The organism is Kineothrix sp. MSJ-39 (assembly GCF_018917935.1).
Classification (GTDB): Bacteria; Bacillota; Clostridia; order Lachnospirales; family Lachnospiraceae; genus CAG-194.
On sequence record NZ_JAHLPN010000001.1, the window covers coordinates 1 to 115,343 of the forward strand.

Annotated in this window: 102 protein-coding genes, 1 tRNA gene and 1 pseudogene (1 of these 104 running past the window's edge); 86 read left to right on the forward strand and 18 right to left on the reverse strand. The window is 44.7% G+C overall.

The window, feature by feature from the left end; translation table 11 throughout:
- Positions 1 to 219 precede the first annotated feature (219 nt).
- The 10 genes from KQI22_RS00005 to KQI22_RS00050 all read left to right on the forward strand — a co-directional run bounded on the left by KQI22_RS00005 (position 220) and on the right by KQI22_RS00050 (position 10,952).
- On the forward strand, positions 220 to 1,104 hold the full coding sequence (locus KQI22_RS00005; protein ID WP_216550041.1) for a metallophosphoesterase: 885 nt from the start codon (positions 220 to 222) through the stop codon (positions 1,102 to 1,104).
- A complete protein-coding gene (locus KQI22_RS00010; protein WP_216550042.1) occupies positions 1,073 to 1,840 on the forward strand; it encodes a segregation and condensation protein A in 768 nt (255 codons plus the stop codon). Before KQI22_RS00005 ends, KQI22_RS00010 begins: the two co-directional genes overlap by 32 nt.
- Complete coding sequence (scpB, locus tag KQI22_RS00015) at positions 1,824 to 2,393, forward strand: SMC-Scp complex subunit ScpB (RefSeq protein WP_216550043.1); 570 nt, start codon at positions 1,824 to 1,826, stop codon at positions 2,391 to 2,393. Before KQI22_RS00010 ends, scpB begins: the two co-directional genes overlap by 17 nt.
- A gap of 24 nt (positions 2,394 to 2,417) precedes the next feature.
- Entirely contained in the window at positions 2,418 to 4,346 is a 1,929-nt protein-coding gene (locus tag KQI22_RS00020; RefSeq protein WP_216550044.1) for a transglutaminase domain-containing protein, read from the forward strand.
- 60 nt (positions 4,347 to 4,406) lie between these two features.
- Positions 4,407 to 5,603: a D-alanyl-D-alanine carboxypeptidase family protein gene (locus KQI22_RS00025; protein ID WP_216550045.1), complete on the forward strand. Its 1,197-nt coding sequence runs from the start codon at positions 4,407 to 4,409 to the stop codon at positions 5,601 to 5,603.
- Positions 5,604 to 5,681: 78 nt separating this feature from the next.
- Entirely contained in the window at positions 5,682 to 7,112 is a 1,431-nt protein-coding gene (locus tag KQI22_RS00030; RefSeq protein WP_216550046.1) for an acyl-CoA carboxylase subunit beta, read from the forward strand.
- A 17-nt stretch (positions 7,113 to 7,129) separates the two neighbouring features.
- Positions 7,130 to 7,891 (forward strand): LptM family lipoprotein, encoded by a 762-nt coding sequence (locus tag KQI22_RS00035; RefSeq protein ID WP_216550047.1) that lies wholly within the window; start codon positions 7,130 to 7,132, stop codon positions 7,889 to 7,891.
- A 19-nt stretch (positions 7,892 to 7,910) separates the two neighbouring features.
- Entirely contained in the window at positions 7,911 to 8,276 is a 366-nt protein-coding gene (locus tag KQI22_RS00040) for a biotin/lipoyl-containing protein (protein ID WP_022005074.1), read from the forward strand.
- A 48-nt stretch (positions 8,277 to 8,324) separates the two neighbouring features.
- Positions 8,325 to 9,476, forward strand: coding sequence for a sodium ion-translocating decarboxylase subunit beta (locus KQI22_RS00045; RefSeq protein WP_216550048.1), 1,152 nt, complete (start codon positions 8,325 to 8,327; stop codon positions 9,474 to 9,476).
- 54 nt (positions 9,477 to 9,530) lie between these two features.
- Entirely contained in the window at positions 9,531 to 10,952 is a 1,422-nt protein-coding gene (locus tag KQI22_RS00050) for an oxaloacetate decarboxylase subunit alpha (RefSeq protein ID WP_216550049.1), read from the forward strand.
- An 84-nt stretch (positions 10,953 to 11,036) separates the two neighbouring features.
- Here KQI22_RS00050 and KQI22_RS00055 read toward each other — a convergent pair whose 3' ends face one another.
- Complete coding sequence (locus tag KQI22_RS00055; protein WP_216550050.1) at positions 11,037 to 11,471, reverse strand: dUTP diphosphatase; 435 nt, start codon at positions 11,469 to 11,471, stop codon at positions 11,037 to 11,039.
- A gap of 195 nt (positions 11,472 to 11,666) precedes the next feature.
- Here KQI22_RS00055 and KQI22_RS00060 point away from each other — a divergent pair, with 195 nt between their 5' ends.
- The 9 genes from KQI22_RS00060 to KQI22_RS00100 all read left to right on the forward strand — a co-directional run bounded on the left by KQI22_RS00060 (position 11,667) and on the right by KQI22_RS00100 (position 20,505).
- Positions 11,667 to 13,091 carry a spore germination protein gene (locus tag KQI22_RS00060; RefSeq protein WP_216550051.1) on the forward strand — a complete coding sequence of 475 codons (1,425 nt, stop codon included), beginning with the start codon at positions 11,667 to 11,669 and terminating at the stop codon, positions 13,089 to 13,091.
- 74 nt (positions 13,092 to 13,165) lie between these two features.
- Positions 13,166 to 13,339, forward strand: coding sequence for a spore coat associated protein CotJA (locus KQI22_RS00065; protein ID WP_216550052.1), 174 nt, complete (start codon positions 13,166 to 13,168; stop codon positions 13,337 to 13,339).
- Positions 13,336 to 13,602 carry a spore coat protein CotJB gene (locus KQI22_RS00070; protein WP_216550053.1) on the forward strand — a complete coding sequence of 89 codons (267 nt, stop codon included), beginning with the start codon at positions 13,336 to 13,338 and terminating at the stop codon, positions 13,600 to 13,602. The genes KQI22_RS00065 and KQI22_RS00070 overlap by 4 nt, the downstream gene beginning before the upstream one ends.
- The gene (locus KQI22_RS00075; RefSeq protein WP_216550054.1) at positions 13,602 to 14,222 is read left to right on the forward strand and encodes a manganese catalase family protein; all 621 of its coding nucleotides are present in this window, start codon (positions 13,602 to 13,604) and stop codon (positions 14,220 to 14,222) included. Before KQI22_RS00070 ends, KQI22_RS00075 begins: the two co-directional genes overlap by 1 nt.
- A gap of 167 nt (positions 14,223 to 14,389) precedes the next feature.
- A complete protein-coding gene (locus KQI22_RS00080) occupies positions 14,390 to 14,572 on the forward strand; it encodes a hypothetical protein (RefSeq protein WP_216550055.1) in 183 nt (60 codons plus the stop codon).
- Between the two features lie 259 nt (positions 14,573 to 14,831).
- Positions 14,832 to 15,530 (forward strand): SHOCT domain-containing protein, encoded by a 699-nt coding sequence (locus tag KQI22_RS00085; RefSeq protein WP_216550056.1) that lies wholly within the window; start codon positions 14,832 to 14,834, stop codon positions 15,528 to 15,530.
- 92 nt (positions 15,531 to 15,622) lie between these two features.
- Positions 15,623 to 17,116, forward strand: coding sequence for a 4Fe-4S dicluster domain-containing protein (locus KQI22_RS00090; RefSeq protein ID WP_216550057.1), 1,494 nt, complete (start codon positions 15,623 to 15,625; stop codon positions 17,114 to 17,116).
- Entirely contained in the window at positions 17,109 to 18,584 is a 1,476-nt protein-coding gene (gene gltX / locus KQI22_RS00095; protein WP_216550058.1) for a glutamate--tRNA ligase, read from the forward strand. The genes KQI22_RS00090 and gltX overlap by 8 nt, the downstream gene beginning before the upstream one ends.
- A complete protein-coding gene (locus tag KQI22_RS00100; protein WP_216550059.1) occupies positions 18,556 to 20,505 on the forward strand; it encodes an ATP-dependent helicase in 1,950 nt (649 codons plus the stop codon). The genes gltX and KQI22_RS00100 overlap by 29 nt, the downstream gene beginning before the upstream one ends.
- Here the strand turns inward: KQI22_RS00100 and KQI22_RS00105 are convergent.
- Complete coding sequence (locus KQI22_RS00105; RefSeq protein WP_216550060.1) at positions 20,454 to 20,801, reverse strand: DUF1292 domain-containing protein; 348 nt, start codon at positions 20,799 to 20,801, stop codon at positions 20,454 to 20,456. The genes KQI22_RS00100 and KQI22_RS00105 overlap by 52 nt on opposite strands.
- Before the next feature lie 113 nt (positions 20,802 to 20,914).
- Here KQI22_RS00105 and KQI22_RS00110 point away from each other — a divergent pair, with 113 nt between their 5' ends.
- Genes KQI22_RS00110 through KQI22_RS00120 form a run of 3 tightly spaced genes read left to right on the forward strand, consistent with a single transcriptional unit; the run spans position 20,915 to position 23,677 of the window.
- A complete protein-coding gene (locus KQI22_RS00110) occupies positions 20,915 to 22,861 on the forward strand; it encodes an alpha-amylase family glycosyl hydrolase (RefSeq protein ID WP_216550061.1) in 1,947 nt (648 codons plus the stop codon).
- A gap of 11 nt (positions 22,862 to 22,872) precedes the next feature.
- The gene (locus KQI22_RS00115; protein WP_216550062.1) at positions 22,873 to 23,412 is read left to right on the forward strand and encodes a DUF5662 family protein; all 540 of its coding nucleotides are present in this window, start codon (positions 22,873 to 22,875) and stop codon (positions 23,410 to 23,412) included.
- A 55-nt stretch (positions 23,413 to 23,467) separates the two neighbouring features.
- On the forward strand, positions 23,468 to 23,677 hold the full coding sequence (locus KQI22_RS00120; RefSeq protein WP_216550063.1) for a hypothetical protein: 210 nt from the start codon (positions 23,468 to 23,470) through the stop codon (positions 23,675 to 23,677).
- A gap of 48 nt (positions 23,678 to 23,725) precedes the next feature.
- On the opposite strand, the pseudogene KQI22_RS14100 reads toward KQI22_RS00120, so the two are convergent.
- The 4 genes and pseudogenes from KQI22_RS14100 to KQI22_RS00140 all read right to left on the reverse strand — a co-directional run bounded on the left by KQI22_RS14100 (position 23,726) and on the right by KQI22_RS00140 (position 28,033).
- A pseudogene (locus KQI22_RS14100) lies at positions 23,726 to 25,594 on the reverse strand (extracellular solute-binding protein).
- Positions 25,591 to 26,424 (reverse strand): ABC transporter permease, encoded by an 834-nt coding sequence (locus KQI22_RS00130; RefSeq protein ID WP_442905249.1) that lies wholly within the window; start codon positions 26,422 to 26,424, stop codon positions 25,591 to 25,593. Before KQI22_RS00130 ends, KQI22_RS14100 begins: the two are co-directional and overlap by 4 nt.
- Positions 26,396 to 27,469 carry an ABC transporter ATP-binding protein gene (locus KQI22_RS00135; protein WP_216550065.1) on the reverse strand — a complete coding sequence of 358 codons (1,074 nt, stop codon included), beginning with the start codon at positions 27,467 to 27,469 and terminating at the stop codon, positions 26,396 to 26,398. Before KQI22_RS00135 ends, KQI22_RS00130 begins: the two co-directional genes overlap by 29 nt.
- A gap of 27 nt (positions 27,470 to 27,496) precedes the next feature.
- Entirely contained in the window at positions 27,497 to 28,033 is a 537-nt protein-coding gene (locus tag KQI22_RS00140; RefSeq protein WP_216550066.1) for a helix-turn-helix domain-containing protein, read from the reverse strand.
- A gap of 199 nt (positions 28,034 to 28,232) precedes the next feature.
- Here KQI22_RS00140 and KQI22_RS00145 point away from each other — a divergent pair, with 199 nt between their 5' ends.
- Together KQI22_RS00145 and KQI22_RS00150 are read left to right on the forward strand one after the other, a co-directional pair.
- Positions 28,233 to 29,288 (forward strand): lactonase family protein, encoded by a 1,056-nt coding sequence (locus tag KQI22_RS00145; RefSeq protein ID WP_216550067.1) that lies wholly within the window; start codon positions 28,233 to 28,235, stop codon positions 29,286 to 29,288.
- Positions 29,289 to 29,308: 20 nt separating this feature from the next.
- The gene (locus tag KQI22_RS00150; RefSeq protein WP_216550068.1) at positions 29,309 to 29,722 is read left to right on the forward strand and encodes an EamA family transporter; all 414 of its coding nucleotides are present in this window, start codon (positions 29,309 to 29,311) and stop codon (positions 29,720 to 29,722) included.
- Between the two features lie 58 nt (positions 29,723 to 29,780).
- Here the strand turns inward: KQI22_RS00150 and abc-f are convergent, their stop codons facing one another.
- On the reverse strand, positions 29,781 to 31,718 hold the full coding sequence (gene abc-f, locus KQI22_RS00155) for a ribosomal protection-like ABC-F family protein (protein ID WP_216550069.1): 1,938 nt from the start codon (positions 31,716 to 31,718) through the stop codon (positions 29,781 to 29,783).
- A 153-nt stretch (positions 31,719 to 31,871) separates the two neighbouring features.
- Here abc-f and KQI22_RS00160 point away from each other — a divergent pair, with 153 nt between their 5' ends.
- The 22 genes from KQI22_RS00160 (at position 31,872) to leuS (ending at position 54,637) form a co-directional block, all read left to right on the forward strand.
- On the forward strand, positions 31,872 to 32,507 hold the full coding sequence (locus KQI22_RS00160) for a redox-sensing transcriptional repressor Rex (RefSeq protein WP_216550070.1): 636 nt from the start codon (positions 31,872 to 31,874) through the stop codon (positions 32,505 to 32,507).
- Positions 32,508 to 32,531: 24 nt separating this feature from the next.
- Positions 32,532 to 33,170: a hypothetical protein gene (locus KQI22_RS00165; protein WP_216550071.1), complete on the forward strand. Its 639-nt coding sequence runs from the start codon at positions 32,532 to 32,534 to the stop codon at positions 33,168 to 33,170.
- Positions 33,167 to 34,699 carry an NAD(P)H-hydrate dehydratase gene (locus tag KQI22_RS00170; protein WP_216550072.1) on the forward strand — a complete coding sequence of 511 codons (1,533 nt, stop codon included), beginning with the start codon at positions 33,167 to 33,169 and terminating at the stop codon, positions 34,697 to 34,699. The genes KQI22_RS00165 and KQI22_RS00170 overlap by 4 nt, the downstream gene beginning before the upstream one ends.
- Positions 34,700 to 34,732: 33 nt before the next feature.
- Positions 34,733 to 35,908, forward strand: a complete 1,176-nt coding sequence (gene alr / locus KQI22_RS00175) for an alanine racemase (protein ID WP_216550073.1) — start codon at positions 34,733 to 34,735, stop codon at positions 35,906 to 35,908.
- A gap of 72 nt (positions 35,909 to 35,980) precedes the next feature.
- A complete protein-coding gene (locus KQI22_RS00180; protein WP_216550341.1) occupies positions 35,981 to 36,322 on the forward strand; it encodes a type II toxin-antitoxin system PemK/MazF family toxin in 342 nt (113 codons plus the stop codon).
- Between the two features lie 79 nt (positions 36,323 to 36,401).
- A complete protein-coding gene (locus tag KQI22_RS00185) occupies positions 36,402 to 37,721 on the forward strand; it encodes a hemolysin family protein (protein ID WP_216550074.1) in 1,320 nt (439 codons plus the stop codon).
- 2 nt (positions 37,722 to 37,723) lie between these two features.
- The gene (locus KQI22_RS00190) at positions 37,724 to 38,455 is read left to right on the forward strand and encodes a YebC/PmpR family DNA-binding transcriptional regulator (protein WP_216550075.1); all 732 of its coding nucleotides are present in this window, start codon (positions 37,724 to 37,726) and stop codon (positions 38,453 to 38,455) included.
- A gap of 1 nt (position 38,456) precedes the next feature.
- A complete protein-coding gene (locus tag KQI22_RS00195; RefSeq protein ID WP_216550076.1) occupies positions 38,457 to 38,900 on the forward strand; it encodes a hypothetical protein in 444 nt (147 codons plus the stop codon).
- A gap of 9 nt (positions 38,901 to 38,909) precedes the next feature.
- A complete protein-coding gene (locus tag KQI22_RS00200) occupies positions 38,910 to 40,199 on the forward strand; it encodes an O-acetylhomoserine aminocarboxypropyltransferase/cysteine synthase family protein (protein WP_216550077.1) in 1,290 nt (429 codons plus the stop codon).
- Positions 40,200 to 40,215: 16 nt separating this feature from the next.
- Entirely contained in the window at positions 40,216 to 41,169 is a 954-nt protein-coding gene (locus KQI22_RS00205; RefSeq protein WP_216550078.1) for a glycosyltransferase family 2 protein, read from the forward strand.
- Positions 41,170 to 41,231: 62 nt separating this feature from the next.
- Positions 41,232 to 41,429, forward strand: a complete 198-nt coding sequence (locus tag KQI22_RS00210; RefSeq protein WP_216550079.1) for a hypothetical protein — start codon at positions 41,232 to 41,234, stop codon at positions 41,427 to 41,429.
- A gap of 228 nt (positions 41,430 to 41,657) precedes the next feature.
- Positions 41,658 to 42,530: a transporter substrate-binding domain-containing protein gene (locus tag KQI22_RS00215; protein WP_253293444.1), complete on the forward strand. Its 873-nt coding sequence runs from the start codon at positions 41,658 to 41,660 to the stop codon at positions 42,528 to 42,530.
- 173 nt (positions 42,531 to 42,703) lie between these two features.
- Positions 42,704 to 43,372, forward strand: coding sequence for an amino acid ABC transporter permease (locus KQI22_RS00220; protein WP_216550080.1), 669 nt, complete (start codon positions 42,704 to 42,706; stop codon positions 43,370 to 43,372).
- A 7-nt stretch (positions 43,373 to 43,379) separates the two neighbouring features.
- Positions 43,380 to 44,102, forward strand: coding sequence for an amino acid ABC transporter ATP-binding protein (locus tag KQI22_RS00225; protein WP_216550343.1), 723 nt, complete (start codon positions 43,380 to 43,382; stop codon positions 44,100 to 44,102).
- 59 nt (positions 44,103 to 44,161) lie between these two features.
- On the forward strand, positions 44,162 to 44,743 hold the full coding sequence (locus KQI22_RS00230) for a cytidylate kinase-like family protein (protein ID WP_216550081.1): 582 nt from the start codon (positions 44,162 to 44,164) through the stop codon (positions 44,741 to 44,743).
- Between the two features lie 23 nt (positions 44,744 to 44,766).
- Positions 44,767 to 46,146 (forward strand): MATE family efflux transporter, encoded by a 1,380-nt coding sequence (locus KQI22_RS00235; protein WP_216550082.1) that lies wholly within the window; start codon positions 44,767 to 44,769, stop codon positions 46,144 to 46,146.
- A complete protein-coding gene (gene trkA, locus KQI22_RS00240; protein ID WP_216550083.1) occupies positions 46,134 to 47,492 on the forward strand; it encodes a Trk system potassium transporter TrkA in 1,359 nt (452 codons plus the stop codon). Before KQI22_RS00235 ends, trkA begins: the two co-directional genes overlap by 13 nt.
- Positions 47,493 to 47,506: 14 nt before the next feature.
- A complete protein-coding gene (locus tag KQI22_RS00245; RefSeq protein WP_216550084.1) occupies positions 47,507 to 48,946 on the forward strand; it encodes a TrkH family potassium uptake protein in 1,440 nt (479 codons plus the stop codon).
- Between the two features lie 30 nt (positions 48,947 to 48,976).
- A complete protein-coding gene (locus KQI22_RS00250) occupies positions 48,977 to 49,624 on the forward strand; it encodes a TetR/AcrR family transcriptional regulator (protein ID WP_216550085.1) in 648 nt (215 codons plus the stop codon).
- A 201-nt stretch (positions 49,625 to 49,825) separates the two neighbouring features.
- Positions 49,826 to 51,070 carry an ATP-binding protein gene (locus tag KQI22_RS00255; protein WP_216550086.1) on the forward strand — a complete coding sequence of 415 codons (1,245 nt, stop codon included), beginning with the start codon at positions 49,826 to 49,828 and terminating at the stop codon, positions 51,068 to 51,070.
- A 24-nt stretch (positions 51,071 to 51,094) separates the two neighbouring features.
- On the forward strand, positions 51,095 to 52,111 hold the full coding sequence (locus KQI22_RS00260) for a hypothetical protein (RefSeq protein WP_216550087.1): 1,017 nt from the start codon (positions 51,095 to 51,097) through the stop codon (positions 52,109 to 52,111).
- A gap of 90 nt (positions 52,112 to 52,201) precedes the next feature.
- Positions 52,202 to 54,637: a leucine--tRNA ligase gene (leuS, locus tag KQI22_RS00265; protein WP_253293445.1), complete on the forward strand. Its 2,436-nt coding sequence runs from the start codon at positions 52,202 to 52,204 to the stop codon at positions 54,635 to 54,637.
- Between the two features lie 145 nt (positions 54,638 to 54,782).
- Here the strand turns inward: leuS and KQI22_RS00270 are convergent, their stop codons facing one another.
- From KQI22_RS00270 to KQI22_RS00280, 3 genes are all read right to left on the reverse strand, one after another.
- On the reverse strand, positions 54,783 to 55,052 hold the full coding sequence (locus KQI22_RS00270) for a hypothetical protein (RefSeq protein WP_216550088.1): 270 nt from the start codon (positions 55,050 to 55,052) through the stop codon (positions 54,783 to 54,785).
- Complete coding sequence (locus tag KQI22_RS00275) at positions 55,006 to 55,725, reverse strand: hypothetical protein (RefSeq protein ID WP_216550089.1); 720 nt, start codon at positions 55,723 to 55,725, stop codon at positions 55,006 to 55,008. Before KQI22_RS00275 ends, KQI22_RS00270 begins: the two co-directional genes overlap by 47 nt.
- A gap of 106 nt (positions 55,726 to 55,831) precedes the next feature.
- Complete coding sequence (locus KQI22_RS00280) at positions 55,832 to 56,062, reverse strand: chorion class high-cysteine HCB protein 13 (RefSeq protein ID WP_216550090.1); 231 nt, start codon at positions 56,060 to 56,062, stop codon at positions 55,832 to 55,834.
- A 55-nt stretch (positions 56,063 to 56,117) separates the two neighbouring features.
- On the opposite strand from KQI22_RS00280, the gene srtB reads away from it, so the two are divergent.
- From srtB to KQI22_RS00330, 10 genes are all read left to right on the forward strand, one after another.
- Positions 56,118 to 57,224, forward strand: coding sequence for a class B sortase (gene srtB / locus KQI22_RS00285; RefSeq protein WP_216550091.1), 1,107 nt, complete (start codon positions 56,118 to 56,120; stop codon positions 57,222 to 57,224).
- Positions 57,225 to 57,249: 25 nt separating this feature from the next.
- Positions 57,250 to 61,872, forward strand: coding sequence for a leucine-rich repeat protein (locus KQI22_RS00290; protein WP_216550092.1), 4,623 nt, complete (start codon positions 57,250 to 57,252; stop codon positions 61,870 to 61,872).
- Positions 61,869 to 64,814, forward strand: coding sequence for a leucine-rich repeat domain-containing protein (locus tag KQI22_RS00295; protein ID WP_216550093.1), 2,946 nt, complete (start codon positions 61,869 to 61,871; stop codon positions 64,812 to 64,814). Before KQI22_RS00290 ends, KQI22_RS00295 begins: the two co-directional genes overlap by 4 nt.
- Before the next feature lie 74 nt (positions 64,815 to 64,888).
- A complete protein-coding gene (locus KQI22_RS00300) occupies positions 64,889 to 65,773 on the forward strand; it encodes a S8 family serine peptidase (RefSeq protein WP_216550094.1) in 885 nt (294 codons plus the stop codon).
- An 80-nt stretch (positions 65,774 to 65,853) separates the two neighbouring features.
- Complete coding sequence (locus KQI22_RS00305; RefSeq protein ID WP_216550095.1) at positions 65,854 to 67,278, forward strand: 2-isopropylmalate synthase; 1,425 nt, start codon at positions 65,854 to 65,856, stop codon at positions 67,276 to 67,278.
- Positions 67,279 to 67,287: 9 nt separating this feature from the next.
- Entirely contained in the window at positions 67,288 to 68,007 is a 720-nt protein-coding gene (locus KQI22_RS00310) for a GntR family transcriptional regulator (protein ID WP_216550096.1), read from the forward strand.
- Positions 68,000 to 69,205, forward strand: coding sequence for an NADP-dependent isocitrate dehydrogenase (locus KQI22_RS00315; protein WP_216550097.1), 1,206 nt, complete (start codon positions 68,000 to 68,002; stop codon positions 69,203 to 69,205). Before KQI22_RS00310 ends, KQI22_RS00315 begins: the two co-directional genes overlap by 8 nt.
- 215 nt (positions 69,206 to 69,420) lie before the next feature.
- Positions 69,421 to 70,686, forward strand: coding sequence for an MBOAT family O-acyltransferase (locus KQI22_RS00320; protein WP_216550098.1), 1,266 nt, complete (start codon positions 69,421 to 69,423; stop codon positions 70,684 to 70,686).
- Between the two features lie 2 nt (positions 70,687 to 70,688).
- Positions 70,689 to 72,185, forward strand: coding sequence for a hypothetical protein (locus KQI22_RS00325; RefSeq protein WP_216550099.1), 1,497 nt, complete (start codon positions 70,689 to 70,691; stop codon positions 72,183 to 72,185).
- A 232-nt stretch (positions 72,186 to 72,417) separates the two neighbouring features.
- Positions 72,418 to 73,377 (forward strand): Rpn family recombination-promoting nuclease/putative transposase, encoded by a 960-nt coding sequence (locus KQI22_RS00330; protein WP_216550100.1) that lies wholly within the window; start codon positions 72,418 to 72,420, stop codon positions 73,375 to 73,377.
- Between the two features lie 39 nt (positions 73,378 to 73,416).
- On the opposite strand, the gene aroC is transcribed toward KQI22_RS00330, so the two are convergent.
- Positions 73,417 to 74,517, reverse strand: a complete 1,101-nt coding sequence (aroC, locus tag KQI22_RS00335) for a chorismate synthase (protein WP_216550101.1) — start codon at positions 74,515 to 74,517, stop codon at positions 73,417 to 73,419.
- Positions 74,518 to 74,655: 138 nt separating this feature from the next.
- Between aroC and KQI22_RS00340 the strand changes: the two genes are divergently transcribed.
- From KQI22_RS00340 to KQI22_RS00390, 11 genes are all read left to right on the forward strand, one after another.
- Positions 74,656 to 75,483 carry a M15 family metallopeptidase gene (locus KQI22_RS00340; protein WP_216550102.1) on the forward strand — a complete coding sequence of 276 codons (828 nt, stop codon included), beginning with the start codon at positions 74,656 to 74,658 and terminating at the stop codon, positions 75,481 to 75,483.
- Positions 75,484 to 75,538: 55 nt separating this feature from the next.
- Complete coding sequence (locus KQI22_RS00345) at positions 75,539 to 76,312, forward strand: exodeoxyribonuclease III (protein ID WP_216550103.1); 774 nt, start codon at positions 75,539 to 75,541, stop codon at positions 76,310 to 76,312.
- 54 nt (positions 76,313 to 76,366) lie between these two features.
- The gene (gene tgt / locus KQI22_RS00350) at positions 76,367 to 77,503 is read left to right on the forward strand and encodes a tRNA guanosine(34) transglycosylase Tgt (protein ID WP_216550104.1); all 1,137 of its coding nucleotides are present in this window, start codon (positions 76,367 to 76,369) and stop codon (positions 77,501 to 77,503) included.
- Between the two features lie 86 nt (positions 77,504 to 77,589).
- Positions 77,590 to 77,910, forward strand: coding sequence for a preprotein translocase subunit YajC (yajC, locus tag KQI22_RS00355; RefSeq protein WP_216550105.1), 321 nt, complete (start codon positions 77,590 to 77,592; stop codon positions 77,908 to 77,910).
- A gap of 123 nt (positions 77,911 to 78,033) precedes the next feature.
- The gene (locus tag KQI22_RS00360) at positions 78,034 to 79,341 is read left to right on the forward strand and encodes an ATP-binding protein (RefSeq protein ID WP_216550106.1); all 1,308 of its coding nucleotides are present in this window, start codon (positions 78,034 to 78,036) and stop codon (positions 79,339 to 79,341) included.
- A gap of 157 nt (positions 79,342 to 79,498) precedes the next feature.
- Complete coding sequence (leuB, locus tag KQI22_RS00365) at positions 79,499 to 80,599, forward strand: 3-isopropylmalate dehydrogenase (RefSeq protein WP_216550107.1); 1,101 nt, start codon at positions 79,499 to 79,501, stop codon at positions 80,597 to 80,599.
- Between the two features lie 14 nt (positions 80,600 to 80,613).
- Complete coding sequence (gene ilvD, locus KQI22_RS00370; RefSeq protein ID WP_216550108.1) at positions 80,614 to 82,287, forward strand: dihydroxy-acid dehydratase; 1,674 nt, start codon at positions 80,614 to 80,616, stop codon at positions 82,285 to 82,287.
- 21 nt (positions 82,288 to 82,308) lie between these two features.
- Entirely contained in the window at positions 82,309 to 83,982 is a 1,674-nt protein-coding gene (gene ilvB / locus KQI22_RS00375) for a biosynthetic-type acetolactate synthase large subunit (RefSeq protein ID WP_216550345.1), read from the forward strand.
- A gap of 5 nt (positions 83,983 to 83,987) precedes the next feature.
- Positions 83,988 to 85,406 (forward strand): L,D-transpeptidase family protein, encoded by a 1,419-nt coding sequence (locus tag KQI22_RS00380; protein ID WP_216550109.1) that lies wholly within the window; start codon positions 83,988 to 83,990, stop codon positions 85,404 to 85,406.
- An 82-nt stretch (positions 85,407 to 85,488) separates the two neighbouring features.
- Positions 85,489 to 86,574, forward strand: coding sequence for a 3-phosphoserine/phosphohydroxythreonine transaminase (gene serC / locus KQI22_RS00385; RefSeq protein ID WP_216550110.1), 1,086 nt, complete (start codon positions 85,489 to 85,491; stop codon positions 86,572 to 86,574).
- A 24-nt stretch (positions 86,575 to 86,598) separates the two neighbouring features.
- Complete coding sequence (locus tag KQI22_RS00390; RefSeq protein ID WP_216550111.1) at positions 86,599 to 87,762, forward strand: phosphoglycerate dehydrogenase; 1,164 nt, start codon at positions 86,599 to 86,601, stop codon at positions 87,760 to 87,762.
- A 574-nt stretch (positions 87,763 to 88,336) separates the two neighbouring features.
- On the opposite strand, the gene KQI22_RS00395 is transcribed toward KQI22_RS00390, so the two are convergent.
- Positions 88,337 to 88,609 carry a hypothetical protein gene (locus KQI22_RS00395; protein ID WP_216550112.1) on the reverse strand — a complete coding sequence of 91 codons (273 nt, stop codon included), beginning with the start codon at positions 88,607 to 88,609 and terminating at the stop codon, positions 88,337 to 88,339.
- A gap of 131 nt (positions 88,610 to 88,740) precedes the next feature.
- On the opposite strand from KQI22_RS00395, the gene KQI22_RS00400 reads away from it, so the two are divergent.
- From KQI22_RS00400 to KQI22_RS00415, 4 genes are all read left to right on the forward strand, one after another.
- On the forward strand, positions 88,741 to 89,979 hold the full coding sequence (locus tag KQI22_RS00400) for a DUF1015 domain-containing protein (protein WP_216550113.1): 1,239 nt from the start codon (positions 88,741 to 88,743) through the stop codon (positions 89,977 to 89,979).
- A gap of 56 nt (positions 89,980 to 90,035) precedes the next feature.
- A complete protein-coding gene (gene glgB / locus KQI22_RS00405) occupies positions 90,036 to 92,528 on the forward strand; it encodes a 1,4-alpha-glucan branching protein GlgB (protein WP_216550114.1) in 2,493 nt (830 codons plus the stop codon).
- A gap of 24 nt (positions 92,529 to 92,552) precedes the next feature.
- Entirely contained in the window at positions 92,553 to 93,482 is a 930-nt protein-coding gene (locus tag KQI22_RS00410) for a mechanosensitive ion channel family protein (RefSeq protein WP_253293446.1), read from the forward strand.
- A 74-nt stretch (positions 93,483 to 93,556) separates the two neighbouring features.
- Positions 93,557 to 93,629, forward strand: a tRNA-Thr gene (locus KQI22_RS00415).
- Between the two features lie 65 nt (positions 93,630 to 93,694).
- On the opposite strand, the gene KQI22_RS00420 is transcribed toward KQI22_RS00415, so the two are convergent.
- On the reverse strand, positions 93,695 to 94,483 hold the full coding sequence (locus KQI22_RS00420; RefSeq protein ID WP_216550115.1) for an ABC transporter permease: 789 nt from the start codon (positions 94,481 to 94,483) through the stop codon (positions 93,695 to 93,697).
- Complete coding sequence (locus KQI22_RS00425) at positions 94,480 to 95,238, reverse strand: ABC transporter ATP-binding protein (protein WP_216550116.1); 759 nt, start codon at positions 95,236 to 95,238, stop codon at positions 94,480 to 94,482. Before KQI22_RS00425 ends, KQI22_RS00420 begins: the two co-directional genes overlap by 4 nt.
- A gap of 176 nt (positions 95,239 to 95,414) precedes the next feature.
- On the opposite strand from KQI22_RS00425, the gene argH reads away from it, so the two are divergent.
- The 10 genes from argH (at position 95,415) to KQI22_RS00475 (ending at position 106,421) form a co-directional block, all read left to right on the forward strand.
- A complete protein-coding gene (gene argH, locus KQI22_RS00430; protein WP_216550117.1) occupies positions 95,415 to 96,791 on the forward strand; it encodes an argininosuccinate lyase in 1,377 nt (458 codons plus the stop codon).
- Positions 96,792 to 96,875: 84 nt separating this feature from the next.
- Positions 96,876 to 97,961, forward strand: coding sequence for an aspartate-semialdehyde dehydrogenase (asd, locus tag KQI22_RS00435; protein WP_216550118.1), 1,086 nt, complete (start codon positions 96,876 to 96,878; stop codon positions 97,959 to 97,961).
- 31 nt (positions 97,962 to 97,992) lie between these two features.
- Complete coding sequence (locus KQI22_RS00440) at positions 97,993 to 99,714, forward strand: putative bifunctional diguanylate cyclase/phosphodiesterase (RefSeq protein ID WP_216550119.1); 1,722 nt, start codon at positions 97,993 to 97,995, stop codon at positions 99,712 to 99,714.
- 10 nt (positions 99,715 to 99,724) lie between these two features.
- Positions 99,725 to 101,068 (forward strand): ATP-binding protein, encoded by a 1,344-nt coding sequence (locus tag KQI22_RS00445; protein ID WP_216550120.1) that lies wholly within the window; start codon positions 99,725 to 99,727, stop codon positions 101,066 to 101,068.
- Positions 101,069 to 101,070: 2 nt separating this feature from the next.
- Positions 101,071 to 103,107 carry a DNA topoisomerase gene (locus KQI22_RS00450; RefSeq protein ID WP_216550121.1) on the forward strand — a complete coding sequence of 679 codons (2,037 nt, stop codon included), beginning with the start codon at positions 101,071 to 101,073 and terminating at the stop codon, positions 103,105 to 103,107.
- 18 nt (positions 103,108 to 103,125) lie between these two features.
- On the forward strand, positions 103,126 to 103,812 hold the full coding sequence (locus tag KQI22_RS00455) for an acyltransferase (protein WP_216550122.1): 687 nt from the start codon (positions 103,126 to 103,128) through the stop codon (positions 103,810 to 103,812).
- 171 nt (positions 103,813 to 103,983) lie between these two features.
- Positions 103,984 to 104,676, forward strand: coding sequence for an iron-sulfur cluster assembly scaffold protein (locus KQI22_RS00460; protein ID WP_022004442.1), 693 nt, complete (start codon positions 103,984 to 103,986; stop codon positions 104,674 to 104,676).
- A 19-nt stretch (positions 104,677 to 104,695) separates the two neighbouring features.
- A complete protein-coding gene (locus tag KQI22_RS00465) occupies positions 104,696 to 105,715 on the forward strand; it encodes a GGGtGRT protein (RefSeq protein WP_216550123.1) in 1,020 nt (339 codons plus the stop codon).
- 144 nt (positions 105,716 to 105,859) lie between these two features.
- A complete protein-coding gene (locus KQI22_RS00470) occupies positions 105,860 to 106,120 on the forward strand; it encodes a type II toxin-antitoxin system Phd/YefM family antitoxin (RefSeq protein ID WP_216550124.1) in 261 nt (86 codons plus the stop codon).
- Positions 106,110 to 106,421: a type II toxin-antitoxin system RelE/ParE family toxin gene (locus KQI22_RS00475; RefSeq protein WP_216550125.1), complete on the forward strand. Its 312-nt coding sequence runs from the start codon at positions 106,110 to 106,112 to the stop codon at positions 106,419 to 106,421. The genes KQI22_RS00470 and KQI22_RS00475 overlap by 11 nt, the downstream gene beginning before the upstream one ends.
- Positions 106,422 to 106,425: 4 nt before the next feature.
- Here the strand turns inward: KQI22_RS00475 and KQI22_RS00480 are convergent, their stop codons facing one another.
- Positions 106,426 to 106,791, reverse strand: coding sequence for a DUF6054 family protein (locus KQI22_RS00480; protein ID WP_216550126.1), 366 nt, complete (start codon positions 106,789 to 106,791; stop codon positions 106,426 to 106,428).
- Between the two features lie 129 nt (positions 106,792 to 106,920).
- Here KQI22_RS00480 and KQI22_RS00485 point away from each other — a divergent pair, with 129 nt between their 5' ends.
- From KQI22_RS00485 to KQI22_RS00500, 4 genes are all read left to right on the forward strand, one after another.
- Positions 106,921 to 108,537, forward strand: a complete 1,617-nt coding sequence (locus KQI22_RS00485; protein ID WP_216550127.1) for a family 43 glycosylhydrolase — start codon at positions 106,921 to 106,923, stop codon at positions 108,535 to 108,537.
- A gap of 35 nt (positions 108,538 to 108,572) precedes the next feature.
- Entirely contained in the window at positions 108,573 to 109,568 is a 996-nt protein-coding gene (locus KQI22_RS00490) for a CAP domain-containing protein (RefSeq protein ID WP_216550128.1), read from the forward strand.
- A gap of 109 nt (positions 109,569 to 109,677) precedes the next feature.
- On the forward strand, positions 109,678 to 110,304 hold the full coding sequence (locus KQI22_RS00495) for a cytidylate kinase-like family protein (protein WP_216550129.1): 627 nt from the start codon (positions 109,678 to 109,680) through the stop codon (positions 110,302 to 110,304).
- 45 nt (positions 110,305 to 110,349) lie between these two features.
- Positions 110,350 to 111,711, forward strand: a complete 1,362-nt coding sequence (locus tag KQI22_RS00500) for an AI-2E family transporter (protein WP_216550130.1) — start codon at positions 110,350 to 110,352, stop codon at positions 111,709 to 111,711.
- Positions 111,712 to 111,989: 278 nt separating this feature from the next.
- Here KQI22_RS00500 and KQI22_RS00505 read toward each other — a convergent pair whose 3' ends face one another.
- Positions 111,990 to 113,045, reverse strand: coding sequence for an iron-containing alcohol dehydrogenase family protein (locus KQI22_RS00505; protein WP_216550131.1), 1,056 nt, complete (start codon positions 113,043 to 113,045; stop codon positions 111,990 to 111,992).
- Between the two features lie 141 nt (positions 113,046 to 113,186).
- On the opposite strand from KQI22_RS00505, the gene KQI22_RS00510 reads away from it, so the two are divergent.
- A complete protein-coding gene (locus KQI22_RS00510; protein WP_216550132.1) occupies positions 113,187 to 113,921 on the forward strand; it encodes a tRNA 2-thiocytidine biosynthesis TtcA family protein in 735 nt (244 codons plus the stop codon).
- Here the strand turns inward: KQI22_RS00510 and KQI22_RS00515 are convergent.
- Positions 113,908 to 114,807, reverse strand: a complete 900-nt coding sequence (locus KQI22_RS00515) for an ABC transporter ATP-binding protein (RefSeq protein ID WP_216550133.1) — start codon at positions 114,805 to 114,807, stop codon at positions 113,908 to 113,910. The two genes, KQI22_RS00510 and KQI22_RS00515, sit on opposite strands and share 14 nt — an antisense overlap.
- On the reverse strand, positions 114,794 to 115,343 hold the 3' portion of the coding sequence (locus KQI22_RS00520) for an ABC transporter ATP-binding protein (protein WP_216550134.1). Its footprint extends 140 nt past the window's final position; only the last 550 of its 690 coding nucleotides appear in the window; its start codon lies off the right edge, out of view; it ends in the stop codon at positions 114,794 to 114,796. Before KQI22_RS00520 ends, KQI22_RS00515 begins: the two co-directional genes overlap by 14 nt.

Here is a 115,343-nt window from a genome sequence, read left to right on the forward strand (position 1 = left end):
TATTGTATTCATGGCGGTTGAGAATCCTTTTCATTGGAGTTTTGGTTTGGCGATTAAAATTCTATAGGACTCAACCGTTTTTGTATAGTGGTAGGTGTCACATCAATTGTAACCCTACACTGTATCAAAAAAGTATTTTTAAAGACACTTTTATAATCTCTCATTTTTTGGTATGATAGAAGTACTTGGTCTGAAACAGTATTGCTTAAAGGATAGAATATGACAGGAATAATAGTGGGGATCGTGGCAGTGCTTGTATGCCTGCTGCTGATCGTGATCATAGATTCAAATCGATTTCATACAGTGTCCTACGAACTGGAAAGTGAAAAGGTTGCTTCCGATTTTCATTTTCTGTTCCTGTCGGATCTGCATAATAAATCATATGGAAAAGACAATGAAAAGCTTCTGCAGGCGATCCGGGAGAAAAAGCCGGATGTGATCCTGATCGGCGGAGATGTTTTAAACGCACATCCGGGAGAATCCGTGGAGGCTGCGCTTTCTTTTCTGGAGAAGCTTACAGCATATCCGCTGTATTATGCAAATGGCAATCATGAACAGAGACTCTTGTTGTATCCGGAAAAGTACGGCTCCATGGGAGTTGACTATGAAGAAGGCTTACAAAAGCTGGGGATTAGAATGATAGTCAATGAAACACGCGTGTTGGAGCGGTATGCGGTTTCCGTCACCGGATGCGAGGTTGACAGGCAATATTATAAAAGATTCCACAAGGTACCAATGAAAAAGGGATATCTGGAGGAACTGCTGCCAAAACAAAATAAGGACTGTTTTCAGATCCTGCTGGCACATAATCCGGATTATTTCCCGGAGTATGCTGCGTGGGGCGCGGATCTTGTCCTTTCCGGGCATCTGCACGGCGGCGTTGCCAGATTACCTGTTCTGGGCGGTGTGGTTTCGCCAAGGCTTCACTTGTTCCCGAGATATGACGGCGGTAAGTTCACACATGGAAACAGCACAATGATCGTCAGCCGCGGACTTGGTATGCATACGATCCCATTCCGTTTCAACAATCCGGGAGAACTCGTTGAAATTACAATAAGAAAGAGGAAAAATAATGGCACTATCGGTAAAATTGCAGGTATTTGAAGGACCGTTGGATCTGCTCCTGCATTTGATCGAAAAAAATAAAATAGATATATATAACATTCCGATCGTGCTGATCACCGATCAGTATATGGCTTATATCCGGCAGATGCAGACGGAAGACATGAATGTGATGAGTGAATTCCTGGTCATGGCTGCAACGCTGATTGATATCAAGTGTAAAATGCTCCTGCCGCGCGATGAGACGGAAGACGGAGAAGAAGAGGATCCACGTGCGGAGCTGATACAGAAGCTGTTGGAATATAAAATGTATAAATATATGTCTTTCGAGCTGAAGGACAGGCATATCGATGCAGCAAAGAATTTCTATAAAAAGCAGACACTGCCGCCGGAGATCGAACAGTACCGCCCGCCGGTCGATTATGAGGAGCTGCTCGGCGATATCAACCTGCGCAAGCTGCAGGAGATCTTTGAATCCGTCATGAAAAGGCAGGAGGACAAGATCGATCCGATCCGTGCGGGATTTGGCAAGATTGAAAAAGAAGAAGTGGATATGGAGCAGAAAACAAGATATATCGAAAGCTACATAGGCTCCCATTCCAAAATGAGCTTCCGGGATCTTTTGCAAAAGCAACATTCCAAGGCAGAAGTGATCGTCACATTCCTTGTCATACTGGAAATGATGAAAACCGGAAAGATTGACATATATCAGGCACATACCTTTGATGATATTGAGATAACGAGAAAGGGAACAGGAAACAATGGAGGAACAGAATAAAATAGCTGCGCTGGAGGCAGTGCTTTTTACCATGGGAGATTCCGTGGAAGTGAGCAAGCTGGCAGAGGTGATCGGAGAAGATGTCCGTGCAACAAAAAAACTGCTGGCAAAGCTGCAGGAGCGTTATGAAAAGGAAGACAGCGGTATTATGCTGAGTGTGCTGGAAAATGCATATCAGCTCTGCACAAAGCCGGCATATTACGAATCATTGATCAAAGTAGTCAAAGCACCGAGAAAATATATCCTGACGGATGCGCTGCTGGAAACACTTTCCATCATTGCCTATAAGCAGCCTGTTACAAAGATGGAGATCGAGAAGATCCGTGGTGTCAGCTGCGAGCACGCAGTCAACAGACTGCTGGATTTTGAATTGATCACGGAAGTGGGCAGAAAGGACGCGCCAGGACGACCGATCCTGTTCGGGACAACAGAACAGTTCCTGCGCAGCTTCGGTGTAAAGAGTCTGACAGAACTGCCGGAACTGAATCCGGACCGGATGGCGCAGTTCAGGGAAGAAGCGGAAAAGGAAGTACAGCTCAAGCTGGATATTTAAAACAGGAGAGAAAAGGGGAAGCATATGAAAAAAGGAAAAAAATATCTCGCACTGCTGCTTGCAGTGGCAGTTGCGGCAGGAAGCTTACAGATACCTGCACTGGCAGAAACAAAAGATGAGGTCGGTGTGCAGAAGGAAGCCGGTGAAGAGATCAGCGCGCAGATGCAGCAGCTTAAGGAAGAAAGCGAGCCGCTCACGCTGCTGGATCTTTCCTTGGAAGGTGTGGAAGCAGCAGAGCTGACAGAAGCAGAGTTTGCTGCTAAATTTGATGTCTCGCCTACGCAGATCGCAGAAGCGGACAGGGAAATGTGTGCGGATCTCGGAACGGATCTGCCGGATCCGGAAGCAGTCTCCGGGGAAGCAGAGACGGTATCGGCAAACAATGCAGTTTCAGGAAACACGGTTTCTGATGAAACGGATCTGCTGGCGGAAACGCAGGGCTATGCAACACTGGAGGATGCATCTGCCTATGTGTGCAGCCAGATGCTGAAGCGAAAAGAAATCTTTACTGTCAAACTGGCAAAGAGCAAGGACAGCAGCCAGCAGAATATCCGGAATATCCTGCTTGGTGCTTTTGCATACGATGAAAACGGAAATCCGCAGGCGGGTGATTATCTGTATTACCATATGGCATATATGGCATGGCAGCAACAGGATGGCGGCAATGATACGATCGTATACCGGATCGGTATGCTGTATCGTACGACGCTGGAGGAAGAAAAATATGTATCCGGTCGTGTGGCACAGATCATCGCGCAGCTCGATCTGCGTTCCGCTTCCAAGACAGAATACGAAAAAGTGCGCAGTATTTATGATTACGTCATGGATGCCATTACCTATGATACCTATCATTATACCAATATGCCATCTTACAATTATATGTATACGACCTATGGTGCGCTGCATGATGGCTATGCGGTCTGTCAGGCATATGCGACGCTGTTTTACAGACTGTGTGCGGAGGTTGGGATTTCCGCCAGAGTCATTGCGGGAAATCCGGATGCTTCGACCGGAAAACCGACGCATGGCTGGAACATCGTCAGACTGGGGGATGTGTATTATAACGTAGATGCAACATGGGATGATGAATTCCCGGGCTATTATCTGTTCTTTTTAAAGAGCAAAAACGGCTTCTTTGAGCATACGCGCGATAAGCAGTATGAAACGGCTGCTTTTGAGGCAGCGTTTCCGATGGCAGTGAATAATTATGTACTGCCGGATCAGAAGGAGATCAATACACAGGGTGTCCCTGCAGTAAGCGGTGTAAAAGCTGTACAGACTAAAAATAACCGTGTTTCGCTTTCCTGGAGTCAGGTAACGGGAGCGGATTCCTTCTATATATATAGAGCAGAAAACGGAAAAGGCTACTATTGTATCGGCATTACAACAGGTACTTCATATCAGAATGAGATAACCCCTGGAACGACTTACAAATATCGGATCTATGCACGCCAAAACGGACAGACGATCGCCGGATCGGCTGAAATCTCTTTGACAACAAAAACAATGCTGCCAAAGAAAGGAACTGTTTGTCAGACAAAAGATGGATATCGCTATAAAGTGCTTTCCGCGACGGCAAAAAGTAAAAAAGTGGCATTTGCAGGCGTAAGCGATAAAAATGTGAAAAAGGTCATCATTCCAAAAACAGTAAAGCTGGACGGGATCACGTATCAGGTAACAGAGATCGGTGCAAATGCGCTGAAAGGAAAGAAAAAGCTGAAAACGGTTTCCGTAGGGGAAAATGTAACGAAGATCGGTAAGAATGCTTTTTCTGGCTGCAGTAAGCTGGTCAATATCGTGGTCAAGAGCACGAAGCTGAAAAGCGCCGGAAAGAACAGTCTGCATGGAATTTCCGCAAAGGCAGTCATTTATGTGCCAGCCTCTAAATTAAAGAAATACAAGGGACTTCTGCAGAATAAAGGACAGAAGAAAACCGTAAAGATAAAGAAATAGAATGATTTCTCCCATAGGTTCATATGTTGTATAGAAGAAACAGAGACAGGAACCGGTTATATGGGAAAATGCAAAAAGAATCTAAAACGCCTGCTCGGATCGGCAGTGGCAGTGATGCTCTGCATCAGCAGTCTGCTGCAGGTTCCGGTGATGGCGGATGAATTAAAAGTATATGCCCGTGCGGCGCTTCTGATGGATGCGTCGAATGGGCGTATTTTATATGAAGAAAACGGTTATGAAAAACTGCCGATGGCGTCCACCACAAAGATCATGACCTGCATTCTGGCACTGGAATATATAAAGGAGCATGAGACGACCGTCTGGGAAGAACCGGTAGAGGTTTCGGGGCATGCAGCTTCCATGCCCAAGGTAAAGCTGGGCATGCAGAAGGGAGATACGTTCCTTCTGGAGGATCTGTTATACTCCCTGATGCTGGAATCGCATAATGATACGGCGGTGGCGATCGCGGAATACATAGACGGCAGTGTACCTGCCTTTGCGCAGCGGATGAATGAGAAGGCGCGGTCCCTCGGCTGTCAGGATACCAATTTTATCACACCGAACGGACTGGATGCGGAGGTGGATGGAAAAATACATGAAACAACGGCGGCGGATCTGGCCAGGATCGCTTCCTATGCGCTGCAAAATGAAGCGTTTCGCAAGATCATCGGAACAAGAGCTTATACGTTTCCGGAGCTTTCCGGGCGCAGAACCTTTCAGGTGTACAACAAAGACAGGTTCCTCGACCTGATGGACGGTGCGATCGGGATCAAAACAGGATTTACGGGAAAAGCAGGCTATTGCTTTGTCGGTGCATTGGAACGGGAGGGAAAGACGTTTGTTTCCGTCGTACTCGGCAGCGGATGGCCGCCCCACAAAAACTGGAAATGGGAAGATACAAAGACGTTGATGGAATACGGACTTTCCAATTATACGGAGAAGTGTATCCTGCAGCCTTATACCTACCGGCCACTGCCTGTGGAGGACGGCATTTCGGAGCAGGCGGCGATCCGGCTGGAGAACGGAGACAGGGAAAAAGAGCTGACGATGCTCCTTTCGGCGGATGATATTGTAAAAGTAACCAGACAGTATCCGCAGAAACTGAAAGCACCGGTGGCGGAAGGGACCTGTATCGGGTACGAAAAATATTTTGTAAACGGACAGTTGTGGCGCAGTTATAAAATCTTAACTGCAGAATCTGTAGATTTACGTACTTATTCCTATTGTCTGCGACAAATTTTTATGTTATACTTCTAAACGAATGTGACCGGGAGAACTCTGCCCGTGCACAGAAAGAAGTTACTTTTTAATTAATATAAAATGGAGGTCTGAAAAATGAGTAATTCTTCACAAGCGAGTCAAAGAATTGCAGCTTTACTCGACGACAACAGTTTCGTTGAAATCGGTGCAAAGGTTACAGCCAGAGCAACAGATTTTAACATGAAACCAACAGAAACTCCTTCTGACGGTGTTGTAACCGGCTATGGAGTAATTGATGGCAGTCTTGTGTATGTTTACAGCCAGGATGCATCCGTTATGAACGGTACAGTTGGCGAAATGCATGCAAAGAAGATTGCAAACCTCTATGATCTGGCTTTAAAGACAGGTGCACCAGTTATCGGTCTTATCGATTCAGCCGGACTTAGATTACAGGAAGCAACAGATGCTTTAAATGCGTTTGGCGAAATCTACATGAAGCAGACGCTGGCATCCGGTGTAATTCCACAGATCACAGCAGTTTTCGGTAACTGCGGCGGTGGACTTGCCCTGATTCCTGCATTAACGGATTTTACATTTATGGAAGGCAAAAAAGCGAAACTGTTTGTGAACTCACCAAACGCACTTGCTGGCAACAATGCTGACAAATGCGATACAGCAGCAGCAGATTTCCAGAGCGAGAAGGCAGGTCTTGTAGATGTTGTAGCTGACGAAGCAGACATCCTTGCACAGATCAGACAGCTTGTATCCATGCTTCCTGCAAACAATGAAGACGAAGCATTCGAAGAAGAGTGCGCAGATGATCTGAACAGAGCTTCTGCTGACCTTGCAAACTGCACAGGTGACACAAGCATCGCATTATCTACGATCGCAGATGACAATGTATTCTTCGAAGTAAAAGAAGCATACGCAAAAGAAATGGTAACAGGCTTTGTTCGTCTGAACGGACAGACAGTCGGCTGTGTTGCCAACAGAAGCGAAGTTTACGGCGAAGACGGAGAGAAGACAGAAACATTTGATTCCGTACTGACTCCTGCAGGCTGTGAAAAAGCAACAGAGTTCATTACATTCTGTGATGCATTCAATATCCCTGTTCTTTCTCTTACAAATGTAACAGGTTATGCAGCATGTGAATGCAGTGAAAAGAAGATTGCAAAGGCAGTTGCTAAACTTACATATGCATTTGCAAACGCTACTGTTCCGAAGGTAAATGTTGTAATCGGCAAAGCATTCGGTACTGCAGCAGTTGCAATGAATTCCAAAGCAATCGGTGCTGATCTGACAATCGCATGGGAAAATGCTGAGATCGGTGCTATGAATGCAAAAGATGCAGCTATGATCATGTATGATGGCCAGGGCGCTGATGTGATCAATGAAAAAGCTGCTGAATATGCTGCTCTGCAGACAAGTGCAGAAGGCGCAGCTAAGAGAGGATATGTAGATCAGATCATTAATGCCGCTGATACACGTAAGTATGTGATCGGTGCATTTGAAATGCTGTTCTCAAAAAGGGAAGACCGCCCGGCTAAAAAACACGGTACAGTTTAAGAAAGGATGTACTTAATATGAAAAAGAGACTATTAGTATTAGGTATGATCGCCTGCCTTTTTGGACTGACAGCATGTGGCAATAATGGTTCAGCTCAGGTTCTGACAGAGGAAGAAGAGGCTGCTGCACAGGTAGCGGATTCTTATATCAGCCAGATCGCACAGATTGAAGCAGATGGCACAGCAGATCAGTATATCGCGTATGATGAAAGCCTGGAGAGTGTATTCTCAAGCTGGGAAAGCGGTATGAAAGATTTAGGCGGTTATGTCGAGACGACAGGTCATGATGTTGATTTAAGTGACAACAAGGAAGTCGTTGTTGATGTTGACATTAAAGGTTCAGCACTGGATCCGAAAGGCCAGCCAAGAACAGCTACAGTTGAAGTAATCTATACAGCAAAGGATTACAAGCTGACAAGTCTGGCAGTCAATGTCAATTATACATTCGGTGAAATGATGAAAAAAGCAGCCCTCAATACCTTACTTGGTATGGGTACTGTATTTGTGATCCTGATCCTGATCAGCCTGATCATTTCATGCTTCAGCTTTATTCCGAAGATCGAGGCTGCTTTCAAGAAGAAAGAGCCTGCTAAGGAAGAGAAGAAGGATGTCGTAGCACAGATCATCGAAAAAGAAGAGCTTACTGATGATAGTGAACTGGTAGCAGTTATCTCAGCAGCGATCGCAGCTTATGAAGCTGACAATGGCAGTGCATCATCTGACGGATTCGTTGTTAGAAGTATCCGTAAGGTAAATAAAAGCAAATGGCAGAACGCCTAATTAACAGGAGGAAAATAAAATGAAGAATTATACAATTACCGTAAATGGCAGCGTATATGATGTAGTAGTAGAAGAAGGCGCATCTACTGGAGCAGCTCCAGTAGCAAAAGCAGCTCCTAAGGCAGCACCAAAGGCAGCTCCGAAAGCAGCAGCTCCGGCAGGTGGTGCAGGATCCGTTAAGATCGAAGCAGGTGCAGCAGGTAAAGTATTCAAGATCGAAGCAAGCGTAGGACAGGCTGTAAAAGCTGGTGACGCTGTAGTTATCGTAGAAGCTATGAAGATGGAGATCCCTGTAGTTGCTCCTCAGGATGGTACAGTAGCTAGTATTGATGTAGCAGTTGGCGATGCAGTAGAAGCAGGCGCTGTCCTTGCAACATTAAACTAGAAAAAGTCTTTGACTTGAGTCAATGACAAATTAACAGGAGGTCAACAAATGGATTACATAGCAAGTACATTGAACAATCTGGTACATCAGACGGCTTTCTTCAATCTTACTTGGGGAAACTACCTTATGATTGTAGTGGCTTGTGTATTTCTATATCTGGCTATCGCAAAAGGGTTTGAACCACTTCTTTTGACTCCGATAGCATTCGGTATGCTGCTGGTTAATATCTATCCGGATATCATGCTCAGCATTGAAGATTCCGCAAACGGAACCGGTGGTTTACTGTATTATTTCTACCTTTTGGATGAATGGGCGATTCTGCCATCCCTGATCTTCATGGGTGTTGGTGCGATGACTGACTTCGGTCCGCTGATCGCCAATCCAAAGAGCTTTTTACTTGGTGCTGCAGCCCAGTTCGGTATTTTCGCAGCATACTTCGGTGCAATCGCACTTGGCTTCAATGACAAAGCTGCAGCAGCAATTTCCATCATCGGTGGTGCAGATGGTCCTACTTCCATCTTCCTTGCCGGTAAACTGGGACAGACAGCCCTTTTAGGACCGATCGCCGTTGCAGCATACTCTTATATGTCACTTGTTCCGATCATCCAGCCGCCGATCATGAAGCTGCTGACAACTGAGAAGGAACGTAAGATCAAAATGGGACAGCTCAGACCTGTATCTAAATTAGAGAAGATTCTGTTCCCGATCATCGTAACAATTGTTGTATGTTTACTGCTTCCTACAACAGCTCCACTTGTAGGTATGTTAATGCTTGGTAACTTATTCCGTGAGTCAGGTGTTGTTCGTCAGCTGACAGATACAGCAAGTAATGCCCTGATGTACATCGTAGTTATCCTGCTTGGTACATCCGTAGGTGCTACAACTTCAGCGGAAGCATTCTTAAATCTGGATACATTAAAGATCGTAGCACTTGGTCTGATTGCATTTGCATTTGGTACAGCAGCCGGTGTATTATTCGGTAAGCTCATGTGTATCTTCTCACATGGTAAGGTAAATCCGCTGATCGGTTCCGCAGGTGTATCTGCCGTACCTATGGCAGCCCGTGTATCTCAGAAGGTCGGTGCAGAAGCAGATCCGACAAACTTCCTTTTAATGCATGCTATGGGACCTAACGTAGCAGGTGTTATTGGTACAGCCGTAGCAGCCGGTACATTCATGGCTGTATTCGGTGTATTCTAAAAAGAAATGTAATAAAAGTATGATTGTTTAATCAAAACAGGAGGAAATAATAAAATGGCTGAAAAAAAACCGATTAAAATTACGGAAACTATTTTGCGTGATGCACATCAGTCCTTAATCGCAACAAGAATGCCTACCGAGCTGATGCTTCCAATCCTTGGCAAGCTTGATAAAGTTGGATATCATTCAATCGAGTGCTGGGGTGGTGCTACATTCGATGCTTCCCTTCGTTTCTTAAAGGAAGATCCATGGGAAAGACTTAGAAAGATCAAAGATGGCTGCCCGAATACACCTCTTCAGATGTTATTCAGAGGTCAGAATATCTTAGGTTACAGACCATACGCAGATGATGTTGTAGATGCTTTCGTTGAGAAATCCATCGCAAACGGTATCGATATCATCCGTATCTTCGACTGCTTAAATGATATCCGTAACCTGCAGGAAGCTGTTGATGCTACAAACAGAATCAAACAGCGTGAAGGCAGAGGTCATGCACAGGTTGCATTATCCTATACACTTGGTGATGCTTACACAATGGAATACTGGACATCAATGGCTAAGAAGATCGAAGAGATGGGTGCAGATTCTATCTGTATCAAGGATATGGCAGGTCTGTTAGTTCCTTACAAGGCTTCCGAGCTGATCAAGGAAATGAAGGCTGCTACAAAGCTTCCGATCCAGTTACATACACACTATACATCAGGTGTTGCTTCTATGACATACTTAAAGGCAGTAGAAGCAGGCGTAGATGTGATCGACTGTGCAATGAGCCCATTCGCTATGGGTACTTCACAGCCTGCAACAGAAGTTATGGTTGAAACCTTCAAGGGTACAGAGTACGATACAGGTTATGATCAGAACCTTCTTGCAGAAATCGCTGATTACTTCAGACCTTACAGAGATGAGTGCTTAAAGACAGGCCTCTTAAATCCAAAGGTTATGGGAGTAGATATCAAGACATTATTATATCAGGTACCGGGCGGAATGCTTTCTAACATGGTTTCCCAGTTAAAAGAGCAGAATGCAGAAGACAGATACTATGATGTATTAAAGGAAATTCCTGAAGTTCGTAAAGACTTAGGTGAGCCACCGCTTGTAACACCTTCTTCACAGATCGTTGGTACACAGGCTGTATTTAACGTACTGATGGGCGAGAGATACAAGATGGCTACAGACCAGACAAAGGATATGCTCCGTGGTAAATACGGTAAGACTGTTAAGCCTATGAACCAGGCAGTTATCGATAAGGTTATTCCTGGGGAAGAAATCCGTACAGAGAGATCCGGTGCTTATGTAGAAAACGAAATGGATAAGCTGGAAGCTGAAATGAAAGAATGGAAGCAGCAGGACGAAGACGTATTATCATACGCTTTATTCCCACAGGTTGCTACAGACTTCTTCAAGTATCGTAAAGCACAGCAGGATAAAGTTGATTTATCCAAGGCTGATACAAAGAACGGTGCTTATCCGGTTTAATCAGATCTGATAAACAAAGCAAGAAAACCTCCGACAGTTGTCGGAGGTTTTTTATTAAGACTTCTATAGGTTACATAACAATTTCTAGTTTTTTCCTGTGCTTCCGATGCCACCACGGTTAGCACCGGACAACTCTTTAACTTCATCAAATACAAGCTTTGGCTGGTTCTTTTCAATACGGAACTGACAGATCCGGTCGTTTTTATGGATCACGGTATCACGCAGCGCATAGGCAGGCATATACCAGTAATCATTCGGACCGCAGTAGGAACTGTCGATAATACCGCAGTGATTTGTCTGGATGATCCCAAAATTCTTGTAAGTAGAGCTGCGTGGTACAACATGCGCTTCATAGCCTTCCGGAAGTTTCATGGCTACACCGAGGTGGATCAGCTTGAATTCTCCTGCCTTCAGTTCCACATCAACAGCACTTCTCAGATCGATCCAGTCCGATTTTCCGTCGATATAGGTCAGTTTTTCAATCGTGTCATCTAAATATTGGATTTGAATGGTTTCCATGTGTGTCTCCTTTGTATATGTCGATTTATGACTTTTATTATACCACACTTGCGTTTTGTTTTAACCTGTATTTTGCTCTCTGTTTTAGAATTTTGTTTTTCGGACAGTCTTGAATCAGTTCTGTATATGCATATTTCCATGATAATGCAGGATACTAAAGGTAACAGCGGAAAGAATGGGTAAAGGAGCAAAAAAATGGAACCGATCATTATAGAATCCCGGATCAGCAAAAATCTGGAAGAAAATCAGCAGTATTTTGATGATAAACTGCGTGTGGGAATGAATTATGATATGTTGTCGAGTAAACTGCAGATTGCGGGGAGAAGAGCAGTTTTATATTACATCAATGGTATGTATAAGGATGAACTAATGCAAAAAGTGTTACAATATCTGCTTTCTGTAAAGGATGATGAAATGCCGCAATCTGCCGCCGAATTTTTACAAAACAACATGCCTTGTACGGAAGTGGAACTGGAAGAACGTAAAGAAAAGATACTGATCGCCGTTTTGGCAGGGCAGATTGCTCTGCTGGTAGACGGTTTTGATAAATGCTTTATTTTTGATGCAAGAGAGTTTCCGGCAAGAGGTGTGGAAGAACCGCCCAAGGACAAAACACTGCGTGGTTCCAAGGATGGATTTGTGGAAACGATCGTGAGTAATACTGCATTGATCCGGCGCAGGATCAGAGATACGGACCTGTGCATTGAAATGCTGCAGGCAGGAGAAAGCTCACATACGGATATTGCTGTCTGTTATATGGCTGATCGGGTGGATCATGACTTTTTATATGATCTCAAAAGCAGGATCAAAGGACTGCACGTGGATGCACTCAGCTTAAACCAGCAGTCTCTTGCGGAAAGTTTGTATGAAAAGCACTGGTTTAATCCATTTCCCAAATACCGGTATTCGGAGCGGCCGGATACAACAGCAGCGCAGATCCTGGAGGGAAATATTGTGATCCTTGTGGACAATGCACCACAGGCAATGATACTGCCGACCTCCCTGTTTGATATTATAGAAGAAGTGGATGATTATTATTTCCCGCCGGTAACGGGTACCTACTTAAGACTGGCACGACTTTTGATTACAGTGATCTCGTATTTTATCACGCCGCTTTATCTGCTGCTGATGATGTATCCGGCCTGGATCCCTGATAAATATCAGTTTATCATGCTGAAAGAAACATCCAATATTCCTATTTTCTGGCAGCTTATCATTTTGGAAATCGCACTTGACGGTCTGAAGCTGGCGGCGGTCAATACACCAAATATGCTTAGTACACCGCTTAGTATCATGGCAGCACTAGTACTGGGGGATTTTTCCGTCAGCAGCGGCTGGTTTAATGCAGAAATCATGCTGTATATGTCCTTTGTAGCAGTGGCTAACTATACACAGACGAATTATGAGCTTTCCTATGCGGTGAAATTCATGCGGATCCTGAATCTGATTCTTACGGTCAGCTTTGGCGTGTACGGTTTTATTGCGGGAGTCGGTATTGCACTTGTCTGCCTGATCAATAATAAGATGGTTTCAGGGCGCGGCTATTTATATCCGCTCATCCCGTTTGACTGGAAAAAGCTGCGGACAAGACTGATCAGAAGGAATATCCATCAGGTATAAAATAGAAAGAAGAACCAGTCACCCCCATCGGTTATTTTTCATATGATAATAAAAAAGAAGGAGATTTTTGTCATATGAAAAATTACGAGAAAGAGTCTGATCTGAGGGAACTGCCGCTGGCTATGGCGTATGTCCCATGGCAGCATCTTGACCGCATATATGAAAATCTGGAAGAAGCATTATGCGTTGGAACTTTATTTCCGGAACTGAATAAACCGTTTCAGGGAAGGAGATGTGTGAAAAAATGAAGCAGGAAGCATCGAAAAAAGCGTTACTGGCAGAGATTACACAGGTGGGTTTCGCGGTAGATGAAATGACCCTGTACCTGGACACACATCCGTATGAAATGGAAGCAATCGATTATCTGACTTATTACGTCAGACGGAAAAACCAGCTGATGAAAGAATATGCTTATCAATATGGTCCATTGACCATTGCAACCGCGGATCACAGACAGGATGTCTGGAGCTGGGCGCTTTTGCCGATGCCATGGAACGGAGGTGACTGCTGATGTGGAGTTATGAAAGAAGATTACAGTATCCTGTCAATATCAAGGATACGGATGCAAAAGCCGCACAGATCATTATCAGCCAGTACGGAGGACCGGACGGGGAACTTGGTGCTTCCATGCGTTATCTGTCACAGAGATTTACAATTCCCTATAATGAAGTGGCGGGGCTTCTGACCGATATTGGAACGGAAGAGCTGGGGCACTTCGAAATAATTGGTGCGATCGTGCATCAGCTGACGAGAGATCTTTCCATGGAAGAAATCGAAAAATCCGGGTTTGCACCATACTATGTAGATCATACGCTGGCATTATGGCCGCAGGCTGCGGGTGGAGTGCCTCATAATGCGTGTCAGTATCAGTCCAAAGGGGATCCGATTACGGATCTGATGGAAGATATGGCGGCAGAACAGAAAGCAAGGACGACTTACGATAATATCCTTCGTATGGTAAAAGATCCGGATGTCTGTGATGTCATTAAATTCTTAAGAGCCAGAGAGATCGTGCACTTCCAGCGTTTCGGTGAAGCACTCCGTATTGTACAGGATAAGTTAAATGAAAAGAATTTCTATGCATTTAATCCGGCATTTGATACGTGCACAACAAAGACGGATAACAGATAAAATGAACTTAGACAGGCGCAGAATCAGCGCCTGTCTTTCTGTCAACCCCCGAACGGATTTCAGGTGTGAAAAAATTGCCGTGATTTTTTGTGAATTATCACAAATTGTATATGAGCGGGAATAATGATACTATATATTGAAATACGAAAGTGCAGGGGGAATGAAACATGTTATCAGAAAAAGACAGAGCAGTGGTAGGCAGTTATGTGGGAGCCGGTATGAATCTGGAGGTGCTTTTGAAAAGTTTCCCGCAGTTCCAGAGCGCGGATGTAAAAAGCGTGTATGAAGAGTATACAAGACCGACGATGAACTATGCAGATCCGATGAAGGTGAGCATGAACTGTTCATAAGCAGTCAGAAAAAAGATAAAAATGCCATATGGATTTCAGAAAAGCAGGCAGATCGTAAACCGAATCTGCCTGTTTTCTTACCGTATTTGCAAACAAAAAGCAATAATGCGGGAAATAATCTTCAAAAGTTTGTATAGATTGTTTACAAATAAATGCTTACCAATTATAATAGAACGTGGTAAGATAGTACTAAGAATGAATAGATATGATTAGTATTTATTTTTGTGTGAAGAATAACATGATATAGGGAGTGAAAGTTATGAAATGTTTAATTTGTGGAAGCGAATCAGCTAATGAAGTCTGCAACAAGTGTATTCGCCTGGAAAAGATCTTATATCAAAAAGAATGGAACTTCAAAGAAGGTATGTTGATCAAAAAGACAGAGGCCTTCCGAATTGCTATTTCAAATCTTCGTATCAGCGGTCGTGCTGCGATCTGTGATAACCCGAAGGGATTGAATGCAAGGATTGATAATATTTCCTATTACCTGCTGAACGTAAAGGAATGCTCTCAGGTAACTTATCAGGGAAAGAAGACTCTGATGGTATCTCTGGAAGGAACAGGAGAAAATCATTACAACAGATACATCTTCCTGCCGGGCTTTGAAGAAGGCGATCAGCTTGTAAATGCGATTTTCGATGCAAAGACAAAGGCTGCATCTCTGACAGAGCGTATCCGCCAGAATAACGGAATTGCAAGCAGACCTGTTGAGGTGACACCGACAGTTGCAAGCTCTGATTTCCATGTAAATCAGCCGGCACCGGCTCCTGCACCTGCAGCAGCACCGGCTCCTGCTCCGGCACCAACAAGTACGGATACAGTCGCACTGGCAGGTATTGCAGAAGATATTTCTGAATTTGAGACGAAGATCAAAAAGTTGAAAGTATTACGTGATAATGGTATTCTGAGTGATGAAGAGTACGAGGCAGAAAAGAAGAAACTTGTTAGTATCTTTTAAGTATCTTTAAGAAACGTTAAAAAAGCTGTCGTCTGACAGCTTTTTTATGGTATATGGTATTATATACGGAATAACACTTGGAGGATTGATGTATGCGAGGTATTGAAACACAGGTTCGTAAAGTGCGAAGACGTGTTTTTAAGGAGGTTGCGGATCTGGCATATCACTCAGAAAATCTGATCGATGATATGGAAGCCCTTCCTTACAAAATTGTTCCCGGCGAGGATAATGAATACTGGGAAAGTGTTTACAGAGAAAGAGCGGTAGTCAGAGAGCGGATCAGACTTGCCATGGGCATGTCACTCAGACCGGAGGATACGCCTGTTCATGTATCACAGGGCGTAGAAGAGAGTAATATTGCCGAAAAATATTATGAACCGCCGCTTTTGCAGGTGATTCCATCTGCCTGTAACGCATGTCCGGAAAACCAATATGAAGTTACAAATAAATGTATGGGCTGTCTGGCGCATCCATGTAATGAGGTGTGTCCGCGTGGCGCAATTACAATGGTACATGGCAAGTCCTATATTGATCAGGAAAAATGTATCAAATGCGGTAAATGTAAGTCAGTCTGTCCTTACGATGCAATTTCACATCAGGTTCGTCCGTGCGCAGGTGCCTGTGGCGTTGGTGCGATCAAGAATGACAGTAAGGGACGTGCTAAGATCGATAATGATATGTGTGTATCATGCGGTCAGTGTATGGTAAGCTGTCCGTTTGGTGCGATCGCCGATAAATCACAGATCTTCCAGCTGATCCGTGCGATGCAGTCCGGCAAAAAGATCATTGCGCAGGTTGCACCGGCGTTTGTCGGACAGTTTGGCAAAAATGTTACACCGGATGCCTTTAAAACAGCATTAAAGCAGCTCGGTTTTTATGATGTTTATGAAACTGCCATTGGTGCGGATCTTGGTGCCATGACAGAAGCAGAGCACTATGTCAAGGAAGTGGCGACCGGAGAACTTCCTTTCCTTCTGACAAGCTGTTGTCCGTCCTGGTCAATGCTGGCAAAGAAGTTTTTCCCGGAGACGATCGACAAGATCTCCAATGCACTGACCCCTATGGTAGCGACTGCACGTGTGATCAAAGAGGAACATCCGGATGCCAGCGTTGTGTTTATCGGACCTTGTGCATCCAAAAAGCTGGAGGCTTCCCGCCGTACAGTGCGTTCCGATGTTGATTTTGTTATTACATTTGAAGAGCTTGTTGGTATGTTTGAAGCAAAGGGCATCAAGCTCGAAGAGATAGAGCCGCAGGACGAAATGAAGGATGCAACAGGAGCCGGACGTGGTTACGGTGTTGCAGGCGGTGTTGCTGCTGCGATTGAAGAATGTATCAGAGAATATTATCCGGATGTCGATGTCAATATCGAGCATGCTGAAAGCCTTGCAGAATGTAAGAAGATGCTGATGCTTGCAAAGATGGGCAAGAAGAACGGATGCCTGATCGAGGGTATGGCCTGCCCCGGAGGCTGTGTAGCCGGCGCCGGAACGAATATTGCGGTTCCGCAGGCGACAAAAGAGGTCAATAACTTTAAAGCACATTCGGAAAAGAAGATTCCGGAGATGGAGGAAAATCATGACTAAGATCAGAACAAGATTTGCGCCCAGTCCGACAGGAAGGATGCATGTTGGTAATCTGCGTACTGCCTTGTATGCATATCTGATTACCAAGCATGAGGGTGGCGATTTCATTCTGCGTATTGAAGATACAGATCAGGAAAGACTGGTAGAGGGAGCGGTTGATATCATTTACCGCACGCTTGAAAAAACAGGGCTTGTCCATGATGAAGGACCGGATAAGGACAAAGGCTTCGGCCCATATGTACAGTCAGAGAGACAGGCACAGGGCATTTATTTGAAATATGCCAAAGAGCTGATCGAAAAGGGCGAGGCATATTACTGCTTCTGCGATAAAGAAAGACTGGAATCCCTGCATCAGGTCATTACGATGGCAGACGGCAGTACAAAAGAGATCAATGTTTATGACAAGCACTGCCTGCATCTGTCCAAAGAAGAAGTAGAGGCGAATCTGGCAGCCGGTAAGCCGTATGTCATCCGCCAGAACGTACCGAGAGAAGGTACAACAACTTTCCATGACGAATTATACGGAGATATCACAGTTAATAATGAAGAACTCGATGATATGATCCTGATCAAGTCAGACGGTTATCCGACTTATAACTTTGCGAATGTAGTAGATGATCATCTGATGGAGATCACACATGTTGTAAGAGGAAATGAGTATTTATCATCTTCTCCGAAGTACAATCGTCTGTATGATGCATTCGGCTGGGAAGTACCGAAATATATCCATTGTCCGCTGATCACAGATGAAAATCATCAGAAACTGTCCAAACGCTGCGGACATTCTTCTTATGAAGATCTTGTGGATCAGGGCTTTTTGACAGAAGCAATCGTCAACTTTGTGGCACTTTTGGGCTGGAGTCCGGTTGGAAACGAAGAGATCTTTTCACTGGATGAGCTGATCAAGGCATTTGATTACCATCATATTTCCAAGTCACCGGCTGTATTTGATTATACAAAGCTGAAATGGATGAACGGTGAATATATCAAGGCAATGGATTTTGATAAATTCTATGAAATGGCACTGCCACATATCAAAAATGTGATCAAGAAAGATCTGGATCTGAAAAAGATCGCAGAGATGGTCAAGACAAGAATTGAGATCTTCCCGGATATCGAGCCTTTGATCGATTTCTTTGAAGAATTACCGGAGTATGACGTGGCAATGTATACGCATAAGAAGATGAAGACAACAACTGCATCTTCACTGGAAGTATTAAAAGAGCTTCTGCCGATCTTTGAAGAACTCACAGATTACTCCAACGATTCCCTGTACAAGACACTGCTTGCTTATGTAGAGCAGAAGGGTTGCAAGAATGGATACGCAATGTGGCCGGTTCGTACAGCTGTTTCCGGAAAGCAGATGACACCTGCGGGTGCAACTGAGATCATGGAGATCATCGGCAAAGAGGAATCTTTAAAACGAATCAGAAAGGGCATTGAACTACTGGAAAATGCCGCAGAATAAAGAAATGATACCGTCTCCTGCACAGCAGGAGGCGATCTGCTTCGGGGAGGGAGCCATGCTGGTGCTTGCCGGCCCCGGAAGCGGAAAAACAGCAGTGATCACACAACGTATCCGTTATCTGGTGGAGGAACGGCATATCACACCATCCGATATCCTGACGATCACATTTACAAAGGCTGCCGCACTCGAAATGAAGCAGCGGGCGTGTCAGATATGCCAGAGCGCAGAACGCGCTGTATTTGGAACATTTCATTCCATCTTTTTTCAGATCATCAGATCATCTTCAAAATTTCAAAAGTATTCCATTATGACAGAACAACAGAAATTACAGATTTTAAGACCGCTTTTAAAAGAAAAAAAGCTGGACAGTGTGCAGATGGCTTCTTTTTGCGAGCAGTTTTTGACAGATCTCAGTTTTTATAAAAATACCGGACGGGAAAGAGAAAGCAGCGTTTCTATAGATAAAAAAGAAAAGGAACTGCAGCAGAAAGGAGAACTATACAAATCAGAAGCGGAGGCGGAGCAAATGCAGCTATATGAGCTGCGCAAGGCTTATGAAAAAAGCTGCAGGCAGCGATGGCTGCTTGACTTTGACGATATTCTGCTGGAATGCCACAGACTGCTGACAGAAGATGCAGGATTGTGTGACAGATGGCAGAGACGATTTCGGTATATCCTGATTGACGAATTTCAGGATACCAATGATGTGCAGTATCAAATTATAAAGTTACTTAGTGCTAACTATAAAAATCTGTTCGTGGTAGGGGATGATGATCAGGCGATCTATTCTTTCCGCGGAGCTGATCCATCTTATATGCACCGGTTTTTAGAGGATTTCCCGCAGAGCCGGCAGGTAAATCTCAATATCAATTATCGATGTGGCGATCGGATCCTGACACTGGCTGCCAGATCGATCGTACATAACAAGAATCGGTTTGAAAAGGAGATAGAAGCCGGAAATACCGGAGAAAACCGGGTGATCGCAGCCTGTTTTCAAAACCGGACAGAGGAACTTTCCTTTTTGACGGAAGAAATCCTGACACATCGGAATGCAAAGCAGACAGCGATACTGGTCAGAACCAACCGGATGGCAGAACTGGTCGCGGAAGCCTGTTTCAGCAGGCAGATTCCGTATTGCATGCGGGAGAAAAAACAGGATTTTTATGCACAGAAGTGTATCAGGGAAGTGCTGGCAGTGCTCCGGTTTGTGGCAGAAGGCAGGAAACGAAGTGATTTTATGGCATTTATGAACCGGCCCATGCGTTATATCAGCAGGGAGCTGCTGCAGCAGGAAACGGTCGATCTGCAGGCACTTTTGCAGAGCTGCAGGGAAGATGCGTTACTATATCAGGCGGTCCAAAAGCTACAAAAGGATCTTGCCATGGTAGAAAGGTTGGATCCGTTTGGAGCAATCTCTTATATCAGAAAGGTGATGCTCTATGACAGCTGCCTGAGTCCGGGAGAGACAGGAGAAAAGGAGAGACAAGCACTCGACGAGCTTCTGGAGCGGTGCAGGGAATTTCACAGTCATAAGGCATTTCTTTCCCATATTGAAACATACAGAAAGGAACTGGAACAGGAAGACGGCAGAAAACAGTTTGAGGCAGATCCGGGTAATGCAGAACAGAATCTGGTGCAGATCATGACCTATCACGGTTCCAAAGGACTGGAATTTGATACGGTTTTTCTACCGTTTCTGAACAGTGGCGATGTACCGCATGGCAGAAATCTGTCGGTCATGGAATTGGAAGAAGAGCGGCGGCTGTTTTATGTGGCAGTGACGAGGGCAAAAAAATCCCTGTATCTTTCCTGCGAAGGAAGGGTACAGGGAGAAAACAGACAATCTGTTTTTTGGACAGAGCTGAAAGATTATTTGGAATCCTTGGAGCCCTCGTCGATCAGTTCATCAAACTCCACCTGATCGAGATATTCGTCAAATGCATCCGATACGGCATCATATTCATCCTCATCTTCGATAAAGAACAGCTCCGGTTCTGCATTGGGATCGGATTCATCTTCTTTATAGCCATAGATCCAGACTTCACCATCTTCGTTTTCGCCGTTTTCGTCCAGTGGAAGCAGAATGATATAATCTTTCTCATTTACCGTTAATATAGTGATAATGGCGCAGGTAACGCTTTCTCCGTCTTCCAGCTCCATTGTAACAGTCATTTCTTCATCGTAATCTGCTGCCTGAATTGCTTCTTTTTTACTCATGATTTTTCCTCGCTTCTCTTTGAATGGTTTCCTAATGTCATAAGATATGATATAATAAATGCAGTGAGAAAACAAGCATCTGCAAAGCAGATAGGTAAAAAAGGGAAGAAAATATGACATTAGAGTACAGCATCAGCGCCGGACATCCATTTTGCATGGGTGTGATGAGCCAGACAAACGGAATCCATATCGCAATGCCTTTCCCGGAAAGCGAAGGAAAGGAATGTGGCATGATCCTATATAAAGCAGGACATGAGCTTGCAAGGATCGTATTCCCGGAATGTTACAAAATGGGAGAAGTATATGTGCTTTTCATCAATATGCAGATGGAAGCGGATTACACATATCTCTTTTTCCGTGGAGAGGAGCGGTTCGTGGATCCTTATGCCCACATCATACGCGGCAGGGAAAAATGGGGCAGGCGGAAAGAGGACAGACCGCGTGCTGCATTTGCAGAGGATACCTTCGACTGGGAAGACGATATGCCGCTGCGGACTCCTTATGAAGATTCTGTTTTTTACGCACTGCATGTGCGCGGCTTTACAAAGCATCCGAGCTCACAAGTCAGTGCACGCGGTACTTTTGCGGGACTTGCAGAAAAAATCCCCTATTTACAGGAGCTTGGCGTGACTGCCATTGAGTGTATGCCGGTCTATGAATTTGACGAGATCATTCCGAATCCGGCTTATCAGGAGAGTATGAAGCTGCGGGAAAGCGGTCAGACGGCCTATATCGAGGAGCCAGCATGGAAGCAGCGCATCAATTACTGGGGCTTCGGAGACGGCGATACGTATTATATGGCGCCAAAGGCAGCTTACGCGAAAGATCCGCAGCATGCGGACAGAGAGCTGAAACAGCTGATCAGACAGCTGCATAAAAGCGGCATAGAGATCATTTTACAGATGTATTTTGCGCCACGTTATACACAGGGCTATATCAGAGAAGTGCTGCGGTACTGGGTCAGCTGTTATCATATCGATGGATTTCATTTGCTGGGAACGGATATCCCGATGCGGCTTTTAGGGACAGATCCGTATTTGAAGCATACAAAGCTGATCCATGAAAACCCGGAGGCTGAGGCAGTATATAAAGGGAAGAAAGTGCCGTATTATAGGAATCTGGCATGCTATGGGGATGGATTCCGTTATGATGCCAGACGTTTCTTAAAAGGAGACGAGGGCATGCTTTCTGTTATGGCGGAGCACATGAGACAGAACAGCAGTCTGGAAGGTGTGATCAACCACATTACGGACTACAGAGGTTTTACCCTTTCGGATCTGGTTTCTTATGATCGTAAGCACAATGAAGAAAACGGCGAAGATAACCGAGACGGCAGTGATTATAATTATAGCTGGAACTGCGGTGTAGAGGGAAGTTCCCGCAAGCGTGCGATCCTGAAGCTGCGTCTGTCCCAGCGCAAGAATGCACTTGCCATGCTGTTTTTATCGCAGGGAACACCGCTTTTGCTGGCAGGCGATGAAATGGGACGCACGATGCAGGGCAATAACAATGCCTACTGTCAGGATAACAAGATCAACTGGCTGGACTGGAGGCTGCTGGAAAAGGAAGCAGAACTGTTTGCTTATACAAAAGATCTGATCCGTTACCGGAAAGAACATCCGATCCTGCATAGCAGACAGACGATGCAGATCATGGACAGCCTGTCCTGCGGATATCCGGATCTTTCCTATCATGGAGAGCAGGCATGGTACGCACACTTTGAAAACTATTACAGGCATATGGCTGTTTTATACTGCGGTATGTACGAGAAAAAGCCGGATGGAGCGGACGATGACTTTATCTATATTATCTGGAATATGCATTGGGAAAAGCATACGTTTGCACTACCCACGCTGCCACAGGACTATGCATGGACGGTCAGCCTGATGACAAAGGAAATCCCTCAGCAGGATATGGCAGATAAGACCGGAAAAGCAGACAAGGAAGAGAAGCAGGTATCAGCAGAGCAGACACTGGCTGAACAGCCGCGTGAGATCACCGCGCAGGGGCGCAGTGTTATTGTGTTGACAGGCAGAAAGCAGGAGATCAAAAAGAAATAGAGGCATAAGAAATGAGACCGATCAGTCATTTTTTAACGATCACACATCATAAAATATTGGTTATGCAGGGCTGCTTTAAAGTAGGGCTTTACTGGCAGGGACTGATGCATGATTTGTCCAAATACGAACCATCGGAATTCTGGGTAGGCGCAAAGTATTATCAGGGAACGAGAAGCCCGAACAATGCAGAGCGTGAGGAAAAAGGCTATTCGAGTGCATGGCTGCATCATAAAGGCAGAAACAAGCACCATTACGAATACTGGATCGACTACAGCATGCGGGAAGTGGAAGGTGGTATGGCGCCGGCGCAGATGCCTGTCAGATATGTGATCGAAATGTTTATGGACAGGATCGCAGCCAGTAAGGTTTATAATAAGGAAAAATATACGGATGCATCTCCGCTGGAATATTATAAGCAGGGCAAGAACCGCAATCTGATTCATCCAAAGACAGCAAAGCAGCTAGAGATCCTTTTACGTATGCTGGCTTCCGAAGGCGAGGAAAAGACCTTTACCTACATCAGAACGGTGATCCTGAAACATAGAAAGTAACAAAAATGCACTCTTTTCATACTCTAATATAGAGAACGAAAGGAGTGTTTTCTATATGAACTGTATTTGGATTTTATTGTTACTGTGCTGCTGTAATAACGGCTGCGGAAACGGATGTGGAAACGGTGGCAGAAATGGAGAGCGCAGATGTGAATGCAATTCCTGCCAGCCAACACCGCCGCCAAGACCGCGTCCACGCCCACCTTTTGCTCCGCAGCCGGGCTGTGGCTGCAGTGCATCGGAGATGAGTGAAGAAGAAGCATAATACAGGCGAAAAAAGAAGGCTGCCACACAATGTGTGACAGCCTTTTCATCAGTCAGCAGATTTGACCTGCTTCCAGTATTCATTATACAGGTTATCGCCGTCTACGCCTAAATAATCAAAAGTTTCCAGATTATTGTACTCAGAGAAATCCGGGAAAGCAATCTTGCTGTTTTTGATGTCTTCATCTTCAATGTTTGCCTGTGCAGCAGTGTTTGGAGTAGAGTAGGTGATGTACTCAAAGTTTTTCAGAGCGACATCCTCGCGGCACATGAAATCGATGAACTTTTCTGCATTTTCTTTGTTCTGTGCATTTTTCGGGATTACCCAGGAATCGATCCAGACGTTTGTACCTTCCTTTGGAATGACATATTCCAGATCCGGGTTTTCACGCTGGGTATAAATAGCTTCGCCGGAGTAGATCACACCGATCGCAGCTTCGTTACCGATCATCTTATCACGTACCTGATCGATGACATATGCCTGTACAAGCGGTTTCTGGTCGATCAGAGTCTGGGCAGCTTCTTTTACCTGTGCTTCATCTGTTGTGTTCATGGAATAGCCAAGTCTCTTTAAAGCAACCATAAATGCATCACGCACGCTGTCCTGCATCAGGATGTTATCCGCATATTTCTCATCCCATAATACATCCCAGGAGTCGATCGGCTCGTCAACCATTGTCTTATTATATAAGATACCGACGGTTCCGAAGCAGTAAGGGATACTGTATTTGTTTTCCGGGTCAAAGCCCTTGGACTGTTCAAAATACTGTTCGCCGATGTTCTTGACATTCGGAATGTTGTCAAAATTGATCTCTGCAAGCAGATCGTTTTCGATCATTTTCTGGATCATATAATCGGATGGGCAGACAACATCATAATTGCTTGTACCGGATTCTACCTTTGGATACATGATCTCGTTTGTCTCGAATTCATCATACACAACGTGGATGCCTGTTTCTTCTTCAAACTGATCGAGTGTATCGGGATCGATATATTCTCCCCAGTTGTAAACAACTACCTCGCCGTTTTTGCCGGCGCTGCTTTTGCCACAGCCTGTCAGACAGGCGGCAGCGACCATCGTAAGTGCCAGTGTCAGTAATACTTTTTTCTTCATGTGTTCCTCCTCATAGGTGCTTGTATTTTATTATGCATTGTCCTTCTTGCCGGGCTTTTTGTTGATGAACAGTAAAAGCAGCAGAACGACGACAAAGATGATCGTGGAAAGGGCATACATTTCCGGTTTGATTCCTTTTTTGACCTCTGTGTAGATCTTGGTCGATAACGTATCAACGCCGGGTCCCTTTGTAAAGTGTGTGATGATGAAATCATCCAGTGACATGGTAAATGCCATTAAAAATCCGGTAAAAATGCCGGGAAGCAGATCCGGGAAAATAACCTTGAAAAACGCATAAGGCTGGGATGCACCGAGATCGAGTGCTGCCTCGTAGGCACTTTTGTTGACCTGTTTCATTTTGGGCATGACACTTAATATGACGTATGGGATATTAAAGGTAATATGCGCCAGCAGGATGGTTGTAAAACCGAAAGTCATACCAAGACTCAGATAGAGCAGCATGAGAGAAATACCGGTCACGATATCCGCATTTAACATCGGAATGTTCGTCACACCCATGAAAAAGGTACGCCATGCGCGGTGCATTCTGCTGATCGCGACACATGCCATCGTTCCGATGATCGTGGCGATAAAGGCAGATAAAAAGGCGAGCAGCAGTGTGTTATACAGGGCGTCCATAATGACCTGATTATCAAACAGCTCGCTGTACCATTTCAGGGTAAAACCGCCCCATTTGGCTCTGGTCTTGCTTTTGTTGAACGATAAGACGATCAGAGTAGCGATAGGGGCATATAAAAATATGAAAATCAGGATGATATACAGCTTGGAAAAAACTTTTTTCACATCAGACCCTCCCCATCTTTATCAAATATTGCGGTGATGATCATGCTTATAATAATGAACAGCATCAGCACCATGGAAAGACCACTGCCGAGGTTCCAGTTGCTTGCCTGCGTAAATTCCTGCTCAATGACATTACCGATCAGCAGGATCTTGCTGCCACCAAGGAGAGAAGATATAACGAAGGTCGTCAGTGCAGGAACAAATACCATGGTAATACCGCTGATCACGCCCGGAAGGCTCAGCGGGAAAATAATGCGGCAGAATGTCTTCACATTGTTGGCACCGAGATCTCTGGCTGCGTTGATCAGATCCTGATCCATACGGGATAAGGAGTTGAAGATCGGCAGAACCATGAACGGCAGGAAATTATATACCATACCAAGGATAATCGCGGCGTTTGTATTGATGATATCAAGTGTCGGCAGTGACAAAAACCGGAGAACGGAATTGATCACACCGTTTTTCTCCAGAAGTGTCTGCCAGGCAAGTGTACGCAGCAGGAAGTTCATCCACATCGGTAAAATAAAGATCATAACGATGAACTGGTTCTGGTTGACACTTTTATTTGCCAGTATCATAGCAAGCGGATAGGCAAGCAGCAGGCAGATGAGCGTACTGACCAGAGAAAGCCGGATCGACAGGAAAAGTGCCTTGCTGTGCTCCGGCGATGCGATCGCCAGTATGTTCTGCATGGTAAAATGTCCGGCGGAATCGATAAAGCCGTAATAAAATACCATCAGGATCGGAATGATGATAAAAGCAACAGCCCAGAAGAAATAGGGCGTTGCCAGGAGCTTCTGTTTATTCTTCAATGTGAACCGCCTCCTCATCTTCGGATTCCGGCTTATTCATGATCTGTATATTAAACGGATCCACGCTGATCGAAACCTTTGTGCCGACAGGGAACATGCTTGTGGAATGTACCAGCCATTCAAAGCCGCCTGCCATGACTTCCATTTCATAGTGGACACCTTTAAAGATCAGATGGGAAACAACACCGTCTAAGGTGCCTGCGCCTTCTTCTTTTAAGACCACATCTTCCGGGCGGATCACAACATCGACCGGTTTGTTTTCTCCAAAGCCGGTATCGACACAATCCCATTTCTTACCGAGGAAGGAAACCAGCTTATCATGGAGCATAACGGAGTCGATAATGTTGCTGTCACCGATAAAGTCTGCGACAAAGGCATTTTCCGGTTCGTTGTAGATGCTTTCCGGTGTTCCGATCTGCTGGATATAGCCCTGATTCATGACAACGATTGTATCTGACATGGTCAGAGCTTCTTCCTGATCGTGTGTGACATAGATAAAGGTAATGCCAAGCTCGTTTTTCAGACGGATCAGCTCGTACTGCATATCCTGTCTGAGTTTAAGATCCAGCGCACCGAGCGGCTCGTCAAGCAGCAGGAGCTTCGGCTCATTGACGATCGCACGTGCAATGGCGATTCGCTGCTGCTGCCCACCGGATAACTGGTTCGGCATCCTTTTCTCATACCCGTCAAGATTGACCAGTTTCAAGGCATATTTGATCTTGTCATCGATATAAGATTTGCTTTTGTTTTTGATCTTCAGACCAAAAGCAATGTTTTCTGCAATGTTCATATGCGGAAAAAGTGCGTATTTCTGGAAAACAGTGTTGAGCTGTCTTTTGTTGGGCGGAAGAGAAGTGATATCTTCTCCGTTGAATAACACCTTACCGCTGTCCGGTGTTTCAAAACCGCCGATGATACGCAGGGTCGTTGTTTTACCGCAGCCACTCGGTCCTAAAAGTGTCAGGAATTCATTCTCGCGGATGTATAGATTCAGATCGTCAAGAACCATTGTGTTGTCAAAAGATTTATTGATGCCGATTAGATCGATCAGTCTGTTACTCATTTGTATCCTCCTTATGCAATATGCATATTAAAAACTTGGCGGGCTTGTGACCCAGATCACAACAGCACCGTGTTTACCTGCTTCTAAATAGTGTTTTTTAGAAGGTGTAAAATAAAAAGCATCACCCTTTTTTGCCTGATGTACTTTTTGCCCGAGATGGATTTTGATCTGACCGCTCAGTACATAGCCGAATTCTTCTCCTTCATGCGGCAGATCGGGATAAATGGAACCATAAGGTTCCAGTGTCAGCCGGATCGGTTCCATTTCATTTTTTTGTGCATTCGGAATGATCCATTCTATTTTATTATGAAGCTCGTCATCCTTCTTTTCAAAAAAGTCATCCTTTGTAAAGACGATCTGGGAATCTTCTTCCTCATTGAAAAATTCCTTCAGATCCGTACCGAGACACTGCAGGATGTCTGTCAGCGTCGAGATGGAAGGAGATGTCAGGTTACGCTCCAGCTGGGAGATAAATCCCTTGGAAAGCTCTGCCCGGTCGGCAAGTTCCTCCTGCGTCAGTGATTTCTGAATACGAAGCTCCTTCAGCTTCAGTCCGATATCCATAAAAAGCTCCTTTGCCACATTATGTAAAATCCATGTAAAAAATAACAGTTAAATAAACTTCAAGTTTAGTTTTGCTAAACAATCCGATATTCATTATACGGTATCGCGTCTAAATGTCAATCTTTTTCTTAACAAAAAAGAGAGATTATGGTAAGATATTTTTAATGAATTTACGATTGCGGAAAACGGAGGCCTATCAATGACAAGAAATAAATACGTTGCGTATGTTTCTACCTATACAATGGGAGACAACCACGGCATCAAGATTTATGATGTAGACATGAAAAACGGCAGATTAAAAGAAAAGGATGAGGTAGAGATCACCAATTCTTCCTATATTACGATTTCACACAACGAGAAATATCTGTATTCCATTACAGACTTCGGTGTGGAAGCTTATGTGATCGAGCAGGACGGTGAGCTGACCTGTATCAATCATGCGCCGATCAACGGTATGAGAGGTTGTTATCTTTCTACAGATTATGAGGACAGGTTCCTGTTTGTGGCAGGATATCATGACGGAAAGATCACGGTGCTCAGACTGCGGGAGGACGGCGGTGTCGGTGAGATCATGGAAGAGATCTACCACAAAGGTATGGGAAGCATTGCAGAGCGTAATTTCCGTCCGCACGTTAACTGTGTCAAGATGACAAGAGACAACCATTATCTGATGGTTGCGGATATCGGAATGGATCATGTGGATGTGTATCGTCTGAACCATGAAACAGGCAAGCTCAAACACGTGGATGTGATTCGGAGTGAGCTGGAATCCGCACCGCGTCATATCAAGATGACAAAGGACGGCAAGTTTGTTTATATCGTGCATGAACTGAAAAATTATATTGATGTGTATTCTTATGTGGAAGAGGATGACAATCCTTTCTTTACAAAGATACAGAATATTTCGACTTTAAATGACTACCATGCAGGCGGATCTGCTGCAAGTGCACTGAATTTTTCCGCAGATGAGAAGTATCTGGTAAGTTCCAATGCGGGAGATAACAGTGTCATTATCTATCGTATTGATCATAAGACGGGATTGCTGGAAAAGATCCTCTGTCTGCCGATCAGCGGAGATTATCCGAAGGATGCGGCACTGTTCCCGGATAATAAGCATTTGATCAGCTTAAATCATGAGTCCAATACGATGACATTCTTTACAGTGGATCTGGAAAATGGATTACTTGTCATGAACGGCAAAGAGCTTCCGATCGAAAGCCCGAACTGTGTGATCTTCCATAAACTGCAGGGATAAATAACAGGGAGGCGTTAAATATGTGGTTTGTATTTGCTTTGTTGTCAGCCATCTTTGCAGCGCTGACGTCTATTTTGGCGAAAGTGGGTATTGATGGTGTCAATTCCAATCTGGCAACGGCAATCCGTACCGTAGTTGTTGTGATCATGGCGTGGGGCATGGTGTTTCTGACGAATGTACAGAGCGGTATCTCACAGATCAGCAGAAAAAGCTGGATCTTTCTGATCCTGTCCGGTCTTGCAACAGGTGCATCATGGCTGTGCTATTATAAAGCACTGCAGATGGGCGATGCGTCCAAGGTTGTTCCGATCGATAAATTGAGTGTTGTGATCACACTGATCCTCGCATTTGTATTTCTGCATGAGGATTTTACGGCAAAGTCCATTGTTGGCTGTGTACTGATCGGTGCAGGCACGTTGGTCATGGTATTATAAAATGAGTGGAAAATTGTGTGGGAATTGCATAATACGGCTGAAAATAAATGGGAAGAACTCATTCACTGAGTTCTTCCCATTCTTCATATCGCTGCTCCAGTGTTTCCTGCAGAACAGTCTGTTTTTTGGAAAGCTCCTGCAGCTTTGCAACGTCTGTGGCAATCGCAGGATCTGCCATCTGTTCGTTTAACTGCGCAATTTCGTCTTCCAGTGCTGCAATGTCATCTTCACATTTGCGGAGCTGGTTTTCTTTTTTTCGTTTCAGTGCCTGTTCTTCCTTTTGCTGCTGCCAGGAAAGCTTCGAGTCGGAAGCAGGTTCTGCAGTATCCGTACAGGATCCCGTGGAAGCTGTCTGACCATTTTGCTGTGTGATGACAGTCGGCTGTTCGACCACATCTTTCTTTTCCAGATAATAATCATAATTGCCCGCAAAGGAATAGAACTGTTTATTATGCAGATCCAGAATCCTGGTGGCGGTCTGGTTGACAAAGTATCTGTCGTGGGATACATACAGGACAGTGCCTTCATAATCGTTCAGTGCCTGTTCCAGAATTTCCTTGGAGGTAATATCCAGATGATTGGTCGGCTCATCCAGAATTAAAAAGTTAGCATTAGACAACATTAACTTGGCAAGAGAAACACGTCCGCGTTCGCCGCCACTGAGTTCACTGATCTTTTTAAAGACATCATCACCGGTAAAGAGGAATGCAGCAAGTGTGTTGCGGATCTGTGTATTGGTAAGAGTCGGGTAATCGTCCGAGATCTCATCAAACAATGTCTTTTCGCTGTGCAGGACATGGTGCTCCTGATCGTAGTAACCGATCTCTACCTTGCTGCCTAAACGGATCTGACCGCTGTCCATGGCTTCCAGTTCGTTGATGATCTTTAACAGAGTGGTTTTACCGGTTCCGTTGTCGCCGATGATCGCCACATGCTCGCCGCGTTTGATCTCGATGTCAACATGTTCAAACAGAGTAAGAGAGCCAAAGTGTTTGGAGAGATCTTCAATAGAAAGCACATCATTTCCGCTGATGATCTGCGGCGTCAGCTTCAGATGCATATCGTCCCGGATCTCCATCGGTTTTTCCAAGAGTTCCATTTTATCCAGCATTTTTTCACGGCTTTCCGCACGCTTGATTGATTTTTCACGGTTGAAGGATTTCAGTTTATCAATGACCTGCTGCTGGTGGTGGATCTCCTCCTGCTGTTTTAAGTAAGCATTGACAGCTGCTTTACGGAGCATTGCAGCTTTTGCAGCGTAATCGGAATAATTGCCCGCGTAGCTTCTGACAAGTCCGTTTTCGATCGCGATCACTTTTGTGACGACGCGGTCCAGAAAATAACGGTCATGGGATACGATCAGAACAGCACCTTTATAGCTTCTGAGGTATGTTTCCAGCCAGCTTATCGAAGCGATATCCAGGTGGTTGGTCGGCTCATCGAGGATGATCAGATCCGGGCTCTGCAGCAGCAGCTTTGCCAGAGAAACACGTGTTTTCTGTCCACCTGAAAGGGTAGAGATCTGTTTGTCAAAATCTTCATCCAGAAAACTGAGACCTTTTAAAACCCCGATCAGTTCGCTTTTATAGAGAAGACCGCCTCTGACTTCAAAATCATGTGTCATACGGGTATAACGATCCATGATCTCCTCAAGCTGCGCCCCTTCACAGTGTTTCATGGATTCTTCCAGATCACGGAGCTTTTGTTCCATGGTAACAAGATCCTGTTTGACGCTGAGCAGCTCCTCGTAAATGGTGTTGGAACTGGACAGGTCAGACTGTTGTGCCAGATAACCGAAGGTTTTGTCCTTGGCAAAGGTAACCAGACCTTCATCTGCGGGAAGCTGCCCGATGATCATTTTCAGAAGCGTTGTCTTGCCTGCGCCGTTTACACCGACAATAGCAGCCTTTTCATGTTCCTCGAGCTGAAAAGAAGCCTGCTTTAAGATCGGACGGTCTACAAATGTTTTCGATAAATTCTGACAGGATAATATCATAATGAGTTGCCTCCTAAAATTCATACAGAATCTATCATACCAAAAATAATGACAAATTTCCACTATGCAATCACTGTATTACCTTATAAATATTTTGACACAGATTTAACAAAGATATATAATAGAAACAATGATTAAAGGAGGCGCAAAACATTGGAAGCAAAAGAGATTTCTCAGGCTGTGGTCAGCCGTCTGCCCAGATATTTTCGCTATCTGGGTGAACTGAAGGATGAGGGCGTGGAACGGATATCCTCACAGGAGCTTTCAAAGCTGATGCGTGTGACCGCGTCGCAGATCCGACAGGATTTTAACAATTTCGGCGGCTTTGGTCAGCAGGGCTACGGCTATAATGTGGAATATTTATATACAGAGATCGGTAAGATACTCGGGCTGGATCAGACACACAGGCTGATCATCATCGGTGCGGGACATCTCGGACAGGCGATCGCCAATTATATGAACTTTGAACGCAGGGGCTTCCTGATCAAGGGATTATTTGATGCGGATCCTGAGCTGGCAGGCAAAATGGTACGGCAGATCCCGGTCAGACCGATGGAGGAGCTGGAGCAGTTTATCCAGGCAAACAATATTGATATCGGCGTTCTGACGATCCCGAAAGATGGAGCTGCAGCGGTATCGGATCGTCTTGTGAAATGTGGGATCAAAGCGATTTGGAATTTTGCACACCTGGATCTGGATGTACCGGACAGTGTGCAGGTGGAAAATGTACATCTGTCGGACAGTCTGATGAAGCTGTCCTATAATATAAGAAACAGTTCAGAATCATAACAGCAGGAAAAAGAAGGTGGTCATTTGGCACACAAAGACGATAGATATGTGCAGGCGATCGACGGCAAGAAGATCCCGATCCTGACACTGGATCAGAAGTGGCACAGGCTTTTTACACAGACCGGTGTCAGTGCTGAGATCAAACGAAAAGAAGAAAAAGTAAACGAGCTTCTGAAAAAGCAGGGTGCGCTGCAAAATAAGCAGAAGGACATCAAACGCCTGAAAAACAAACTGATGCAGGAAGTCCTTTCTTCCATGGAAGGAGAAGAAAAGCCGAAGGGCAGGTCCAAGGAAGAAAACGGAAAGCTGATCGAGGAATGTAACGAAAAGCTCGAAGAAGGCGGAGAGGCACTTCTGGAAGTGGAAAAGAAGCTGGAAAAAGAAAACAGAGAGCTTATGGTGCTTTCCATGGAAGTCTGCTATGACCTGCTGCAGGAAAACGGGAAACAGATTGAGGAGATCGATGCATGGATCAACCAGATGCGGATCGATTTGAAAAAGAATGTTGTCCGGAAGCAGCAAAAGGAATTGTATAATCAGGAGCTGTACAGCTATATGCATGATATTTTCGGACCGGACGTCATGGAGCTGTTTGATATGAAATATCAGCCAAAGCTGAAAGCAATGGAAAAGAACGAAAATAGCGGAGGCGAGAAGAAATGAGAGAGCTTGTAACGGCGGAGGGCATGCGGCAGATTGAAAAGCATGCCATGGAAGAGCTGCAGCTTTCCGATGCGCTTTTGATGGAACGGGCAGCACTGTTTTCTGCGGCGGTGCTGGAAAAAGAACTGAAAAAACGAGGCAGAAAAAAGCATACCCGGATCTTAGTGCTGTGCGGCGTTGGCAATAACGGCGGCGACGGACTGGCGCTTGCCCGAATTTTATATGAACATGGCTACAAGGTTTATGTGGTGCTTCTGGGCGATCGGCGTAAGCAGACAGAGCTGAACAGAAAACAGCAGCAAATACTGGAGCGTCTGCAGATCAAGATCGGAGACACCATCCGGACGGAGATCGAATATGATGGTATTGTGGATGCAATGCTCGGGATCGGGATTACGCGCGGCCTGAGCGGCGTTTTTGCAGAGGCAGTGGAAACGGTCAGCCAAATGGATGCTTTTAAGCTGGCGATCGATATCCCGACAGGGATCCATGCAGATCTGGGGCTTTGTCAGACCGTAGCCTTTCAGGCAGATGCGACTGCTGCCTTTGGCTGTATCAAGACAGGACTTTTGCTGGCAGAGGGCAGATATGCTAGCGGCAGGAAATATCTTGGAAGCTGTGGCATGACCTATCCCGGCGGACAGTCAGGGCAGATGACTTATTTTATGCCGGAAAAGAAGGATATCAAAAAAGCCCTGCGGAGACAGCCGGGCGTCAATAAAGGAACCTTTGGAAAGCTGGCGGTCATAGCGGGCAGTGAAAAGACACCGGGTGCAGCCCTGTTATGTACGAAGGCGGCGTTTGCGACGGGCTGCGGCTATATCCGGCTGATGACAGCAAAGGAAAATAAAAAGCTGGTGCTGTCTGTACCGGAGGTTGTTTTTCAGCCACGCCATACAGAAGAGATTGCACCGATGCTGCAGTTTGCGTCCTGTCTGGCAATCGGACCGGGGATTGGTACATCGGAGGAAACAAAGGCTTTTTTACAGGCTGTATTGCGGGAACTGGAGAAAAGTGGAAAACAGCTTCCTGTTGTGCTCGATGCGGATGCACTGAATCTGTTTGCGGCAGATGAAAGTTTGTGGAAGTTTACCGCAGAGAGTAAGGCGGCAGTGATCTGCACACCACATATGGCGGAATTTGCAAGGCTTGCCCATGTGACGGTAGAACAGATCCGGGAAAACAGACTGCAGCTTGCCGGGCAGTTTGCAAAGGAGAAAAACTGCATCCTTGTCCTGAAAGATGCGACAACGCTTGTGGCAGCACCGGATGGCAGGATCTGTATATTGCCGGTCGGAAATGACGGTATGGCGGTGGCAGGCAGCGGTGACGTACTGACCGGTACGATCGCCGGGATCGCAGCACGGCTTACGGACAGCTTTTTAGCAGCCTGCTGCGGTGTTTATCTGCATGGACTTGCCGGGGAGAGGGCAGCCCGGAAAAAAGGAAAAGCTGCCATGCTTCCGACAGATCTGATCTCTCAACTGGGAAAAGTACTGAAACATATGGATCAAAAAAGGGATTGGTAATAGAAAATGCAAAAAGAAGAGAGGTTGATTACTATGAAACACTATGAAAGAGTATGCGCCTATATTGATCTGGATGCAATATTACACAATATGGACTGCATGAAGAAAAACATTGCAAAGGATACAAAAATCGTTGCGGTGATCAAGACAGACGGCTACGGGCACGGCGCTGTCCAGATCGCAAAGCAGCTCGAGGAAGTTCCGTATGTATGGGGTTATGCAGTGGCAACGGCGGAAGAAGCATTGATCCTGCGCCATGCAGGGATGCAGAAGCCGATCCTGATCCTGGGCTATACCTTCCCTTATTCTTATGAGGATATGATCCGGGAAGAGATCAGACCGGCGGTTTTCCGGGAAGATCAGGCAAAAGCCTTTTCCGAGGCGGCGGTCAGACTTGGCAAAACAGCCAAAATACATATTAAAGTGGATACGGCGATGTCCCGTATCGGTATTAAGCCGGATGCAGAAGGCCTTTCGTTCATCGAGCAGGTCATGGAGCTTCCGGGGATCGAGGTGGAAGGTATCTTCACCCATTTTGCAAAAGCGGATGAGAAAGACAAAACAGCCGTTTTGAAACAACTTTCCATCTATCAGGCGTTTCTGAAAAAAGTAGAGGAAACCTGTACAAAGGAAATTCCGTTAAAGCACTGCTCCAACAGCGCAGGTATTTTAGAGTTACCGCAGGCTAACATGAATCTGGTAAGAGCCGGTATCACCTTATACGGTCTGTGGCCTTCCGATGAAGTGAAAAAAGAAATGCCGCTTCAGCCGGTCATGTCCCTAAAGAGCCATGTGGTATATGTCAAGACGATCGAAAAGGGAACACAGGTCAGCTACGGCGGAACTTATGAAGCACCCGAGAAACGTATGATCGCAACGATCCCCGTGGGGTATGGGGACGGCTATCCGCGGCTCCTTTCCGGAAAAGGCTATGTGCTTATCCACGGAAAGAAAGCACCGATCACCGGCAGAGTCTGCATGGATCAGTTTATGGTAGATGTAACGGATATCATGCCTGTTGCCATGGGCGATGAAGTGACGCTGATCGGAACAGACGGTGCAGAGCAGATCACAATGGAAGAGCTCGGCGATCTGAGCGGCCGTTTTAACTATGAGCTTGCCTGTGATATTTCCAAAAGAGTACCGCGTGCTTTTGTGAAAAACGGCGAGGTCGTGGCAACAAAAGACTATTTTACGGATTATGAATAACATCTAAAAGAATACAACATGAATTTTTTGGAAATACTTTTGAAAAAGAACAAAAAAGGAGCGTTGTATTTCATGAGACGTGGCGATGTATATTATGCAGATTTAAGACCGGTTGTCGGCAGCGAACAGGGCGGGATCAGGCCGGTTCTGATCGTACAGAACGATGTGGGCAACAGACACAGTCCGACGATCATCTGCGCAGCCATTACCTCAAAGATGAACAAGGCGAAGCTGCCTACGCATATCGAACTTTCCGCGCAGCGGTATCACATGGTAAAGGATTCCGTGATCCTGTTGGAACAACTGCGCACGATCGATAAACTCAGACTGAAAGATAAAATCTGTCATCTGGATGAATCCATTATGCAAAAGGTGGATAAAGGTCTGATGATCAGCCTGCAGCTTGATACATAGAAGCAGACAGGTTTGACGAATATACACGAAGATGATATAGTTATGGGTAAAATGACAATTACAAAGGAGAGATTATTTTATGGACGAAGCGACCGGCGCGGCCAGTCTGATCCTGTTTCTGGCACTTCTGGCGATCGAGATCGTTATGTACGGATTCGGCAGAGCGATCCAGAGCCTTAACAGTGGAAAAATTCACGAAATGGCAGAAGCAGGAAATAAAAAGGCGGAACAGATCGAACGGATCATGGATCAGCCTGTGGATTATATCAATACGATCCAGACGTTTACCATTCTGATCCATCTGGTTATGGGTGGTTTCTTTTTGGCGGTTTTCAAACGGCTGTTTGCAAAGATCCCGGGCATGGGAGGAACAATCGCAGTTCTTCTGGCGGGCTTTTTGCTTTTGCTGATCTTATTTGTAGCAGGTGTACTTGTTCCAAAGAAGATTGCAACCAGATATCCGAAGCAGTGGGCGTTTGCCTTTATCAGACCGATCCGGGCAGTGCTTGTTGTCTGGAAACCGGTGACAAAGCTGTTTGATCTTCTGGCAAATCTGATCGTCAGACTGTTCGGTATCAATCCGCATGCGCTGACATCGGATGTGACGGAAGAAGAGATCCTGTCGATGGTCAATGAAGGACATGAGCAGGGTGTGCTGCAGGAAAGCGAAGCGCAGATGATTACCAACATCTTTGAATTTACGGATAAAGATGCAAAGGATATTATGACGCACAGATCGAATATTGTGGGAATCGAAGCAAATACGACGCTCAGGGAAGCGGTAGATTTTATGCTTGGTGAAAAAAACTCCCGCTATCCGGTCTACATAGACAATATCGATCATATTATCGGGATCATTCACCTGAAGGATGCCTGCAGAGTACTGGAAGGTGGCAAAAACGACAACAGACCGATCAAGCAGATCAAAGATCTGATCAGAGAGGCGCGTTTTATACCGGAAACAAGAAATATTGATTCGCTGTTCCGTTCCATGCAGTCTTTGAAGACCCACATGGTCATCGTGATTGATGAATACGGTCAGACCACGGGACTGGTTGCCATGGAAGATATCCTGGAGGAGATCGTCGGTAATATTTTAGATGAATATGACGAGGACGAAACGTTTATTCAGGAAAAGGGTGAGGACCGCTATGAGATCGACGGCCTGACGCAGCTTTCGGATCTCTCGGAAAAGCTGGATATTGATTTTTCGGGCGAAGAATTTGAAACGCTGAACGGACTTTTAGTTGCCCATATGGGACACATCCCGCAGGAAGGCGATACATTCGACATGGACTACGGAGGCTATAATTTCAAGGTCATGTCTGTGGAAAATAAAGTGATCAAAACTGTACTTGTTACAAAATTAGAAGAAAAGGAAGAAAAAGGAGAACAATAAGTATGTCAGGACATTCAAAATTTGCAAACATTAAGCATAAGAAAGAGAAAAACGATGCAGCCAAGGGTAAGATCTTTACAATCATCGGACGTGAGATCGCAGTTGCCGTAAAAGAAGGCGGCGGACCGGATCCTGCAAATAACTTTAAACTTGCAACAGTTATCGCAAAAGCAAAGGCAAACAACATGCCAAACGATACGATCGAAAGAGGTATCAAAAAAGCAGCCGGCGATAACGGTAATGTCGTATACGAACATGTTACATATGAAGGCTACGGTCCAAGCGGAATCGCGATCATCGTAGATGCACTGACCGATAATAAGAACCGTACAGCCGCAAATGTCAGAAGTGCTTTTACAAAAGGAAGTGGAAGCATCGGAACACAGGGCTGTGTTTCTTTCATGTTTGATAAAAAGGGACAGATCATCATTGATAAGGAAGAATGCGAAATGGACGCAGATGATCTGATGATGCTTGCACTGGATGCAGGTGCGGAAGATTTTGCGGAAGAGGATGACAGCTATGAGATCCTTACACAGCCGGATGATTTCCAGCCTGTTTATGATGCGATCAAGGATGCAGGTATCGAAATGGCATCTGCGGAAGTTACCATGATCCCACAGAATTATGTGACACTGACAGACGAAAATGATATCAAGCAGCTGAACCGTACACTGGATCTGTTAGACGAAGATGACGATGTACAGGCAGTTTATCACAACTGGGATGAATAAGATGAAAGCAGAATTGCTGTTTGCAGAAAAACAGGCATATCTGGATCGCTTCCATGCATCCGGATATCCTGCTGCTTTTGAAGCCTATCAGTCGCAGGTGAAAGCATTTTTTGATGCCTGTGACAGTGCATGTCCTGCAGAAGAAGGTGTGGAAGACTTTTGTAAAGAGATCGCAGGGCAGATCTGCAGCTATGCGGCAGAACAGAAAAAACAGGTGGGATTCCGTAACGAAAGAGAAGAAGAGGCGTGGCAGAGAGACTGCAATCTGTTTATGGTCGCCTATGTGTTTCCGGCGATCCTAGAATGCAGGAACAGCTATTACAAGCCGCTGACCAAGGCGGTCGAAAAGACATGGGCGAAAACTTTTAAGAGCAGCAAGATAAAAGCCGCAACCTTCGAGACGATCAACAGCGGATTCCACAAAAAAATACTGGGGTTATTTTAGGAGAAGATAATGGAAAACAACAAAGACTATGGAAAAGGTACTGTTTGTGTACAGGCAGGCTGGCAGCCGAAGAACGGCGAGCCGCGTATCCTGCCGATCTATCAGTCAACAACATTCAAATATGAGTCGACTGAGCAGATGGGGCGGTTATTTGATCTGGAAGAGGATGGTTATTTTTACACCAGATTACAGAACCCGACCAATGATTATGTGGCACAGAAGATCTGTGAACTGGAGGGCGGCGCAGCAGCCATGCTGACATCTTCCGGACAGGCAGCCAACTATTATGCCGTATTTAATATCTGCGGCGCAGGAGATCATGTGATCATGTCTTCGAGCGTATATGGCGGTACTTTTAATCTGCTGACAGTGACCATGCAGCGTATGGGGATTACCTGTACAGTCATTGATCCGGACTGTAGCGAAGAAGAACTGAATGCGGTATTTCAGGAGAATACAAAGTGTGTTCTTGCAGAAAGTATTGCGAATCCGGCGCTTGTGGTACTGGATTTTGAAAAATTCGCAAAGGCTGCCCATGCACACGGTGTTCCGCTGATCGTGGACAATACATTCCCGACACCAATCAACTGTAAGCCGTTTCAGTTTGGCGTGGATATTGTAACGCATTCCACCACAAAATATATGGACGGACATGCCATGACAGTCGGTGGTGCGATCGTGGACAGCGGTAATTTTGACTGGACGAAATATCCGGATAAGTTCCCGGGACTATGCTATCCGGATGAATCTTATCATGGTGTCAATTATACGGAGCGTTTCGGCAAGAAAGCCTATATTACAAAAGCAACAGCACAGCTGATGCGTGATCTCGGCTCTATTCCGTCTCCGATGAATGCTTTTTTATTAAATATCGGATTGGAGACACTGCATCTGCGTGTGCCGCGTCACTGTGAAAATGCACAGAAGGTAGCGGAGTTTTTAGAAGCGCATGATAAGGTAAAATGGGTGAATTATCCGGGACTGAAAAGCAATAAATACTATGATCTGGCACAGAAATATATGCCAAACGGTACCTGCGGTGTCATTTCTTTCGCGGTAGATGGTACAAAAGAAGATACCGTAAGATTTATGGATGCACTGAAGCTGGCAGCCATTGTGACACATGTGGCAGATGCCAGAACCTGTGTCCTGCATCCGGCAAGCCATACTCACAGACAGATGAATGAGCAGCAGCTCAAAGAAGCCGGTGTGGATCCGGGCATGATCCGTCTTTCCGTCGGTATCGAGGATGTGACAGATATCATTGCAGATCTGGAGCAGGCACTGAAAACGCTGTAAGAACAGGAGAGAAACTATGGACAGACTGGCGATAGTTGTACCTTGTTATAATGAAGAGGAAATGCTTCCTCTGACAACGAAAGAACTGACAGATGTACTTTCTGATCTGATCACCAAGCAGAAGATCGCACCGGACAGCTACATTTTATATGTGGATGACGGCAGTAAGGACAGTACATGGGAGCTGATCAGTAAATTTCATAAAGAAGAAAAAATGGTATATGGGCTGAAGCTTGCCGGTAATGTGGGACATCAGAACGCACTCACGGCGGGGATGCTGAATGCCATGGAGCATGCGGATATCATGATCTCCATCGATGCGGATCTGCAGGATGATACGGCTGTGATGGAAGAAATGGTAGATAAGTTCCATGAAGGCAAGGATATCGTTTACGGTGTCAGAAATGACCGTAAAAAGGATTCTTTCTTTAAGAGAACAACGGCCCAGATGTTTTATAAGGTGATGGCGGCTTTTGGCGTAAAAACCGTTTATAATCATGCGGATTACCGTCTGATGAGCAAACGTGCATTGCGGGAGTTTTCCAAATATCAGGAGATCAACCTGTATCTGCGTGGCGTAATGCCTCTCATCGGTTATGAAACAGACTGTGTTTACTACGAGAGAAAAGAACGTGTGGCAGGCGAATCCAAGTATCCGCTCAAAAAGATGCTGGCACTTGCCTGGAACGGAATTACATCGTTCAGCGTAAAGCCAATCGATTTTATCACCGCACTTGGCGGTTTCCTGATCTTTCTATGTGTGATCGCGGCGGTGTATGCACTTGTTTCTTATTGTAACGGACGTACGGTACCGGGCTGGACATCCCTGATCTTATCCATCTGGTTCTTAGGCGGTATGCAGCTTGTGGCGATCGGTATGATCGGACAGTACATCGGCAAGATCTATATTGAAGTAAAACACAGACCGCGCTACAATGTGGAAACTTATTTGAATCATGAGAATGAGTGATGTTTTTATGCCGATTATAAGAGTATTCAGGAAAACCGGGGCATGTAAAAGGAGAAAGAAATATGATGCAGCAACATAATGGAGTACAGGAAGCAGAGGAGGATTCATTGGCAAAAAGACCGGTCAAATTCATTAAAAACCCATTGCCGGGTCCAAAGCCGCATGTCAAAAAAGAAATGAACTACGATTATGAGGTGCCCCCGGATAAAATGTTTTTCGATATTGATAAACCAAGCAGAAATTATTATGATCTGCCTTGATAGAAACCCGACAGCAATGCGCTGCCGGGTTTTGTTATGTAGCAGTTCTGTCCCACGTAGACGCAACCATCGCCACAGACAAGAGAGCCGGGATTAGAAGAAAGGAAATAATCCACAAAAAAGAAAGAAAAATATGTGCAATCTTGACAATTGATAAGAGAACAACTATAATACCAGCATACAGGTATACAATTTAACACTGTATAGTAGAAAAGGAGGAGACTTATTATGAAAAAGTCAATCGCATTATTGTTATGTACAGCTTTAACAGCTGGAATGTTAGTTGGTTGCGGCAGCACAGCAGAAGATACTACTGAAGCTCCTGCAACAGAAGAAGCAACAGACGCTGCTACAGATGCAGAAGCAACAGATGCTGCAGATGCAGAAGCTACAGACGCTGCAGAAGATACAACAGCAGCTTCTGACAAGACATGGGTTGTTGCAACAGATACTGTATTCAAACCTTTCGAGTACACAAACTCTGACAATGAATTCGTTGGTATCGATGTTGATATCCTTGCTGCAGTAGCAGAAGATCAGGGATTCAAATATGACTTACAGAGCCTTGGCTGGGATGCAGCAGTAGCAGCAGTTCAGGCAGGTCAGGCAGATGCTATCATGGCAGGTGCTTCCATTACACAGGAACGTAAAGACAACGGCTGGATATTCTCAGACGGATACTACACAGCAACTCAGACATTCGTAGTAGCACAGGGCAGCGATGTAAAATCTTTTGAAGATTTAAAGGGCAAGAATGTAGCAGTTAAGAACGGTACACAGGGTGCTGATTATGCAAATTCTGTAAAAGACCAGTATGGCTTCACAGTAACAGTATTCGAAGATTCACCTACAATGTATCAGGATGTCATCCTTGGCAACAGTGCTGCATGTGTAGAAGATACACCAATCATCAAGACTTCTATCAAAGAAGGCGAGCTTGCACTTGAAGTTCCGGAAGGAATGGAAAATGAAGGTGCTGACTACGGTGTAGGTATCATGAATGCAGACAATCAGGAATTCCTTGATATGTTCAATGCAGGTCTTGCCAATATCAAAGCTAACGGCAAATATGACGAGATCATTGCAAAATACTTAAACTAATCGGTTTTAAGACCTTGAAAACGTGAGGGAATTTCCCTCACGTTTTTCTTTTGCCCGAAATTTCTGTAATTAGGATATAGGAAAATTTGTGATTTGATGGTATACTATGTAGATGTAGGTCTTGGATATGAAAAGGTCGGGACATAAAAACAGAAGGAAAAAGGAGTGTAGACATGGTAGCAATTATTCAAAGCTATTGGAGCATGCTTTTAGGTGCGCTCGGTAAAACACTGTTACTGACATTGTTATCTCTGTTTTTCGCGATGATCATCGGTATGATCTTTGCGCTGATGAATGTAGGCAGAAGCAGAGTTTGTAACTGTATCGGAACAATTTATGTAGATGCGGTACGAGGCGTTCCGCTTATTGTACTTGCATATTTTATCTATTTCGGTGTACCGGCCGGTATTAAGATGATGGGAATTCAGGATTTCAGATTATCTGCTCTGCAGGCAGGTACGATCGCGCTTTCCATGAACTGCGGTGCGTATATGGCAGAGATTATCAGAGCTGGTATTGAAAGTGTGGACAAAGGACAGATGGAGGCGAGCAGAAGCCTTGGTCTTTCCTATGGAAAGAGTATGCGTCTGGTTGTGATCCCGCAGGCGATCCGTACAATGATCCCTTCTATTATCAACCAGTTCATCATTACATTAAAGGATACCTCAATCCTTTCCGTTATCGGATTCCCGGAACTGACCAACATGGGTAAAACGATCAGCGGTAATACATTTAAGAGCCTACAGACATGGGCAATCGTCGGCATTATGTATATGGTGATCATTGTGACACTCAGCAAGATTGCAAAGAAGATCGAGAGGAGGATCAAACGTGGCAGATAAGAAAATAATGGTTCACGTTGAGAACCTGAAAAAGAACTTTGGAAAGCTTGAAGTATTAAAAGATATCAGTGTAGATATTTCAGAAGGAGAAGTTGTGGTATTGCTTGGCCCGTCCGGTAGTGGTAAGTCCACATTCCTACGCTGTTTAAATCAGCTTGAGGTTGCAACAGCAGGCAAAATCCTTGTAGATGGCAATGATGTGACAGATAAACATATTGATATCAATAAAGTGCGTGAAAATATCGGAATGGTGTTCCAGCATTTTAATCTGTTTGACCATAAGACTGTGCTGGAAAATATCATGATGGCGCCGGTCGAACTGAAGAAAATGACAAAAGAAGAAGCAAAGGAAAAGGGAATGCAGCTCTTAAAGCGCGTTGGTATGGATTCCAAGGCAGACTGCTATCCGTCCCAGATCTCCGGTGGTCAGAAGCAGCGTGTTGCGATTGCGCGTGCACTTGCCATGAATCCGAAGATCATGCTGTTTGATGAGCCGACCAGTGCGCTCGATCCTGAAATGGTAGGCGAAGTTCTTGCCGTTATGAAGGAGCTGGCATCCGAAGGTATGACAATGGTAGTTGTGACGCATGAGATCGGTTTTGCCAGAGAAGTGGCAGATCGTGTTATTTTTATGGATGACGGCTATATTGTAGAGCAGGGAACACCGCAGGAGGTTATTCTGAATCCGAAGGAACCCAGAACGATCGATTTCCTGAATAAAGTATTATAGAAGCTGTCAGTATCAATCGTCAGGGTCACTGAGAATTTGAGCGAAGCAGGAGAATATAAATGAAACGAATCATAACGATCAGCCGTGAATTTGGTGCGGGCGGCGGTTCCATCGGAAGCGTTGTGGCAAAAAAACTCGGTTTTGAATATTACGACAAGGAAATTATCTTAAAGGCTGCCAGAAAATCCAACATGGATATGGACAGAGTCCTGAAATGGGATGAAAAGGTTCCGTCCAATTTTGGATTTGCCCAGAGTCTGTTCGATTTTTATAACAGACCACAGGGAGAAAAGCTGTATGCAGCGCAGGAAGCGATCATCCGTGAGATCGGTGAAAAGGGAAAATGTGTGATCGTCGGCAGAAATGCCAATACGATCCTGAAGAACTTTGAGGACAGCCTGCATGTATTTGTATATGCGGATCCTTACTGGCGGATGGAGCATATGAAGGCAAAAATGCCTGACACGACAGAGGCAAAGATCAGTGAAGAAATGCACACGATCGACAGAGCCAGAAAGAAATTCTGCTCCTACTATACCAATACAGAGTTTGGTGTGGCAGATTATTATGATATCTGCCTGAATGCTTCCACACTTGGAATCGATAACTGCATCGATATTCTGTATCAGCTTTGTAAATAATCAGAATAGAAAGAGATGAAAGAATGGAACAGAAAAATCCTTTAGGGGAATTACCCGTTCCGCATTTATTGAGAGAGTATGCGCTGCCCAGCATTTTTGCGATGCTGGTAAGCGCATTATATAATATTGTAGATCAGTTCTTTATCGGCAGAAGTGTAGGAGAACTGGGCAATGCAGCCACCAATGTGGCTTTTCCGCTCAGTACTTCCTGTATTGCGCTGGCACTTTTATTTGGTATCGGTGGTGCAGCGGCTTTTAATCTGACGATGGGAAAAGGGGAAAAAGAAAAAGCACTCTATTATATCGGCAATGCAGCAACGATGCTGTTTTTCAGCGGCATGGTACTGACAGTGGCAACGGAACTGTTTTTAGAGCCGCTTCTTATTTTGTTTGGGTCTCCGCAGAATGTACTTCCGTTTGCCAAAACATATACAGGCATTACGGCGATTGGATTTCCGTTTCTGATCCTGTCAGCCGGTGGCGGACATCTGATCCGTGCGGATGGCAGCCCGAATATGGCAATGTTTTGTAATCTGACAGGAGCGGTGATCAATACCGTTCTGGATGCTTTGTTTGTATTCGGCTTTGATATGGGCATGCAGGGAGCCGCACTGGCAACGGTGATCGGGCAGTTTGTGGCTGCGGCGATCATTGTCTGGTATTTCTGCCATTTAAAAACAGCACCGCTGTCATGGACTCATTTCAGACCGCGGTTGTCTGTTACCGGATTTGTGGCAAAGCTGGGAACAGCAAACTTTTTTAATCAGATCGCGATGATGATCGTACAGATCGTTATGAATAAATCATTGACATATTACGGATCACAGTCCGTATACGGAGAATCCATTCCGCTTGCCTGTGCAGGTATCATCACGAAGGTCGGTATGGTATTTTTCTCTATCTGCATCGGTCTGTCACAGGGAATGCAGCCAATCGTCAGCTTTAATTACGGTGCAGGCAATTATAAAAAAGTAAAGCAGGCATATAAGCTCGCAGCAGGGATCGGAACGGTCATTTCGACCATTGCCTTTTTCTCGTTCCAGCTGTTTCCACGGGAACTTATCAGTATATTCGGTTCCTCACAGAATGAAGCCTATTATACCTTTGCGGTGCGTTATTTCAGAATTTATATGTTCTTTACGTTTTTAAATGCCATACAGCCGATCTCATCTAATTTTTTCACGGCGATCGGCAAACCGGGAAAGGGAATTTTCCTTTCTCTGACAAGGCAGATTATTTTCTTACTGCCGCTTATAGTGATCTTTCCGCTCTTTCTGGGCGTGGACGGAATTATGTATGCAGGACCAATCGCAGATTTTATTGCAGCTATGGTTTCAATGATCCTGATCTATAAAGAATTTGGAAAAATCAATAAACTGGAGGAAGCAATATGCGAATCATAATTGTAGGATGTGGTAAGGTCGGAAGTACCATTACCGAACAGCTTGTCAAAGAAGGACATGATGTGGCGGTCATCGACCGGGATCCGAGTGTTATTCAGGATATTACCAATAATTTTGACGTGATGGGAGTGGTAGGTAACGGTGCCAGCTATTCCATACAGAAGGAAGCAGGCATTGAAGATGCCCATCTTCTGATCGCAGTCACCGGATCGGACGAACAGAACCTTTTGTGTTGTCTGTTTGCAAAGAAAGCAGGTAATTGTAACACAATAGCAAGAGTCCGCAATCCGCTTTACAATCATGAGATCCGTTTTATCCAGGAAGAACTCGGACTTTCCATGACGATCAATCCGGAATATGCAGCGGCAACGGAAATTGCCCGTATCCTTCGTTTTCCGTCAGCAATCAAGATAGATACTTTCTCAAAAGGAAGGGTAGAGCTGATCAAATTTCTGGTGCCGGAAAATTCACCGATCGATAACTGCAGCCTGATTGACATTTCTCACAAGATCAAGACGGATGTTCTGGTATGTGCGGTAGAACGCAGGGACGAGGTTGTGATCCCAAATGGTAGTTTTGTGATCAAGGCGGGAGATACAATCAGTATTGTGGCAAGCCCGACCAAGGCAAGAGATTTTATCAAAGAGATCGGTGTAAGGGCGCATCAGGTTGGCAATGCCATGATCGTCGGCGGTGGAACAATGGCGTATTATCTGGCAGAGCAGCTTCTCAGCATGGGCATCCATGTCAAGATCATTGAGCGGGATGAAGAACGCTGTGAGCAGCTTTCCGAGCTTCTGCCAAAGGCTATGATCATCCACGGAGATGCAACCAACCAGAATATATTACTTGAAGAAGGAATCCAGAACAGCGAAGCATTCGTATCACTGACCGGGATTGATGAAGGAAATATTTTCCTGTCCCTGTTTGCGCAGAGCTGCTCCAAAGCGAAAGTTATTACGAAGATCAACCGTATCTCCTTTGGTGATATTATCAATGACTTCCAGCTGGGCAGTCTGATCTATCCGAAATTCATTACATCGGAATATATTACAAGATATGTACGCGCCATGCAGAACTCTCTTGGCAGCAATGTGGAAACATTGTATCATCTGATCGAAAACAAAGTAGAGGCGCTGGAGTTCCATATCCATGAGGGAGCACCGGTCGTGGATATTGCACTGGAAGATCTGCCAATCCGGGATAACACACTGATCGCCTGTATCAATCATGCGGGAACGATCATCAGACCGAATGGTAAAACAAAGATCAGTGTGGGGGATACGGTCATTATTATCACAACACATAAGGGGCTTGGAGATATTAAGGATATTTTACAGAAATAGCCTGGAGGGACATTATGAATCACGCAGTTATTCGTCATATTATAGGACTTATTTTATTGTTTGAATCTGCATTTTTGCTGCTGCCGTGTATGGTAGCGGTGATCTACCGGGAAAAGCAGGGACTGTCATATCTGGCAGTTGCTTTTGTCTGTCTGGTGATCGGTTTTTTGCTGGCAAGAAAGAAAACCGCGAATCAGATGTTTTACGCAAAGGAAGGCTTTGTGATCGTAGCACTGAGCTGGATCGTTATGAGTTTCTTTGGTGCAATGCCTTATTATCTGAGCGGAGATATTCCGGATGTTTCACAGGCGTTATTTGAAGCTGTTTCCGGTTTTACGACAACAGGAGCAAGTACTTTGAGCAGTGTGGAGGTACTCAGCCATTGTACCCTTGTCTGGCGTGCGTTTACGATCTGGATCGGTGGTATGGGGGTTATCGTATTTCTGTTGGCGGTTCTGCCTCTGACAGGTGGTTACAATATGCATCTGATGCGTGCGGAAAGCCCGGGTCCTTCTGTCGGAAAGCTTGTACCAAAGGTAAGAGAAACTGCAAAGATTTTATATCTGATCTATATTTCTCTGACAGTGATAGAAATTGTACTTTATATACTGGCAGGTATGCCTGTTTTTGATGCGGTCACAACCGGCTTTTCAACAGCCGGAACAGGTGGATTCGGTATCAGAAATGACAGTATGGGATCGTATTCTACGGTATTGCAGATACTGATCACGGTATTTATGATCCTGTTCGGTGTGAATTTTAACTTCTACTATTACCTGCTCGGTAAGGAAAAGAAAGAAGCCTTTAAAATGGAAGAGGTGCGCTGGTACTTTACGATCATCGTCGTGGCAGCACTTATCATCACATTTGATATCAGAGGGATGTTTGACAGTGTCGGAACGGCTCTGCAGCAGGCATTTTTCCAGGTTGGTTCCATTATTACGACAACCGGTTTTTCAACAACTGATTTTAATATGTGGCCACAGATATCCAGGACGATCATCGTACTTCTGACATTTTTAGGTGCCTGTGCCGGTTCTACGGGTGGTGGTATGAAGGTGTCCAGACTGATGATTCTTGTAAAATCAATCAGACAGGAGATCGCCTATTTTATCCATCCCCGTAGTGTCAAGGTCATTAAGATGGATCAGAAGGCGATTGACAAGAGTACGGTAAGAGGGGTTCATGCATTTTTTGCAACGTATGTGATGATCATTGTGGTATCTGTTTTTCTGATCTCTTTTAACGGTTTGGATCTTGTAACTAATTTTACAGCGGTCGTAACAGCATTTAACAATGTGGGACCGGGTCTGGAACTGGTTGGCCCGGCGGGGAATTTTGGATGTTTTTCAGATTTTTCCCAGTATGTATTGATGTTTGACATGTTGGCAGGCAGACTGGAGTTGTTCCCAATCCTGTTATTATTTACGCCGGCAGTCTGGAAGAAAAATTAAAATACAGAGGTTGAGGAGAAATTAGGTTATATGGGTAAGCAAAAAGAACGGAAAAATAAGAAGGATGAGAGGATCATCAATACGGCGTTCCGTATTTTTGTAGAGAAGAAGATCGAACCGGTGACAATCACAGAGATCGCAGAAGAAGCGGGGGTCGGAAGAGCAACCGTATTCCGCCACTATCCGACAAAGGTGGATCTGGTCATTGCTGTCTGTAGTGCCAAATGGAAGGAATATCTGGATGAATTGGATGCAAAGCGCCCCATTGCTTCGGTGAAGGAAATCCCGGCGATCGACCGACTGATCTTTACACTGGACAGTTATATCGATATGTATCGGAATCATAAGGATCTGCTGCAGTACAATGATAATTTTAATCATTTTGTAAGCCATTCCGGCAGCGCGGCAACAGCGGGAATGCTGGCTGATTTCCATGCTTCCCTGTATTCGGTCGATACCAGACTGCATATGATGTACAAGCGTGCGCAGGAGGATCACACATTCCGGACGGATATCCCGGAGGAGGAATTCATGCGTGTAACCGTGCATACGATGATGACTGCATGTGCTTATTATGCGGGCGGCTTTATCTGGGGCTCGGAAAAGAATAAGGATTATACACCGGAACTTCTGCGCGTGAAAGAAATGATCCTGGATTATGTGAAAGTTAGCGCATAGAAATAAGATAGTCCACAGCATCTGTGAGCAGGTGCTGTGGACTTTTTTGAATAAAAGAGATATGAAATGGGAAAGTTATGAAAAAATAGTCGATATAGAGACTAAATTTTCAATAACTGTTGACGGTTCATACAAATGGGAATTATAATTTATTGAAAAAATAATCAATTTGGAGACTAAATTTTCGTTAAGGAGTGCGCGATGGAGCGGAATTTGTATTTGAATAAACTGATCAGAAAGAAACATAATGGCTTGATCAAAGTGATAACCGGAATCAGGAGAAGCGGTAAGACATATTTATTATTTGAACTGTTTTATGATTATTTATTGAAATCGGGAGTTGATAAAGATCATATTATAAGAATTGCTTTAGATGACAGAATAAACAAAAAATACCGTGATCCGGATATCCTGTGTGAATATGTTCATGATACAGTCAAAGATGATCAGATATATTATGTATTGCTTGACGAAGTACAGATGGTATCGGAATTTGAAGATGTATTAAATAGCTTTTTGCATATGAAAAATGTGGATACGTATGTGACCGGCAGTAATGCGAAATTTTTATCAAAGGATATTATTACGGAATTTCGGGGCAGAGGAGATCAGGTGCATTTGTTTCCGTTGTCTTTTTCAGAATACATGTCAGGAAAAGGTATCGACAGACACCAGGCATGGCAGGAATACACAATGTATGGTGGTTTGCCTAAAATGCTGGAAATTGAAAATGAAGAGGATAAGGCAGTATATCTGAGAGATATTTTTAAAGAGACTTATATCAAGGATATATTAGAACGAAATGATGTCAGAAATCCGGTTGAAATGGAGGAATTGTTAGATTATTTAGCATCAGCCATTGGTGGATTGACAAATCCTAAGAAACTTGCAGATACTTTTAAAACAACAAAGAATGTATCTGTGCATCCAGATACGATTAAAACATATTTGGACTATTTTGAGGATTCATTTCTGATCAGCAGAGCAAACCGTTATGATGTGAAGGGCAGGAAATATATAAGTACACCTATGAAATTCTATTTTACGGATTGTGGACTGAGAAATGTCAGGATCAACTTCAGACAATATGAAGAGACTCATATTATGGAGAATATCATCTATAATGAACTTCTGATAAGAGGATATAACGTTGATGTAGGTATGATAGAGTATAGCTGTTATGTTGAGAATAGAAAAAGAGTACAAAAACAGTTAGAAGTAGATTTTGTATGTAATCAGGGGTCTAAAAGAATTTATATTCAATCTGCATTGGCTTTGCCTACCAGAGAAAAAGAAGAACAGGAACAGTTGCCACTTCAAACCATCAGTGATTCATTTAAAAAGATTATTATTGTGAAAGACGGTCCTACACATTACAACGAGTCGGGAATATTGATCTTGAATTTATTTGATTTTTTACTGAAGGAAAATAGTTTGGAATGTTAGAAACTTAATTTTGGAGACGAAAATATGAAAAAGAGAACGATAAGTACAATTTGTGCACTGGTATGTCTGACAGGTTTATTGGCGGCCTTCGTCAGAAATTTCAATGGAAATGATATACAGCAGAATAATATGGCAGAAACGGAAACAGGGATGTCAAACGAAGCGGAAGCAGAAGAGACAGATAGGAGATACGATCCCTCGGATATGACAGACGACGTAAATGCAGATAAACCGCAAGAGGCAGAAAAAGAGAATACATCTACGGAAACAGACGCGGAGAAACAGTATCGCGAATTTATGAATGGAACAGGTTCCTTAATGACCGCAGAAAGATTCCGGGAAGATGACAGTGAATATAACGATGACGGTTTACTGTACGGAGAATATACCTGCGGGGAACTGAAAGAGAATATTGAAAAACTGGAATATACAACATCGGAAGTAAAGTATGCCATAGTTGATCTGAATGGTGACGGAGAAAAAGAGCTGGCACTGCAATTTGCATCCACGGAAGATGGCGGAGAAAACTGGGTAGGGATCATCCGGTGCAAAGAGGGTAAGCTGGAGCTGACATATTCTTATGAGTATGGATACAGGACAGAAGCAACCCTGTATGAAAACGGACTTCTGGCAATCGGTGGCTCCTGGGGCGCAGGTGCACATGGAATGGATTATTACCGGTTTGATGACAACTGTGAGGCAGAGCGATTGTTTTCAAACAACGCATATATTGGTTCCTTTGCATCGCAGATTGCTTATGATCTGCAGACAGATCAAAGTGAAGTTCTGGATCCGATAGGAGACAGTGATTTACTGGTGGAATCAAGATTGGAGGTTTCTGAGTATATTCCCGCCGAAAAAAACGGAAAGGGCGTGAAGCTCTATGCCAGTGGCTATAGTGAAGATGCAGGCGTGAAGGCAGCGGAAGAAAAAATGCTGCAGGATCTGGTTTCGCAGGGGGCAGAACTTATTTCCGGTGATGAAATGGATCGGCTTTGCAGTATTGAAACAGGAACAGAGGTTACATGGGAAATTTCTTGACTTTTCGCGCTGTAAAGTTTACTATTTAGAATAGCCTGTATCCGCGAATCGGCGGATATATAAAATTATACAAGCAAAGAGGGTAAAGAGATGGCAATTCCATACAATCACAGAGAAATTGAAGAAAAATGGCGTAAGGAATGGGAAGCTCATCCGGTCAATGTTAATGATGGCAAAAAGCCGAAATATTATTGCCTTGATATGTTTCCGTATCCTTCCGGAAACGGACTACACGTAGGACACTGGAGAGGATATGTTATTTCCGATGTCTGGAGCCGTTATAAAATGTTAAACGGCGGTCACTACATCATTCATCCGATGGGATGGGATGCATTTGGTCTGCCTGCTGAAAACTATGCGATCAAGATGGGCGTACATCCTGCAAAATCAACTGCACAGAATGTAGCCAACATCAAGAGACAGATCAACCAGATCGCAGCATTATATGACTGGGATATGGAAGTAAATACAACAGATCCGAAGTTCTACAAATGGACACAGTGGATCTTTGTACAGATGTTCAAAAACGGACTGGCTTATGAAAAGGAAATGCCGATCAACTGGTGTCCTTCCTGTAAGACAGGTCTGGCAAACGAAGAAGTTGTCAACGGTAAATGTGAGCGCTGCGGTGCTGATGTAACAAAGAAGAACCTGAAACAGTGGATGCTCCGCATCACAAAATATGCAGATCGTCTTCTGGAAGATCTGGATAAGCTTGACTGGCCTGAAAAGGTAAAAAAGATGCAGACAGAATGGATCGGTCGTTCTTATGGTGCAGAGGTTGACTTCAAGGTAGACGGCAGAGATGATGTGATCACTGTTTATACAACAAGACCTGATACCCTGCATGGTGCAACTTTCATGGTACTTTCACCGGAGCATGCGCTGGCACAGAGCCTTGCAACACCTGAAAATGCAGATGCTGTTGCAAAATATATTGCAGAAGCTGCCAACAAGTCTAACGTAGACCGTATGCAGAGCAAGGAAAAGACAGGTGTATTCACCGGTTCTTATGCAGTCAATCCTTTAAACGGAGCTCTTGTTCCGATCTGGCTGTCGGACTATGTACTTGCAGATTACGGTACAGGTGCGATCATGTGTGTACCTGCACATGACGACAGAGACTTTGAATTTGCCAAGAAATTTAACATTCCGATCATCCAGGTTATCGCCAAGGATGGTAAGGAAATTGAAAATATGACAGAGGCTTATACAGAAGCAGCCGGTACGATGATCAATTCCGGCGAGTGGAACGGCATGGAATCTTCTGTACTGAAGAAAGAAGCACCTGCCATGATCGAGAAGATGGGCTTTGGCCGTAAAACAACCAACTACAAGCTCCGTGACTGGGTATTCTCCCGTCAGCGTTACTGGGGCGAGCCAATCCCGATCGTTCACTGCCCGAAATGTGGTGCGGTTCCGGTTCCGGAAGATCAGCTTCCGTTACTTCTGCCGGATGTAGATTCTTACCAGCCGACAGGAACAGGAGAATCACCGCTGGCAGATATCACAGACTGGGTCAACACAACATGTCCTTGCTGTGGAGCACCTGCAAAGCGTGAAACAAATACAATGCCGCAGTGGGCAGGATCATCCTGGTACTTCCTGCGTTATGTAGATAATAAGAATGACAAAGAGCTTGTCAGCAAAGAAAAAGCAGACAAGTATCTGCCGGTTGATATGTATATCGGTGGTGTAGAGCATGCAGTACTGCATCTGCTTTACTCCAGATTCTATACAAAGTTCCTGTATGATATCGGTGTGATCGACTTTGATGAACCGTTCAAGAAGCTGTTCAATCAGGGTATGGTCTGCGGACGTGACAAAGTGACCGGTGCAGCAACAAAGATGAGTAAATCACTCGGTAATATCGTATCACCGGATGATATCGTCCGTGATTACGGTTGTGATGCTCTGCGTCTGTATGAGTTGTTCATTGGACCGCCGGAACTGGATTCTATCTGGGACGACAGAGGAATCGACGGTATTTACAGATTTATCACAAGATTCTGGAACCTTGTGATGGACAACAAAGACAAAGGCGTTGCAGAAACAAAAGAATCTGTAAAACTGCGTCATAAGATGGTTTACGATATTACACAGCGTCTGGAAACATTCAGCTTAAATACTGTTATTTCTGGATTCATGGAATACAACAATAAGATGATCGAAATGGCTAAGAAGGATGGCATCGATAAGGAAACCTTAAAGACTGCCGTTGTCCTGATCGCTCCATTTGCACCACATCTGGGAGAAGAACTGTGGAGACAGCTTGGCGAAACAGATTCCGTATTCCATACAACATGGCCAAGTGCAGATGCAGATGCCATGAAGGATGATGAGATCGAGATCGCAGTCCAGATCAACGGCAAGACAAAGGCTGTTGTAAAAGTTCCTGCAGAAGTTTCTAAGGAAGATGCTATTGTAGCAGGTAAAGAAGCACTCGGTGATAAACTTGCAGGTACAGTTGTAAAAGAGATCTATGTACCGGGCAAGATCATCAATATCGTAGTAAAGCCAAACTAATGAATGAGTAATTGGTGAATAATAAAAGATCCTGAATCGCATATAGTAGTCAAGCGTGATTGCGGCTATATGTGATCAGGATCTATTTTTATTTCTTATGTAAGTACATCAGTATATTTGGCATGGCATCACATTTGGAACATAGTTACATCTGGAACATCGCCAGCACCTTATTCATTTTCTGCATTTCTTCTTCATTGCTGTACTCCTTTAATACCGAGATCAGCAGCTCAATTTCCTCCTTTGAAAAATTGACGGGATGTTTCTTGGTACTCGTGGCAAGTGCCATCAGAAAAGGAAGCTTATCCTGATCGGAAAGATCCTGCATTTCAAAAACAAGTTTCTGTAAAAATTCCAGCTTATGTGGGTCAATCTGATGCAGACGCTGGTCTGCCATCCATGTTTTGTTCGTCATCGGATGAAAAAGCCTCCTTAAATCGTTGATAGCTTTCTTTTTGCGCAGGAGAAAGCATAGAACCGAGGATAGATTCCATGGTGGAATTGCCGGCAGATGCTGTTTTTTGCCCGGAGACTACAGAATCCGCAGATTCGGAAGCTGCTGTAAAGCCATCAGAATTTGCAGACTTGGAATCCATTGCAGAGGCAAATGAATCTGCAGAATCCGAATCGGACGCAGAATCAGATTGCGCTGCAGAACCGGACATATGCTGCATGGCAGAAAATACCTCAAATATGTGGGAGAGCGCATCGGGATCGGTGCCTGTGTCGTTTTCACCAAAGGGCATGGCATCCGGCGGAAGCATCTGCAGGATCGTCTGCATTTTCTCCATCATCTTCATGGACTGTTTCATCTGCCGGAGCTGGGTAAACAATTTTTTCTGCTGCTGGTTGCAAAAGGGCATGGCACTGTCGAAAAACGTATCCAGTCTGTCCACAGCAATCGAAAAATCCCGTACCTGTGTATGGGGCAGGCGGGAGAGGCAATATTCCAGTTCGCGCATTTTGATCAGTGTTGCAGCAAAAGGCTGTAGCTGACCGGACAACAGGGGGAGTGCCAGCTTTAAAAGCTGGATTTCGTTTGTGGTATACAGGGTATCAAATGTCAGGATCGTATCATTATATTCCATAGAAGCCTCCGGTTTATCTTATGCACCGAATTTCAGAATATGTCAGATCTTATGTAGAAAAAATCACATGAAAAAGGAGGCCGAAGCCTCCTTTTTGCTGCTGGTATTAGCAGAAAGAATTGTTACCGCCACAGCAGTTGCAGAGGATCAGGAGAATGATGATCCATTCGCAGCAGTTGTTGTCGCCGCCGAAGAATCCACCGTTACCGCATCCGCAGCCGTTATTGTTACCGCATCCGCCACAGCAGAATAACAGGATCAGAATCCAGATCCAGCTTCCACAGCCGTTATTTTTCTGTTCACAACATCCACACTGACTAGCTGTTAATTCACTCATATAGGAGCCTCCAAATTGATATTTATGCTTTATACTATGAAAAGCATGAAAAGGTGTGACAGAAATCTTGAATTTCTGCCCGGATAAAGTTAAAATAGAAATCATGGATAACTATGTGATAAAGGAACTGAAACGAAAATATGATCTGACAAAGGACGAGGATGTGCTTGCTTTATATGCAAAGCTGCAGTCCGGGGAATATGATCTGTCTGGTGCAGAAGGGCGCAGATTTGATGACGAAGTCTATGAGCTTGCCATGCAGGCAAAGGAAAGACAGCGTAAAAACCGGATAAACGGCGGTAAGAAAACGACAGGCAGTCAGCAGAAGGCAAAGAAAAAGAGCCGCAGAAAAGTAGTGGTACTGACAAGAGGTGAGCTTCGGGCAAGAAGGCTTCTGACTGCAGTTTTGGTTGTGGCAGCCATAGCCTGTCTGGCATATTTCGGATTTTATTATTACGATTCTTATAAAGCACAGCAGCTTTCCATGCAGCTTACCGAGAAGAAAAATGATACGACAGTAAACCAGATGTACGGGCAGACACAGACGGTTCAGGAGAATGCGGATGGACAGCAGATCACACTGACCGTGCTGGATGAATACAAAAGCTTATATAATCAAAATAAAAATCTAATCGGATGGCTGAAAATTGCCGATACAAATATTGATTACCCTGTCATGCAGACAGCGGACAATGAATATTATCTGGATCATAACATCAATCAGGAGGAGGACAAGAACGGAACCCTGTTTTTGGACAGTGCCTGTGATATTGTGAAACCGAGCACAAATTTTATCATATACGGACACAATATGCGTTCCGGTAATATGTTCGGAAATCTGGATAAATACAAATCGTCGTCTTATTATAAGGATCATCCGCTGATCCAGTTTGACACGATTTACGAAAAAGGCACCTATCAGGTCATGTATGCGTTTATGTCCCATATTTATAAAGAGGATGAGATTGCATTTAAGTATTACCAGTTTATTGATGCGGCGTCGGAGCAGGAATTTGATTCCGATATGCGCAGTATGCAGGAAATGGCATTGTACGATACCGGTGTGACAGCACAGTATGGAGATCACCTCCTGACGTTATCTACCTGCGATTATGAAGAAAGTGACGGCCGCTTTGTGGTTGTGGCAAAGCGCGTGCAATAGATTTTGAAGTAAAGAGGAGAGCAAAATGGCTAAGACAAATCATAAAAAGAAGACAAAGAAGATGGGCAGAAGCCGGATGAGACGGGCTGTGATGGGAACGCTTTCCGCGATCCTGATGATCTCTGCGATCATTGTGGCACTTGTTCCGATCTCGGAATCCCGTGCGGATTCCGATCCGACAGATCTGATCACAGCTGCAACTGCCAATCCGGATGCATACATACCTGCTTATACGAATACGGGAAATTATCCGGTATATGCCAGCGGTGACGGTAATTTCAGAGCTGCATACGGAAGCAACGGTGGTTCTATGACCGGTGTTATCGTCTATTATGATCAGAATAATGTCATTTCCGGGGCAACACTGGAGATTCCGGATGAGATGCCGGCATTTTTGTACAATAAAGATACAAGCAGCTATATTGCGGTAAACGACAGAAGAGAGTTTTTATTCTATACATCGCAGGAAGCGGCAGATGCTGTTTATGATGAAAACGGTGCACTGGTCAGCCCGGCGCAGAACCAGATTCTTTCTCCATGCACCTATGATACACAGGGCGCATGGCAGGGCACACAGCTTTATGTGGTACCGGGGGCGGCTCTTGGTAATGTGGAGATTGTTTCCGGCAATACGGTTCCTTTTGCGGCGAGTAACCAGCTGATCATACCGGTACAGTATGTCGGCAGTACCAGATATGAAGTGGATTTAAATAATGTGACTTCAGACGGCGTGGACGGTCAGTATGTAAGTGACGGTGTCGGTGTCTTTGAAGGAGCAACAAACTTCTCCAGATTGGTCGTACCGGAGCGTATCCTTGCGATCGGTAACAATGCATTTAAGGGCTGTCAGATGCAGTCCATTAAGATTGAAAACGGTGTCAACAGTATCGGAAACAATGCATTCCAGAACTGTAACCAGTTGACAACGATCGATTTTACAGAGCCGACCAATTTAAAAGAGATCGGTGATTATGCCTTTGCAGGCTGTACCTATCTGGGTGCGGTCAAAGTACCGGATCAGGTAACAAAACTTGGAAATTATTGCTTTAAAGATTGTACGAATCTGACTGCGATCAATATTAACGGTGTCAGTGATGACGGCAATACATCCCTGACAACAATCGGTAACGGTTTGTTCTACAACTGTATTTCTCTTTCGCAGGTTGTATTCCCTGAACGCGTCAGCAATATAGACAGTGTGCATTATACCTGCTATGGTTGTAGCAGCATGACTTATCTGGGACTGCCGAATAATGCTGGTTCTACAGATCAGATATTCAAATATGACAATGTGACGGGCTGTAACAGTCTGGATACGGTAAAGGTTCCGGCAAGAGATCTGAAGCTTGATTGTGGCTGCGCTGCCAATACGGGAAACGGTTACGATAATATTTATACAGGTGGCAAAGATATTTTCAGCAGTGAAAACCTTGGTAAGAACTCTGCTTTTGAAGGAGACTATGAAGTCAGCGACCAGTTCTGCATCCTTGCATATTCCCAGTCTTATGCACATACCTATACGCAGAAGCATGATCTTGCATTCGGTTATTTAGACAGTGGTTATGAAGGCTGGTACGAAAAGCTTGTAGACGGTTATGCTTTTTGTGTTAATGAAAGTAACGAATTGATCCGTTTTGAGAAAAAGGATGAATCCAGTGATGGCGCAAATGTTATCATTCCGGATAATATTGCAAAATACCATGTGGCACGGATCGCAAGAGATACTTTCCAGAACAATACGGATATCAAATATCTGTATATCCCTGCATCTGTATCATCCATTGATACCAACGCATTTTCCGGTTGTACTTCACTCCGTACCGTCAAGTTCGATAATGCGGCTTCCCTGCAGCAGATCGGGCAGGATGCATTCAAGACGGGCGTAACACTTGCGGATGTTGATAAAAACGGAGACGGTGTTCCGGAGGAAAGCCTGTGCTTTATCGGTGATATTTCCTCTGCAAGTGTTCCGTTTACCTATGCGATGAGTACGGCGAACAATTATAATGCACCGTCCGCACCGACGCAGTATATCAGATATTGCAGTGATTTTCCACAGAATCTGCAGATCCAGCTTGTTGTCAAGAAAAATGCCAATACGAATGAGATTGAATCTGCAACACCAATGCTTGTCGGTGTTCCGACGGAAGATCAGTTAAAGGGAAACGGAAGCTACAGTTTAAGTACTTATACAGGAAGCAGTAAATATGTCCGTACACAGCAGGAAGAAAATGATATTGTTGCAAGTGCGAACAGTAAATACAGAAATAATCTGAACAATCCGGATACGGCGATCGACCTGACAGAAGAAGAACAGGGTGTCATCGATGCGGTATATCATGTCCATGTGCCGGAAGGCGTTACCGCTTTGAAGGATGATCTGTTCCAGAATAATACAGCTGTACAGAGCGTGATCTTAGATACGGTAGCAGAAATACCGGATCAGGAATTTGACGGCTGTACGAGCCTTAAGACGTTTATTATGAGCGAGAGCGGCGCAGAAGGCGGAGAAGTGATCGGCAAGCGTGCATTCAATAACTGTACTGCTTTAACGGAAGTGACTCTGCCGGGAACGGTCAGCACCTTTACAGAAGTACCGTTTGCAGGCTGCAAAGAACTCACCGATGTTGGCTTTACATCGCCGGGCGGATATGCCTGTGCGGACGGACTGCTCTGCAGCGTAGATGGCAGCGGCAACAGAACAGGTGTGGTAGAGTGCTTAGAATCAAGAGGTATTAAGATCGGTGCTTCCAAGATTAGTTCTTCGGAACTTGCCGGAATTACAGATATTGCACCTTGTGCCTTCCAGAACTGTACCGGTATCAGAGAGGCATATCTCGATGAAGTGAACACAACGCTGATCCCGGATTACTGCTTTGACGGAGCGACGCAGCTTTATTATTGCAGCCTGTCTGATTCTGTAAAGAGGATTGGCAAATATTCATTCCGTAATACAGCACTTTCCACGATCCGTATTCCGGGCAGTGTACAGTCTATCGATGATGCAGCATTCATTACAGATGATGGTGCGGGCAATGTCAACTATATCCAGGGACTTACCGTACAGTGTGAGGAAGACAGCCCGGCTTACTGGTACTGCGATGACAAGGACGGTATTACCGCAGAGACATATTCCAAGACATATACCGTTACCTTCCTTGACTGGGATGGTTACGTATTAAAAACACAGGTTGTCAACAGCGGTGCCAGTGCAGATGCGCCTCGTGTAGAGAGAAAGGGCTATGTACTGACAGGCTGGACAAAAGATTTTACAAATGTCAGGGAAGATATTACAACACAGGCAATTTATGAGGCGGATAATTCAGCACCGATTGATGGATATTATTCTGTAATTTTCCAAGATTATGACGGATTGTATACATGGGACACACAGTATCTGCAGGAAGGCAGTTATCCGACGACACCGTCCGTAACACCGACCAGAAAGGGTTACAAGTTCAGCTACTGGTCACCGTCTAACTTTGCAACGATTGCCATAACGGGTGATATGATTGTCAAGGCATATTATGTGGAAGATCCAAATGCCAGCGACGACAATAATAACAATAATAATGGAAACAACAATAATAACGGAAATAACAACAGTGGTAATAACACAGCAGAAACAAGTTATACCGTTACTTTTGTGGATTATGACGGAAGCGTGCTGGATACCCAGATTATAACAAGTGGAAGCTGCCCGACAGCAACAACTGTGACACCGTCCAGAAAGGGCTATACCTTCACAACATGGTCACCGTCCAACTATACGTCTGTTCCGGTTACAAGTAATTTAACAGTAACTGCACTTTATAAAAAGGGAACAGCATCGACGGGAGATATCGGAACGGGTGATATTTCTTCTGATACAACCAAGGGAAACACGAATAACGGTAATACAAATAATAACGGAAACGGAAGTAACAATGGTAATCCGAATAATACCGGAGCAACAACTGCCTCTCCGAAGCCAACGGCAACGACAAAAGCGGGAACAACAACCGTAGCCAACCGGAATGGCAGTGTCAGCAGTAATACGGTGAACAGAAGACCAAATGCATCAACGGGAAATACAAGAGTGGAAGTAACCAAATCCGGTATTTCAAACAGAGGACTTGTTTCCGCTACGGTATCAGGTTCTAATGATAACTTTGTAATCAAGATCTCTGACAGTGAGGATGCAAAGAATCAGGTAGAGCAGGCATTGCTGGCTTCTTACGGATCATTGGATGATCTGAAATACTTTGCAATGGATATCAGCCTGTATGATTCGACCGGAACAACAAAGATTGCAGATACAACAGGCATTACCGTTACGGTAACAATGCCAATCCCGGATGCGCTTGCAGGTTATGCAGGTAATAACAAAGCCGGTGCGGTCAATAACGGTGTCTTTGAGAAACTGGGTTCCAGATTGCTGACGATTGATAATGTACCTTGCATTTCCTTTACTGCAACACACTTCTCTCCATATGCCATTTATGTGGAGACAAACAATCTGACGCAGGCGCAGATCAGTGATGCAACACCGAAGACCGGTGATCCGATCCATCCAAAGTGGTTCCTGGCAATGGGGCTTGCACTGTTATCCATTCTGTTGTTCTTTGCAAAAGGTTCAAAAAATAAGGTTGTAAAAGTGATCGAATGAAAAAATACGGAAAAAGAGTAATCGGTGTCATGCTGATGGCGCTTGCCATTGTACTGACCCAGATCCCGATGCCTGTTTTAGAGGCAACGAGTGCAACTGCAGATTTTGAAAGAGATGGCGATACGCTCATCCATTATACAGGCACAGCTTCGGCTGTGTCTGTTCCTGCTGGAATAAAAGAAATAGCACCGGAAGCGTTTGCGGACCAGAACGGTATCACAAAGGTCTACATTCCATCTTCTGTGGAGAAAATCGGAGAGGGCGCATTCCGTAACTGTACCAATCTGAAAGAAGTTTACCTGTCAGATGGGGTGAGTACGATCGAAAGCGGGGCTTTTGCCGGCTGCGGCTCTTTATCCGGTTTTACACTGCCTAAAACGCTGGAAACGGTCGGGGCAGGTGTTTTCTCGGGAGATACGGCGCTGAAATCGGTCAACATTGGAAAAAATCCCATGTTTTCTTATGCGGATGGAGTCTTATATGACAGAGATCAGACAAAGCTGATCGAAGTGATGCCCGGCAGAGAGGCAGAAACACTAAATATGCCGACAACGGTAACAGATATTGAACGATATGCATTCTGGGGACAGACTTATCTGAAGGAGGTCACGTTATCTCCGAATCTGAGTGAAATCCCGGAATATGCATTCTCAAACTGCACCAGTCTGCAGAAGATTTCTATTCCGTATTCTGTCCGCAGGATTGCAGCAAAGGCATTTGAGGATTGCACGAATCTGGGTAATGTTACAATTCCGCCATCTGTCACAACAATTCATGATACGGCGTTTGATGGCTGTGATAATCTGAAGATTCAGGCAGAGGATGGCAGCGTGGCACAGACCTTTGCACAGGAACGAGAGCAGAATCAGACGGTATCTGCCATGCTGCAGGATGATGTGGCAGTCGGCAATTTTTATAATAAGCAGGATGCGGAGCAGGAAGCATCCGCAGTATCGGGAAACAGTACAGGAACCGGTGACTATGATGTTAATCATCCGGCTGATGTTTCCAATCTGGACGTTTCCAAATATTATGCCAATGATCCGTCTTCCGTTCTGGGCAAGACAAGGATCGTACAGAATCAGGCAGTTGTGATGATGGATCCGAAGGCAGAAGAAAATAAACAGGAAACGGAACCGGTTGAAGAGAAAAATTATGAGCTGCTGGATGATATCTCGCGGGATAAGGTAAAGATCAAGCAGTTTTATCAGGACCAGTCTCTGGGACTGCAGGAACTGCCGGCCGTTACGGAAATCGGCGATTTTGCTTTTGCAAGAAGCTCTTTACAAGGCATAATACTGCCGGACGGACTCAAAAAGATCGGTTATGGCGCATTTTATCATTGCGATGCCCTGACAGATGTAGAGATTCCATCATCTGTATCAGTGATCGAGCCGGAGGCATTTGTCAAGACACCGTATCTGGAAAACTGGCTGGCAGGATCGGGGGATGCTTATCTGATCGTTGGAGACGGCGTTTTGCTTGCCTACCGCGGTGACAAGAGCAGCATTTCCATTCCGGAAGGCACAAAGAAGATTGCAAGCGGTGTATTTTCCGGGCATACAGAGCTTACCTGGGTCAACCTTCCGGCTTCTTTGACGGAGATCGGTGAAGCAGCATTTTCCGGCTGTACCTTTCTGGAGAAGCTGACAGGTGGAGATAACGTCCAAAGGATCAAGGACAGGGCGTTTCTTGGATGCCCATTAAAAGAAATTAATATTGGAGCGCAGGTAAAAGAGATCGGGCTTGGTGCTTATCAGAATACAGGTGCGCAGGCAGCCATATTTGCGGGAGAAAGCCTTCCAACGCTTTCCTTTGAAAAGACAGCAACCAGACTGGACAATGCCAATCTGCGCAGCATGGCATTTGACGGTGTGGAAACGGCAGTGATCGATGCATATGTTCCGACCTGCAGAGATACGATCTTAGATCAGCGGTATCTGGGCTTCCGGGGACTTGTGATCTCGCCGACAGGTGCAAGCACCGCACAGCTGCGGTATTGTACGCTGGAGCCTAATGCACAGAAGCTGGTGGAAGTGCCTGCAACCGTCAGAGCCGGAGATACGGTTTATACGCTGACCGGCGCAGATGCAGATGCATTCTCTGCGTATGAGACGTTTTCCGACTGGTCAGACGGAGAACTGGCAGGTATTACATTACCGCCGGCACTTGGCAGTATTTCGGATTATGAACCGGATCTGTTTGCAGATCAGACAGCCGACCAGACGGGAAGCACTGATACGCAGAACAGTACGGGAACAACAGATGCGACAGGCAATACACAGAGTACAGATCAGACCGGTAATACAGCAGCAGGCACACAGAATACCGCACAGGACAGCAGCGAGGCAGATACCTCAAATACAGTCGTACTGGATGAAGCTGTATATCCGAATGCAGATCTGATCCGTGCAGAAGTGCGGGATGATACAGAAGGCTTCCGCCTGCTTGTCAATACCGATGCGGACGCCCAGAAAAAGCTGACAGATGCAGTGGCTGCACAATATGGCAGTCCGGTGGCAGGGCAGCTTACCACATTTGACCTGAAGCTTGTGGAAAAGAAGACAAATATTCCGATCAGCAGCTTCGGCAAAGAGCAGGTAACACTCAAAATTCCGATCTCAGATACGTTGAATGAGCAGGATATTTGTGTGGTAACCCTGAATGAGGATGAGGAACTGGAGCTTTGCTACGGAACAAAGTCGCAGGAAGGCGATGTTTCTTATCTGACGGTACATACGAGCCATTTTTCCGCTTATGGTATTTATGCGGGGATCGGTGACGTGGCACAGATGATCCGGCAGGAAAGTGAGGCACTTCTGCGCAAGGATGCTTCTCCGGACACAGGGGATCGTTTCAACCCGAAAACAGCAGGTGTGATCCTGTTATTCTGTATAGGGATGCTTCTGCTTTTGTACCGCAGAAAACCGATCGTAAAATAAAAGTGCATAAAATTTGGAACAGTTGCATATAAGAACTCCCGGCATATGATAAAAGAAAAAGCCGGGAGTTTTTTGTGAACAGGGTCAGAAAACAAATTCATTACAGCCGGGCAGAACAGGAACAACTGACCGGTTATCATATCGGTGTCGGAGTCTTGGATTCCGGCATTTTTCCACATGAGGATCTGAAAGATCAAATCAGGGCATTTCGTGATTTTACAAATAAATATCAATTACCATATGATGAGACGGGACATGGCACACATGTATGCGGTATTCTGGCGGGAAACGGACGTGTTCTGCGCGGAAAGTATAAAGGCATGGCGCCGTACTGTGATCTGTATGTTGGTAAAATACTGGATAAAAGGGGAGAAGGAAGTCTGAAAACACTGCTTCGTGGGCTGGAATGGCTGTTATCGATCGCGGGAAGCTGTCATATCCGTATCATCAATATATCGGTCAGCAGTATTGTATCTGCCAGACAGGAAGAACAAAGGAGACTCTACGACCTGTTTCATCACGCTTATGAAAATAATATACTGATCGTGACAGCGGCGGGCAATCTGGGCCCGGGAGATAATACGATATCAAGACTGGGGGATACGCCCTATGTGATCTGTGTGGGCTGTCATGACGGAGATCTGGACAATGGAGGACTGCGCTGTCAGGACTGTTCTGGGCGCGGACCGGGAGAGAATGTATGGAAAAAGCCGGATATTGTAGCACCGGGCACACAGATCATTTCCTGTCAGGCTGCATACGGCAAATATGTGGCAAGAAGCGGTACGAGTATGGCAACACCGATCGTCAGCGGACTTCTGGCACTTGCCTGGGAAAAATACCCGTATTTGAACGCCATGCAGTTGAAGCGCAAGCTGATCGTTTCCGCAACGGATCTGGGCGAAAGCTATCTGATGCAGGGAGCGGGAATGGTGGATGTTGAAAAAATGCTGTCCTAAACCTTGACATGCACTGTATGATTGTATACAATTATACACGTATGGCTGAGGTGTCAGCCTGAAAATAGGAGGCAGCACGAATGAACGAAGAAAAAACCTTTGAAAACAGACCCGTGACCATGAACCCGAAGAAGAATCTTCTGGAAATTGAGGAGCATATGTACATCCTTGATGATGTCGAAAAACCGAATGTGTTCCGTAATATGTTTCCTTATTCCGATATTCCGAAGATTCCTTTTAATGACCGTATTGTACCGCATAATATGCCGCGTGACATCTGGATCACAGATACGACATTCCGTGACGGACAGCAGTCAAGGGCGCCTTATACGACCGAACAGATCGTGACGATCTATGATTATCTGCACAGACTCGGCGGACCGAACGGTATGATCCGTGCCAGTGAGTTCTTTTTATACAGCAAAAAGGACAGAGATGCCGTGTATAAATGTATGGAAAGAGGGTATCAGTTCCCGGAGGTAACGAGCTGGATCCGTGCCAGCAAGGAAGATTTCAAGCTGGTAAAGGAAATTGGTATGAAGGAGACAGGTATTTTGGTAAGCTGCTCTGATTATCATATTTTCCTGAAATTAAAAATGACAAGAAAACAGGCGATGGAACACTATCTGAGCGTTGTACGTGACTGTCTGGAGGAAGGCATCAGCGTACGCTGCCATCTGGAGGACATTACCAGAGCGGATATTTACGGATATGTTGTTCCGTTCTGCCTGGAGCTGATGAAGCTCATGGAAGAATACAAGATCCCGATCAAGGTCAGAGCCTGCGATACGATGGGATACGGCGTCAACTATTCCGGTGCTGTTATTCCGCGAAGCGTACAGGGTATCATTTATGCGATCCATACGCATGCAGGTGTTCCGCATTCCCTGATCGAATGGCACGGCCATAATGATTTTTACAAGGCGGTTGTCAATTCCACGACCGCATGGCTGTACGGCTGTTCCGGTGTCAATACTTCTCTGTTCGGTATCGGAGAAAGAACGGGTAATACACCGCTTGAAGCAATGGTATTTGAGTATGCACAGCTTCGTGGCAGCTTAAATGGTATGGATACGACTGTGATCACAGAGCTGGCAGAATATTATGAAAAAGAGATCGGCTATCATATTCCACCGAGAACACCGTTTGTCGGCAAGAATTTTAATGTAACAAGAGCAGGTATTCATGCGGATGGGCTGTTGAAAAACGAAGAGATTTATAATATATTTGATACAGAGAAGTTTTTGAACAGACCGGTTCTTTGTGCGGTATCCAATACATCAGGTCTTGCAGGTATTGCACACTGGATCAATTCTTACTACAAGCTTCCGCCGGAAAAGCAGTTTAAGAAGAGTGATCTTCTGATCCATGAACTGAAAAAATGGGTGGATGATGAATATGAGAATGGCCGTGTAACGGTTCTGACAGACGAAGAGCTGATCAGAGAAATTAAAAAAGTATGCGTGATACTGCATATGGATTATGACGCAATTTTCAGCAAGTAGGAGGCAGTTATGTCTGATTACAATTTGCAGCAGGAAGTATCCGATAAATATTCCCTGCGCGGAAGAGTATTCCACAAGATCAGAGAAGATATTTTAAACGGAAAGTACAAGCAGAATGAAGAACTCAGAGAGGCAACGATCGGTGCAGAGCTTGGTGTATCGAGAACTCCCGTCAGAGAAGCATTCAGACAGCTTGAACTGGAAGGACTTTTAAAGATGATCCCCAATAAGGGCACTTATGTAACGGGGATCACCAGAAAGGATGTGCACGATATTTATATGATCCGTTCCCTGTTAGAGGGCTTATGTGCCAGATGGGCGACGGAAAAGATCACACCGGAGCAGCTGAACGAAATGGAAGAAAATGTATATCTTTCCGAGTTCCATGAAAACAAAGGTCATTCCGACCAGATGGCAGAGCTGGATAACCGGTTCCATGAGATTTTATACGAATCCTGTGATAGTAAAATGCTGGAGCATCTGCTCCGTGATTTTCACCAGTATGTATACAGGATCCGCCGTATGACACTGGCAAGTGAAAAGAGAGGACGGGCTTCCAACAAGGAGCATCGTGAGATCATGGAAGCCATCAAGGCGCATGATGCGGATAAGGCAGAAAGACTTGCCAATTTACACATGATCAATGCCTATGATAATATGGTAAAGAACGGTCTTATTGATATTTTTGATGAAAATGATGAAGAAAAAGGAGAACAGGAACATGAGTAAAATTCAGATGACAACACCGCTTGTGGAAATGGACGGAGATGAAATGACAAGAATCCTCTGGAAGATGATCAAGGATGAACTGCTGCTTCCGTATATTGATCTGAAAACAGAGTATTACGATCTTGGTCTGGAACACCGTAATGCAACAGATGATAAAGTAACAATGGAATCTGCACTTGCCACAAAGAAATACGGTGTTGCTGTCAAATGTGCAACGATCACACCAAATGCTGCCCGTATGACAGAATACAATCTGAAGGAAATGTGGAAGAGCCCGAACGGAACGATCCGTGCAGCACTGGACGGAACTGTTTTCCGTACACCTATTGTAGTAAAAGGCATCGAGCCATGTGTCAGAAACTGGAAAAAGCCGATCACACTGGCAAGACATGCTTACGGTGATGTTTATAAAAATGCCGAGATCAAAGTACCGGGCGCAGGAAAAGCAGAGCTTGTCTTTACTGCAGAGGATGGCAGCAAGCAGGTAGAGCTGATCCACAATTTTGAAGGCCCGGGCGTGATCCAGGGTATGCACAATACAGACAAATCGATCACAAGCTTTGCAAAAGCATGCTTTAATTATGCGCTTTCCACAAAGCAGGATCTCTGGTTTGCCACAAAGGATACGATCTCCAAAAAGTACGATCATACTTTTAAGGATATCTTCCAGGATATTTATGACAAAGAATATAAAGAAAAATTTGAGCAGGCAGGTATTACATACTTCTATACACTGATCGATGATGCGGTAGCACGTGTTATGAAGGCAGAAGGCGGCTTTATCTGGGCATGCAAGAACTATGATGGTGATGTTATGTCAGATATGGTTTCTTCCGCATTTGGTTCCCTTGCCATGATGACGTCCGTGCTGGTATCTCCAAGCGGCGTGTATGAGTATGAAGCAGCCCACGGAACCGTACAGAGACATTACTACAAGCATTTAAAGGGCGAAGAGACTTCCACAAACTCTGTTGCAACGATCTTTGCATGGACAGGCGCACTCAGAAAGCGTGGAGAACTGGATGGCAATCAGGAGCTTACAGAGTTTGCCGATAAGCTGGAAAAAGCAACGATCCAGACGATCGAAAGCGGCCGTATGACAAAGGATCTGGCACTGATCACCAGCCTTACCGATGTACAGGTCTGCAACAGTATGGAATTTATTCAGGAAATCAGAAAAACATTTGAAACATTATAAGGATGCAGACGATGGATTTTATAACAGGAGCGTTTTTACTCTTTTTCATGATCTGTGTGACAGTATATTATGTAATACCAAAAAAGGGGCAGTGGATATGGCTGCTCCTTTGTAGCATATTCTTTTATCTGTGCGCTTCCGTGAAACTGAGTATTTTTATTTTGTTTAGTATCATAAGTAGTTTTGTGGCTGCAAGACGGCTGGAGCAGCTGTGCATGCAGGAACAGGCAGGAAAAGCAGCTTGGGGTATACACAAAAAAGTGGTGATGGCAGCACTGATTGGAAGTAATGCCGGTTTATTGTTCCTTTTGAAATTTGCTTCTTGCGGCAGTTTTCTGGTAACGAGACTGCATCTGGGCAGGCTTGCCTTTCTGCTGCCGATGGGAATTTCCTTTTATACACTGCAGATCATTGCTTATGTGGTGGATGTCTACCGTGGAAAATATCCGGCGGAAAAGAATTTCCTGCAGTATATGCTGTTTGTCATGTATTTCCCACAGATCCTGCAGGGGCCGATCGCAAGATTTGACCAGCTCAAAAAACAGCTTTGCAGCGGGCATGCATTTTCTTATGCAACCTTTGTCGGCGGATTTGAACTGATGATCTGGGGCTATTTTCAGAAGCTGGTGATCGCAGACCGCGCAGCAGTCATTGTGGACAGACTGTTTGGAGAATATCAGTCGTATGCAGGCGTGTATATGCTGCTTGCAGGTGTGCTGTACAGCATCCAGCTTTATACGGATTTTAACGGCTGTGTCTGTATTGCCAGAGGGGCTTCCGAGATGCTGGGGATCACACTTGCCCAAAACTTTGATCATCCGTATTTTTCAACCTCCATTCAGGATTTCTGGCATCGCTGGCATATTTCCCTGAGCACCTGGCTGCGGGACTATGTGTATATCCCGCTTGGCGGAAACAGGAAAGGAAAGCTTAGAAAGTATATCAATATTCTGTTGACCTTTCTGGTCAGTGGGCTCTGGCATGGTATGGGACTGACTTACCTTGTCTGGGGACTTCTGCACGGGCTGTATCAGGTGCTGGGCAGTCTTTTAATGCCGGTGCGGGACGGGCTCGTCAGCCTGACAAAAACAAACCGGAGCAGTTTTTCACATCGGTTTATGAAACAGATCTGTACCTTTTTCCTTGTTATGCTGGCATGGATCTTTTTCCGGGCGGATTCTGTGACGCAGGCATTGCAGATGATCCGGCAGATGGCTGTGTTTAATCCATGGGTGCTTTGGAACCAGTCTGTTTATCTGCTCGGACTGGATGCGAAAAATGTCTGGATCCTGTTCTTTGCAATCGCCACATTATTGGTTGTCAGCATCATGCAGACAAAGATGGATATCAGAGGCTGGCTGGCAAAGCAGGGGATCGTATTCCGTTATGCAGTGCTGTATCTTGCCTTGTTTGCGGTTCTGATCTTTGGCATTTACGGGCCGGGCTATGATGCGGTCCAGTTTATTTACGGAGGATTTTAGACATGAAAAAGAAAACGATAGTATTGCGGTTTTTCCTATTTTTTGTGTTTTTTATCCTGCTGTTTCTGGTCGCATCGGAAGTGCTGAAGGATAAACGTATCGTGCAGGAATATGACGCATCCGCCAAGGTGAAAGGCTTTTATGAAGAAAAAGAGGATACACTGGATTTTGTATTTGTGGGAAGCAGCCAGCTTTATGCGGATATTGCACCGGCGGTATTATTTTCGGAATATGGTATGACTTCCTATGATTTCTGTGCCAATGAGCAGCCGCTCTGGATCTCATATTATTATATCAAAGAGGCGTTGAAGCATCAGAAACCAAAGGCGATCGTGCTGGATGTCTTTACGGTATATGGCGCAGAGTATGAAGAAGAAGGCGTCAATCATATCAACATCGATGATCTGCCATGGAGCATGAATAAGGTGCGGGCGATCCGAGATGGGGTACCCGGGGAATTACAGTATTCCTTTTTCCTGACGCTGACAAAATACCATGATACATGGAACACCTTGGATGAGGCTAAGATAGAGAGCAGCTTTTATCATAAGAGAAATGTATACAGAGGCTATTCGCCGTTTACGGTAAGACATGCATATGGAGAGGCTGCACCGGATGAGGTTGTCATGCAGACAGAAAGAGAAGCTATTCCGGACAGGGCAAGGATCTGGCTTGATAAGATCGTGGAGCTTACAAATGAGGAAGGTGTTGACCTGATTCTCATAAAGACGCCGAACGGAAATGCGGACAGACAGAAGCTGTACAACAGCGTTTCGGATTATGCCAAAGAGAAGGAGATTCCTTTTGTCAATATGAACACGGTATTTGACGGAGAAGCACATATTAATGTGCTGCAGGCAGAAAAGGTGACGAGGTACATTGGGGATTATCTGGCAGCGCAGTATGAAATCACAGACAAACGAAAGGACGCGGCTTTTGCGGACTGGGCAGAGGACAGTGCTTATTTTTACCGGAAGAAAGCCAAATGTGAACTGATCAGCACAGATGATATGAAGGCTTATACGGATCTCTTGTCCCGGCAGGATTACGTGACGATGGTGGCTGTCAAAAGCAGTGATCATACTTCCATTTCACAGGAACAGAAGGAATGTCTGGCAGTACTCGGACTGCATCCGGACTATACTATGGGAGGAAACTGGTGCTATCTGGCGCTTCTTCGAAATGGCAATGAACCGGCTTTGGAATTTCAGACGCAGACAGAGAACACGGAAAGTTATAAGTTGCCTTATGAAAAGGGATGTCTTATTACAAGCACAGCGGCAAAAGCATCTGAAAAAGACTTTGCGGGTCTGCCGCACAGCTTCACCCTGCAAAGCAGTCTGCAGAAAGACGGCTTGCATGCATCGCTTCTGATGGGGGAAGATGATTACTGTCTGGATCAGGATGGCATCAATTTCTTTGTATATGATCCAGTGCTTTCGGAAATCGTGGAATTTACAGCCTTTGCACCGGGAGAACTGGAAGCGGTGCGGAAATAAACGGAAGATGTGAAAAGACTTCTTTGGTAAAACAGAGAAGTCTTTTTTCATGGGCGCATTTCTGATTTGTTTGAGAAGTAGATTCTTGACTTCTCATGTTCTGTTTGTTATCATAAAGCATATTCAAGACTGCCTGAAGGCAGTATCTAAGAGCATTAGCTCGTATTCAATGGGCATTTCGCCCGAATTTTCAACAATTATTGAAACTATAAATTGATAAGGAGGGCATTTTATGTCACAAAAGGAAAAATCAGTTAGTTCAGATGTGCGGAATATGTCGCAGGTATCGGAGGATCTGAAAAATGCAACAGGGACAATCCCATACACATTTTTAAACGATTACATGTTTCGGGTAATATTGCAGAAACACAAAAATGTATTACGTTCCATTGTATGCGCTTGTCTGAAACTGAAAACAGAGGAAGTACAGGATCTTGTTGTGCAAAATCCGATCGAGCTTGGGGAAGCGATTGATGACAAAACATTTATTCTGGATATCAATGTACTTCTCAATAACAATACGATCATCAATTTGGAAATGCAGGTACTGGATCTGAAGGACTGGTCGGAAAGGTCTTTATCCTATTTAGCCAGAAGTTATGACAATGTTGTAAAAGGAGATGATTACATCAATGTCAAACCGGTATATCATATCGGATTTTTAAACTACACGCTTTTCCCAAAGTATCCGGAGTTTTTTGCTAAATACCGGATGATGAATCTTAAAAATCACAATGTATATACTTCAAAATTCAACCTGTATGTGGTAGACTTAACACAAATAGAACTGGCAACAGAAGAAGACAGAGAATCAGGACTTGTATATTGGACAAAAATCTTCAAGGCAAAGACGTGGGAGGAGCTGAGACAGATGGCAGAAAGAAATCAGGAATTACAGGAAGCCACTGAGGCATTATATGTTTACAATCAGGATGAAATAGTAAAACAACAATGCCGTGCAAGGCAGGACTACTACAATCATGAACGAGGAACTCAGAGAAGGTTAAAAGAAAAAGATGCGATAATTGAAGCGCAAAAAATTGAATTGGAAGAGAGCAATGCAGCTCTCAAAAAGAGTAGAGAAATGCTGAGAAATTCTGTAAAATTACTTGCACAGACTATGCATATCTCGGAAGAAGAGGCGTGCAAACAGCTTGGTATCCGTAGGGAAGATTATCAAGAAACAAATTGAAATGCAGAAGGCAAATAAAAAGACCCCTCAGGGGTCTTTTTATTTGGTATAAATCTGTTTCAGATAGTCAACTCTTGCAGTCATATTGTCCATCATCAGATCCAAAACGGTCAAAGCGGTCATGGCTTCGACCACAACAACAGCTCTTGGCATGATGACCGGATCGTGGCGCCCTTTGATCTGAATGTCAATTTCTTCGCCGGCTTTGTTGACCGTGTGCTGTGTCTGGAAGATGGATGGGGTCGGCTTCACATAGGCGCGGAGCAGGATCTGGCTGCCATCGGAAATGCCTCCCAAAATACCGCCGCTGTGATTCGTTTCTTTGATAACCCTGCCATCCTTCATACAGAAGCTGTCATTATTTTCACTGCCATGCATATGAGCCACTTTCGTGCCATCACCGATCTCAAACGCCTTGACAGCACCGATCGACATCACGGCTTTGGCAAGGGAGGCATCCAGCTTGTCAAAGACAGGTTCTCCGATGCCGGCAGGAACACCGTCTATCCTGCATTCGATCACACCACCACAGGAATCCTTCTGCTCCATACAGTTTGTAAGGTAAGCTTCTGCTTCCTGGGAAGCTTTTCGGTCAGGCATAGCGGTAGAAGTCGTTAAAATAGCCTCGCGGTCAAACTGTTCCATGGAAGCCTCGACGGGACCGATCACTTTTGTGTAAGCACAGACTGTAACGCCAAGCTCCTGTAATAATTTACAGGCGATCGCACCTGCTGCCACACGACCGATCGTTTCACGTCCGGAGGAACGACCGCCGCCGCGATAGTCGCGGAAGCCGTATTTGGCATCAAAGGTGAAATCCGCATGTCCCGGTCTGTAATAGGATGCGATCTCGGAATAATCGGAAGACCGCTGGGATGTATTTCTGACCAGAAGTGCGATCGGCGTTCCGGTTGTTTTGCCTTCAAATACACCGGACAGAATCTCAACCGCATCCGCCTCTTTACGCGGTGTAGCGAATTTGGACTGACCGGGCTTGCGACGATTTAAATAAATCTGTATATCCTCTGCACAAAGAGAAAGACCTGCGGGACAACCGTCGATCACAACGCCGAGCCCTTCTCCATGCGATTCGCCGAATGTTTCTATTCTGAAATGCGTTCCAAATATTGAACCAGCCATAATATGTATCCTTTCTACTTTTGTTCGTATCATCTGCCTTTCCATTATATCGAAGTTTCTTTTTAATGACAATGAAAAAAATAAATGCTATAATTACACCATAAAATATGTGAAAAATACAAAATTACTGGTGATAAAATGAAAGAAACGACAGTGATCAGAAAACTTTTGCTGCTTGTGGCGGCAGTCTTTTTCTTTCTGATCGGAAATAGTATGCTGTATCAGGGCAATGCAGCTTTTTTTATGGATCAGGTGCAGGAGGACGGGCAGTCGGTTAATCAGACCTACAGCTTGGCAGATGTACTGTCAGCGGGTGACGGGCTTTCGTTATCGGAAAATACAATAGATACCGTAGAGGTGGAAACAGGAGAAGCCTGGGAAGCGTCCTTTGACCTGAATGCGTGGAATCTGCTCCTTGTCAATAAGCAGCATCCGATCCCGGAGGATTATGAAGTGAAGCTGGGCGTGATCAAGGGAAGCATGAAATGTGATGAGCGGATTATTCCGGAGCTTACCGAAATGATGCAGGATGCTAAAAAGGATGGGATTACGCTGGTAGTCTGTTCGCCTTACCGTGATATGGGCAGACAGGACATGCTGTTTAACCGTAAGATCAAAAATTATATGAAGAAAAATGTTTCTTTTCTGGAAGCGTATAAGGAGACCGCACAGGCAGTCACAATCCCCGGTGCAAGTGAGCACCAGATCGGACTGGCACTTGATATCATATCAAACACGTATACGGCGCTGGAAGAGGGCTTTGCAGATACAGCCGCAGGCAAATGGCTGGCAGCGCATTGTCAGGACTATGGCTTTATCCTTCGTTATCCAAAGGGAAAAGAAGAAATTACGGGAATTGAATTTGAACCGTGGCATTTCCGCTATGTCGGAAAAGATGCGGCGGCGATCATCATGGAAGAAAATCTGACGCTCGAAGAATTTGTCCAGAGAGTCAGACAACAATAAGACAGATAAGAAAGGAAACATCCAATAAAGGAAATGATTGGATGGAGTATGAAATATGAAACTGATATCATGGAATGTAAACGGATTACGAGCCTGTGTGGGCAAAGGATTTATGGACTTCTTCCGGGAGGCGGATGCGGATGTCTTCTGCATTCAGGAATCCAAGCTGCAGGAGGGGCAGATCGAGCTGCCGCTTGCGGGCTATCATCAATACTGGAACTATGCGGAAAAGAAGGGATATTCCGGAACGGCTCTTTTTACAAAGAAAGAGCCGCTGCAGGTAACATATGGGATCGGGATCGAGGAGCATGACAGGGAAGGACGCGTGATCACAGCAGAATATGAAGATCTGTATGTGGTTACGGTCTATACACCGAATTCCCAGCAGGAGCTTGCCAGACTTTCCTATCGTATGACGTGGGAAAAGGCATTTTTAGACTATGTCAACGGACTGAAAAGCAGAAAACCCGTTATATTCTGCGGCGATCTGAATGTGGCACATCAGGAGATCGATCTGAAAAATCCGAAGACAAACCGCCACAATGCAGGCTTTACAGATGAGGAAAGAAGCTGTTTTGACAAGGTTCTGGCATCCGGCTATATTGACACCTACCGCTATTTTTATCCGGATACGGAGGGCGTTTATTCCTGGTGGTCATACCGGTTTAAGGCAAGAGAGAAGAACGCAGGCTGGCGTATCGACTATTTTGTAGTATCGGAAGATCTGAAGGATCGTCTCGCAGGCGCAGCGATCCATACACAGGTCATGGGATCGGATCACTGTCCGATCGAGCTGGATCTAAATGCAGTTGACACAGCTGCTGTTTAAAGCTATCATATAAACTCTGAGCGACTATAATGGCAAGGAAATAAGGAGATACAGATGTATAAGATTTTAAAGCAGGAAGGGGCTGCCAAACGGGCAGAATTTCAGACCGTTCACGGAACGGTACAAACACCGGTATTTATGAATGTCGGTACGATCGCAGCGATCAAGGGAGCGGTCGGAACAGAGGATCTGGAGCAGATCGGAACGCAGATCCAGCTTTCCAATACGTATCACCTGCATGTGCGTCCGGGCGACGAGATCGTGCATAAGCTGGGCGGACTTCATAAATTCATGGTATGGGACAAACCGATCCTGACGGATTCCGGCGGATTTCAGGTGTTCTCCCTGGCGGGACTGCGTAAGATCAAGGAAGAAGGCGTTTATTTCCATTCCCATATTGACGGACGTAAGATTTTCATGGGACCGGAAGAAAGTATGCAGATCCAGTCCAATCTTGCTTCTACGATCGCCATGGCATTTGATGAATGTGCACCGTCCAAGGCTGACCGCAGCTATGTACAGAATTCCGTAGATCGTACAGCACGCTGGCTTGCCCGCTGCAAGGCAGAAATGCAGCGCCTGAACCAGCTGGATCGTACGATCAATAAAAATCAGCTTCTGTTTGGTATCAATCAGGGCGCGGTTTACGAGGACATCCGTATCGACCATGCAAAGCGTATTGCGGAAATGGATCTGGACGGCTATGCGATCGGTGGACTTGCCGTCGGCGAGACACATGAAGAAATGTATCATATTATAGAGGAAACAGTTCCCTATCTGCCGAAGGACAAGCCGACTTATCTGATGGGTGTCGGAACACCGGCAAATATTCTGGAAGGCGTAGAGCGCGGTATCGATTTCTTTGACTGTGTATATCCTTCCCGGAACGGACGTCACGGACATCTGTATACAAAATTCGGTAAGATCAATCTGTTCAATGCCAAATATGAGCTGGACGAAAGACCGATCGAGGAAGGCTGTCAGTGTCCTGCCTGCAGAAGATATTCAAGAGCTTATATCCGCCATCTGTTAAAGGCAAAAGAAATGCTGGGCATGCGGCTTTGCGTGCTGCACAATCTGTATTTCTACAACCATCTGATGGAAGAGATCAGAAATGCACTCGATGAAGGCAGATTTGCCGCTTATAAGAAAGAAATGCTGGAAAGCATGGCGGCAGGCGAGCAGCAATAGGCAAAAATAGGCTTGCAAGATCCGTCTAATTTGTGTATGATAACTGTTAGCATATTTTATGTACATTTTAATCTGGAGGAAAAAACATGGGTATTTTATTATCTGAAACAGCAGCATCAAATTCAATGTCAGGTGTAGTCCTGGTTGTATATCTTGTATTTATCGTTGGTTTTATTTATTTCTTAATGATCCGTCCGCAGAAGAAGGAACAGAAGAAAATGAACGCTATGCTTTCCCAGCTTGCGATCGGCGACAGCATTTTAACAACAAGCGGTTTTTACGGCATGGTAATTGATATCAATGATGACCAGGGTACTGTGATCGTTGAGTTCGGTAATAACAAAAACTGTCGTATCCCAATGAATAAGACAGCAATCGTACAGGTAGAAAAGCCTGACGCAGAATAAAAACGAAAAAGTAGAACCCAGGGCAGATAAATGGATGCATTTATTTGCCCTTTTTATGTAATAGGAAACTTCGTTCCTATTACATAAGTATCTTATGATGCAGGACATATCGTGGAGGTAAATATGTATAAAGAAATCGCAAAACTGATCATGTACGGTAATATGAAGGAGGATACGATCCTGGTAAAGCTGGGAGAGATCTTCCGCGCATTTGACGAAAAGACAGAAGACAATGCGCAGCTCATCCGGGATATCTATACGCAGCTCAAGCGTCTTTTGGAGGTGGCAACGGATTACGGCTTTGACCATAACCTGTGGCATAATTATCTGACGTATCTGCTCATCACAAATGAAAATCCGTTCAGCCTGACCTGCGAAAAGGTCGGTGCGAATGAAGGAAGTGTCAATATTTTTGCAAAGAACGATTTCCGGGTGTTCCGCAATCTGTTTTTCTTTGATTTTAAACCGATCGAGGAAGCACTCGGTATCCAGTGCTTCAGCATTTTGTCCGATTACAAGGCAATCGGCAAAAAAGAGCTGATGTACAATAAAAATGTCAGCGAAAAGGTACAGGCACTCAGTGAAAAGCTGGAGCAGACAAAGGATGAAAACGAATTTTTTGATGCGGTCACCGATTTTTACAAGGCTTACGGCGTCGGTATGTTCGGTCTGAACAAAGCATTCCGTCTGATCGATAAGGGACAGGGCGAGCCTGACTTTTACCCGATCAACAATCTGGATAAGGTCATGCTGGATGATCTTGTCGGCTATGAGATCCAGAAAAAGAAGCTGATCGACAATACAGAAGCGTTTGTACAGGGCAGAAAAGCCAATAATGTACTGCTGTTCGGTGACAGCGGAACCGGTAAATCGACGAGCATCAAGGCGATCGTCAACCAGTACTATGATCAGGGACTCCGTATGATCGAGATCTACAAGCACCAGTTCAAGGATCTGTCCGGTGTGATCGCCCGGATCAAAAACAGAAATTACCGTTTTATCATTTATATGGATGATCTTTCTTTTGAAGAATTTGAGATCGAATACAAATTCCTGAAGGCTGTCATTGAAGGCGGCGTGGAAACAAAACCGGAAAATATCCTGATCTATGCGACATCCAACCGTCGTCATCTGATCAAGGAAAACTGGAATGACAGAAATGATATGGAGCATACGCAGGATATGCACCGCAGTGATACCATGGAAGAAAAGCTTTCTTTGGTCAATCGTTTTGGTGTCACGATCAGTTATACAAAGCCAACTCCGAAGGAATTCATGGAGATCGTGATCACACTGGCAAGAAAGCAGGGCATCACAATGTCCGATGAAGAACTGAAGAAAGAAGCCAATAAATGGGAGCTTTCCCATGGTGGTATTTCCGGCAGAACGGCACAGCAGTTTGTCAACTATCTGGCAGGTATGGCAGAATAACCGGAGTGCATGAAGCCTATATCAAATAGTTATATTATGCTCTTTTGTTATGAAATAGATTGATGTATACAAAGATATCATGTAAGATAGAACATAGGTTTATGTACGCATACAGAAGCGGCAGAAATCAATGTATGGAGAAACTGGAGGAAACAATATGAAATTAAATATTGTATGTATTCCGGGCGATGGGATCGGACCGGAGATCGTAACAGAAGCAAAGAAAGTATTAAAGAAGATAGAAGCAGTCTACGGACATGAAATGCAGTTTGAGGATATTTTAATGGGTGGTGCATCCATCGATGTACACGGTGTTCCGCTGACAGACGAAGCGATCGCGACCGCAAAGGCTGCGGACGCTGTACTGATGGGTTCCATCGGCGGTAATACACAGACTTCTCCGTGGTACAAGTTAGAGCCGTCCAAGAGACCGGAAGCAGGTCTGTTAAAGATCAGAAAGGCACTGAATCTGTTTGCCAATCTGCGCCCGGCTGTTTTATACGAAGAACTGGCTGCTGCCTGCCCGCTGAAGCAGGAGATCAGTGAAAAAGGCTTTGATATGATGATCATGCGTGAACTGACGGGCGGTCTTTATTTCGGAGAACGCAAGACCGTGGAAGAAAACGGGGAGTTGAAAGCAGTCGACACCCTGACTTATTCCGAAAGCGAGATCAGAAGAATTGCCATCAAGGGCTTTGAGATCGCTATGAAGAGACGCAAAAAAGTCACAAGCGTAGACAAAGCAAACGTACTCGATTCTTCCAGACTTTGGAGAAAGGTTGTGGAAGAGGTTGCTAAAGATTACCCGGAGGTAACTCTTGAACATATGCTGGTCGACAACTGTGCAATGCAGCTTGTCAAAGATCCGGGACAGTTCGATGTGATCCTGACAGAGAATATGTTCGGTGATATTTTATCGGATGAAGCAAGTATGGTAACAGGTTCCATCGGAATGCTTTCTTCCGCAAGCTTAAATGATACAAAATTCGGTCTGTACGAGCCGAGCGGCGGTTCCGCACCGGATATCGCAGGAAAAGGCATTGCCAATCCGATCGCTACGATCCTGAGTGCTGCCATGATGCTGCGTTATACCTTTGATCTGGATGAAGAAGCATCTGCGATCGAAAAGGCGGTTAAGAAAGTACTGGAGGACGGTTATCGTACGATCGATATCATGCCACAGGATGAAGCTGGTAAGCAGAAGGTAACTCAGGTAGGCACCAAGGAAATGGGCGACCTGATCTGTGAGAGAATATAAAAGGAGAGAAAGCTATGAGAAGTGATAATGTAAAAAAGGGAATGCAGCAGGCTCCACACAGAAGTCTGTTCAATGCACTGGGATTTACCGAAGAAGAAATGAAAAAGCCGATGGTTGGTATCGTAAGCTCTTACAATGAGATCGTTCCGGGTCATATGAATCTGGATAAGATCGTAAACGCCGTAAAACTTGGCGTAGCGGAAGCAGGCGGTGTTCCGGTCGTATTTCCGGCGATCGCAGTCTGTGATGGTATCGCAATGGGACATATCGGTATGAAATATTCGCTCGTTACAAGAGATCTGATCGCAGATTCCACAGAATGTATGGCACTGGCGCATCAGTTTGATGCTCTTGTCATGGTACCGAACTGTGATAAAAACGTACCGGGTCTTCTGATGGCTGCTGCCCGGATCAATGTACCGACCGTATTTGTTTCAGGCGGTCCGATGCTTGCGGGACATGTCAAAGGACAGAAGAGAAGTTTGTCTTCCATGTTCGAAGCTGTCGGCGCAAATGCAGCAGGCACAATGACAGAAGAAGAAGTTAGAGAATTTGAGGAAAAGGTATGCCCGACCTGCGGTTCCTGCTCCGGTATGTACACGGCTAACTCCATGAACTGCCTGACAGAAGCACTTGGTATGGGACTGCGCGGAAACGGAACGATCCCGGCTGTTTATTCCGAAAGAATCAAGCTTGCAAAGCATGCTGGTATGGCTGTTATGGAAATGCTCAAAAAAGATATCAGACCGAGAGATATTATGACAAAGGATGCAATCTTAAATGCACTGACAGTCGATATGGCACTCGGATGCTCCACAAACTCCATGCTGCATCTGCCGGCGATCGCACATGAGATCGGTTTTGACTTTGATATCTCCTTTGCAAACCCGATCAGTGAAAAGACGCCGAACCTCTGCCACCTTGCACCGGCAGGGCCTACTTATATGGAAGATCTGAATGAAGCAGGCGGTGTTTACGCAGTTATGAAAGAGCTGGCAGATATCGGACTTTTAAATCTTGATTGTATGACAGTCACAGGAAAGACAGTCGGCGAAAATATCAAGGATGCAGTCAACAAAAATGAAGAGGTCATCAGACCTGTTTCCAACCCATACAGTAAAACAGGCGGTCTTGCAGTCCTGAAGGGAAATCTTGCACCGGACGGCAGTGTTGTAAAGCGTTCCGCTGTTGTGGATGAAATGATGGTACATGAAGGACCGGCGCGTGTCTTTGATTGTGAGGAAGATGCAATTGAAGCGATCAAGAGCGGCAAGATCGTAAAGGGGGATGTCGTTGTGATCCGTTACGAAGGCCCGAAGGGTGGTCCGGGTATGAGAGAAATGCTGAATCCGACCTCTGCCATTGCAGGTATGGGACTTGGCTCCAGTGTTGCACTGATCACTGACGGTCGTTTCTCCGGTGCTTCCAGAGGTGCTTCCATCGGTCATGTTTCACCGGAAGCTGCTGTCGGCGGTCCGATCGCACTTGTCAAAGAAGGCGATATCATCAAGATCAACATTCCTGCCATGACACTGGATGTGGATGTATCCGATGAAGAAATGGAACAGAGAAGAAAAGAATGGGTTCCGAGAGAGCCAAAGGTTACCACAGGCTATCTTTCCAGATACAGAGAGATGGTAACAAGCGGTAACAGAGGCGCGATCTTAGAAGTACCAAAGAATAAATAAGTGATACTTGGAGGTATGATGATGCAGTTAACAGGGGCAGAAATCGTAATTGAATGTTTAAAGGAACAGGGGGTTGATACCGTCTTTGGTTATCCGGGCGGTACGATCTTAAATGTATATGATGCACTTTATAAACACGCAGATGAGATCAATCATATTCTGACATCGCATGAGCAGGGGGCTGCCCATGCGGCAGATGGTTACGCACGTGCAACCGGAAAAGTCGGTGTCTGTATGGCAACCAGCGGACCGGGTGCGACCAATCTCGTTACAGGTATCGCGACTGCCTATATGGACAGTATTCCGATCGTTGCGATCACCGCAAACGTAAATTTACCGGCACTTGGAAAGGATTCCTTTCAGGAAGTGGATATTGCCGGTGTGACAATGCCTATCACAAAGCACGGCTATATCGTAAAAGATATCAATGTGCTGGCAGATACGATCCGTAAAGCGTTCCAGATCGCACAGAGCGGCAGACCGGGTCCTGTCCTTGTCGATATCACAAAGGATGTTACGGCAAATACATGTGAATATACCTATCAGCCGGCAGTAAAACCGGTTTATGAGAATAAATATACGGAAGAGCAGCTGGACGAAGTGGTCAAGCTGATGGAGCAGGCAGAAAAGCCGTATATGTATATCGGTGGCGGCGTGATTCTGTCAGGAGCAAGCGAGCAGGTCAGAGAGCTGGCCAGGAAGCTGGACTGCCCGGTATGTGATACATTAATGGGCAAGGGCGCGTTTGACGGCTATGATGATATGTACACGGGTATGATCGGTATGCACGGTACAAAGACATCCAATCTCGGTGTTTCCGAGTGTGACCTGCTGGTAGCACTTGGTGCCCGTTTCTCAGACCGTGTGATCGGAGATCCGAAGACCTTTGCAGCAAATGCAAAGATCATACATATTGATATTGATGCAGCTGAAGTCAATAAAAATATCAGAACGGATGCTTCACTTGTCGGTGATCTGAAAGATGTACTGGCAGAAGTAAACCAGAAACTTTCCCAGAAGTCTCATCCGGAGTGGAAAGCGCATATATTGGATCTGAAGAAGAAATATCCGCTGGATTACAATCATGAAGTACTGACCTGTCCTTACGTGATCGAGCAGATCGATCAGGCAACAAAGGGAGAGGCAATCATTTCCACAGATGTCGGACAGCATCAGATGTGGGCAGCACAGTATTATCATTATACAAAACCGCGTACTTTCTTAAGCTCCGGCGGACTTGGTACAATGGGCTACGGCTTGGGTGCCTGCATCGGTGCCAAAATGGGACGTCCGGATAAGATCTGCATCAATATTGCAGGTGACGGCTGCTTCCGTATGAATATGAACGAGCTGGCAACGGCAAGTCGTTACAATATCCCGATCATTCAGGTGGTGATCAATAATGCCGTGCTCGGTATGGTACGTCAGTGGCAGACGCTGTTCTACGGACAGAGATATTCCCAGACCGTTCTGAAGGATAAAGTAGATTACTGCAAGGTGGCTGAGGCACTTGGCTGTCAGGCATATCGCGTAACCAAGAAAGAAGAAGTACTTCCTACGATTGAAAAGGCGATCGCAGCAAATGCACCGGTTCTGATCGAGTGCGTGATCGATCCTGATGATAAAGTATTCCCAATGGTTCCGGCGGGAAAACCGATTGATGAAGTATTCGACGAAAAGGATATGGAAAAATAAATTCTATGAAAAGAATTCTTATGATCTTATTTGTCGTTCTGATCGTATTGCCTGCGGCGATCATAGGAGGCTGCTATGGTGCGATCCGCTTTCAGTACCGGGAGACATTTATGCCCGGTCTGTTTGTGAATGGCGTCTATGCAGCGGATATGACACCGCAGCAGATGAATGACAAGCTGAAAGAGAATGCGCTGCTTCCGACCTGCATCATTACGGATGCAGAAGGAGAAGAGCATTCTTTTTCGATGGAGGAGGCAGACTTTCAGGAAGATTATCTGGAAGAACTGCAAAGTTTACACAAAACGCAGTCTGTACTGAAATTTGTGAACTGGTTTTTGGAAAGCGGCAATGTTTCTTATCAGGAGAAACAGCTTCTGCCAGCTGTGTCTTATGACCATAACAAGCTGACCGCTTATCTGGACGGCTGCAGCTATCTGAAGGACAACTCAGAAGATAAAAACAGAGTGATCGAGATCCGCAGAAATACGGATGGCTATTATCTGTACGATGAAACACAGAATCTGCTCAATCATGAAAAAGCTGTACAGGCGATCGAAAAAGCACTCGATGCACAGGAATATGAGATCGATCTGGCAAAAGCAGACTGCTATGAAATCTTTGCCTATACGAGTCAGATGAAACAGACGCTTGCGCTCTGGGATGCGTTGTCCCCGTATATGAATACGGAGATCACGTATGAGAGCAGTCAGGGTGATTATGTGATCGACCGTAAAAAGGTAAGCGATCTTCTGGCACAGGAAGATGGAAAGCTGCTTTTAGATGATGTGGGAAAGCCGTACCTGGATGAAAAACTGATGCAGGAGATGGTAGAGGAGCTTGCGGAACACTTAAATACAGTCGGAAAGCCAAGATCTTTCCGGGCAACGCGTGGTGTGACCGTTACGGTTGAAACAGGCACATATGGCTGTAAGATTGATGAAGATGAAGAGCTTGCGCATCTTTATGCTGCGGTGCCAAGTGGCAGAGTGGAGACAAGAACGCCGGTTTACAAGCAGGTCAGCTATACGGGGATCGATGGACTGGATGATATCGGTTCCACCTACATAGAAGTCGATATGACCGACCAGATGATGTATTATTACGTGAATGGCAGGCAGGAGCTTTCCACGCCTGTTGTAACGGGAAATACAAGTCTGGGTCGCGGAACGCCGCAGAAGGTATGTTATATTTATTTTAAGCAGAGAAACCGTGTGCTGCGCGGGGAGGATTATGCAACACCGGTCAGCTACTGGATGGCGGTCTATGGAAATATTGGCATCCATGATGCGACATGGCGGCGCAAATTCGGCGGCAGTATTTATAAAACAGGCGGCTCTCACGGCTGTATCAATACGCCGTTTGATGAGGTCAGTAAACTATATGATATGGCGGAGGTCGGAACCCCGGTCATTATTTTCTATTGACGCGGTGAAGCGAAAAAGGTAGAATAATTAAGATGTTGATAAAATAATCTGCCATATCTGGCAGAAACAGGAGGAGAAAAAAGTGTCTAGAGTTTATAACTTTTCGGCAGGTCCGGCAGTTTTACCTGAAGAAGTATTAAAAGAAGCTGCAGATGAAATGTTAGATTACAGAGGAACCGGTATGTCGGTTATGGAGATGAGTCACAGATCCAAAGCCTACGATACCATTATCAAGGAAGCCGAATCGGATCTGAGAGAGCTTATGAACATTCCTGACAACTATAAAGTATTATTCCTGCAGGGCGGTGCAAGCCAGCAGTTTGCCATGATCCCGATGAACCTGATGAAGAATAAAAAAGCAGGTTATATCGTAACAGGTCAGTGGGCAAAGAAAGCTTATCAGGAAGCTAAGATCTACGGTGAAGCGATCGAGCTTGCTTCTTCCGCAGACAAGACATTTTCTTACATACCGGACTGTTCCGATCTGGATATTCCGGAAGATCTTGATTATGTTTATATTTGTGAGAACAATACCATTTACGGTACAAAATACAAAAAACTTCCGAATACAAAGGGACATACACTCGTAGCGGATGTTTCATCCTGCTTCTTATCAGAGCCTGTTGATGTGACAAAATACGGCGTGATCTATGGCGGCGTACAGAAGAACATCGGTCCTGCAGGTGTTGTTATCGTGATCATCAGAGAAGATCTGATCACAGAAGATGTCCTGCCGGGCACACCAACCATGTTAAAGTATAAGATCCATGCAGATGCACAGTCTCTGTACAATACACCACCGGCTTACGGCATTTATATCTGCGGTAAGGTATTTAAGTGGCTTAAGAAGATGGGCGGTCTGGAAGTGATGAAGGAGCGCAACGAGAAGAAGGCAAAAGTGCTGTATGATTTCCTTGACGAGAGCAAGTTATTCAAAGGAACTGTTGTAAAGGAAGACAGATCCCTGATGAACGTACCGTTCGTAACAGGTGATGCAGATCTGGATGCCAAATTTGTAAAAGAAGCAAAAGAGGCTGGCTTTGAAAATCTGAAAGGCCACAGAACAGTTGGTGGTATGCGTGCATCCATCTACAATGCAATGCCATATGAAGGTGTTGTAAAGCTGGTAGAGTTTATGAAGAAATTCGAGGCAGAGAACTTAAAATAAAACGAGCAGAAAAGAGGAATTTTTATGTTTCAGTATTATTGCTTAAATCCGATCGCGCAGGTTGGACTGGACGGTTTCGGTGTAAATTATAAAAAAACAGAAGATATCAAGGAAGCGGATGGCGTTTTAGTCAGAAGTGCAGCCATGCATGATATGGAGCTGCCTGAAAAGCTGCTTGCTGTTGCAAGAGCAGGTGCAGGTGTCAATAATATCCCGCTTGATAAATGTGCGGAAAAAGGTATCGTTGTATTTAATACACCGGGCGCAAATGCCAATGGTGTAAAGGAGCTTGTGCTGGCAGGTATGCTGCTTGCGAGCCGTGATATCGTTGGTGGTATCGAATGGGTTAAATCCGATAAAGATGACGAAGGTATCGCAAAAGCACAGGAAAAGGAAAAGAAGAAATTCGCAGGTACTGAGATCGCGGGCAAAAAGCTTGGTATCATCGGTCTTGGTGCAATCGGTGTCAAGGTCGCAAATGCAGCGATCCATTTAGGCATGGAAGTATACGGTTATGATCCATACTTATCCGTTAATGCAGCATGGAATTTGAACCGCAGCGTAAAGCATGTATTAAACGTAGAAGAGATTTACGCAGAATGTGATTTCATCACGATTCACGTACCGCTTCTGGATTCCACAAAGGGCATGATCAATGCAGAAGCCATTTCCATGATGAAAGATGGCGTTGTGATCCTGAACTATGCACGTGATATCTTAGTGGATGAGCCAGCTTTATTAAAAGCGATTGAGTCCGGTAAGGTAAAGAGATATATGACAGACTTTGCAAATCCGACTGTTGCAGGTCAGCCGGGCTGTATCGTAACACCGCATCTTGGTGCTTCCACAGAAGAGTCCGAAGACAACTGTGCAGTTATGGCTGTTGCAGAACTTTCCGATTATCTGGAAAACGGCAATATCAAAAACAGCGTAAACTATCCGGCACTGGACATGGGTGTCTGCGCACAGGCAAGCCGTGTAGCAATCTTCCACAAAAACGTTGCCAACATGCTGACAAAATTCACTGCATGCTTTGGTGACAGCGGACTTAACATCACAGACATGATGAACAAATCAAGAGGCGATGTTGCTTACACCATGCTTGATTTAGAGCAGCCTGTGACAGAGGATATCGTCGAAAAGCTGAAAGGCATTGAAGGCGTGTTCCGTGTTCGTGTGGTAAAATAAAAGCTCTTATAAATTGTAATATCTAAAAGCTATTAAAAGATGGGTATTTCCTATAAACGCAATCACGCTTGACTACCCTGCGATTTGTCAAAGCATATATTGCACGTGCTCCAGCCGCCAAAACGCGTGGCGGTCTCTCCGCACGGCAAATGCTTTGCAAATCTCGGTCGTCTACGCTATCGATTGCTTATTATAGGAAATACCCATTTTCTGTATACATTTTAACTATGTGAAAAATAATATATAAATGACTGGCAATATTGATTGTTTATATTTATAGAACAAGAAAGCAGGAAGCCTGATATAATAAGTAATCGATAGTGTAGCCGACTGAGATTTATCGTTCCCTTTACCGGAGCGAGCGATCACGGAGTATTGATGAAATGTAATGGATTTGCTTGTCAAATCCATTATGTAGCCACCGAGCATCGGTGAAACCGATTTTGCATGCTCGGTGGTTCCCGTGACGGGAGCCCGGTAAAATGGGAACGAGATAAATCGCAGGGTAGGCAAACGTGATTACGTTTATATCAGGCTTCCTGCGTATTATTTTATAATTTACAATATTTATATCCTACATTTTAAGCAGCGAGCCAAGATCTACGGTGTCTGCCTGCTCCTTGGCAGCTTTCTCTGCCGCAGCCTGCGAGGAAAGATCCATATAACGGACGAGCACGTCGGAAATTTCACATCCGTCTTCCTTGGCAATCTTCATAAATATTGGTTTCAATTTATCAATCTGCTGCGAGGTTGTCGCGGTCGCACGCTGATTCGGATCACTGTTGATCGATTTCTTGTTGATATAGGCAGTGATCCGATCTAAAAATGCCTGATCTTCTTTTGTCATAACAAACCATCCTTTCTTTGTGAAACACATCTTATCATTTTTCACATGCACTGTCAAAAAAGTTTACTTACCCTACCAAATTTGCTATACTATACATGTTATATAAAAATATCACTTACAGGAGAACATGCATGGCATATATCAAACCATTTTGCAGTATCAGACCGGGAAAGGGATTGGAAGCGAAGGTAGCAGCACTTCCGTATGATGTCTATAACAGACAGGAAGCCAAAGAAGCTGTGAAAGGCAATCCGCTTTCCTTTTTAAATATCGACAGAGCGGAAACAGGGCTTGCAGACGAGGTAGATACCTATGATCCAAAGGTGTACGAGCGGGCACAGCAGCTTTTAGCCAGCCAGATCACGGATGGAACCTATATACAGGATGAGAAGCCGTGCTATTACTTATATGAGTTGACGATGCAGGGAAGAAGACAGACTGGTATCGTAGCCTGCGCCAGTGTGGATGATTACCTGTCAGGCGTGATCATGAAGCATGAAAATACACGTGCAGAAAAAGAAGCGGACAGGATCCGCCATGTAGATACACTTTCTGCCCAGACAGGGCCGATCTTTTTGGCATATCGGACGGATGATACACTTGAACAGATCAAACAGGCAGAGAAACAGAATACGCCTTATGCGGATTTTACTTCCGAAGACGGAGTCAGACATCGCATGTGGCAGATTACGGACATTGACCGGATCAGTCAAATTCAAAAATGTTTTCAAGAGATGCAGAAGATCTATATTGCGGACGGGCATCACCGCTGTGCTTCCGCAGTAAAAGTATCCCTGAAACGCCGCGCGGAAAATCCGGGCTATACGGGAAAAGAAGAATTCAATTATTTCCTTTCCGTATTATTTGCGGAATCGGAACTGCATATTATGGATTATAACAGAGTGGTAAAGGATCTGAACGGACTTTCAACGGAGGCATTTCTGGAAAAAGTCAGAGAGAAATTTACAGTACATCTGAATGGTGATGGGACAAAAGCCGTACATTGTGACAAAAAGGGCATGTTTGGTATGTATCTGGAGAATCAGTGGTATGTGCTTGAGCAGATCGGACAGAAAAGCGAAGACCCTGTGGAAGCACTGGATGTTTCTGTATTGCAGAATGAACTTTTAGCACCGATCTTAAATATCCGGGATCCGAAAACAGATAACCGCATTGATTTTGTGGGAGGCATACGTGGACTGGCAGAACTGGAGCGTCGCTGTCATACAGACTGCAAGGTGGCCTTCTGTCTGTATCCGACTTCCATGGACGAACTGTTTGCCGTGGCTGACGCAGACCGACTGATGCCGCCAAAGTCCACATGGTTTGAACCAAAGCTGAGAAGTGGATTGTTTATACATAAAATATAATAAGTGCAAATAGATAAAAGCAGAGGACTTATTGCAATGAAACGGGAGGATATTACATGACAAAGAAATTATACAAACTGATGAACTGGGCAGATGTAGAAGGTATCGTGTATGCGGAGGAGGATGATCCGCACAGATTACTCGGGCCTCATGTAAGAGGCATGAATACAATGATCCAGTTCTTTTATCCGGGCGCAGTCAGTGCTGTGATCGTGATCGGCAAAAACAGATACGCTATGGAGCTTGCAGATGAAGAGGGCTATTTTGCAGCACTGGTTCCAAAGGCTGAGAAAACAGACTGTTACACCGTAGAAGTACGGATGCAGGACGGGCAGATCAAGGAAGTCTGTGATCCTTATTGTTTCGGACCTGTGATCACCAAAAAGGATACAGAGAAATTCAATCATGGGATCCACTATACGGTATATGACATTCTTGGCGCACATCCGATGAAGATCAACGGTATTTCCGGTGTTCACTTTGCAGTCTGGGCACCAAATGCCATGCGTGTCAGCGTTGTAGGTGATTTCAACGGATGGGATGGCAGATTTCATCAGATGCGCCGTCTGTGGGACAGTGGTATTTTTGAGATATTTATTCCTTGTGCCAATGTCGGAGACAATTATAAGTATGAGATCAAATTAAAGGGCGGTACAACTTTCCTGAAAGCGGATCCTTACGGGAATCAGGCACAGCTCCGTCCGAATACAGCCTCTGTTGTGGCAGATCTTTCCAAATTTAAATGGTCGGATGAAAGCTGGCTGGCTGACAGAAAGAGTTTCAAGCCAGAAAAGGAGGCAATGTCTGTTTACGAAGTATATCTCGGCTCCTTTGCAAGAGGCGAGGACGGTTCGTATGTAAATTACAGAGAACTTGCACCGAAGATCATTTCCTATGTGAAGGAAATGGGCTATACACATATCGAACTGATGCCTGTTATGGAGCATCCGTTGGACGCTTCCTGGGGCTATCAGGTAATTGGTTACTATGCACCGACTTCCCGTTATGGCTCTCCGGAAGACTTTATGTTCTTCATGAATGAGATGCACAAGCATGGGATCGGCGTTATCCTGGACTGGGTTCCGGCGCATTTTCCGAAGGACGAACAGGGACTGGCAACTTTTGACGGAACCTGCCTGTATGAGCATGCTGACTGGAGACAGGGCTGCCATCCGCATTGGGGCACGCTGATCTACAATTATGGCAGACCGGAGGTTAAGAACTACCTGATCGCCAATGCACTGTTCTGGATCAATGTATTCCATGCAGACGGAATCCGCATGGATGCTGTGGCATCGATGCTCTATCTGGACTACGGCAAGAACGACGGCGAATGGATCCCGAATATTTACGGCGGAAAGGAAAATCTGGAAGCTATCGAATTTTTGAAGCATTTAAACAGCGTGATCCACAAGCAGAAGGACGGCGTTATCACGATCGCAGAAGAATCAACTGCATGGCCGAAAGTAACGGAGCCTGTTGAAAAGGACGGACTTGGTTTTGACCTGAAATGGAACATGGGCTGGATGAATGATTTTACGGGCTATATGCATCTGGATCCTTATTTCAGAGGACAGCATCACGGCGAGCTGACCTTCAGCATGATCTATGCATACAGCGAAAAATTCATGCTGGTACTTTCCCATGACGAAGTTGTACATGGCAAATCTTCCATGATTGGTAAAATGCCGGGCGAGATACCGGATAAGTTTAAAAACCTGCGTGCTGCCTATGGTTTTATGATGGCACATCCGGGGAAAAAGCTGTTATTCATGGGGCAGGATATTGCAGAGTTTGATGAATGGAATGAAAACAGAAGCGTGGAATGGGAGCTTCTGCAGTATGACCAGCACAAACAGATGCAGGAATATGTCAAGAAGCTGAACAGTATGTACAGGGAATACCCTGCTTTATATGCAGAGGATAACGATCCGGAAGGCTTTGAATGGATCAACAATATTTCAGCAAATGAAAATGTCATTGTATTTCTGCGGAAGGCAGCAAAGGATAAGGACACCCTGTTGGTTGTCTGCAACTTTGCCAATGAAAAGCGGACAGATTACAAGATCGGCGTTCCGTATCCGGGAAAATATAAAGAAATCCTGAATTCCGATGCGCGTAAGTTTGGCGGCGAAAACGATGTCAACGTAAGAGCCATTGCATCGAAAGAAGATGAATGCGACGGCAGAGAAGACAGTATCCGCATCAAAATGCCGGCATTAAGTACGCAGATATTCAGCTACACACCTTTTACCGCAAAGGAAAAAGCAGAGATCGAACGTCTGAAGGAAGAAGAAAGACAGAGAAAGCTGGAGCAGGAAAGACTGAAGCAGGCAAAGAAAGCGGAAACGGAAGCAAGAAAACTGGCGGATGAAGCCAAGGAACAGGCAAAACGGGCACAGGAAGAGGCAAAGGAAGCGCTGAAACGTGCCATGGAAGAAGCCAAGTATGCGGAAGAACTGGAAAAGGAAGCCCGTGAACTGGAAGAAGAAGCATTGAAACGGAAACAGGAAAGTGAAAAAGTAAAAGAAGAAGCAAAATTCCTGTAAAATGCCGGATAGGAAATAGAGGTAATGAAAATGAATGATACAGTAACAGAAGTGATGGACAATGCGGTCACGGATGTGACAAATGCTGTCAGTGACGCGGTCCCGACAGATGTAACGGAAAAGATCGGTCTTGTAGAGCAGTATCTGAATGATCTGCCCCAGAAGGCGCTGAATCTCGGAATCCGGGTAGTGCTTGCACTTGTTTTCTTTTTTGTAGGTGTGCAGGTGATCAAATTGATCCGCCGGATTGTCAAAAAGTCCCTGAAACGGGCAAATGCGGATCTGGGTGTGATCCAGTTCCTGGATTCTCTGATAAAAGCGGTTTTATACATTATTCTGATCTTTATGATCGCATCGGGCTTTGGACTGGATGCGACCAGTGTTGTGGCAGTGGTCGGTTCTGCAGGCGTGGCGATCGGCCTTGCCCTGCAGGGAAGTCTATCCAACTTTGCGGGCGGTGTTCTGATCCTGCTGTTAAAGCCGTTCCGTGTGGGCGATTATATCATTGAGGACAACAAGGGAAATGAAGGAACGGTCAAGGAAATCCAGCTTTTCTATACGAAGCTGCTGACACCGGATGATAAAGTGATCATTCTGCCAAATGGCACACTTGCCAATACATCCCTGACCAATGTGACAGCAACGGATGTCCGCCGTCTGGATCTTTCCGTTGGCATTTCCTATACGGCAGATCTAAAAAAGGCAAAAGAGATCGCCATGCAGGAGCTTGCAGCGGATCCTGCCTGCCTGAAAGAGAAGGAAAAGGATGTCTTTGTCAATAATCTGGGGGATTCGGCAGTGGAACTGATCGTACGCTGCTATGTCAAAAACGAGGATTTCTGGCCGGCGCGCGGCAGATTGCTGGAAAAATTGAAACTTGCTTATGATGCGAATGGCATTGAAATACCGTTTAACCAGTTGGATGTGCACTTTGATCAGGAAGTGGAGAAATAAAAAAGAAAACAGTTGCATTCTGCTCCCGTTTTCGATATAATACATTTTTGTAAGCGTAAGTTTACAGGATGTAAGCTGAAATAGCTCAGTTGGTAGAGCACTTCACTCGTAATGAAGGGGTCGTGGGTTCGAGTCCCATTTTCAGCTTTTATGTAACCTCAGTCATGTTACCATGTCTGAGGTTTTTTCATGCTATGAGATCATATTGTTGTTTATGCTTTTGCGCCGAGCCTTCGTTCGAGCATCTGGATCAGGCTGTACAGACAGACGGCGATGAAACAGAGGATCAGGATACACATGATCAGCCAGTCGAGCTTAAAGACCTGGCTGGCATAAATGATCAGATATCCAAGACCCTGTCTGGCAGCTAAAAATTCGCCGATCATAACGCCTACAAGCGCAAGCCCGATATTGACCTTCATGTTGCTCAGAATCGTTTCACGGGCAGCAGGCAGAACGACCATAAAGAAAATATGCCGCTTTTTGCCACCCAGAATGCGGATCAGCTTTTGTTTTTCCGGATCCGTGTTTTTGAAACAGGTGTACAGATTGATGATACAGCCAAAGATCGCAACGGAAATGCCTGCGATCACGATCGTCCGTATGCCCGTTCCGAGCCAGACGATGATAAGTGGTGCAAGTGCTGACTTTGGCAGGGAATTAAGAAGTACAAAAACCGGTTCCACAACGCTTGAAAGCGTCTGAAAACGCCAGAGCAGCGAGGCGACCAGAACGGATCCGAGCATGATGATGAAAAAGCTCAGGATCGTTTCATACAGGCTCACACCAATATGCATAAATAACTGATTTTCTTTTGTCATTTCCAGAAAGCACCTTGCGATTCTAGTCGGACAGCTGTAAAAAAAGACATCAATAAGACCACATCTCGCAGACAGTTCCCAGATGATAAGAAAACCAAGCAGCACAAGCGCACGCGAAATGCGGATCAGGAGCTTTCTCTTTTTTTCAGCCTGTAAAAAGAGAAGCTGGTTTTGGCTCATGTCGTATTAAGCTCCTTCCATATAAGATTGAAATAAGTAGAAAAATCAGGCAGATTCCGTATTTCCAGAGAAGAAAGTCCCGTATTTTGGAACGGCAGAACAAATTCCTTTATGATCGTTGACGGCCGCCTGCTCAGGACGAGGACACGGCTGGAAAGACTGATGGCTTCTCCAATGTCATGGGTAACGAGAACGGCTGTTTTTCCTTCCTTTTGTATGATCTTTCCAATATCATCTGCCGCATTCAGACGGTTCTGGTAATCCAGCGCGCTGAACGGTTCATCCAGATATAAGAGCTCCGGTTTCATGGCAAGTGTGCGGATCAGAGCTGCACGCTGGCGCATACCACCGGATAACTGGGACGGTTTTTTATGGGCAAAGGCGTCAAGCTGATAACGCGTAAGCAGGGTATGCAGATATTCTTTACAGTCTGTATCCAGACAATGATTGATCTTAGGTCCGAGGCAGACATTATCCCAGATATCATACCATTCGAGCAGATGATCCTGCTGCAGCATATATCCGTAAAAGGACTGTGTGCCCTCCTGTTTATAGTGGATTTTGATCTCGCCTTCCTCAGGACTTAAAATACCGGTCAAAAGTCCGAGCAAAGTGGATTTCCCGCAGCCGCTTGGGCCTACAATGGAAACAAATTCGCCTTTTTGGATCCGGAAACTGACAGATTTTATGACAGGAATTTCTCCTGTATGGGTGTGATAGGAAAAAGATAAATCGTTGCATTCTAATAATAACAAGGCACAGATCCTGCCACTTCTTTTTTATTAGAATATGTGTGCAAAGAAGGAAAGGTGAGCGCGGGAAAAAGAATAATTCTGCCGAAAAGCATAGAAAGGTATTGCAAACGAAGTTATTTTTGATTAAAATTAAATTTGAATTTTACATTCATACAGGAAATACGGAGGTAAGACAAATGGCACAGCTTTGGGGCGGTCGCTTTACAAAGGATACAGACCAGCTTGTATACAATTTTAATGCATCGATTTCATTCGATCAGAAGTTTTTTCATCAGGATATAGAGGGCAGCATTGCACATACCGTAATGCTTGCAAAGCAGAAGATCCTGACAGAGGAAGAAAAGGATGCGATCGTAAAGGGACTGACAGGGATCCGGGAAGATGTGGATGCAGGAAAGCTGCAGATCACAAGTGCCTATGAAGATATCCACAGCTTTGTGGAGGCAAATCTGATCGACCGGATCGGAGATGCAGGAAAGAAGCTGCACACCGGCAGAAGCAGAAACGATCAGGTAGCACTGGATATGAAACTCTATACGAGAGATGAGATCTCCCATGTAGATGCTCTTTTAAAAGATCTTCTGACAGAGCTCCTTACCATCATGAAGGAAAATACAGAGACTTATATGCCGGGCTTTACCCATCTGCAGAAAGCACAGCCGATCACGCTGGCACATCATATGGGTGCTTATTTTGAAATGTTCAAGCGTGACAGAAGCCGTATGGCAGACATTTATAAACGGATGAACTATTGCCCGCTCGGAAGCGGCGCACTTGCCGGTACGACCTATCCGCTCGACAGGGAATATACCGCATCGCTGCTCGGCTTTGAAGGCCCGACGATGAACAGCATGGATTCCGTGGCAGACAGAGATTATCTGATCGAGTTTTTAAGTGCACTTTCCACGATCATGATGCATCTGAGCCGTTTTTCGGAAGAGATTATTATCTGGAACTCAAACGAATATAAATTTATAGAGATCGATGATGCGTATTCAACCGGAAGCAGCATTATGCCGCAGAAGAAAAACCCGGATATCGCAGAGCTTGTACGAGGAAAGACAGGACGTGTCTATGGAGCACTGATGTCACTTCTGACGACAATGAAGGGCATTCCGCTCGCCTACAACAAAGACATGCAGGAAGATAAGGAGCTGACCTTTGATGCGATCGATACCGTCAAAGGCTGTCTGGCACTTTTCACAGGCATGATCCGTACGCTGAAGTTCAATAAGGACATTATGGAAAAGAGTGCGATGCACGGCTTTACCAATGCTACAGATGCAGCGGATTATCTGGTAAAACACGGTGTTCCGTTCCGTGATGCACATTCGATCATCGGACATCTTGTGCTGACCTGTATCGAAAAGGGAAAAGCCATCGATGAAATGAGTATAGAAGAGCTGAAAGAGATCAGCGATGTGTTTGAGCCGGATGTGTATGATGCGATTTCTTTAAAGACCTGCGTGGAAAAGAGACTGACGATCGGTGCACCGAGCAAGACTTCCATGGAACAGGCGATCGCTGCATATGAAGCATATCTGAAGGAATAGGAATGGCTAAGCGCTATAGTCTATAGGAAACAGTGAATTCCCGGTCAGGGACCGGTGATAATAAATAATACGAGGAGAAGAAAAATGAGTGATAAGTTAAAAGTCGGTATCTTAGGTGGAACAGGTATGGTAGGACAGCGTTTTATTTCGCTGCTGGAGAACCATCCATGGTTTGAGGTAACAACGATCGCAGCAAGTCCACGTTCTGCAGGAAAGAAATATGTGGAAGCTGTCGGTGACAGATGGAAAATGGATACACCAATGCCAGAAAAAGTAAAAGATATCGTTGTTATGAACGTAAACGAAGTAGAAGCCGTTGCTTCTCAGGTTGATTTTGTATTTTCCGCAGTTGATATGTCCAAGGATGAGATCCGTGCGATCGAAGAGGCATATGCCAAGACAGAAACACCTGTTGTTTCCAACAACTCCGCACACAGATGGACACCGGATGTTCCGATGATCATTCCGGAGATCAACGACAGCCATACAGACGTGATCGAGTTCCAGAAGAAGAGACTCGGTACAACAAAGGGCTTCATCGCTGTAAAACCAAACTGCTCTATTCAGAGCTATGCGCCTGTATTATATGCATGGAGAGAGTTCGAGCCATATGAAGTAGTTGCGACAACATACCAGGCAATCTCAGGTGCAGGTAAGACATTTAAAGACTGGCCTGAAATGGTTGGCAATATCATCCCTTATATCGGTGGTGAGGAAGAAAAGAGTGAGCAGGAGCCGCTTCGTGTATTCGGTAAGGTAGAAAACGGTGTGATCGTAAAGGCAGAAGAGCCGAAGATCACATGCCAGTGTATCCGTGTTCCTGTACTCAACGGTCATACAGCAGCTGTATTTGTAAAATTCAGAAAGAAACCTACAAAAGAGCAGCTGATCGAGAAGCTCGAAAGCTACAGCGGTGCTCCGCAGGCACTCAAGCTGCCAAGCGCACCAAAGCAGTTTATGCGTTATATGACAGAAGATAACAGACCACAGGTAACAGAAGATGTCAACTATGAAAACGGAATGGGTATTTCTATCGGACGTATCCGTGAAGACAGCATTTATGATTATAAGTTCGTTGGTCTTTCTCATAACACAGTACGTGGAGCAGCAGGTGGGGCTGTGCTTTGCGCCGAACTGTTAAAAGCAAAGGGATTTATCACGAAAAAATAAGCTGCTTGCAGTATATTTGGGGTGTATAAGTATGAATGAGATGCATTATCAGTTGGATCTTCTGACTGCAATGAATCAAAAGCTAATGGGCAATGAAAAGATGTTCCGCATGATCTGCGGAACATCTTCCAATGCCTTTTTATATTACATATTTTCCGAAGATCGGTTTGAAACACTTGGATTGTGGCAGCATTATTTTGACTTTCCGATCCGTTCCGCTTCCGATCTGCATAAGCTGATCAATTGTGCAAAGACAGAGTACATTTCATCACTGGAAGAGGCTCTTTTCTGTGAGAATAAGCACAAAGAGTCACAGATCGTGGAATGTGAGATGCAGGACAAAAAGTGGTTGGAGTTTGAAGTAACGATCACCTACAGTGAAACAGAGGAACCAAGTGAGAAGATCATCCGGATCCGTGATGTAACAAAACGGAAGAAGCAGACGGAAGAACTCAAATATATGGCATATTATGATTCGCTGACAGGCCTGTATAACCGGAATTATTTTGTCAGAATGCTCAGCGAATGGGTCAGAAAAGCCCAGACGGAAAAAGCAACGATCGATGTACTCTGTATCCGTATGGATGATTTCAAACGGATCAACGATTCCATGGGAATGATCGCAGGGGATGAGATCCTGCAGGCATTCGGTCTGTTTTTACGCGATCTGCAAAGCGAAGATATTATTGTATCTCATTTTAATGACGATATCTATTATCTTGCCATTTACAATCCATATGGCAATCATAATGTCGATACCGTATACAATCAGATTTGTCAGAGGACAGGACAGCCGTTTCAGATGATGGGAAACATCGAACAGAAGATCACAGTCAGTATCGGTGTTGCCAATTATCCGGAATCAGCCAGAAATTCTCTGGAGATCATCAACTGTGCGGAAATCGTACAATCGCAGAAAAAAGAGTCCGGAACAAACAGTATTGCTTACTTTGAAGCACCGATCCTGACGGATTTTATTGAAAACATCCAGATGGAAAACAAGCTTAAAGAAGCAATTGAGGATCATGCATTTGAACTGTATTATCAGCCGCAGTATGATGCAGGCTCCAAAAAGCTCCGTGGTGTGGAAGCACTGATCCGCTGGCGCGGACAGGACGGTAAATTTGTCAGTCCGGCGGTCTTTATCCCCCTTGCGGAAAAGGACGGTCTGATTGTTCAGATCGGAAACTGGGTGCTCGAGGAAGGCATCCGTGTTTATGCGGACTGGTATCGGAAATATGAATATCCGATGGTGCTGTCTTTGAATATTTCAGCACTGCAATATAAAAAGGCGGATTTTGTACATCATCTGCTGATGCTGATCGAAAAGTATCAGGTAGATCCTTCCCTGATCGAGCTGGAGATCACGGAAAGCGTATTGATCGAAGATTTTAATTCCGTGGTAGATAAGCTGAATACGTTAAAAGAATACGGGATCAAGATCTCCTTAGATGATTTCGGGACAGGATTTTCTTCTCTTTCCTATCTGAAGGGGCTTCCGATCGACACATTAAAAATCGACAAATCCTTTATTGATACAGTCATCAACGATCATCCGACACGTGTGATTACAGAATCCATTATCGCTATGGTAAAGAAGCTCGGCTGCGAAACGGTGGCGGAGGGCGTGGAAACACAGGAGCAGTATGATTATCTGAAGGCTGTCAACTGTGATAATATACAGGGCTTTCTGCTCGGAAAACCAATGCCGGCGGAAGGCATTGAAAAGATACTTTCTTCCATAAAAAATTGAGAGGATGCTTATGCTGAAAGGAAGAGAACGCGAACTTGCTTATCTGAATAAAGAATATCAAAGCGGCTCTGACCGGCTGCTCGTTGTGTACGGGCAGAAGGATGTCGGTAAAACAGCGCTTCTGTCAGCTTTTACGGAAGATAAAACAGCCTTTTACTATCAGGCTGAAGAAGGCAGCGAGAGACAACAGCTTTATCTGCTTGGCAGACAACTGCAACGGCTTGGCTCTTCCCTGCCGGTATATCCGACCTATGAGGAAGTCTTTCAGTGTCTGGATCAGAAGCTTCTGGTAATCGATGAGTTTCAGTATCTGCTCAAGGCCGGAGATGGCTTTGTACAGGCACTTGATGCATTCTTTCAAAATAAAAACGGATCCTGTATGGTACTTTTATGCAGTTCCTCTATTTCCTTTGTGGAAAATCATATGGTAGCAAAGCTGGGGAAACTGGCGCATAAGCTGACCGGCTTTTTGAAACTGCGGGAATTGCAGCTTTGGGATGTGGCAGCATATTTCCCGGATTATTCCTGGGAGGACTGTATAAAAGTTTATTCTATTTTAGGTGGTCTGCCCGGGCTGTGGCAGGCATTTGATCCGTATGTCCCTGTTACTGAAAACATCTGCAGGGTGCTTCTTGCGCCGGGCGGCAGACTCCGCGAAGAAGGTGCACATATTGTCAGCAGACAGCTCCGTGAATGTGGTGTTTACTTTTCTATTCTGGGTGCGCTGGCACAGGGAAAGAATAAATTAAATGAATTATATCAGCACACGGGATTTTCCAGAGCGAAGATCAGTGTTTATCTGAAAAATCTTATGGAACTGGAACTGGTGGAAAAAGTGTTTTCCTTAGATACACCGGGACGGGATAACCAGCGTAAGGCGGTTTATCGGATCTCTCATCCGCTGGTACGTTTCTGGTTCTGTTTTCTGTATGCGGACAGCAGCCTGCTTTTGCGGATAACGCCGGAGGCATATTATGAGCAGCTTGTAAAGCCTGCGCTGGCACTTTACTGTGAAAGCTGCTTTTCCAAAGTCTGTCAGGAATATATGCAGCGGGAAGCAGCAGAGCACAAATTGCCCATAGAAATCACGGATTTTGGCAGTTTTGTGGGGAAAGCAGGCTCGATTGACTATATCGGTCATAATGAAACCGGACAATATATAGCTGCATTTGCAGATTATAGGGATCCGGTCTTTCCGTATGAGAAATACCTGCAGGCTAAGGCTCTGACCGGGCAAGCAGGGATCCGGCCGGATTATATGTATCTGTTTTCCGGGCACGGCTTTGATGCAAAGCTGGAAGCACTGGAAAAAGAGCTGGATACGCTGATATTGATTAGAATGGATGATTTATAAATATGGGAAAACAGGTTTTTATAGCAGAAAAACCGAGTGTGGCAAGAGAATTTGCGAAAGCATTAAAATACAATATGAAATCGCGAGATGGCTATATGGAGTCTGAGGAAGCGATCGTTACATGGTGCGTCGGACATCTGGTTACCATGAGCTATCCCGAAGCATATGACGAAAAGTGGAAAAGATGGACGATCGAGCCGCTTCCTTTCATTCCGAAGGAATTCAAATACGAAGTGATTGACAGCGTCAAAAAACAGTTTCAGATCGTCAGCGGTATTTTGAACCGGCCGGATGTGGATGTGATTTATGTCTGCACCGACTCGGGACGTGAAGGAGAATACATATACAGGCTTGTGGAAATGCAGGCACATGTCACAGGCAAGGAAAGAAGACGTGTCTGGATCGATTCCCAGACAGAAGAAGAGATCCTGCGTGGCATCCGGGAAGCAAAAGATCTTTCTGCTTATGATAATCTGTGTTCTTCCGCTTATCTGCGGGCGAAAGAAGATTACCTGATGGGCATCAATTTTTCCCGTGTCCTGACTTTGAAATACGGTTATAATGTCAAAAATTTCCTGAATCAGGATCGGGTGGTGATCTCGGTCGGACGTGTCATGACCTGTGTGCTTGGCATGGTGGTGGACAGAGAACGGGAGATCCGTAATTTTGTCAAGACGCCGTTTTACCGTGTCCTTGCAAGTCTGCAGATCGGCGATAAAGCAGTGGATGCGGAATGGAGAGCTGTCAAGGGTTCTGCCTATTTTGAATCTCCGCTTTTGTATAAAGAAAACGGCTTCAAAAAGCAGGAAGATGCGCAGAAACTGATCGATACGCTGTCACAGCCGCAGCCGTTGCAGTTTCAGGTGGTAAAGGCGGAGAAAAAGAAAGAAACGAAAAATCCGCCGCTTCTGTTTAATCTGGCGGAGCTGCAGAATGAGTGCTCCAAGCTGTTTAAGATCAGTCCGGATCAGACCCTGCAGATCGTGCAGGAGCTGTATGAGAAGAAGCTGACAACGTATCCGCGTACGGATGCCCGTGTACTTTCCACGGCGGTTTCCAAGGAGATTACAAAAAACATCGGCGGTCTTGCCTCTTATCCGGGCGTTGGGCCGTATGTTAAATATATTCTGGAAAAGAAAACCTATCAGAATCTGGCAAAGACAAAATATGTCAATGACAAGCAGATCACGGATCATTACGCGATCATTCCGACCGGGCAGGGACTTGCGGCACTTTCCTCATTGCATGCAACATCTGCAAAGGTATATGAGGTCATTGTCAGACGATTCCTTTCCATTTTCTGTCCGCCGGCTGTTTATCAGAAGATCGCACTTTGTGTGCAGCGCGGCAATGAACATTTTTTTGCCAACTTTAAGGTGCTTTCGAGCGCGGGGTATCTGGAACTGATGCAGTACAGCTTTGGCAAAAAGACGGAAGAAGCAGAAAAAGCAAAGGAAAAAGAGCAGGAGGAAGAAACAGATACCGCCTGTGACGAGAATTTGTTAAATATACTGTCTTCTCTGAAAAAAAATGATATAATAGATGGGAACGGTTTCTCAATAAAAGAAGGGGAGACTTCACCGCCGAAACGATACAATTCGGGATCGATGATCCTTGCCATGGAAAATGCAGGACAACTGATCGAGGATGAAGAACTCAGGGCACAGATCAAGGGAAGCGGGATCGGTACTTCTGCCACAAGAGCGGAGATTCTGAAAAAACTGGTCAATAACAAGTATCTGGCACTGAATAAAAAGACGCAGATCATTACGCCGACGTTACTTGGCGAGAGTATTTATGAAGTTGTCAACTGTTCCATCCGGTCACTTCTGGATCCGAAGCTCACCGCAAGCTGGGAGAAGGGACTGACGCAGGTTGCAGACGGCGTGATCAGCCAGGATGAATATCTGGAAAAGCTGGAAGGCTTTATCGTCCGCAGAACGGAATATGTCAAGCAGACAAACCAGCGCAGCATGCTGGAGCACAGATTCCGTGAAGCAGCAAAATATTATCCTGCTGTCAAAAATAAAAAATCATAACTTATGGAGGGAAAGCAAATGGAATTATTTCAGGTATCAAAGTATCTTGATGTCGAACACACCATCGCAAAATATATGTTTGATCCGGTGGAGAATCCGTGGGAGGTTCTGCCGTCGATCAGCATTTTTATCGAACAGTTAGGACCGATGCTGCCAAGTGAAGAATTTGAACAGCGCGGCAGTAATGTCTGGATCTCAAAATCAGCAGTCATTGCACCGACGGCTTATATCGGCGGCCCATGTATCATCGATGCGGGCACGGAAGTACGCCACTGTGCATTTATCCGTGGCAGCGCGATCATCGGCAAAAACTGCGTGATCGGCAATTCCACAGAGGTTAAGAACAGTATCATCTTTGATGAGGTGCAGATCCCGCATTACAATTATGTCGGTGACAGTATTTTAGGTTTCCGTTCCCACCTCGGCGCAGGTGCGATCACATCCAACGTCAAAAATGACAAGAGCAATGTAGAAGTGAATTTCGCACTCGGCAAAATGGATACCAAGCTGCGCAAGTTCGGTGCGATCGTCGGAGATTATTCCCAGATCGGCTGTAACAGCGTGTTGAATCCCGGTACGATCATCGGCAGAAACTGCAGCATTTATCCGCTTTCCAATGTCAGAGGACTTGTAAATGAAAACTCCATTTATAAGGCACCGGGCAAGGTTGTACAGAAGGTAAAACTGAAGAAGGATCCTAAATAAGTAAAAATGGCTGTTTTCTGCAGAAAACCATGCAGCATGTATATGGAAAAAAACATAAAAATGACTGGATTTTTTTGTAGAAATATGCGAAAATGATAACGGTGATTTTGACAAAATATACATGTGATATTTTGTTGATAAAATAAAGTACATTTTGAAAGGAGTTTTCACATGATTTATTCAAAAGAAGTGGAAGAAATGTGTCCAGTTGCACAGGGCGTTCATCATGGCTGTGCACCAATCCCAGAAGAAGCAAAATGGGTTCAGGCAAAAGAAGTGAAGGATATTTCAGGCTATACACATGGTATTGGCTGGTGTGCACCACAGCAGGGTGCTTGTAAATTATCCTTAAACGTTAAGGAAGGTATTATTCAGGAAGCTTTAGTTGAGACAATCGGATGTTCCGGTATGACTCATTCAGCAGCTATGGCAGCAGAAATCCTTCCGGGCTTAACAGTTATGGAAGCATTAAATACAGACCTTGTATGTGATGCGATCAACACTGCTATGAGAGAGTTATTCTTACAGATCGTTTACGGTCGTTCACAGTCTGCCTTCTCTGAAGACGGTCTTGCAATCGGCGCTGGTCTGGAAGATCTTGGTAAAGGAACCCGTTCTATGGTTGGTACTACATACGGAACTCTTTCCAAAGGACCTAGATACCTTGAACTTACAGATGGTTATATTACAGGTATTGCCCTTGACGAAGCTGATGAGATCATCGGTTACAAATATGTAAACTTCGGTAAGATGATGGACTTCATCAAAGCCGGTGATGATGCTGCTACAGCATATGAAAAAGCTTCAGGTCAGTATGGTCGTGTACAGGATGCTGTACGTGTAATTGACCCTAGAAAAGAGTAAGGAATAGGAGGATAAATAGATGGCATTATTTGAATCATATGAAAGAAGAGAGCCTCAGATTCTTGCTGTATTAAAAGAGTATGGCATTAATTCAATTGAGGAATGTAAAGATATTACAATGGCTGCTGGAATCGATGTTTACAATCTGATCGAAGGCATTCAGCCAATCTGTTTTGAAAACGCAAAATGGGCTTACACAGTAGGCGCAGCAATCGCAATCAAGAAAAACTGCCGCAAGGCTGCTGATGCTGCTGCAGCAATCGGTGAAGGACTTCAGGCTTTCTGTATTCCTGGTTCTGTAGCTGATACACGTAAGGTAGGTCTTGGACATGGTAACCTTGGTAAAATGCTTCTGGAAGAGGATACAGAGTGTTTCGCTTTCTTAGCTGGTCATGAATCATTCGCAGCTGCTGAAGGTGCTATCGGTATCGCAGAAAAGGCTAACAAAGTTCGTCAGAAACCTCTCCGCGTTATCTTAAACGGTCTTGGAAAAGACGCTGCTCAGATCATTTCCCGTATCAACGGATTCACATTTGTTGAGACAGAATATGATCCATATACAAATACAGTAAAAGAAGTATCACGCAAGTGCTACTCTAAAGACGCTGATTCTCCACGTGCTAAGGTTAACTGCTACGGTGCAAACTCTGTTCCGGAAGGCGTTGCAATCATGTGGAAAGAAAATGTAGACGTATCTATCACAGGTAACTCTACAAACCCAACTCGTTTCCAGCATCCGGTAGCTGGTACTTATAAGAAAGAAAGACTTGAAGCTGGCAAGAAGTACTTCTCAGTAGCATCAGGCGGTGGTACAGGACGTACACTTCATCCAGATAACATGGCTGCAGGTCCTGCTTCTTATGGTATGACAGATACAATGGGTCGTATGCATTCAGATGCACAGTTCGCTGGTTCTTCATCAGTTCCTGCTCACGTAGAAATGATGGGTCTGATCGGCGCTGGTAACAACCCAATGGTAGGTATGACTGTTTCTACAGCTGTATCCATCGAGGAAGCTGCAAAGGCTGGTAAGTTCTAAATATTGATTTAAAATGTAAATTTTAGGGCTATTCAAACAGAGTATATGTCTGAATAGCCCTATTTTTATAGTTTAAAAGCAATTTATATTATATTCTGAGTAGAATTATGGTATAATAATACCATAATAAAGGAGGAAAATGATATGCCACGAATTATTCCAATTAAAGAATTGAAGAACACTTCAGAAATATCTGATATGTGCCATAAAGCTGAGGAACCCATTTATATTACTAAAAATGGATATGGCGATATGGTTATTATGAGTATGGAAATTTATGAAAGCACAATGAGAAGAATAGCGATGTATCATGAGATAGAAATCTCTGAACAGCAGATAAAAAAAGATCAAGTAAAGGATGCACGAAATTCACTCAGAGAAACGAGGGCGAAGTATGGCTTATAATTTAAGAATAACAGAATATGCTGCGGAGCAACTGGATAATCTCGTGTATTATTTACTATATCAGTTTAAAAATGAACAGGCAGCCACACACTTATTAGATGGTATTGATAGTGTATATACCCGATTAGAAGAAAATCCCTTGCAGTTCCCTCGCTGTGGAGATTCCTATCTTGACAAAAAAGGATATCATGAGGCGGTTATTCCACAGATGGATTATATGATAATATTTAATATTGATGAAAATATTGTAAATGTGGTAGGGATTTTTCACCAGCTTGAAAATTATCCGCAAAAGTTATAATCGTTTATAGGTACATCCCCGTCACACTGTCATCTTTTTCAAATCCCAGTTCTGTTAAAGCATTGTACGCTTTCTTGGCAATCGATTCATTTGCACCCCAGGAAATATTCAAAAGTCCGTGTCCACCGCCAAAACCAATGATAAAGGCATCCTGTGAGTTCTCTTCCTGCGTAAGCATAACGGTCAGTGAGACAGCACTTTCAACTCTGTAATAATACTCTTCAAAACAAATAAGAATTGCTTTTCCCCCGGCTTTTTGTACCCGGCAGATCTTGTGAATAGACATTTTGCGGATGAAATCATTCGCAAGCATGGCTAAAGTTGTATCCTCTTCGCTGCCAATTCGTTTCATTGTGATCACTTCTGACATTGTTTATTCCCCCTTTTGTGTTGCTGCATACATGATTTAGCGGTATTATATTGATTATAACATAGTTTTTCTATGTAAGGTACAGAAATCATATTGATTGACAATAAGAAAGGCGGGAAGAAAAGCTTTATGAATACAAAACAGGTATATAATCCTTTTTTGCCACTTAATGAATATATTCCGGACGGAGAACCCCATGTATTCGGTGACAGGGTATATCATTACGGATCTCATGACAAGGAAGGCGGCGATACCTTCTGTATGCTCGATTATGTCTGTTATTCCGCGCCGGTAGACGATCTGACGGACTGGCGGTATGAGGGAGTGATCTATCAGGCAAAACAGGATCCACGTTATCCGGCGCCGCAGTATATGTATGCTCCTGATGTGGTACAGGGCAATGACGGACGCTACTATCTGTATTACTGCATGGGCGGAGATTATGGACAGGGCGGTTATCAGGGACCTGTCAGTGTGGCTGTCTGTGATACGCCGGCTGGAAAGTATGAATATCTGGGCGTTGTGAAAAATCCGGATGGCAGTCCGATGCTGAAATATATCTGTTTTGATCCGGCAGTACTGAACGATGACGGAACGATCCGGCTTTATTACGGAACACAGTATGACTTTGAGGAACGCGACGATTTTTTGACAAATGATTTTTACCTGCAGGATGAGATAGAAATGTTCGGACGGAGCCGGGAAGAAATTCTAAGCTATCCTGACAGTATCATGGGACCGGTCATGGCAGTTCTTTCCGATGATATGCTGACGGTAAAAGAAGAAGCAAAGCATATTATTCCATATCGGGTAAAAGGCACAAGCTTTGAAGCACATCCGTTTTTTGAAGGTTCATCCATGCGTAAGGTCGGTAAGAAATATTATTTTATCTATTCTTCCTGGCAGAATCATGAGCTTTGTTATGCAACGAGCGATCAGCCTGACCGCGACTTTGTTTTCGGCGGAACGATCGTATCCAACGGCGATATCGGTTATCGGGGCAGAGATGCGCAGCATAAGCTGAATATGACCGGAACCACACATGGCAGTATCATAGAAATTAACGGGCAGTGGTATGTTTTTTACCACAGGCTTACACATAAGTCCGATTACAGCAGACAGGCGTGTGCAGAGAAAATCCGCATTCTGGAAGACGGCAGTATTCCACAGGCGGAAATCACAAGCTGTGGCTTAAATGACGGACCGTTGTCTGCGGAAGGTACTTATCCGGCCGTGATCGCCTGCAATCTGACAAATGGGCATATGCCACATGGCTCCAACAGTGTGTTTCAGATCCCGTTCCCGAATGTCACGCATAAAGAGCAGGAGCGATTTATTGCGGAAATAGAAGATCAGACACTGATCGGCTACAAATATTTTGACTGCAGAAATGTAAAGATATTTGGTATCACATATCGGATGGAAACAGAGAAAAATCGGGTGATCTTTGACGGCAGGTATCGTACGGATGTCCGCAGTCAGGATGACGAGAATTTTGCGAACACTTATGCTGAAAAAGATGTTTTGACCAAAGCAGTCAAACCAAAACAGTCAACAGAAAATACGCCGCGATTCAGGATATGTATTGATACAGCGGAAAATGAAATAGGAACGCTTTTACTGGATGAAAAGGTGGAAGACTGGAAAAATGTAACTGTACAGATAGAAATACCGGATGGTGTTCATGCTTTATATCTTGTTTACGTAGGACAAGCTAAAGTACAGTTAAAAGAGATCCATTTCTAAGAAATGTTATTGTAATATGAATGAGGGAGGATGCAATGAAGAAACGAATTCTGCAGATTATGAGCTGGCTTTTATTGTTTACAGCAGTTGTTGTAACACCGGTTATGGCACAGAAGCCATCTATTTGTTCCAAAGAAGAGTGGGAGGTTTTGAAGCTGACCAATCAAAAAAGACTGAATCAGGGGTTAGAACCTTTATCCACGACGAAGAAGCTGCAGAAAGCTGCAGGTATCCGTGCGGCAGAAACAGAAAGCTATTTTTCGCATACGCGTCCGGACGGAACAACCTGTTTTTCTGTTTTAGCAGAGCAGGATATCTTTTACTGGAGTGCTGCCGAAAATATAGCAGCCGGGCAATCATCGGTAGAACAGGTCATAAACAGCTGGTGGAACAGCTCCGGCCATAAACGGAATATGTTAAATGCATCGATGACACATTTAGGTATCGGTTACAGTAAGAATACAAATGATTATTTCAGGCATTACTGGGTACAGCTTTTTGTGGGAGGCTGTCAGTTTGAATCTCTTTCCGTAAAGGGCGGTACAGCTCTCAGTATCAAAAAAGGCAGCACCATATCCGATCTGGATTTGTATCTGGTTGCAGACTGCAAACGGCATGGGAACAGCTATGTTCCGATCAGTGATAAAATGTGCAGCGGATACAATAAAAATAAGACCGGAAAACAGACTGTAACGGTATCTTATCAAAAGCTGACGACAACCTTTACAGTGACTGTTACCGGAACAGGTGAAACAGCATCTGATCAGAATACACAGAAAAAGGCAGTCTGCCTGAAATGGAAGAAAGCGGCAAATGCAGATGGATATGTGATTTATCGTGCAACATCCAAAAACGGAAAATATCAGAAAATAAAAACGGTCCAAAAGAGCAGGATCACAGAATATACCGATAAAAAAGTGAAGACCGGTAAAAAATATTATTATAAGGTAAAAAGCTTTCAGAAGAAAAACAATAAACTGAAAATCGGCAAAACTGTCAAGCTACGTTTTCAAAAATGGGTAAAATTGTAGTTAAGAATTATATATTATATACAAAAAGAAATTGTAATTGCATCTGGAATTTGTTATAATTTGACATATAAAAACAACAATGTATCAACTAGATAAGGAGGTTTTTCATATGAACACAATTATTACAATCGGACGTCAATTTGGATCTGCCGGACGTGAAATCGGCGAAAAGCTTGCAGATGAGCTGGAAATCAAATGTTATGACAAAGAGCTTTTAACAAGAGCGGCAAAGGAGAGCGGTTTCTGTGAGGAACTGATCCAGACACATGATGAGAGACCGACCAACAGTTTTTTATATAATCTGGTCATGGACACCTATTCCTTTGGGTATAATGCAGCAGGTCTTGTAGATATGCCGATCAGCCAGAAGGTATTTCTGGCACAGTTCGATGCGATCAAGAAGATCGCAGCAGAAGGTCCTTGTATTATCGTAGGTCGTTGTGCGGATTATGCACTGGCTGACAATCCAAACTGTATCAGCGTATTTATCCATGGTGATATGGATGTCAAGGTCAAACGTATTATGAAGAAATATGATCTGACAGAGTCCAAAGCCAAGGAAATGATCCTGAAAAAAGATAAACAGCGTCAGAGCTATTATAATTATTATTCATCCAAGAGATGGGGCTTCAGCGATTCCTACGACCTTTCCGTCAACAGCAGTATTTTAGGAATCGAAGGAACTGTGAACTTATTAAAACAGTTTATTCTGGATTTTGAGAATCGTGAGAAATAAGCCGACGGCAGAGAGATAACATCAGCAATAGAAGGAAACTGAAAAATGAAATTTCGTTTTGAAAAGAAATATTTATACTGGGGGATAACAGCCTTTCTGGTTATAGCAGCCTCTTTGATCTTTTATTACTTTTTATTCCATATGAATAATGTCAGGGCAGGTTTTCGGGCCTTTACCAAAACCTGTATGCCGATCATTGACGGACTGGTACTGGCATATCTGATGACGCCGCTTGTCAATCATATGGAAAGAGACTTCTTTATACCGGTGTGCAAAAAGCTGAATCTGAATACGGAAAGTGTAAAGGTAAAGAAGCGAATGCGCCTGCTGTCTGCACTGATCACAGTTATTTTTGTTTTTGTGCTGATCTATCTGCTGTGTGCATCCATTATCCCGCAGCTTATCATCAGTATCCAGAATATTGCACTGCAGCTTCCTGTATACGCGACAAATCTGCAGGACTGGATCCAGAAGCTTCTGGAAAACAATGAAGATCTGGCAGGTATTGTAACATCCCTGATCAACCAGTATTCCAATGAATTGGAAGGGTATTTGAACAGCAAGCTGGTTCCGCAGTTAAATGTAATCCTGACACAGTTTTCAAGCAGTATTTTCTCCAGTATGCTGGGAATGCTTGTGACGGCGTGGAATCTGCTGATCGGTCTGATCATTTCCGTATACTTACTGTTCAGCAAAGAAAGCTTTGCAGGACAGTCCAAGAAGATCATTTATGCAATCTGGGAAGAGGAGACAGCCAACAAACTGATTTCCGATATCCGCTTTGTCAATGCTACCTTTGGTGGTTATATCAATGGTAAACTGGTAGATTCTCTGATCATTGGATTGCTTTGCTTTATTGGTATGACGTTATTGCAATTACCGTATCCGGTTCTGATCAGTGTTATTGTTGGTGTTACAAATATCATTCCGTTTTTTGGACCGTATCTGGGAGCAATCCCGAGTATCATTCTGATCTTGATGGTGAATCCGAAACAGGCACTTTATTTTGCGATATTTATTCTTGTTTTACAGCAGTTTGATGGAAACTTCTTAGGACCGAAGATCCTTGGAAACAAAACCGGATTATCCAGCTTCTGGGTTATTTTCTCCATCACCTTATTTGGTGGCTATTGGGGTATTTTAGGTATGGCGATCGGCGTTCCGGTATTTGCGGTTATTTATGCAGGCATTAAATCGCTGGTGAATCGGCAGCTTGTAAAGCGTGGTTTTTCAACCAATACCAAGGATTATATGTTCTTGTCGGAAATTAAGGATAACCAGTTTGTAGAATTGCCGCCGCCCAAGCAAAAAGAACGCAAAAATAAAGACATCGAATTAAATTCAGAAGAAAACGTATCCGAATCAAAAAAATCTGAAGAAACAGATAATGAAAATAAAGAAAAATAAGAAAATAAGCTCTGTGTATGTGCAGAGCTTATTTCTTTGAAGAAAGTTCTTCCCAGCAGGCATCTACATAGCCTTTGGTCAGATCTAAATTGCAAATGTGTCTGCAGTCATAAATAAAACCTCCGTTGATGAAACTATGGCAGCTTGGCGCAGGAAAGAGTGTGTATTGAGACATATTGAACTATTCGCAAAAGAATAGTTTATCGAATAGTTGCGACTGGGAAGTGGCTCCCTCTGCATCTGCAGCTTGTAATCTGTTGGATCGTATCCGTTTTTTCTCAATGCAGAATTGTCTGCAGTCTGGCGTCGTTTCTGACGAAATCTTTTGCCATATCCCGATATTTTTGTTCATGTAAATAAGTATGTCTGTTTTTTAGTGTCGGTGCCAGATCAATGGCATCTAAGAAATCTTGTTTTTTCATATCAAGTGTTGCCACATAATCAAAGAATCCCGTATCATTTAAAACAGTTTCCACACGTACATAACGATGATCCTGTACCTTGCTCATAATATAGGTTGCAATACCAACCTGGACACCGTGAAGCTGTGGATGGTCAAGCAGCTTGTTCAGTGCATGGGAAATCAAATGTTCGCTACCGGATACAGGCGCGCTGCTTCCGGCAATTTCATTTGCAATTCCGCTCATGGCAAGGGAATCTACAAGTTCTTTTAAAAACAGATTTTCATGGATATCCTGATATGGGGTTCTCACAAAACTGTTGACCGCTTTTTTAGCGATCATCATGGCAAAATCATCCACTTTTGTAAAACCACATTTTTCTTCATACTGCCAGTCATAAATAGATGTGATCTTTGAGATCATATCTCCAATCCCGGAATAAATAAACTTCACAGGTGCGGTTTTGATGATCTGTGTGTCGACAACTATGCCGTAGGCGAGTCTTGCAGGAACAGATACTCTTCTCTCTTCTATTTTTAAGGAAGCACTGGAGCTTGCAAAACCATCACTGGATGTAGAGGTAGGAATGCTGATAAACGGTAATTTTTTCAAAAATCCCATGTATTTTGCTGCATCAATAACCTTACCGCCGCCAATACCGATCACCGCCTGTGCTTTTGGTGAAATGGAAAATGCCATCTGTGTAATATCATTTAAGGCAATGGTGTCGATTTCTTTATATTCGAGAACATCTACCTGTGCATCCTTTAAAGAATTCATTACTTTGGAGCCGAACATCTCGATCAGATCATTTCCAAAATATAAGACAACACGGCTGATGCCCTGATTTTGTAAAATAGAGCCAAGATCATCCAGTGCGTTGTCATAAACCTTTAAAAAAGATGGAATATGGATAGAATGTTGTACGTTCATGTAAAGTTACCTCCTGCTAATTCCTATGAAATTTCTTTTTTTATTTTGATATCAGTATTTCATATTATAGGAGTTTAAGCAAGCATAATTTATAGGTAAACAGGATTCAATTTATGTTATAATATCTGATGGGAGGATATTATGAAATTACAACGTTTATTAAGCCTGACAAGGCAGGCAATAGATACTTATGACATGATTGAGGAAGGTGACAAGATTGCGGTCGGGATATCCGGCGGTAAGGATTCGCTGACACTTTTATATGCCCTGCAGATGTTAAGCCGGTTTTACCCGAAGCATTTTGAGGTATACGCGGTAACGGTGGATCTGGGCTTTGAGAATCTGGATCTGACACAGATAAAGGCATTTTGTGAGAAACTGCAGGTACCTTATACGATCATTAAAACACAGATCGCTGAAATTGTGTTCCAGACGCGCAAGGAATCCAATCCGTGCTCACTATGTGCAAAGATGCGGAAAGGTGCTTTGAATGATGAAATGAAACGTTTAGGCTGCAATAAGGTGGCTTATGCGCATCATAAGGATGATGTCATTGATACGATGCTGCTTTCTCTCCTGTTTGAAGGAAAATTCACAACATTTTTACCGAAAACATATTTAGACCGTGTACAGTTGACCGTGATCCGGCCGCTTATTTATGTGGATGAAGCAGATGTGATCGGTTTTGTACATAAATACGATCTGCCGGTAGCCAAAAGTCCATGCCCTGTGGACGGAAGTACCAAAAGAGAGTATGCGGACCAGCTGTTAAAGCAACTGATCCGCGAAAACAAAGGGGTAAAGGAACGGTTGTTTTCTGCCATAGAAAACGGAAATATAGAAGGCTGGCAGAAAGGTATGTTTATGCAGAAATGATGATCTGTCCATCTTTTACACTTACTTTGACTTTATGATCTGTTACACCGATCGCAGACAAATCCTCTTTGGACAACTGTACGCGTCCGGCTCTGTCAAGTACCGCATAGGTATCATGGGAAAGTGCCTGTTCTGAAAGATCACCAACCTGCGATAATTCTTTTGCATAATCGATGCGGATATCCTCACTGCTTACCTTTCCGTCGCAGATACGCAGCACACGGTTTACCTTTTTGGCAAGATTCCGGTCATGTGTCACGATGCAGATGGTAAGCCCTTTTTCTTCATTCAGCTTACGGAATACGTCTAAAATATAGGCGGAAGTCCTTGTATCGACTGCGCCCGTAGGTTCATCCGCCAGAAGAAGTTTTGGACGGTTAGCCAGTGCTATCGCGATGGCAATTCGTTGCTGCTCCCCACCGGACAACTGATTCAACCGGGCATTTTTCTTGTGGCTCATGCCAACCAGATCTAACAGCTCAAGTGCATAATCCGAATCGGATACAGCCTGTTCTTCTGGTGTCCATAAAGCACGCTCTTCTTTCTTTAAAAAGCCCATTGGAAGCGCAACGTTTTGCAATGCGGTCAGATAAGGGAACAGGTTCCTGGCATTGTTCTGCCAGACAAATCCGACACAGGTTCTTTTATATTCCTGCAACTGTTTTTCCGTCATATTGAAAAGATCCCGGTCATCGACAAGCAATTTGCCGGCAGATGGCTTATCCAGTCCGCCAACCATATTTAAAAAGGTGGATTTACCGCTTCCGCTGTTTCCGATGACTGCGGTAAGCTCTCCTTTTTTGATCGTCAGATCAAGCCCCTGCAGTGCCATAACTTCCAGATCTTTTGTCTTATATATTTTTACAAGGTTTTCACACTGTATCATGTTTTCCGACAATTTGACCATCCTCCATTTCATAGCAGACATCACCGACATCAAATAACCCCGCATCATGCGTTGTCATAATAATGGAAACATCCTCTTTTTCAATCAATTCCTTAAATACCTTGATGACCTGTAATGCGGTCTGTGTATCGAGCTCTGCAGTAGGCTCATCTGCAAATATCAGCTTGGGTTTATGTGCAATGGCTCTTGCGATCGCAACACGCTGCTGTTCTCCACCGGACATTTCATAGGGCATATGATACATTCTGTCGCGCAGGCCAACCTTTGTCAGACATTCTTCAATCCGTTCTTTATAGTCGCCCTGATAGCCCGCCAGTCTGAGTGAAAATTCTACATTTTCATAAGCGTTCATAATGGGGATCAAAGCTACCGCCTGAAACACATAGCCGATCGTTGTCCTGCGGAACTGTTCCCGGATCGATTCATCCGTTACATTGATCTGTGTGCCCTCACAGGTGATCACGCCTTTGTCTGGGAGATCTAATGCACTCATCATATTCAGCATCGTTGTCTTT

What these genes read in the sequence shown, in the direction of transcription:
- KQI22_RS00005 (WP_216550041.1), top strand. Translation starts at nt 220, where the DNA reads ATGACAGGAATAATAGTGGGGATCGTGGCAGTGCTTGTATGCCTGCTG.
- KQI22_RS00010 (WP_216550042.1), top strand. Translation starts at nt 1,073, where the DNA reads ATGGCACTATCGGTAAAATTGCAGGTATTTGAAGGACCGTTGGATCTG.
- scpB (WP_216550043.1), top strand. Translation starts at nt 1,824, where the DNA reads ATGGAGGAACAGAATAAAATAGCTGCGCTGGAGGCAGTGCTTTTTACC.
- KQI22_RS00020 (WP_216550044.1), top strand. Translation starts at nt 2,418, where the DNA reads ATGAAAAAAGGAAAAAAATATCTCGCACTGCTGCTTGCAGTGGCAGTT.
- KQI22_RS00025 (WP_216550045.1), top strand. Translation starts at nt 4,407, where the DNA reads ATGGGAAAATGCAAAAAGAATCTAAAACGCCTGCTCGGATCGGCAGTG.
- KQI22_RS00030 (WP_216550046.1), top strand. Translation starts at nt 5,682, where the DNA reads ATGAGTAATTCTTCACAAGCGAGTCAAAGAATTGCAGCTTTACTCGAC.
- KQI22_RS00035 (WP_216550047.1), top strand. Translation starts at nt 7,130, where the DNA reads ATGAAAAAGAGACTATTAGTATTAGGTATGATCGCCTGCCTTTTTGGA.
- KQI22_RS00040 (WP_022005074.1), top strand. Translation starts at nt 7,911, where the DNA reads ATGAAGAATTATACAATTACCGTAAATGGCAGCGTATATGATGTAGTA.
- KQI22_RS00045 (WP_216550048.1), top strand. Translation starts at nt 8,325, where the DNA reads ATGGATTACATAGCAAGTACATTGAACAATCTGGTACATCAGACGGCT.
- KQI22_RS00050 (WP_216550049.1), top strand. Translation starts at nt 9,531, where the DNA reads ATGGCTGAAAAAAAACCGATTAAAATTACGGAAACTATTTTGCGTGAT.
- KQI22_RS00055 (WP_216550050.1), bottom strand. Translation starts at nt 11,471, where the DNA reads ATGGAAACCATTCAAATCCAATATTTAGATGACACGATTGAAAAACTG.
- KQI22_RS00060 (WP_216550051.1), top strand. Translation starts at nt 11,667, where the DNA reads ATGGAACCGATCATTATAGAATCCCGGATCAGCAAAAATCTGGAAGAA.
- KQI22_RS00065 (WP_216550052.1), top strand. Translation starts at nt 13,166, where the DNA reads ATGAAAAATTACGAGAAAGAGTCTGATCTGAGGGAACTGCCGCTGGCT.
- KQI22_RS00070 (WP_216550053.1), top strand. Translation starts at nt 13,336, where the DNA reads ATGAAGCAGGAAGCATCGAAAAAAGCGTTACTGGCAGAGATTACACAG.
- KQI22_RS00075 (WP_216550054.1), top strand. Translation starts at nt 13,602, where the DNA reads ATGTGGAGTTATGAAAGAAGATTACAGTATCCTGTCAATATCAAGGAT.
- KQI22_RS00080 (WP_216550055.1), top strand. Translation starts at nt 14,390, where the DNA reads ATGTTATCAGAAAAAGACAGAGCAGTGGTAGGCAGTTATGTGGGAGCC.
- KQI22_RS00085 (WP_216550056.1), top strand. Translation starts at nt 14,832, where the DNA reads ATGAAATGTTTAATTTGTGGAAGCGAATCAGCTAATGAAGTCTGCAAC.
- KQI22_RS00090 (WP_216550057.1), top strand. Translation starts at nt 15,623, where the DNA reads ATGCGAGGTATTGAAACACAGGTTCGTAAAGTGCGAAGACGTGTTTTT.
- gltX (WP_216550058.1), top strand. Translation starts at nt 17,109, where the DNA reads ATGACTAAGATCAGAACAAGATTTGCGCCCAGTCCGACAGGAAGGATG.
- KQI22_RS00105 (WP_216550060.1), bottom strand. Translation starts at nt 20,801, where the DNA reads ATGAGTAAAAAAGAAGCAATTCAGGCAGCAGATTACGATGAAGAAATG.
- KQI22_RS00110 (WP_216550061.1), top strand. Translation starts at nt 20,915, where the DNA reads ATGACATTAGAGTACAGCATCAGCGCCGGACATCCATTTTGCATGGGT.
- KQI22_RS00115 (WP_216550062.1), top strand. Translation starts at nt 22,873, where the DNA reads ATGAGACCGATCAGTCATTTTTTAACGATCACACATCATAAAATATTG.
- KQI22_RS00120 (WP_216550063.1), top strand. Translation starts at nt 23,468, where the DNA reads ATGAACTGTATTTGGATTTTATTGTTACTGTGCTGCTGTAATAACGGC.
- KQI22_RS00130 (WP_442905249.1), bottom strand. Translation starts at nt 26,424, where the DNA reads ATGAGGAGGCGGTTCACATTGAAGAATAAACAGAAGCTCCTGGCAACG.
- KQI22_RS00135 (WP_216550065.1), bottom strand. Translation starts at nt 27,469, where the DNA reads ATGAGTAACAGACTGATCGATCTAATCGGCATCAATAAATCTTTTGAC.
- KQI22_RS00140 (WP_216550066.1), bottom strand. Translation starts at nt 28,033, where the DNA reads ATGGATATCGGACTGAAGCTGAAGGAGCTTCGTATTCAGAAATCACTG.
- KQI22_RS00145 (WP_216550067.1), top strand. Translation starts at nt 28,233, where the DNA reads ATGACAAGAAATAAATACGTTGCGTATGTTTCTACCTATACAATGGGA.
- KQI22_RS00150 (WP_216550068.1), top strand. Translation starts at nt 29,309, where the DNA reads ATGTGGTTTGTATTTGCTTTGTTGTCAGCCATCTTTGCAGCGCTGACG.
- abc-f (WP_216550069.1), bottom strand. Translation starts at nt 31,718, where the DNA reads ATGATATTATCCTGTCAGAATTTATCGAAAACATTTGTAGACCGTCCG.
- KQI22_RS00170 (WP_216550072.1), top strand. Translation starts at nt 33,167, where the DNA reads ATGAGAGAGCTTGTAACGGCGGAGGGCATGCGGCAGATTGAAAAGCAT.
- alr (WP_216550073.1), top strand. Translation starts at nt 34,733, where the DNA reads ATGAAACACTATGAAAGAGTATGCGCCTATATTGATCTGGATGCAATA.
- KQI22_RS00180 (WP_216550341.1), top strand. Translation starts at nt 35,981, where the DNA reads ATGAGACGTGGCGATGTATATTATGCAGATTTAAGACCGGTTGTCGGC.
- KQI22_RS00185 (WP_216550074.1), top strand. Translation starts at nt 36,402, where the DNA reads ATGGACGAAGCGACCGGCGCGGCCAGTCTGATCCTGTTTCTGGCACTT.
- KQI22_RS00190 (WP_216550075.1), top strand. Translation starts at nt 37,724, where the DNA reads ATGTCAGGACATTCAAAATTTGCAAACATTAAGCATAAGAAAGAGAAA.
- KQI22_RS00195 (WP_216550076.1), top strand. Translation starts at nt 38,457, where the DNA reads ATGAAAGCAGAATTGCTGTTTGCAGAAAAACAGGCATATCTGGATCGC.
- KQI22_RS00200 (WP_216550077.1), top strand. Translation starts at nt 38,910, where the DNA reads ATGGAAAACAACAAAGACTATGGAAAAGGTACTGTTTGTGTACAGGCA.
- KQI22_RS00205 (WP_216550078.1), top strand. Translation starts at nt 40,216, where the DNA reads ATGGACAGACTGGCGATAGTTGTACCTTGTTATAATGAAGAGGAAATG.
- KQI22_RS00210 (WP_216550079.1), top strand. Translation starts at nt 41,232, where the DNA reads ATGATGCAGCAACATAATGGAGTACAGGAAGCAGAGGAGGATTCATTG.
- KQI22_RS00215 (WP_253293444.1), top strand. Translation starts at nt 41,658, where the DNA reads ATGAAAAAGTCAATCGCATTATTGTTATGTACAGCTTTAACAGCTGGA.
- KQI22_RS00220 (WP_216550080.1), top strand. Translation starts at nt 42,704, where the DNA reads ATGGTAGCAATTATTCAAAGCTATTGGAGCATGCTTTTAGGTGCGCTC.
- KQI22_RS00225 (WP_216550343.1), top strand. Translation starts at nt 43,380, where the DNA reads ATGGTTCACGTTGAGAACCTGAAAAAGAACTTTGGAAAGCTTGAAGTA.
- KQI22_RS00230 (WP_216550081.1), top strand. Translation starts at nt 44,162, where the DNA reads ATGAAACGAATCATAACGATCAGCCGTGAATTTGGTGCGGGCGGCGGT.
- KQI22_RS00235 (WP_216550082.1), top strand. Translation starts at nt 44,767, where the DNA reads ATGGAACAGAAAAATCCTTTAGGGGAATTACCCGTTCCGCATTTATTG.
- trkA (WP_216550083.1), top strand. Translation starts at nt 46,134, where the DNA reads ATGCGAATCATAATTGTAGGATGTGGTAAGGTCGGAAGTACCATTACC.
- KQI22_RS00245 (WP_216550084.1), top strand. Translation starts at nt 47,507, where the DNA reads ATGAATCACGCAGTTATTCGTCATATTATAGGACTTATTTTATTGTTT.
- KQI22_RS00250 (WP_216550085.1), top strand. Translation starts at nt 48,977, where the DNA reads ATGGGTAAGCAAAAAGAACGGAAAAATAAGAAGGATGAGAGGATCATC.
- KQI22_RS00255 (WP_216550086.1), top strand. Translation starts at nt 49,826, where the DNA reads ATGGAGCGGAATTTGTATTTGAATAAACTGATCAGAAAGAAACATAAT.
- KQI22_RS00260 (WP_216550087.1), top strand. Translation starts at nt 51,095, where the DNA reads ATGAAAAAGAGAACGATAAGTACAATTTGTGCACTGGTATGTCTGACA.
- leuS (WP_253293445.1), top strand. Translation starts at nt 52,202, where the DNA reads ATGGCAATTCCATACAATCACAGAGAAATTGAAGAAAAATGGCGTAAG.
- KQI22_RS00270 (WP_216550088.1), bottom strand. Translation starts at nt 55,052, where the DNA reads ATGACGAACAAAACATGGATGGCAGACCAGCGTCTGCATCAGATTGAC.
- KQI22_RS00275 (WP_216550089.1), bottom strand. Translation starts at nt 55,725, where the DNA reads ATGGAATATAATGATACGATCCTGACATTTGATACCCTGTATACCACA.
- KQI22_RS00280 (WP_216550090.1), bottom strand. Translation starts at nt 56,062, where the DNA reads ATGAGTGAATTAACAGCTAGTCAGTGTGGATGTTGTGAACAGAAAAAT.
- KQI22_RS00290 (WP_216550092.1), top strand. Translation starts at nt 57,250, where the DNA reads ATGGCTAAGACAAATCATAAAAAGAAGACAAAGAAGATGGGCAGAAGC.
- KQI22_RS00295 (WP_216550093.1), top strand. Translation starts at nt 61,869, where the DNA reads ATGAAAAAATACGGAAAAAGAGTAATCGGTGTCATGCTGATGGCGCTT.
- KQI22_RS00305 (WP_216550095.1), top strand. Translation starts at nt 65,854, where the DNA reads ATGAACGAAGAAAAAACCTTTGAAAACAGACCCGTGACCATGAACCCG.
- KQI22_RS00310 (WP_216550096.1), top strand. Translation starts at nt 67,288, where the DNA reads ATGTCTGATTACAATTTGCAGCAGGAAGTATCCGATAAATATTCCCTG.
- KQI22_RS00315 (WP_216550097.1), top strand. Translation starts at nt 68,000, where the DNA reads ATGAGTAAAATTCAGATGACAACACCGCTTGTGGAAATGGACGGAGAT.
- KQI22_RS00320 (WP_216550098.1), top strand. Translation starts at nt 69,421, where the DNA reads ATGCAGGAACAGGCAGGAAAAGCAGCTTGGGGTATACACAAAAAAGTG.
- KQI22_RS00325 (WP_216550099.1), top strand. Translation starts at nt 70,689, where the DNA reads ATGAAAAAGAAAACGATAGTATTGCGGTTTTTCCTATTTTTTGTGTTT.
- KQI22_RS00330 (WP_216550100.1), top strand. Translation starts at nt 72,418, where the DNA reads ATGTCACAAAAGGAAAAATCAGTTAGTTCAGATGTGCGGAATATGTCG.
- aroC (WP_216550101.1), bottom strand. Translation starts at nt 74,517, where the DNA reads ATGGCTGGTTCAATATTTGGAACGCATTTCAGAATAGAAACATTCGGC.
- KQI22_RS00340 (WP_216550102.1), top strand. Translation starts at nt 74,656, where the DNA reads ATGAAAGAAACGACAGTGATCAGAAAACTTTTGCTGCTTGTGGCGGCA.
- KQI22_RS00345 (WP_216550103.1), top strand. Translation starts at nt 75,539, where the DNA reads ATGAAACTGATATCATGGAATGTAAACGGATTACGAGCCTGTGTGGGC.
- tgt (WP_216550104.1), top strand. Translation starts at nt 76,367, where the DNA reads ATGTATAAGATTTTAAAGCAGGAAGGGGCTGCCAAACGGGCAGAATTT.
- yajC (WP_216550105.1), top strand. Translation starts at nt 77,590, where the DNA reads ATGGGTATTTTATTATCTGAAACAGCAGCATCAAATTCAATGTCAGGT.
- KQI22_RS00360 (WP_216550106.1), top strand. Translation starts at nt 78,034, where the DNA reads ATGTATAAAGAAATCGCAAAACTGATCATGTACGGTAATATGAAGGAG.
- leuB (WP_216550107.1), top strand. Translation starts at nt 79,499, where the DNA reads ATGAAATTAAATATTGTATGTATTCCGGGCGATGGGATCGGACCGGAG.
- ilvD (WP_216550108.1), top strand. Translation starts at nt 80,614, where the DNA reads ATGAGAAGTGATAATGTAAAAAAGGGAATGCAGCAGGCTCCACACAGA.
- ilvB (WP_216550345.1), top strand. Translation starts at nt 82,309, where the DNA reads ATGCAGTTAACAGGGGCAGAAATCGTAATTGAATGTTTAAAGGAACAG.
- KQI22_RS00380 (WP_216550109.1), top strand. Translation starts at nt 83,988, where the DNA reads ATGAAAAGAATTCTTATGATCTTATTTGTCGTTCTGATCGTATTGCCT.
- KQI22_RS00390 (WP_216550111.1), top strand. Translation starts at nt 86,599, where the DNA reads ATGTTTCAGTATTATTGCTTAAATCCGATCGCGCAGGTTGGACTGGAC.
- KQI22_RS00395 (WP_216550112.1), bottom strand. Translation starts at nt 88,609, where the DNA reads ATGACAAAAGAAGATCAGGCATTTTTAGATCGGATCACTGCCTATATC.
- KQI22_RS00400 (WP_216550113.1), top strand. Translation starts at nt 88,741, where the DNA reads ATGGCATATATCAAACCATTTTGCAGTATCAGACCGGGAAAGGGATTG.
- glgB (WP_216550114.1), top strand. Translation starts at nt 90,036, where the DNA reads ATGACAAAGAAATTATACAAACTGATGAACTGGGCAGATGTAGAAGGT.
- KQI22_RS00410 (WP_253293446.1), top strand. Translation starts at nt 92,553, where the DNA reads ATGAAAATGAATGATACAGTAACAGAAGTGATGGACAATGCGGTCACG.
- KQI22_RS00420 (WP_216550115.1), bottom strand. Translation starts at nt 94,483, where the DNA reads ATGAGCCAAAACCAGCTTCTCTTTTTACAGGCTGAAAAAAAGAGAAAG.
- argH (WP_216550117.1), top strand. Translation starts at nt 95,415, where the DNA reads ATGGCACAGCTTTGGGGCGGTCGCTTTACAAAGGATACAGACCAGCTT.
- asd (WP_216550118.1), top strand. Translation starts at nt 96,876, where the DNA reads ATGAGTGATAAGTTAAAAGTCGGTATCTTAGGTGGAACAGGTATGGTA.
- KQI22_RS00440 (WP_216550119.1), top strand. Translation starts at nt 97,993, where the DNA reads ATGAATGAGATGCATTATCAGTTGGATCTTCTGACTGCAATGAATCAA.
- KQI22_RS00445 (WP_216550120.1), top strand. Translation starts at nt 99,725, where the DNA reads ATGCTGAAAGGAAGAGAACGCGAACTTGCTTATCTGAATAAAGAATAT.
- KQI22_RS00450 (WP_216550121.1), top strand. Translation starts at nt 101,071, where the DNA reads ATGGGAAAACAGGTTTTTATAGCAGAAAAACCGAGTGTGGCAAGAGAA.
- KQI22_RS00455 (WP_216550122.1), top strand. Translation starts at nt 103,126, where the DNA reads ATGGAATTATTTCAGGTATCAAAGTATCTTGATGTCGAACACACCATC.
- KQI22_RS00460 (WP_022004442.1), top strand. Translation starts at nt 103,984, where the DNA reads ATGATTTATTCAAAAGAAGTGGAAGAAATGTGTCCAGTTGCACAGGGC.
- KQI22_RS00465 (WP_216550123.1), top strand. Translation starts at nt 104,696, where the DNA reads ATGGCATTATTTGAATCATATGAAAGAAGAGAGCCTCAGATTCTTGCT.
- KQI22_RS00470 (WP_216550124.1), top strand. Translation starts at nt 105,860, where the DNA reads ATGCCACGAATTATTCCAATTAAAGAATTGAAGAACACTTCAGAAATA.
- KQI22_RS00475 (WP_216550125.1), top strand. Translation starts at nt 106,110, where the DNA reads ATGGCTTATAATTTAAGAATAACAGAATATGCTGCGGAGCAACTGGAT.
- KQI22_RS00480 (WP_216550126.1), bottom strand. Translation starts at nt 106,791, where the DNA reads ATGTCAGAAGTGATCACAATGAAACGAATTGGCAGCGAAGAGGATACA.
- KQI22_RS00485 (WP_216550127.1), top strand. Translation starts at nt 106,921, where the DNA reads ATGAATACAAAACAGGTATATAATCCTTTTTTGCCACTTAATGAATAT.
- KQI22_RS00490 (WP_216550128.1), top strand. Translation starts at nt 108,573, where the DNA reads ATGAAGAAACGAATTCTGCAGATTATGAGCTGGCTTTTATTGTTTACA.
- KQI22_RS00495 (WP_216550129.1), top strand. Translation starts at nt 109,678, where the DNA reads ATGAACACAATTATTACAATCGGACGTCAATTTGGATCTGCCGGACGT.
- KQI22_RS00500 (WP_216550130.1), top strand. Translation starts at nt 110,350, where the DNA reads ATGAAATTTCGTTTTGAAAAGAAATATTTATACTGGGGGATAACAGCC.
- KQI22_RS00505 (WP_216550131.1), bottom strand. Translation starts at nt 113,045, where the DNA reads ATGAACGTACAACATTCTATCCATATTCCATCTTTTTTAAAGGTTTAT.
- KQI22_RS00510 (WP_216550132.1), top strand. Translation starts at nt 113,187, where the DNA reads ATGAAATTACAACGTTTATTAAGCCTGACAAGGCAGGCAATAGATACT.
- KQI22_RS00515 (WP_216550133.1), bottom strand. Translation starts at nt 114,807, where the DNA reads ATGATACAGTGTGAAAACCTTGTAAAAATATATAAGACAAAAGATCTG.